The following is a 115,343-nucleotide window of genomic DNA, read 5'->3' as shown; positions in this document are numbered from 1 at the left end:
AAGAATCGGGTGCATATGACAAGAGAATATATTGTGTATTGCCTGTTGAGACTTTTTTGATCACAAAAAAGATATGCTGACCATTCACTTCTTCAGAATAGCGTTTTGTTGCGCTTTTTTGTTTTTTAACAAAGGACTGCACTTTTTCAATAAAGGCATGCGGGAAAAACTGAGCCATTTGATTTAATTCATCTGACGGAATCAGAATGTGCTGAACCGAGCGGTTTTCTGGTGTCGACTTTGGTGAGCCGTCTCGATTCAGAGGGTATTCTGTTAACACTTGCTGCTCGTTTTCGATGTTTTTATAAATTTCATTCGTAAAGAAGCTGCGTAATGTATTTGAAAATAAAATGATCAGGACAATCGAGATGGTGAGTAAAATGCCAGAGATGACAACCCAAATTTGAAAAGCGAGTGGTTTGTTCTTCATCCTTTTAGCATCCTATAGCCAAATCCATAAATGGTCTCGACTTTTAAGTCAGGCATTTTTTTGCGCAGCCGTCTGACAAGATCATCGACCACACGATCTGTCCCGAAGTAATCGTGCCCCCAGATCTTGACGAGGATATCTTCCCGGGAAAAGGCATGTCCTTGATGATGGGTAAATAAGAGCAGCAAATCAAATTCCTTAGACGTTAAATTAATCAGCTGATCTCCTTCATACACCTCTCTTACGTCCTCATGAATGATATAGGAAGAAACGGGTGTGACGCTTTGCTGCGGTGTGTCACTGTTTTTATATACAAGCTCCAGCAGCTTTTGCACACGGATGATCAGCTCGCGCGGAAGAAAGGGTTTCGCAATATAATCACTGCTCCCGAGTTCTAAGCCAAGCACACGATCAATATCTGCATCACGTGCCGAAATAAAAATGACCGGTACGTCAGGCGAGGCTGCTTTGATTTCTTTAATGAGTGTGTAGCCGTCTGTATCAGGCAGCATAATATCTAAAATCCATAGATGCGGGGGCTTGTTCATTGCTTCGCGTGCCGCTTCTCCGGTTAAAAAAGAGGACACATTCCAATTTTCACTCTCTAAATATTTGGTTAACAGTTCATTTAAATTCTGCTCATCTTCAACTAAATAAATGGTGTACGACAAAGTCTTCCACATCCTCTCAACGTCATTATAACGGGATACAAAGGCGGCATGTCAACAATCACACGCTTTTTTCACAATTTCACATATTCTTCTCATTATTATCCCATAATGTTTGTTTATGATAAGCTCAAGGGAAAAAAGGGCATAGACAAAAGGCTAATGAATAGGTGCTTTTCACCAATGTGCACACCTTGCTTTTTTTCTATGAATAAGTATTATATAATTTGACATATTGTCATAAAGAATTTTTCAATGATATTGCCATTAAGAGGACATGAGTCCTGTCTAGACATATGAATGAAGCATTTCATGAAAATGATGCAAAGGAGTGCAAGCGATGGATTTCCGAAGAGAAGATGAAGAGAAAAAAATGAATGATCAAGAACTCACACATCAAGAGAATGAGAAACAAATAGAAGAACCAGAAAAAGAGAAAGAACTCGTTTTTCACCACCATGAAAACGAAGCATCTGCCTCTCAGGAGAGGGTGACAAATGGGTCTCCTCAAGTGATTGATGACCGTTCGTCTAAAAAGGAGAAAAAACGAAAGGCTGCATGGCTAAGTCCGATTCTTGGAGGGATTATTGGCGGCGGTCTTGTGCTTGGCATTACACCGCTTTTACCGCAGTCACAAGATACAGCGGCAAACACTCAAACCCAAACAGCATCAAGCGAACCGGCTTCATCTGAAAATTTCTCAACAAAACAAATCACCAATGCGACGAATGTTGCTGATATGGTAGAAGATTTAGAGCCGACGATTGTAGGGGTATCAAACTATCAATCTACACAAAACTCGTTCGGTCTTAGCGGTGATTCAACTGAAGCAGAAGCTGGAACTGGTTCTGGTGTCATCTTCAAAAAAGATGGCAAAAAAGCATACATTATCACAAATAACCATGTAGTCGAGGGTGCCAATAAATTAAAGGTCACACTATACGATGGAAAAACAAAAGATGCGAAGCTTGTCGGCAGTGACGTAATGACAGATTTAGCTGTCGTGGAAATAAATGCTGACGGCATTGATAAAGTTGCAAGTTTTGGAGATTCTTCTAAGCTTCGTGCTGGAGACAAAGTCATTGCAATCGGGAACCCGCTCGGTGCGCAGTTCTCTGGTACAGTAACAGAAGGGATTATTAGTGGTCTCGATCGTACCGTTGAAGCCAATACATCATCTGGAACCGTTGAGATGAATGTGCTTCAAACAGATGCTGCCATTAACCCTGGAAACAGTGGCGGTCCACTGATCAATACAGACGGTCAAGTCATCGGCATCAACAGCTTGAAAATTAGCGAAAGCGGAGTAGAATCACTCGGATTTGCGATCCCAAGTAACGATGTCAAACCGATCGTAGATCAGCTGTTGAAAAATGGAAAAGTCGAACGTCCTTACCTTGGCGTACAAATGATTGATCTTGAGCAAGTGCCTGAAACGTATCAGGAAAATACACTTGGCCTATTTGATAAACAAATCGGTAAAGGCATCTATGTAAAAGATGTTTCAAAAGGATCTCCTGCACAAAAAGCAGGCTTGAAGTCTGGAGATGTCATCATCAAGTTCAAAGGAAAAGATGTAGCGAACAGCTCACAACTGAAAGAAATCCTTTATAAAGAAACAAAAATTGGCGATAAAACGACAATGACTGTCATCCGTGATGGAAAGAACAAAAATCTTGATATTACCCTTGGGCAGTCTGATAACGAATAAAAGAAAACAGGTGGATAAGCGATTCACCTGTTTTTTTGTGCCTATTTTTTTGAAGATAGTGTCCGTAAAATAATGTTTTCCCATACATTCCAAGGCAGGAGCTGCTTTGCTATGAATGAAAGCCGAACACCTTTCCCGACAAGATACCTTAGCTTTTTTAGCCGCTTCTTCTCTGCAAGCGAAACCACAAGCTCTGCAACTTCGCCGGGATCTCCATAGTTGTTTTTTTGCGCCTCTATATAGGACATCATCTTTTGATAAATAGCTGTGTATTTAGAACCTTCTGCAGGCGGCGTCATTTGCTCATTCATGGAGGTGTTCCAAATGTTCGTTTGGAAAGAACCCGGCTCAATCAAAGCGGCCTGAATGCCAAACGCAGCCAGCTCAATTCGCAAACTCTCTGTATAGCCCTCTAGCGCAAACTTTGACGATACATATGGAGAGAGTGCGGGCATTCCCATGAGTCCGCTGATACTGCTCATATTCAATATTTTTGCACCGCTCGTCATCAACGGAAGGACTGCTTGTGTCATTTCCATCACACCAAAGACATTCACTTCGAATTGCTCTCGGTACTGATCAACAGGCACTTCTTCAGCAAAACCAGCATAGGCCGTTCCCGCATTGTTCACAAGCAGGTGAATCGGAGCATAGGCATTAAGCCTTTTCTGAAATGCTTGAATGGACTGTGTATCTGTCACATCTAATGCTTCAATATGTATCGATTCGAATAAAGCGGCGTTCTTTACTTCTTCGGCAAGCTTTTTCGCATTGGTTTCCTGTCTTACGCCAGCAATCACAGTGTACCCTTGCTTAGCAAGACGCAGTGTGATGAGCTTTCCGAAACCGCTGTTGGCACCAGTCACAATGGCTGTTTTATTCATCATCCGGTTCTCCTTTTTGTTTTAATCTACCATAGTCTGCTGTTTTATTGAATAACGAAAAGGGGCTTGGAGAAGAATAAAAAACGATGCTATAAAATAGGAGGAAATACATGATGTGCTGGAAGAAGGCGGGACTGCTAGGAGTGCTGTTCTTTATGCTGTCTGGCTGTCGTTCAATCGAACCAATACAACATCCGCATGAAGCAGAAGCTGAAAGTCTGTCCGCTGTTCAAATGAAGGAACTGCCATTTCAGCATTTGCAATTGCATGTACAATATGGACAAAAAAGCGAATTATATGAAGCTTCCTATCGTCAAGCTGGTGGAAGAGAAGAAGCACTCATTCGAGATCATATGAATGGTGTCCGCTATGAAGGAGAAGAAGCTTTACGTGAAATGAAGATGAAGCTCAATGATATGTCGATTCCTAGTGCAAAACTGAATGAAACATATGTCAATGAATTATTATCTGCTTTTAATTTAGATGATGATTATCAGCGGATACGAGTCGATATCAAGCTCGAAGATGGGACAAAACGTGCATTCGAAAAGAAAAAGTAAACGAGACTTTCTCATTTTTTAATTGAAAATGATTTTCAAGATCACTTAAATCTGATACACTAAATTGAGATAAGTGATCTTTTACGTCTACATAGACGATATTCAATATAAAAAATTTGGATGAGAAAAGGAGCGTTTGAGCGGAATGAGTGCCATTTCTACTGAAGGTTTAAGCTTAGGCTACGGAGAAACAATGATCATAGACGAACTAAATGTATCGATCCCTAAGGGTGAAATCACAGTATTTATTGGCAGCAATGGATGCGGTAAATCCACGCTACTTCGCTCTTTGGCCCGTCTCATGAAGCCAATGGGTGGTTCTGTCCTGCTTGAAGGTCATTCCATTGCCAAATTACCAACAAAGGAAGTGGCGAAACAACTCGCCATTCTTCCGCAAGGACCGGAAGCGCCAGAAGGATTAACGGTACATCAACTCGTCAAGCAAGGGCGATATCCTTATCAAAATTGGCTGAAGCAATGGTCAAAGCAAGATGAAGAAGCGGTAAATCGTGCCCTGAAATCAACGAAGATGGAAGACCTTGCTGATCGAACGGTTGATTCATTATCAGGTGGACAAAGGCAGCGTGCATGGATTGCGATGACATTGGCACAGGAGACGGATATTATTCTATTAGATGAGCCAACAACGTATTTAGACATGACGCACCAAATTGAAATCCTGGATCTTCTTTTTGATTTAAATGAAAAAGAGCAGCGCACGATTGTCATGGTTCTGCATGACCTCAATCTCGCTTGCAGATATGCGCATCACCTTGTGGCCATTAAAGACAAGTCGATTTATGCAGAAGGAAGACCGGAAACTGTCATTAACTGTGATCTTGTGAAAAATGTCTTTGATATGAACTGCCAAGTTACAACAGATCCTTTATTCGGAACACCGTTATGTATTCCGCACGGCAGAGGACGCTGTATTGTCCAACAGGCACAAGCTGAGACATTTCTTGCTGCAAGATAATCGTATGTGAAAAGCCTGACATCTGTTACACGCAGAGTCAGGCTTTTTTCTGAAAAAAGGAGCGGAATACCAATGGGAAATGAATTAGATGAAAAGCTCGAAGGCCTGCTTGATAAATATACAGAGCTGCTGCTTGGTGAAACGAATGAGGAACTGAAAAGAGATGTCTCGCAGTGGATCATCTATTCTCATATTGCCAAAAGCATGCCGCCTTTAGCCAAGCATTTTAATGACACGTATCCAGAGGCAAAAGAAGACATCAAAGAAACGATTCAGCGGATCAAGCAATTAAATGAAGCTCATCGTGCCAATAAAGACCGTTAAAAAACTGCCAGTACGAGCTGGCAGTTTTTCTTTATGACATGGGTGATGATCCGTACGGTGATTGATCAGTCAGTGTTTGCTGGAATTTCTGGTGTGCCTGCTGGAGCTTTTGCTGTTCAGCAGCTTCGACAGAGTACCAGCCATATTTGAACATGACATCATATAAATGTCTTTGCGTTTTTTGTGTTTCTAGCGCAATTCGCTGAATATCTTGGTAAAGAGATTCATGGCTGAATTCATTGAGCGCTGTGTTATATCCGTTTGTCATATATTTTTCAGTCGACAACAGGTCTGTGACAAAGTCGCGATCGTTCATGTTCGTAGTGGTTGGAACCGGCGTTTGTGGATTCCCGATTTTTTGTTGGTTTTGCTGTTCCATGTCTGGTTACCTCCTATTGCATAAAGCCAGAAGACTGGCCTTGCTCTGAGCTGCCTAAATGCTGAAGAATTTGTGTGTAATGCTGATGATGCATTTGGCCAACTTGATTGAGTTCTTGTTTCAATGTTTGATCCTGACAATGCTCGGCCATAAAATGAGCCTTTTTCATGGCGATCAAATTCCAGTTCAGCATATCCTCTAGGTACAAGGAATCTTTTACTGAAATCACCTGTGGGGGCATATTCATTTGCTGGTTGTTCAAGATGTGTTCCTCCTTACGATTTCTTTTTATATTGCTGATTTTGACTGGTCTTTTTACCACCTAGGTCTGCTTCTTGTGATGGACCTGCGTTTCCTTTCACACTTGCAGCACTTACGCCTGCTTTTGATGGGTTTTTTTGCAAACGAGACATATGGACATCACCTCCATTCTTACAATTCCCCCTCGTCTTTAATTCATACGCTGTAAAGAAAGACGTATGAGAATGTGTAAATTTTTGAAATCTGCTATTGAACTGTTTCGGAAAATCTTTTAAGATAAAGAAAGAGGCATTGCTTTTTTTTGGACAAAAAATGAATGACTGTTCATTCAAAATGTTTAGGGGGATATTTATGGGCAAACATATTCGCAAGGCGGCTGTCATTGGTTCAGGTGTCATGGGCTCAGGCATTGCTGCACATCTAGCCAATATCGGGATACCAGTAACATTGCTAGATATTGTGCCAAATGAACTGACAAAGGAAGAAACGGCAAAAAAGCTAACGCTTGATCACCCTAGTGTTCGGAATAGATTAAGCCAAGACGCAATGAAAAAATTGTTAAAGCAAAAGCCAGCACCTCTTACTTCAGCCAAAAACCTATCATACATCACACCCGGAAATCTCACAGATCACCTTTCCTTATTACACGATGCTGACTGGATCATTGAAGTCGTCACTGAAAAGCTCAGCATTAAACAACACGTATTCTCTCTCATCGACGAACACCGCAAAGAAGGCAGCATCGTATCCAGCAATACATCCGGTATTTCTGTTGAAAAAATGGCAGAAGGCCGATCAGCTGATTTTAAACGCCACTTTTTAGGCACTCACTTTTTTAACCCAGCTCGTTATTTAAAGCTGTTAGAAGTAATTCCTATTCAAGAAACAGATCCAGAAGTACTCTCATATATGAAAACATTTGGTGAAGATGTACTTGGCAAGGGTGTGGTCGAAGCAAAAGATACACCGAACTTTATTGCCAACCGAATTGGCACTTATGGGCTTCTTGTCACAGTGCGTGAAATGCTTGAGAACAAATACACGATCGGAGAGGTCGATTCTGTTACAGGTCCACTCATTGGCAGACCGAAAAGTGCGACCTTCCGCACACTTGATGTGGTGGGACTCGACACATTTTCTCATGTAGCCCGCAATGTGTATGAACAGGTAGAAGGAAAGGAAAAAGATATTTTTCAGCTGCCTGAGTTTATGGAAAGAATGCTCGAAAAAGGGTGGATCGGCAGCAAAGCAGGGCAAGGATTTTATCAAAAAAACGGAAAGAGCATTTTAGAGCTTGATCCTGTCACACTCACATACGGAGAACGGACAAAGCTGAAGGATCCGGGCATTGACATTGCCAAGCAGCAAAAGGGGACAAAAGCGAAATTGAAAGCGCTTATTTATCAAGACGGCCGTGCTGGGCAATTGCTTTGGAATATGACCGCACCTGTTCTTCTTTATTCAGCTCAACTAAAAGGCGACATTGCGGATGATATTCAGTCCATCGATAACGCCATGAAATGGGGATTTGGCTGGCAGCATGGCCCGTTCGAGCTGTGGGATGCGATTGGCGTGAAAAAAGCCGTCAGTCGAATGGAAGCGGAAGGGCACAGCATCCCGACCTGGGTGCGAGATATGCTTTCACAAGGACATGACACATTCTATCAAGAAAATGCCGAAGGAGACCGTGCATTTTATCAGAATGGTGCTTATGAACAGGAAAAGGGAAACGACAAGAATATTTCGTTAGCTAGATTGAAAAAGAAACACGATGTCATTTTTAAAAATACAGGTGCAAGCTTGATCGATATCGGGGATGATGTTGCCTTGCTTGAATTTCATTCGAAAAGTAATGCCATTGGGCTTGATGTCATTGATATGATCAATCGTGCTGTAGATGAAACGGAAAAGAATTATAAAGGGCTGGTCATCGGTAACCAAGGAAAGAACTTCTGTGTTGGTGCGAATCTCGCCTTAATTTTAATGGAAGCACAGGACGACAACTTCTTTGAAATTGATTTTGTCATTCGCAGGTTCCAGCAGGCGATGATGAAGGTGAAGTATAGTGACCGTCCAGTTGTGGCTGCACCATTTGGTATGACACTTGGCGGAGGGACGGAGCTTTGTCTACCAGCAGCCGCTATCCAAGCGTCCAGTGAAACGTATATGGGGCTTGTCGAAGCGGGGGTCGGACTCATACCGGGCGGAGGCGGAAACAAAGAACTCTATATTCGCCATCTGCAAGGAGCGGAAAAGCCATCAGCAACTGCGATCCAAGATGCTACGCTACAAACCTTTGAAGCCATTGCGATGGCAAAGGTATCTACATCAGCAGAGGAAGCGCGTGATATGAAGATGCTCCGAGTGAATGACCGGATCAGCATGAATGGTGATCATTTAATCCATGATGCGAAACAACTCGTTCTTTCTCTTGATGAAGCGGGTTATCGTGCACCTCTGAAGCGAAAGGTGCCCGTGATGGGGGAAACAGGCTACGCAGCAATGGTGCTGGCTGCTGAAAACATGAGATTGTCTGGATACATTTCAGACCATGACATGACCATTGCGAAAAAACTAGCACATGTCATTTCTGGCGGCAAATTGCCATTTGGTACAGAGGTGGATGAACAATACTTATTAGAGCTTGAAAGAGAAGCCTTTTTAAGTCTTGTAGGGGAAGTCAAATCTCAGGCACGCATGCAGCACATGCTCGTTAAAGGAAAACCTTTACGTAACTAGGGGGGAGTCAAAATGAGAGAAGCAGTGATTGTAGCTGGCGCAAGAACACCAGTAGGGAAAGCCAAAAAGGGATCATTAAAACATGTCAGACCTGATGATATGGGCGCATTGTGTGTAAAAGAAACGCTAAAGCGTGCCGGTGATTATGATGGAACAATCGATGATTTAATCATCGGATGTGCGACACCAGAAGCAGAGCAAGGGCTGAATGTGGCCCGGAATATTGGGGCATTAGCAGGTTTGCCATATACAGTACCTGCTATTACCATTAACCGCTATTGCTCTTCTGGTCTGCAGTCAATTGCTTATGCGGGTGAACGAATTATGCTTGGGCAGGCAGAAACCATTTTGGCCGGAGGCGTCGAATCGATGTCGCAAGTCCCAATGATGGGTCACTCCATTCGTCCAAACGCTCTTTTGACAGAGCAAGCGCCTGAATACTATATGAGCATGGGCCACACAGCGGAGCAAGTGGCGCAAAAGTATCAGGTCACAAGGCAAGATCAAGATGCTTTTGCGGTGAGGAGCCATCAAAAGGCAGCAAAGGCACTTCAAGAAGGGAAATTTTCAGATGAAATTGTTCCCGTTGATGTGACAGAAAGACGGGTAGGAGAGCAGAATCAACTAGAAGAACGCCAATTTACGTTCTCACAAGATGAAGGTGTCAGAGCGGGCACAACAGAGGAGGTTCTCTCAACGTTACGACCTGCCTTCTCAACAAAAGGCACAGTGACTGCAGGAAACTCTTCGCAGACGAGTGATGGAGCGGCATGTGTCATGATGATGGATCGCGAAAAAGCATCTTCTCTTTCTCTTCAGCCGCTCGCCAAGTTCAGAGCGTTTGCTGTTGGTGGTGTACCACCTGAAGTCATGGGAATTGGGCCGGTTGAAGCCATTCCGCGTGCGCTGAAAATCGCTGGTCTAGAGCTGAAGGACATCGGGCTGTTTGAATTAAATGAAGCATTTGCTTCTCAGGCGATTCAAGTCATTCGTCATTTAGGGATCGATGAAGAGAAGGTAAATGTCAACGGCGGCGCCATTGCATTAGGACATCCGCTAGGCTGTACAGGAACGAAACTCACGCTGTCCCTCATTCATGAAATGAAACGGCGAAATGAACAATTTGGTATTGTGACGATGTGTATCGGCGGGGGCATGGGAGCAGCAGGCATTTTTGAATTGATCTAAAGGGGGAAAACAGGATGAAAGCAATGGAAGAAGTAAAAAAGGGTGGCAGTTTCTTAATTGATGAGACGAATTATGAGCATATCTTTACACCAGAGGATTTCTCTGATGAACATCAAATGATCGGGAAAACAACAGAAGATTACATTTTACAAGATGTCGTTCCGCACATCGATCAAATTGAAAATCATGAATTCGAGCATTCTGTTCGTCTCTTGAAAAAGGCTGGAGAGCTTGGCCTGCTTGGTGCTGATGTTCCTGAGGAATTTGGCGGGCTTGGGCTAGATAAAATCAGCTCAGCCATCATTACTGAAAAATTTGCAAGAGCAGGCAGCTTCTCTCTTTCTTACGGCGCCCATGTTGGGATCGGTTCTTTGCCGATCGTGCTGTTCGGCAATCAAGCGCAAAAGGAAAAGTACCTGCCAGGACTCGCCTCTGGAGAAACAATTGCGGCCTATGCCCTAACAGAGCCAGGGTCAGGTTCTGATGCGCTAGGTGCGAAAACAACGGCAGTCCTGAATGAAGCTGGAACACATTATGTCCTCAATGGGGAAAAACAATGGATCACAAACTCCGCATTTGCCGATGTGTTTGTCGTGTATGCGAAGATTGATGGTGAACACTTCTCTGCTTTCATCGTAGAAAAGGATTTTCCTGGAGTCAAAACAGGACCTGAAGAGAAAAAGATGGGCATTAAAGGGTCATCGACGAGAACGTTAATCCTTGAAGATGCCGAAGTGCCAAAGGAGAATTTGCTTGGTGAAGCAGGCAGAGGTCATGTCATTGCCTTTAACATTTTGAACATTGGACGCTATAAGCTGGCTGTAGGGACAATCGGAGCATCAAAACGAGTCATTCAATTATCGGCAGAGTATGCCAATCAGCGCAAGCAGTTTAAAACACCAATTTCTCAATTTAGCTTAATTGGCGAAAAAGCAGCCAACATGTCGGCAAAGCTTTATGCCATGGAAAGTGCTGTATACCGCACAGTCGGGTTATTTGAACAAAGAATGGGTCTGTTAAGTGACGAGGAGCAAAAGGATGGGAAACAAATTGCGCAATCCATTGCAGAATATGCGATTGAATGCTCTCTTTGTAAAGTGCTTGGCTCTGAAACGCTCGATTATATTGTGGATGAAGGTGTGCAGATTCACGGCGGATATGGTTTCATGCAAGAATACGAAGTCGAAAGAGCCTATCGCGACTCACGAATTAACCGTATTTTTGAAGGAACGAACGAAATTAACCGATTGCTTGTGCCAGGCACCTTCTTGAAGAAAGCGATGAAAGGAGAGCTTCCGCTTCTTCAAAAAGCGCAAACCCTACAGGAAGAGCTAATGATGATGATGCCGGAAGAGCCGGGTGATCAGCCGCTTGATCAAGAGAAATACTTACTTGCCCATGCGAAAAAGATCGCCTTGATGGTGGCAGGTATGGCCGCCATGAAATATGGGAAAGCATTAGACAAAGAGCAAGAAATCCTTGTGAATATAGCAGATATCGTCAATGAACTCTTTGCTGCTGAGTCGGCGGTCTTGCGTACGGAAAAAGCAATCGCAGCATCAGGCACAGAAAAAAATGCACAAAAGCTTGCGTATACACAAATTTTCACGCAGGAAGCCTTTTTAAAAATTGAAGCTCATGCGAAAGAATCATTGATTGCCATGGAAGAAGGAGATTCACTCCGTATGAGTCTGTCAGCCCTTCGCAAGCTGACAAGATTCACGCCAATGAATGTCATTGCGAAAAAGCGTGAGGTGGCGAAACGAATCTTTGAAGCAGAGAAATATATCGTATAAGACGGCTGAAAAGGTGCGGATATCATGCCGCACCTTTTTGTAAGCATACATTTAGGTTTTTCATATGTTTTGTGATAAAATGTTGTCACTATTTGCAGGAGGTGAAAATGGTGGCTTTAGATTTTTACGAATACCCATCTTGCGGTACATGCCGAAAAGCAAAGAAATGGCTGGAAGAACACAATAAAGACATCAACAGCATACATATCGTCGAAGAGACGCCTGATAAAGAAACATTAAAAGCCCTTTACGAAAAAAGCGGTTTAGAGCTGAAGAAATTCTTTAATACGAGCGGTCAGAAATACAGAGAGCTGCAGCTGAAAGATAAACTTCCTGCAATGTCAGAGGACGAGCAGCTTGAATTACTTGCGTCTAACGGAATGCTAATCAAGCGTCCAATTACAACAGACGGCAAACGAGTGACAGTTGGATTTAATGAAGATACATTTAAAAGCGTCTGGAAATGATGTAACTTTCATTCAGATTGTGGTATCTTCAATATAGATTGTAAGAAAAGACTGGAGGGGTATGAAATGAGCACACCAAAAGATTTACGTTATTCAGAAGAACATGAATGGGTCAAAGTAGAAGGAGATAAGGTGCGTATCGGTATTACGCATTTTGCTCAATCTGAGCTAGGGGATATCGTGTTCGTTGAGCTTCCTGAAGTAGGAGACAAAATCACAGCGGACGAGCCTTTCGGAAGTGTAGAATCAGTCAAAACAGTTTCTGAACTATACGCACCGATTAACGGCACAATCGTTGAAGTGAACGATGAGCTTGATGACAGTCCAGAGTTCGTCAACGACTCTCCATACGAAAAAGCTTGGATGATCGTAGTAGAGCCAGCGGATGCGTCTGAAATCGAGAACTTAATGACAGCTGAGCAATATGAAGAAATGACAAAAGAAGACTAATTCATGTGAAATTGGACACTCTACCTTTATGGGGGGTGTCCAATTTGTCTTTTCAAAAAGAACAGGTGGATATAACAGAGCATGTCACTGGACGATTCAAAGAGAGCGGCATGGTGCTTTACCATCAAAACGAAGAGATTGGCACGATGATTAGTGAAAATCAATATGAATTAAAATCAGGTTATTCCTATGATCAAAACCGTTTTTATCGTCTGTCAGATACGTTGACCCATGGGACTGAAAAATATGTAGACTGTGACGATGAAAATGGCTGGTGCTAATCACAGATAAGGCTGTAGTGAGTGAATGCTACAGCCTTTTTGTTGATCAAGTGCCCAATCTTTACAACCCGAATGAAAGATTGTAATCTAAGGAAGAAGTGAATCAACGTCAAAAGGGCCAGGTGATCGTGATGAATGTCGAGATAGAAAAGGTCATCATTGTAGAAGGTAAATCAGATAAACAGAAGCTAAAAGAAGTCATAAGTGAACCTGTTACCATCATTTGCACCAATGGCACGATCAGTACATCGAAGCTGGATCAGCTTGTGGACGATTTATTCGGGAAAGACGTTTACATATTAGCAGACAGTGACGATGCTGGCGACAAACTGCGGAAGCAATTCCGAAAAGAATTCCCTGAAGCACTGCATCTTTTTGTCGACAGAACGTACCGCGAAGTGGCCGCTTCACCGTCAGCCCACATTGCATCTATTCTATTAGCTGCAAACATTGATGTTCATTCGAAATATTTATAAGGGTGACGTATATGAAAGAGATTGAAGAGCATGAATTCAAGGAGATAGAGGACGATTTATTTCTTTTGTACTTATATACACCATTTTGCGGAACATGCCAGCTGGCAAAGAAGATGCTGGCAGTGGTTGATGCCATGCAGCCGGAAGTTCCTTTTTATGAAAATAACTTAAATTACTCGCCAAGTTTTGCAAAAGCATTTGAGATCGAAAGTGTACCTTGCTTTCTCCTGTTTAAAAAGGGTGAAATCGTGCAAAAAGGCTATGCCTTTCACTCCGTTCCATATCTTCACGAAATGATTGAAACCGCTAAATAAAGCGGTTTTTTGTCATATTTCAAGCAATTCATTTGAAAATTTGTCGAGCTATTTATAAAGGACAAGCCGATGTTTGTAGAGAAATGTTATGTATAACCAAATGACAGGGAGGTTATACATGTGGAAAATGTGAAAGCCCATGGAAGTGCAGGGCAGCGATTATTGTTAAAGCCGTTGCTCTCATCATCATCCTTGAAGATTACATTTGAGGCGGAAACGGACTCTTGTACATTGATTGTGGATGAACGTGGTGAAGTGAAGAAACTACCTGCAATTGAGTTATCGGATCTCATCTTTTATGGTGAGCGAAAAGAGATTTTGCAATTATTAGATGGAGACATGTCCTTACAGCAGCTGATCAGCAGAGGACAAGTGAAAGTGAAAGGCTCATTTCGAGCTCTTCTAAGACTAGAAGCGGTACTTTGGCTGACGAACGGTTTTTTTCGAAAAATGATAACGTAGTCGTTTACTTGGAAATTAGCGATTTACAGCGTTGACATATCTCAGATAGCATGATATTCTACGTTAGTAAAAACATGAACATCACATAAAACAACATATTTTCTCTTATTAAGAGAGGTGGAGGGACGTGCCCTATGAAACCCGGCAACCGTCAGCATAGCTGAAATTGGTGCCAATTCACTCAAAGCCGCAACGCTTTGAAAGATGAGAGAAAGGCGTATTTGATATAAAAGGCCTTTCTGCTTGCGTTGCAGTTAGGTCTTTTTTACTGACCTTGCGTCAGGCTAGAGTCATAACAGTCGGAAGAATAATTGAACGTATGTGATGGCAACCTATAGATTCAGCAAGAAAGCAGGTGAACAGACTGTGATCCATTTACAGAATGTATCAAAAACGTATCTTTCAAAAAGCGGAAATGTTGATGCCGTGAAAGACGTCAACTTGGATATCGATAAAGGTGAAATATTCGGAATTATCGGGTATAGCGGCGCTGGGAAAAGCTCCTTGATTCGCCTATTAAACGGTCTGGAGTTGCCAACAGAAGGAATCGTTGAAGTGGCAGGCAACCGGATCAATGAAGTATCGAATGCGAAACTTCGGAAAGCAAGACAAGAAATCAGCATGATTTTCCAACACTTTAACTTGCTCTGGTCAAGAACAGTGAGACAAAATATTATGTTCCCGCTCGAGATCGCAGGTGTACCAACGTCAAAACGGAGAGCTCGTGCAAACGAACTGATTAAATTGGTCGGTTTAGAAGGAAAAGAAAATGCATATCCTTCTCAGCTCAGCGGCGGGCAAAAGCAGCGTGTAGGGATTGCGAGAGCATTAGCGAATGACCCAAAAGTTCTGCTATGTGACGAAGCCACTTCTGCGCTTGATCCACAAACAACGGATTCCATCCTTGAGCTTTTAGCAGATATTAATAAACGACTAGGACTCACCATTGTATTGATCACACATGAAATGCACGTCATTCGCAAAATTTGTCACCGTGTGGCAGTGATGGAGAATGGCCGTATTGTCGAAGAAGGCGAAGTATTACGTGTCTTCAGACAGCCGAAAGAAGAAATGACGAAGCGATTCGTGAAACAGCTTGCTGAACCAGAAGAAGCAAAAGAAACGATCGAGCACGTCCTAGAGAGAGTAAAAGAAGGTCAGGTCGTCAGGTTGTCCTTTATTGGAGATTCTGCCGAACAGCCGCTGATCACGGAAATTATTCGATCCTTCAAGGTCGATGTGAACATCCTGCAAGGAAAGATTTCTCAAACGCAGGAAGGCGCGTTTGGAACACTCTTTATCCATATTAATGGAGACGAGAACGAAGTTGAAAAAGCCATCGCCTATATCCAAAGCAAACAGGTTGAAATCGAGGTGATGACACATGTTTGAGAAATGGTTTCCGAACGTTGATCTAGAGGTTATTTGGAACGCGACGGGTGAAACGGTCTATATGACACTCATTGCATTAGCGTTTGCTTTTGCTATCGGCATCATCCTTGGGCTGTTGCTCTTTTTGACAAGTAAAGGCGGTTTATGGGAAAACAAACCAATTAATGCTGTCATCGGCGCAGTCGTCAACATTTTCAGATCGATTCCCTTTATCATATTAATCATTCTATTATTAGGATTTACTAAACTAATTATGGGCACGATATTAGGCCCAAATGCAGCATTACCAGCCCTTGTCATTGGCTCAGCCCCTTTCTACGCACGTCTTGTTGAAATTGCACTGCGTGAAGTAGACAAAGGAGTCATTGAAGCAGCACGATCTATGGGAGCAAAAACGTCGACCATTATTTTCAAAGTATTGCTGCCAGAATCACTGCCAGCCCTTATTTCAGGAATTACTGTAACAGCGATTGCTCTGATTGGCTCTACTGCGATTGCAGGTGCAATTGGAGCAGGCGGACTAGGTGACCTTGCTTATGTAGAAGGATACCAATCTGGTAATACAGATGTCACACTTGTAGCCACTGTGTTTATTCTGATCATCGTCTTTATCATTCAAATAATCGGTGATTTGATTACAAATAAAATTGATAAACGTTAAGGGAGGAATTATTCATGAAGAAATTGATTTTAAGTGCACTATTTCTAGCATTTGCAGGCATTTTAGCTGCTTGCGGTTCATCAAATAACGCAAGCGATAACAAAACCATCACGGTTGCCGCTTCAAAAACACCACATGCCGAGATTCTTGAAGAAGCAAAACCACTTCTAAAAGAAAAAGGCTACGATCTAAAAGTGAAAGTACTGAGCGATTATAAAATGTACAACAAAGCATTAGCTGAAAAAGAAGTGGATGCGAACTTTTTCCAACATATCCCTTACTTAAACGAAGAAAATAAATCAAACAAAGATTACAACCTAGTAAGTGCTGGTGCCGTTCACCTTGAGCCTTTCGGTATCTACTCTAAGAAATACAAATCAGTAAAAGATATTCCAAACGGCGGCACGATCATCATGACAAACAACGTAGCTGAGCAAGGACGTATGCTTGCCCTATTACAAAATGCTGGTGTGATCAAGCTTGATCCAAAAGTAGATACAATCAACGCAACAGTCAAAAACATCAAAGAAAACCCGAAGAACCTAAAATTCAAAAAAATCGCTCCTGAACTAACAGCGAAAGCTTATGAAAACAGTGAAGGCGACGCTGTATTTATTAACGTTAACTATGCGATCCAAAATAAATTGAATCCGAAAAAAGATTCAATCGAACTTGAGCAAACGAAAAACAACCCGTATGCAAACATCGTCGCTGTTCGCAAAGGTGACGAAAAATCAGAGAAGATCAAGGTATTAATGGAAGTTCTTCACTCTGATAAAATCAAAGAATTCATCGACAAAAAGTATGATGGTGCAGTATTGCCTGTATCTGAATAACAACTTGTAAACCTCGCTTCATGAAAGCGAGGTTTTTTTGTGTATTTTTTCAAATCTCGCTCATAATAAAAACGAACAAATGACTTGAAGGGATGGAATGAAGATGAATGAACAACATATGAGCGGATCGATGCAACAATCACTGACGGATTATAAAACGGCAATGGGTGAATTTCAGAAGAAAATGCCGGTGTTTGGCAAGAAATTTAATGAATTTACGGAGCAGTGCTTTCAGAGCGATTCCTTAACACAAAAAGAAAAACAAATGATTGCCCTTGGCATCAGCATTCATGCACAAGATGAATATTGCATGATCTATCATACAAAGGGAGCGCTCGACCAAGGCGCAACAGAAGAGAATTTGCTGGAGGTCGTCAGTGTGGCGGCAGCGTTTGGCGGCGGTGCTGCGCTAAGTCAAGGCATCACAGTTGTTCAGCAATGTATTGATGAATTTGGAGGACAGACGCATTAAGGGAAGGATAAGATGGTATTTTTCCAAATCAGGGAGTTGAGTCGTTCTCAGCCGGTTGTGTGAGAAAATATGCCAGCATAGCGTGTTATATCCCTTTTGAGTGAAGCAGCATGCCTTTGATACAATGAAGCTACACTCAAAGAAGGGAATGGTTTATTATTTGTTCGGACCAGAGTACACTGGGATTGGATTATACCGCCGAGATGGAAAAGGCCATGCATCAATCTCATGGCATGAGTTATGCAGAGTACGAAAGAGACCATGACTTACGAATGAAAGTAGAACTTAAACGAGAGCAGTCCTATCGAGATGAGAAAAGACAGCTCGCAAAAATGAATATACGAGGCTATTGATAGCTAAGGGGCGGGGAGAATAGTTTCCCGTCCTTTCTTTATGAAAACAGTCTTTTCGACATAAATCCTTTTATCTACCTGTATTTTTTGTTAGAATTTTGAGAGCATCCTCTCACGCTTGTCGTGAATGTGTTGTATTCACTTTTAATTTGTTATAAAATTAGAATGAGAATAAATTGAGAATAATGATTATTTTGGAGGTATCGATATATGACTGCTTCGACATTAACAATTAAGGACTTGCACGTTGAGATTGAAGGGAAAGAAATCTTAAAAGGTGTAAACCTAGAAATAAAAGGTGGAGAATTCCACGCAGTAATGGGACCAAACGGTACAGGTAAATCTACTTTATCTGCTGCAATCATGGGCCACCCTAAGTATGAAGTGACAAAAGGCAGCATTTTGCTTGATGGCGAAGATGTTCTTGAAATGGAAGTAGATGAGCGCGCTCAAGCGGGTCTTTTCCTTGCAATGCAATATCCATCTGAAATTAGTGGTGTAACAAATGCAGACTTCCTTCGTTCGGCTATTAACGCACGCAGAGAAGAAGGCGATGAAATCTCTCTCATGAAATTCATCCGCAAAATGGACGAAAACATGGAATTCCTTGAAATGGACCCAGATATGGCACAGCGCTACCTAAACGAAGGTTTCTCAGGCGGGGAGAAAAAACGTAACGAAATTCTTCAATTAATGATGATTGAACCAAAAATCGCCATCCTTGACGAAATCGACTCTGGTCTTGATATCGATGCACTGAAAGTTGTTTCTAAAGGGATTAATAAAATGCGAGGCGAAAGCTTCGGCTGCTTAATGATCACTCACTATCAGCGCCTATTGAACTACATCACACCAGATCACGTTCATGTTATGATGCAAGGACGTATTGTGAAATCTGGCGGACCAGAACTCGCGCAGCGTCTAGAAGCAGAAGGTTATGACTGGATTAAAAAAGAGTTAGGAATTGAAGACGAAACTGTTGGTCAAGAAGCGTAAGCGTTAGGAGGATTATTGATGACATTAGAAACGAAATTATCAGTAGATCAAGATTATGTCAAAAGCTTCTCCGAGAAGCATCAGGAACCGGCATGGATGAGTTCCCTTCGCTTACAGGCTCTTGAAAAAGCAGAAGACCTTCCAATGCCAAAGCCTGACAAAACGAATATTTCAAAATGGAATTTAACCAATTTCAAACAGCATACAGTTGAAAGTGCGCCATTTGGATCTTTAGAAGAGCTTCCTGAAGAAGTGAAATCTCTTATTGATTTAGAGGACACAGATAAGACAGTCTATATTCAGCGTGATCAAACGCCAGCATACTTGTCTCTTTCTAATGAAGCAAAAGACAAAGGCGTGATCTTCACTGATATCCATACTGCGATTCGCGAACATGGAGACCTAGTGAAGAAATATTTCATGACTGATGCAGTGAAAGTGGATGAGCACAAACTAACAGCTCTACATGCTGCTTTAGTGAATGGCGGAGCTTTCCTCTATGTACCGAAAAACGTAGAGCTTGAAGCACCAATTCAAGCCGTTTATCTTCATGAAAATGACGAAACAACGTTGTTCAACCATGTCATCGTTGTAGCAGACGATCATAGTGCTGTGACATATGTCGAAAACTACATCAGTACGGCAACACCAGAAGAAGCGATCTTCAATATCGTGTCTGAAGTCTTCACAGGTGCAAATGCCCGCGTCACTTACGGTGCAGTGGATAACCTTGCAGAAGGTGTGACAGTCTATGTGAATAGACGTGGTATGGCAAATGGTCGTGACAGTAAAATCGAATGGGCGCTTGGTCTGATGAATGATGGAGACGTTGTGTCTGAAAACATCACAAAGCTTATGGGCGACGGTACATTCGGAGATACGAAATCAGTTGTTGTTGGCCGCGGGAATCAAACGGAAAACTTCACAACAAGCATCATCCACTTCGGTAAAAACTCTGAAGGGTATATCTTGAAGCATGGTGTCATGAAGGATCAAGCATCCTCTATCTTTAACGGAATTGGTAAAATCGAGCATGGCGCAACGAAGTCAAATGCAGAGCAAGAATCTCGTGTTCTCATGCTGAGTGAGAAAGCACGCGGTGACGCTAACCCAATTCTTTTAATCGATGAAGATGATGTAACAGCAGGACACGCTGCGTCTGTTGGGCGTGTTGATCCAATTCAACTCTATTACCTCATGAGCCGTGGGATTTCCAAAGAAGATGCAGAAAGACTTGTCATTTATGGCTTCTTAAATCCAGTCGTCAAAGAACTGCCGATTGAAGGAGTTAAAAAGCAGCTCGTTTCTGTGATTGAAAGGAAAGTAAAATAATGAATATCAAAGACGTTCGTGAGCAGTTTCCAATCCTTCATCAGCAAGTGAACGGACATGATTTGGTGTATTTGGACAGTGCAGCGACATCTCAAAAACCACGAGTTGTCATTGATGCAATGAATGAGTATTACCGGTCTTACAACTCGAACGTCCACCGGGGTGTTCATACCCTTGGCACAAAAGCAACGGACGCATACGAGGGTGCAAGAGAAAAAGTTCGAGCATTCATTGGCGCTTCTTCTGTCCAGGAGATTATTTTTACTAGAGGTACAACAACAGCACTAAACACAGTGGCAATCAGCTATGCTAGAGCAAACCTTAAAGAAGGCGATGAGATCGTCATTACGCATATGGAACATCATGCGAATATCATCCCTTGGCAGCAGGCAGCAAAAGCAACTGGCGCCACATTGAAATATATTCCGTTACAGGAAGACGGCACGCTGTCGCTTGAAGATGTGAAGCAAACCATCACACATCAAACGAAAATCGTTGCTGTCACACATGTCTCAAACGTATTAGGAACCATCAACCCAATTAAAGACATCGCAAAGATTGCTCACGATCACGGTGCAATTATCGTCGTCGATGGTGCCCAGAGCACCCCGCACATGCAAATTGATGTTCAGGACTTGGATTGCGACTTTTTCGCCTTCTCTGGGCATAAAATGTGTGGACCGACTGGCATTGGTGTTCTTTACGGGAAGAAGGACCTTTTGAATAATATGGAGCCTGCTGAGTTTGGCGGTGAAATGATCGACTTTGTGGATCTATATGATTCTACATGGAAAGAGCTGCCGTGGAAATTTGAAGCGGGAACACCGATTATTGCAGGAGCAGTTGGACTCGGAAAAGCGATTGATTTCTTAAATGACATCGGTATGGAGGAAGTCAGCCGTTACGAGCATCAGCTTGCGACTTACGCACTTGAGCGCTTTAAGGAGCTTGAAGGTGCCACGGTTTACGGACCGCAGCACCGAGCTGGACTTGTGACGTTTAACTTAGACGACGTCCATCCTCATGATGCCTCAACTGTTCTAGATACGGAAGGTGTCGCCATTCGTGCTGGACATCACTGTGCACAGCCGCTCATGAAATGGCTTGGTGTATCAGCGACTGCAAGAGCAAGCTTCTATCTGTACAACACAGAAGAGGAGATTGACGAGCTCATGGCAGCGCTCCGTAAGACAAAGGAGTATTTTACGAATGTCTTTTAATGTAAACTTAGACACACTGTACAGACAAGTGATTATGGATCATTATAAAAATCCGAGGAACAAAGGTGTGTTAAACGACAGCATTGTCGTCGATATGAACAACCCAACGTGTGGTGACCGCATTCGTCTCACGATGAAAATCGAAGACGAAAAAGTCATCGATGCGAAATTTGAAGGAGAAGGATGCTCGATTTCGATGGCATCTGCCTCTATGATGACGCAGGCGATTAAAGGGAAAGATATTGAAACAGCTTTGAAAATGTCTCAGATTTTCTCCGATATGATGCTAGGAAAAGAATACGACGATTCCATTGATCTTGGTGACATTGAGGCGCTGCAGGGAGTCGCAAAATTCCCGGCGCGCATCAAATGTGCAACATTATCCTGGAAGGCGCTTGAAAAAGGCGCATCTGCCGAAGATAACGGCAAATCATAAGATTGGAGTGAAAATGGATGGCTAAAAAAATGCCAGATGTTGGTGAATATAAATACGGCTTTTCTGATAAAGACGTTTCCATTTTCCGTTCAGAGCGCGGACTGACAAAAGAGATCGTTGAAGAAATTTCTCGTATGAAAGAAGAGCCTCAGTGGATGCTCGACTTCCGTTTGAAATCTCTTGAGCACTTTTACAACATGCCGATGCCACAATGGGGCGGAGATTTAAATGCATTAAACTTTGATGAAATTACGTACTACGTAAAACCATCAGAACGCTCTGAGCGTTCTTGGGATGAAGTACCAGAAGAAATCAAACAAACCTTTGATAAGCTTGGAATCCCTGAAGCAGAGCAAAAGTACTTAGCAGGTGTATCTGCTCAGTATGAATCTGAAGTTGTGTATCACAACATGAAGCAAGATCTTGAAGATCTAGGCATTGTGTTTAAAGATACAGACAGTGCATTAAAAGAGAACGAAGACATCTTCCGTGAGCACTGGGCAAAAGTCATTCCTCCGACTGACAACAAATTTGCTGCGCTTAACTCGGCTGTATGGTCTGGTGGTTCATTCATCTACGTACCAAAAGGCGTAAAAGTAGATACACCACTTCAAGCATACTTCCGAATCAACTCTGAGAACATGGGTCAGTTCGAACGTACACTGATCATCGTTGATGAAGGCGCACATGTGCATTACGTAGAAGGTTGTACAGCTCCAGTTTACACAACAAACTCACTTCATAGTGCGGTTGTTGAAATTATCGTGAAAAAAGGCGGCTACTGCCGTTATACAACGATTCAAAACTGGGCAAACAACGTTTTCAACCTTGTGACGAAACGTACAGTATGTGAAGAAAATGCAACAATGGAATGGATTGATGGAAACATCGGTTCTAAGCTGACAATGAAATACCCAGCTGTCATCTTAAAAGGTGAAGGCGCTCGTGGTATGACATTAAGTATTGCCCTAGCAGGTAAAGGTCAGCACCAAGATGCAGGTGCAAAAATGATTCACCTTGCACCAAACACATCTTCAACGATCGTATCGAAATCGATTTCCAAACAAGGCGGTAAAGTCACATACCGCGGAATCGTTCACTTCGGACGCAAAGCAGAGGGTGCACGCTCAAACATCGAGTGTGATACACTCATCATGGATAACAAATCAACATCTGATACGATTCCTTACAATGAAATCTTAAACGACAACATTTCATTAGAGCACGAAGCCAAGGTATCGAAAGTATCAGAAGAGCAGCTATTCTACTTGATGAGCCGCGGAATTTCTGAAGAAGAAGCAACAGAAATGATCGTCATGGGCTTCATCGAACCATTCACAAAAGAACTACCAATGGAATACGCCGTTGAAATGAACCGTTTGATTAAGTTTGAGATGGAAGGTTCGATCGGTTAACCGTTGATATAGAGGGGATTAAAGGTGTTTAGACGTTATATTTATATTAAGCACCCACAAAGCGCCCACAAAATTTAATTATTGAACATACCGCAGATACAATTCCTTTGGTCCTCAATTTTTGGGTGACATGGAGATACGTGTCTGCGGTTGTTTTTTATACTAGAATGTCTTAACCTTTCCCATACATAGTTCTTATTCAAAACGTTTACAGCATGGCTATGCTCAATGCATGTCTTTTATAAACTTCTCTGAAATACTTTCTCACAACATTTGTTTTGAACCTTTTAAAGGAGAAATGATTTTACCTTTAAGGCCGCTAACAACTTCGAGGTTCAGATCAACTTTATTCAAAATAAATACTTGCCACATTCAAATTAGTACTGTATAGTTCTAATTATGACAAAGGCAAAATTAATGAATCAAAAACGTGTACTTGAAGTAGCTGCAACTTTATTTTTAGAAAAAGGGTTTGCTTATACGAGTATGGACGAATTAGTTCGTGTTAGCAAAGTATCAAAGTCTAATGTGTATTATCACTTTTCTAATAAGGAGGAATTATTAGAAGGGGTCGTTGATTATTGGATTGACATGTATCAATCTGCAATGGATGACGTACTGTCTCAGACCCAATTTTCAGTTGAAGATCGTATTCAACTGTTTTTAAAGCAATTATCACAAGGCGTTCAGTCGAGAGAGTATAAGGGCGGCTGTCCATTTATTACTCTTTATATTCAAAGTCCTGCAAAGGCCACACAAATAAAAGAAAAAATAGGACTTTTTTTCACAGGATTACAAGAGAAAGTTTCTCTATTACTGAAACAAGGGGTAGAGAACGGGGAATTCAGACATACGATTCAGATTGATGAGGTGGCATCACTTTTTATGACAAATCTTGAAGGAGCGTTATTTATTTCAGAAACATTGAAGGATGCCACTGTCATCACAAAAACAGCAGATCATTTATTTAACTTGCTTCGATAAAGAAGCATTTTTTTTACATCAAATTAGTACTGAATAGTACTAAAAAGGAGATTTCACATGAAAACAGTATTTTTAACGGGTGGAACAGGGTTTATCGGAAAGCAATTAGTCGAAGAATTAGCGAAAGAGGATGTGAACATTCTTCTTTTAGTAAGGTCAAAAAGTAAAGCAACACGCATTTTTCAAGAAAGAGGTATTTTAAAAGAGTCAGTGATGCACTTTGTTGAAGGTGATTTGACGAGAGTCGATTTGGGTCTAAGTCCTGAAGATCAGGAGAGGGTATTGAAAACGGATGTGATCATTCACGCAGGAGGCCCGATGGATATTCAAGCGACAAGTAAAGAGGCAGCTTCCGTCTTTTTAAATGGCGCCAAATATATTGGTGAATTAGCTAAAAGTATTCATCAATTGAAGGGCTTGCAGCAATTTATTCATGTTGTCGGTTATATGAGCCCCTTTGATGATCAAAATAGCAAGATTGCCATCGACGTGTTTGAAGAAGGAAACGATTACTTGAAAATAAAAAATCCTTATGAGAGAACAAAGTTTTTAGCAGATCTTTATATTCGTCAACAGGCATCAGCAGTAGGTTATCCGCTTTCTATCATTAATCCGCCAACTGTCGTTGGTAGTAGTCAAACAGGGAGTACAGAGCAAATTGCAGGATTGGGTTTGCTTGTAAAGAGTATGCGAAGAGGGCTCATGCCGGTGATTCCTGGAGGTAAGGGCTATCGGTTACCACTTATTTCAAACGATGAGTTTGCGAAGTTTATTGTACTGGTTTTCAAGTTGGAGCAGCCGGCTATTCAAACATATACACTTGTTGAAGACAAAGAGCACGATCAGAACGTTGCTGGACTATTAAGTATGATGTCAGAAAGTATGAATATGAGGGCACCTAGCATCTCTGTTCCTATGCCACTGATGAAAGCTATCATGAATAGTGGCGTAAGTAAACTCACAAACATTCCTTCTGACGGACTGAATTTTATGACAAAACGAACGTTTTCAAATGTTTCAGCGAAAAAAATAATGGGAGAAGATTGGTTTAAGAAGACGAGTGTCATGACATTTTTTCCTGCTGTAGTAGCCGATCTAGATTATCGAATGATGGATCAACATGGTGAGCAGCATCATTTATTTAAACGAACATTATGCGATAATAACACCCTTTACCAATTACAAGGAGAGGGGAAGCCGTTTATTTTATTACATGGTTTATTGAGTGATGGAGAAGATTTATTTCCTTTAGCACAAGAGCTTCATGAGAAAACAGGTCAACCTGTATGGATCTTGGATCTTCCTGGTTTGGGGCGTTCTCCTTTTAAACGAGAGAAACATCTTCTAGATATCTATTTAAATGTAGTGAAAAAAGTAATAGAGAAAGCGACGAATGGTGCACATCTGATCGGCCATTCATTCGGTGCGTATATTCTTTTGGAAGCATTGGGACAAGAATACATCGATAAGAAGTATTCAATCACTTTACTGCAGCCGCCTGTTGCTAAACAAAAGGCAAAATCACTATATGTTCCTCAATTTCTGAACAAATGGACATTAAGATTGGCAACGACTCATTTGATAGAGCGTTATGTATTAAGAAATGGTTTGTTTGAAAGCACGGAGAGCATCCCTGAACATTATATTGAAAAAATCAAAAACAGCTTTACTTCTCCTAGAATTTTAAATACGACGGTTCAGCTTAACCATTTATTACTGGAAACCGATCAAGGTGACTTTAAAGAAGTTACAAAGGATCATCTTCACATGATTTGGGGGGAGTATGACAGAGGCTATTCTGCGCCATCGCATCTTGGGAAGGTTGATTTTGTTCCGTATGGCCATCATTTCCCTCTTAGCCATCCGAGTGAAACGGCAGCATTAGTCATCAATAATATTTGTACTAGCAGATAGGAGTCACCCCAAAACGAAAAAATAAGATTGATGACAAGTGAGCAAAATTTTTCGTTCTGGGTCTTGAAAAAATAGAGGTTAACGAGGTGCATAAAACGCATCTAAGGTTTTCGTCATATCATCAGATGCAGATTGTAAGATCACATCTTGCTCTAAAATCGCTGTCCCTTGTGCCCGGACAATATGAAATTGTTGAAAGCCCATCAAGTTTTGGAAAATTTCCTTTAGATAATAATATGAAAATTCCAGTGGTGTGTACCGATCATTATTTGTGAAAATTGAGCCACTTGCTTGAAGCAAAAGTACACGATAATCGTCAGTCATCAGACCAACTGAACCATTTTCTGTATATTTAAACGTTTCTCTAGCAATTAAGATATTATCTATATAATCTTTCATACGTGACGTCACATTGAAATTATGAACAGGTGATACAATCACGATTCGATGATGTGCTTTGAATTGAGCCAATAGAGCAGATGAAGCAGCGGCGATTTTTTCTTCGGCAGCTGTTAATGATTGTTCAGATGCTTGCTTATCCCAAATTCCTAGCAGCTGGTCTTTTTCGATACGAGGAATTTCAGTTCCATATAAATGTAAAATGGTAGGCTCCTCATAAGGAAATCTTTCTTTAAACTGCTTTAAAAATAGTGCTTGCAGTTTGTTTGAATAACTTTCTTGATGAGTGAAATCAGGGTGCGCGTTAATGATTAGTGTTTGCATATACATGCTCCTTTTCTTTTGATAAACTGAGTATAAAATATAAAGGTGACAAAACATGTCACCTTTTTCAAAAGGAAAATCAAATGAAAAAATCAGAACGATTAAACCAAGAGCTTATTTTTTTAAGTGATAAATATTCATTTCAATTAAAAGATTTAGAAACTGAATTTGGCATTTCTAAACGTACGGCTTTAAGAGATATGGAAGAGCTAGAGTCCATGGGCTTAGCGTTTTATGTTGAAAATGGCAGACATGGAGGATATCGGCTCATGAATCAATCTCCATTGGTTCCGATCTATTTTCAAATAGATGAAGTTCAAGCCATTTTTTTCGCTCTTAAAGCCTTAGATCTGTTGTCAGCAACACCATTTAAAAAGTCTTACTCACAGATTCGCCAAAAACTGTTTGCTACAATGTCTGATGAGAGAAAACATCGGATCACGGAGATTTTGGATGTGATTCATTACTATCATGTCGCACCAGTGAGTGAACAACATCATTTGGATTTGATATTGCAGGCAATGATGGAAGATCAAATCGTGAAGATGACATACACTCAATATGAACATAAAAGGATCAGGCTACAATTTCTTGAGTTGTTTTATCGAAATGGGATTTGGTTCACCGAAGCATATGATGTTCAGAATAAAAAGTGGGGTATCTACAGATGTGATTGTATGACGGACATGATGATCGAAGAAGAAACGAAAGACACTTTTACGAAGGAAGAATTAAAAGCACTGCAGCTCGAGTACGAAAAAACCTATCATGATATCTCTTTTAAATGTCGATTAACGGAACAAGGGAAAGAGAAGTTTTTGAAGAATCATTATCCGAATATGAGATTGGAGACCATTGATGATACGCCTTATATAGTGGGTAGGTACAACCAAGAAGAATTATCGTATATGACTCACTATTTGATCTCATTTGGGAAACATGTGAAAATTGAATACCCCGATGAATTAAAAGAGAGTTATTTGACTCAATTGCAAGAAATGATGGATCAATATTAAAAATGAACGGATTGTATCTCAATCACAAAAAACTTAACACATTAAAAAAAGGCGAACTGTCGTAATTCGCCTTTTTCTATTACTTCTACTTCGCCGCCTGAAATGTATTTGTTTTCGATTTGTCATTGATCTTTCCATACGTCAGCTGACGCCAGATAAATTCCATCGGTCCAGACTTAAATCGCTTTAACCATAACGTACTGAAAAGGACAAGGAAGGCATACACGCCAATGCCAATGAAGAACGTACCAGCGGGTTGAAGATGATCTGCAAGTCCGGCTCCATATTTCAGAAACAGCACTGTTCCAATGATCGAGTGAAGCAAATAGCAGGTCAGGGACATCCGTCCGACCTTGGTAAAAACCATCAAAGCACCTCGCAGCTGAGGAACGTGCAAAAACAGTATCGCAAGTGAACTCATATAGAACATACTGCCAGTTAATCCTCCGTTTTGCTCAAGTGCAGAGACAATGTTCATCCATGGCGTATGTTCAAAAGGGGTGACCGCTGTCATAATCGTACTGCCTTGTGTGATAAGAAAAGCGATTGTACAAATCATCCAAATACGATTCCAAATCGCTTTTTTCGTCTCCATGTTTTTGAAAAACGACATTTTCACAAAATACACACCAAGTAAAAACATGAAGAACATCGAATAGACAGTGGAAAATGAGCTGGAAGCCATCGTGACCATATCGGCCCACCGGTCACCTATCGATGCTAAATAAGTCAGACTGTTGTGACTGTTCAATTCAAAATCGGCAAAATCCGGCTTGCCTGATGATCCTGTACTGATGGTATTGAGTAGCATTGTGAAAAGAGGCGTGAGCAATTGAATCACAAAGAGTGTGATCAGCCAGTACAGGATGGTTCTGGCTGTGCGTTTGTAAAAGAAAAGCAATAAAAAGCCCGCGACAGCATAATAGGTCAAAATATCACCAATCCATACAAACGTGACATGCAGAAGACCAATCCCTAAGAGAATCGTTAATCTGCGAGCAAACAGCTTGTTCGGGCTGTCCACCTTTTGAGCGGCTCGATCCATAAATATCATAAAACCAACCCCGAATAGAAAAGAAAATAACGTAATGAATTTCCCTGAGGCGAACCAATTCACCAAGTTGTGAAATACATCATTAGACTCCATCTCAAATCCCTTGACCGAATCCACAATCAAAAAATAGTTGACCAAAATAATTCCCATTAAGGCGAATCCTCGTACGATGTCCAAGAAATGCACCCGTTCTTTAAGACTCATTGGTTGTCCGTGTTCTACTTTGCTTACATTCATATTAATGCTCCTTTTCGTGTATTGGATCTAAAGATAGATCCTTCAATGAATCAATATACAGGCCAATTCTTAATCATTTATGAAGATCCAATTTTTTGAAAATAAATGTGACAACTTGATGGCAATTGATCATATTCATAAACACTTAAGATTTATGGTGTATCTTTTCACATAGCTAGATGATATATAGTAATAATATATAAGAATGAAGTCATGGAGGATGAGGTGAGAGAGATATGACCCATCGAATATTAGTTGTAGAGGATGATCAGGATATTGGTGACCTGTTGCAGGAATCTCTGACACGTACAGGGTATGAGGTGTTGAGAGCCATGAATGGCAAGCAGGCATTGCATGTTATAGATGATTCGCTGGATTTGGTGATTTTGGATGTCATGATGCCAGGTATCTCCGGTATAGAAACGTGCCAGCAAATAAGAGCCTCCTCAAACGTTCCCATTTTATTTCTGACAGCCAGATCAAGTACATTGGATAAAACAGAAGGATTACTCGCTGGCGGAGATGATTATATGACAAAACCTTTTTCAGAAGAGGAGCTTCACGCTAGGGTCATGGCGCAATTGCGCAGATATACCATCTATCAGGAAAAAAAGGAACAGGAAGAAACCTATTTAGTTGGTGGTAGCCTGAGGGTGAGTGAGGAATTTAATGAAGTGTGGAAAAGTGGGCAGGAAATCAAGTTATCTGATTTAGAATATCGGATATTAAAACTGCTCATGAACAAACGAAACAAAATATTTTCTGCTCAAAATATTTATGAAAGCGTGTGGGGCCAGCCTTATTTTTATTGTTCAAACAATACGGTCATGGTGCATATCCGAAAGCTGCGTGCCAAAATTGAAGATGACCCGGCTCGTCCCGTGTATATCAAAACAGAATGGGGGAGAGGATACCGGTTTGGCACATCGTAAATATACGCTGACCAAAAAGCTGTCACTGCTCATTTTGGTCGCTGCTATCGTAAGTGGTGTTGTCTTTTTGACACTGCAAAAGATCACTGATCACCTGATTGAAGGATATTTAAGTTCGGATGAGTACTATAAGGAAGAATCTGCTAGATACATTCAAACATTCAGCCGCTACGTTTCAGAACATGAGCTGACTTCAACGGATCGAAAAGCATTCGGTGAGTGGGTGAAAAAAGAAGATTATATTAATCTCACTGTTTACAAGGATGAAGTGCTTCAATATGACTCGATTTACTCTGTCGCTGACGAATCGGCCTATGGGAAAGAAAAGGAGACCGACTACGCAAAGCGTCATTCTTACCCGGTTCAATTTAGCGACGGAGAAGGTAGGGTTATGGTAGACGGGTTTTACTCCTCTCGATATCACGATCTCGCCTTTACACTAGAACTACTTGGTGCAACACTCATTTTTCTCCTGATCGTGCTTGTTGGCATTCGCCGAAGTCTGCGGTACTTGCAAACGATCCGTGAAGAGATTCATATTCTTGAAGGCGGTGATCTCGATTATGAGATGACAGTGAAGGGGCATGATGAATTGGCCATGATTGCAAAGAGTATTGAGGATTTAAGAACAGCCTTTTTGGACAAGCTTCAGGCTATAGATGATCTGCAGGAAGAGAGCCGCAGTTTGGTGACCGAAATGTCGCATGATATGAGGACCCCGCTGACATCACTGATCATGAATCTGGAATTTGCGAAAAAAGAAGAGACTCCGGGTACCCGCCAGGAGCAATATTTAGCGAGTGCGTATGGAAAAGCCCTGCAATTAAAGAATCTGTCTGACAATCTATTTGCCTATTTCCTGCTAGATAAAGAGCACGAGTCAGAGCTTGAAACCGTTGCGGTGAAAGAAGTGATTTATGATCTTCTATCAGATCAGGTCGCCCTGCTACATCAGGAGAATTTCACGGTCCATATTGTAGGCGAAATGCCGGATAGCTATATTAATGTGAATGTCGAGGAGCTTGGCAGAGTATTTGATAATGTGATGTCTAACTTACGTAAATACGCAGATCCTGAAAAGGACATTCAGATCACTTTTTTATCCGACCAAGAAGTCTTTGAAATCCATGTGAGCAATGCGATAAAAAAGACAGACATCATTCCGGAAAGCAATGGACTCGGGGAACGAAGCATCAAGCGGATGATGTCCCGAATGCATGGACAGTTTGAAAGTGTAGAAAAACACGATACCTACTACATCGTGCTGCGATTTTGGAATACCAAAATGTAGAGAGCAAAAACAACATCATGGAATGGGGAAACAATCTGATGAAACGATTCAACAATTTCCAAAAGGTACCTGATCTTCTGCAAGCCCTTCTGAATATCTGCCTGTTCTTTCTAGCGATTGCGCTAAGCGTACTCTTAATTAGTGAAACATGGTACATCGTACAATTCGTCTATAAAACAGTGTTTAACAAAGGAGAAAGCTATTATGGAATGCTTGGCGAGCTGCTGATCTTCTTTATGTATTTTGAATTTATCGCCTTAATTATTAAATACTTTAAATCCAACTTTCATTTTCCGCTGCGTTATTTTATTTATATTGGCATCACAGCTGTCATCCGTTTGATTATCATTGATCATGAACAGGCCGTATCGACATTCTGGTGGGCACTGGCCATTCTTGCGATGACCTGTGCACTCTTTATCGCGAGCAAAAGAGATACTGCTCATGAGCATGAGGAAGTGAAGTGAGGAAGAAGAAGGACGAGTGGTCAACACTCGTCTCAGCGTGTAGACAAACCCCTGCATTCGGTGTCAGTCCTGCGCTTCGGTGCTCACGAATGTCAAATTCGCTCCGCGCCGATGCTCGTCCTTCCTAGGGCTGCAAAGGTTTTCTATCACGCTGAAAAGAAGACAAAGGGCTAAAATCAAGTTCATTTTAGCCCTTTGTCAACAATCTGGGACGAGTGGTCAACACTCGTCTTTTTTGTGTTTAAATGAACAGTTTTTGAATATGTGTTGATTAATGAACAATGATTGAAAGATTGACAATTGATGATGATGTATCTAGAAAATATAATATAAATAGACAGGTGTTCATAAATGAATAGATGTATAGAAAAAGTATTCTGTCCAAAGCAGTTAACGGATTCACAAGTTCTTATGTTATGCTTTAGAAAAAGAGAAACCACTCTTTTCCTAGACATTGATTGTCATCATTCTATCTATAGGGGTCGATCGTATGCGAAGTATTCAAAGTTTGTTTGTTGAATGGTTACTTGTACTTACAAAGAAGAAACTAAATGTTGAGGGGTATTTAGAAGAACGAAGAATGGCGAATCAATTACCTTATGTGCTACCTGAGAAGTTGAAAAAGAAATATCACATCACCAAAAGTAGCACGTTTTCAGTCGATACGTACATGTTGAAATCAGATGTGCAGCCAGATGATCATCAGGTGCTATTTTTACATGGAGGAGGCTATATTGAGCAGCCGCTCGTATGGCATTGGCGTTTCTTGGATCGATTGACGAAGCAATTAAATAGTACGGTGTATGTGCCAGTTTATCCTAAAGCACCGAATCATCAGTATATGGATGCAATCGAGAGTGTTCTCCCAGTTTACCAAGCTCTTTTAGAAAAAGGAACACCAGAAAAAATCGTCATCATGGGTGATTCTGCTGGCGGCGGTTTATCGCTCGCCTTTGCTCAATACTTAGCAAAAAAAGGTCTTCCGCAGCCTGGAAACTTGATTCTATTATCACCATGGCTTGATGTGACATTAAGTCATCCTGATATCGCTAAAATGGTTCCAAAAGAGCCAATGCTCAACCTAGATTTACTAATCGAATCGGGCAAAGCCTATGCAGGTGATACAGATGAAACACATCATTTGATCAGCCCGATCTATGGAGAAATCAAATCGTTAGGACGAATTTCTGTTTTTATTGGCACTCATGAATTCTTTCTCCCAGATGCCCGGAAATTCAAAGAGATGGCAGACAAGCAGGGTGTTCCCATCAACTATATCGAATACCCAAAAATGAATCACGTCTTTCCTGTCTTCCCTATTCCCGAAGCGAACCAAGCGTTAAAACAAATTGTCGCTATTATTGAGAGTAAGACGTTCCCTTTGAGGGATATGACAAAATAGGATGCGAACATGAGGATGGCCAGCAATGCTCTAGCCATTCTCGTGTCTAGTTGGGGGTCAAAAGTTAATTATGAACGAAACAGAACCGTTCTCATTTACAAGTATGCAGGAAGCAGCTCCTGTAGCTATTCCAGAAAGACAGTTCATTCAATCACATGACGGCATACGTCTTGCTTATTATCCGTTTTTATCAGAAACAAACACGCAGACCAATGTGATCATCATTCATGGCGGAGGCGCTCACAGCTTGGCTGGTTATGAGCATATTGCCTATACATTGCAGCATGATTTTCACGTGAATGTGTTTTTGCTGGATTTGAGAGGTCACGGACATTCTGGAGGAAAAAAGGGAGATACACCCAAAGTCACTGACGTATGGCAAGATATTTCGCAAGTTGTGGATGTCATCAAACAGCAGCACGAAGGAGCACTTTATCTTTGTGGTCATTCCTCTGGAGCTGGATTGCTGCTTCAATATCTATCTTGGGATGAAAAAAGAAAAGTAGATGGTTACTTTTTTATTGCTCCTGAATTTGGCTACAAATCTGACACAGCGAAGTCTAATCAAGTCCCTTTTGCCACAGTTCAAGTTTGGAAATTTGTGCTATCTGCGATGACAAAAGGAAGGCTGATGGGGCATTCAGAAGCTGTACGATTTCACTACCCATCATGGGTGATTGCACAAGATCCACTTCTTTTAACAGGCATCACCATCAATATGTCTCTTGCCTTAACACCATCTGCACCTCAAAAACAATTTGCAAGGCTGGACCAGCCTTATGGCATGTTTGTTGGAAGTGAGGATGAGTTATACGACGTAGACAAATTTCATCCGTATCTGACGCTTCCAAATCAGCAGGTGAAAAATCAATCTGTTTACCAAGTGATAGAAAACCATACTCATTTGTCCATTTTACTAGAATCGGGAAAAAAGATTGGGCATACAATCCAAATGTGGAAAAGTTCCAATTAACCTAAACAACTAGTCAACACTCTACCTTTTTCTTAAAAATTTACATTGACACCATCCTTTTCTATGATAAAATCATAGTGTGATAATGAGAATCGTTATCAAACGATATGACTACATATAGAATGGATAGGTGAGGTACATGTTCAAAAAATCTTTTTGGTCGCTATTAGTTGTGCTCTCCATCGTACTACTTGCGGCTTGTGGCAGTAATAGCAGTGAAGGCAAGTCAGATAGTAATGAGAAAACAAGAACCGTTGAAAGCGCTATCGGTTCAACTGAAATTAAAGGATCGCCTAAACGTGTGGTGACGTTGTATCAAGGAGCAACGGATGCAGCCGTCGCTATGGGCATTAAACCAGTGGGTGTTGTAGAATCTTGGCTTGAAGCACCTACGTATAAATATTTAAGAGATGATTTAAAGGGTGTCAAAATTGTTGGGCAGGAAACACAACCAAACTTAGAAGAAATTGAAAAGCTGAAGCCAGATGTCATCTTTGCATCAAAGATTCGCCACGAAGAAATATTTGATCAGCTGAAAGAAATCGCGCCAACTGTTGCAACTGACACAGTGTATACTTTTAAAGATACAGTAAAGTTAATGGGTGAAGCGCTAGATCAGCAAGATAAATCAAAAGAATTGTTGACGAAGTGGGATGACCGTGTCGCTGATTTCAAAGAAAAGGCGAAAAAGGACATTAAAAACTGGCCATTGAATGTCGCAGTTGTTAATTTCCGAGCGGATCATACGCGAATCTACCAAACTGGATTTGCAGGTTCGATTTTGACAGAGTTAGGATTTGAAGGGCCTAAGAATATTAAAGATAAAAAATTAGATGTTGTCCAATTAACAGACAAGGAAAGCATTCCACAAATGAATGCGGATGTGATCTACTATTTCATAGGTGAACAAGACAAGGCTGCTGAAAAAACATATAAAGAGTGGACAAGTCATCCTTTATGGAAACAGCTTGACGCAGTCAAAGCAAAAGAAGTGCATAAAGTGGATGAAATCACTTGGAACATGGCAGGCGGAATCATTGCTGCAAACATGATGCTTGATGATATTTATGATCGTCTAGGAATTGATCAATAAGTAGAACGGAGGAGAAAATGTGAACATGCCATTTTCTCCTTTTTTCCATAACAGATTGAAAGCGGGAATCAGATGAGAAGTTTATTAAAAAAGGATTCGAGCAAGGCACTGCTATTTGCTGGATTCATCGTATTGATGTTGGTCTTTTTTATGCTCAGTATTTCTCTTGGGCAAACCTCAATTTCCCTCAAAGCCACCATCCATGCGTTTCTTCAGTTTGATGAGTCAGATCCAAACAGTGTCATTGTCATGACATCCAGATTATCAAGAGCTTTAATTGCGACGGTTGTTGGATCAAGTCTAGCGATTTCAGGTGCACTCATGCAGGCATTGACGAGGAATCCGCTGGCTGCACCAGATCTTTTAGGTATTAATGCAGGTGGACTCTTTTTTATTGTGATTTCGATTGTTTTCTTTTCTACCGAGTCGTTAACAGGTTATATGTGGACGGCCTTTTTAGGCGCTGCCATTGCAGGTATGCTCGTCTTTCTTCTAGGCTCCATTGGAAGAGACGGACTGACACCGGTCAAAATTGTACTCGCAGGTGCTGCGATATCTGCTCTGTTTGCGTCCTTTACTCAAGGACTTTTAATCGTCAATGAACAGTCCATTCAAAGCATCCTGTTCTGGATGGCTGGTTCAGTGTCAGGAAGAAGTATAGATATGCTGCTGCCTGTGCTGCCTTATATTCTAGGGGCGACTGTGGTGGCGCTGCTTCTTGGCCGCTCGATCAATGTCCTTTTATCGGGTGATGATATTGCGAAAGGGCTTGGCCAGCGTACGCTTCTTTTGAAGATGACGATGGGGGTACTCGTCGTCTTTTTAGCAGGTGGTTCCGTCGCTGTCGCAGGATCCATTGGATTTGTTGGTTTTCTTGTGCCGCATATTGTGAAAAAGCTTGTTGGACCTGACCACCGCTGGGTACTGCCGTATTGTGCCGTTGTAGGGGCGTCGCTTTTACTTGTCGCAGACCTTGCCGCTCGTTTTCTGATCATGCCGCAGGAAGTACCGATTGGTGTCATGACGGCGGTAGCAGGAGCGCCTCTATTTGTTTATCTCGTGCGCAAGGGGTTGAAGACAGGTGGCTAAAACATATACAGTGCGTTCAAAGGGCGGACGCATTTCATTTCAATTTTCAAAGCGGACGTTTTTGATTTTACTATTATTGACAGGCATTGCCTTTGGTTTATTTATTCTGAGCCTTTGTATGGGCAGCCGTTTTATTCCGCCTACGGATGTGCTGCTGCATATCTTCGGACAAGGCGAGGGAAATACGTTTGTATTAAATACGCTGAGGATTCCAAGGACCCTGCTTGCGGTTTTAGTGGGAGCGGCACTTGCGGTATCGGGGCTTATTTTACAAGGTCTTATTCGAAATCCGCTTGCATCGCCTGACATCATAGGAATTACGAGCGGTGCGTCGTTTGGCGCCATTATGTTCATCGTCTTTTGGATGGGCACTGTGCCTATTGCTTATCAGTCGTTGTGGGCCATTGCAGGCGCTTTTACGGTATCATGCCTGATTTATTTGCTTTCATGGAAAAAAGGCGTCAAGCCGATCACGCTCGTCTTGATGGGGATTGGGATTTCCGCCATTATGAAGGCGTGTGTGACGTTTACTCTTGTGCTCAGCGATACGATGACCACGACCAAGTCATACATCTGGCTGACGGGTAGTTTATATGGTTCTACAATGAAGGACGTCACCGCAATGCTTCCTTGGGTATTGATGATTTTACCGATTGTCATGGTGCTGGCAAGAACGATGAATGTGAAGGAGCTTGGAGATGATCTTGCAACAGGTCTCGGAGTCAAGGTTCAGGCGAAGCGGTTATTCTTTCTGCTGATGAGTGTGACATTAGCCGGTATTGCCGTTGCATTCGCAGGTGGTATTGAATTTGTTGGACTGATGGCGCCGCATGTGGCAAGGATGATCATCGGTCGTTCCTTTATTGCGCTTGTTCCAGCATCTGCGCTTGTTGGAAGTATTCTCGTGATGCTGGCAGACTTAGTTGCGAGAACGGCTTTTCTTCCGTTAGATGTTCCGGCAGGCGTTTTTACGGCGGCAATTGGTGCACCGTTCTTTATTTATTTGTTATATCAACAGCGAAATCGCTAAACGAAAGATGGGGGTTTTGATATGAGGCCAGAGTGGGTTGAGAGAGAATTACTTGATTTCGGGGTACACATCACAAATGGACCAATGACATCTGATCGCACACTTGCTGCGCTTGTTTCAGAAGCATCTATCAGACGTTTATTAGAAGCTGAAAAGGAAGCGATGCATGCCCCGAATATAGCAGTGGCGGCATCCATGTTTTCAAAGCGCTATGCCTATTTAGCTGTTAGTTCTACTTTGTACTTGATGACGATGTATGATGCTGTCTATCGGTTTTCACCAGAGGCGTGTGTCTTTAGAGAAGATCGTAAAATTGAGCTAGATGAAACGCTCTGTTCATTTGTTCAGTCAGAAGGAGATCGTCATGAGTGGAGAGAGCAGGTCGTCCGCATGCTATTTACGCAGTGTGTCACACCTCTTTTAGATGTATTGAAACGTACTTCAAGACTTCCGTATTCAATTTTATGGGAAAATGTAGCGGTACGTATCAATTCTCTTTACCGTAGCATGATGCGAGAAACGGAAGAGCCTAAAATGAAAGAGCGCGTACGGGAGGATTATTTGTTTCTGAAGAAGGCATCGGGTGATCTTTTCGGAGCGAAGCAAAATCCTTTTCAGCACAGCTTAAATTTAGATGAAAGTTTGCTAGACACATCAAATCGAAAGACTTGCTGTATGTATTATAAGCTTGAGAAAAAATCAGAGAGCCTTGATTATTGTCTCGTCTGTCCGCTAAAGTAAAAAAACACCTTATGCAAGGTGTTTTTTTATTAGATTAGATTTTTCTTAAATATTTATATGTAAATTTAAATATGATATTTATGTTATATTGTTTCATTATATCATCATTTATGGAAGGAACTGATATGAAAAAAATTATCATATATATCATCTTTATTTTCATCATCATCATTGGCTTGTTCTTCATTCAACCACTTAAAAACCACATCTCTTTTCTTAAAGTAAAAAGTACAAATCTTACTGAATTAAAGGTGGGAGAATTGAAGTTGGGATTAATAAAGAGAAACTATAGTGAAAACGAGTGGATTAAAACTTCAAATTCAAATTATTTCAAAGTGAATAATAGAAAAGAAATAGTGGCAATCTCTTTAGAAAATAATCAAAGTAATATAAACAACACACTAAATATTCATTCAACTAAAAAAGATATCTATGACTATTTAGGTGAAAATTATTATCGTAGAAATGACGATCAGGGATATGAAATTTTAGGCTATAAGGATTCAAAGCATGATATCAAAATAGAATTTTTCTGTTTAGATCGCAATGTAGAAAGAATTATTATTAGTAAATTGGGGGAATAAACATAACATAATGATCAGAATCTTTATAAGATGAGAAGTGTGTTTGATGTTGTATGATCCTCTTTTTTAGAGATATTAATGGAAAGAGGCACTGCTTGCTCATAGCAGTGCCTCTCTTTTTTATTCCCAAATATCGCTTACCCATTCAGGGTGATCAATAAAAGGATTGCGATTGTGCTGGTACGTTTGATAGATGATTTCGTTACGATTCCGTTCGATTTGATCGACTGGATCTTGCTTGTGCCATTTCAATAGGACAGACATTTTGCCGTGAAGAGGGGCGCTTCCATTATTCACTTTGTTGTTCAATTCTAAATCTGGGAAGCGGTCATCGCCTTCATATCGGACGGCCATATAAAAGAGCATTCTTGCTACATCTCCTTTCACCCGGCTATGAGGTTCAAATGAGTCGCTGTCGTAGAAGTTGCCCGGCGCTCCCTTGTATTCATTTCCGCCTATATCAAAATCTAAATTTCCTCGTGTGCTATTCGTTTGTACGTCTGTTGCCCGAAGGTGATGGAGATCTGTACCAGGTCCCTGGCTCGTCCCAAAATTGCCGTGAGATTTAGCCCACACATGCTCCCGGTTCCACTGTCCCACGTTTCCTCCATTTGCTTGCTTTGACCTGGAGATACCGCTATAGAGCAAGAGCACATTGCTTGGATTTTTTGGATCTTCATCCGTTTTCTTTAATGCATCCCAAACCTGGCTGTAGGATAGCTGCGTATGATCATCAATAATATCGTGTAATGCTTTCTTAAGAGCAGGTCCAGATTTGCCAGCAGCAGATTGGTAATAGGAATCAATTTGACTTGAAGCGGTTGTTTTCGCATGTTGAGCAGATGTTTCGGTTTGTAGCTGTAACGGGGAAAAGGTGATGGTTTGACTCGGTTCATTCAGAGTAAAGCCTTGAGCATTTGCAGCGGGAGGCAGCGGAGCGGCAAATGTACCGAAAATCATGATTCCGGCGGCCACAGTTCCAAATAAAGATCTTTTCATTCTATTTCCTCCTTCATAGGGAATGTATACTCTTTAGTTCTATCATATTGCCATAAAGAAATAAATGGATTTATCGTAAATTTTATGTAACCAATTCGTAAGAAAAGAGATTGCTATTTTATCAGCATTGCTGTATAAGTGGGCATATAAGGGATGGACACAGCAAGGGAGAGGATGGATAACGTGAAAGAACTGCATACACCTTCTAGAACCATTATGACACCAGGACCTGTCGAAGTAGATCCGAGAGTCCTTCGGGTGATGAGTACACCAATTCTTGGTCAATTTGATCCTGCATTTACAGAGATCATGAATGAAACGATGACCTTATTACGATCACTTTTTCAAACAGAAAATGAATGGGCTTATCCAATTGATGGGACGTCCCGCTCAGGACTTGAAGCTGTGCTTGCCAGTGTGATCGAGCCCGGAGATGTGATGCTTGTTCCGGTCTTTGGACGCTTCGGTCATTTGCTGATTGAAATTGGACAGCGCTATGGTGCTGAGGTACATACAATGGAATGTGAATGGGGAACGGTTTTTAAGCAAGACGACATCATCGCAGAGATGCATCAAGTCAAGCCGAAAATTGTTGCGATGGTTCATGGTGAAACATCTACCGGAAGAATACAGCCGCTTGAGAAAATTGGTGAAGCATGCCGAGCGCTTGATGCGCTTTTTATTGTAGACGCTGTGGCGACAATTGGTGGTGTCGAGGTCAAGGTAGACGAATGGAAAATCGATGCGGCAATTGGGGGCTCGCAGAAATGCTTGTCTGTTCCATCAGGGATGTCACCGATCACATATAATGAACGAGTGGCAGACGTCGTACAATCGAGAAAGAAAGTAGAAAAAGGGATTGCAACACAGGACGAACTGCAAAAACAAGTAGACATTTCTCCAATCAAAAGCAATTACTTTGATCTAAGCCAGCTGCAAGATTATTGGAGCCCGAGGCGGTTAAATCATCATACAGAAGCGACAACGATGCTTTATGCACTGAGAGAAGGGGTTCGACTTGTGCTAGAGGAAGGTCTGGAGGAACGTTTTCAGCGCCACTTGTTTCATGAAAAGGCTTTAATGGCAGGCCTTGAAGCGATGGGGCTTGAATTATTTGGTGATCCAGACTGCAAAATGCCAGTCGTGACGTGTATCGTCATTCCAAGTGATATCGACGGAGAAGCGGTCCGGGCTGATCTTCTTCATCATTTTGGAATTGAAATTGCGAGTTCATTTGGGCCGCTTGCAGGACGGATATGGAGAATTGGCTCAATGGGCTATAGCTGCCGAAAGGAAAATATTCTATTTGTTTTAGCAGGCCTTGAAGCCATCTTGATGAAATACGGTGCAGCCATCAATTGTGGCGCTGGGTTACAGGCGGCTCTTTCCATCTATGAACAAGCTGAATAAAAAAGGGATTCTCAAAATACTCGCCACCAGCGGGTATTTTTTATTTGGGAAAAAACGCTGTTTTTTGAAAAACTAGACTTATAGAGAGCGATATCGCTATACTGAAGAAGTTCTTATCATTTTTGTCATCATTTTCATTTATTTTGAAGAAAGAGGTTATAATATGAAAAAAATGGGCAGATTGTACATTTTGATGCTCAATATTTTTATTGCCATGCTTGGATTTGGTCTGATCGTTCCTGTCATGCCAAGTTATATTGAAGCTTTTGGCGCAACTGGGAAAACACTTGGTTTCCTCGTTGCTGCAACTGGCCTCACACAATTTGCTTTATCACCCGTCGCTGGAGCGCTGACTGATCGGTTTGGACGCAGAAAATTGATTATTGCCGGGATTGCCGGCTTTACGGTAGCTCAATTTATTTTTGCATTTGCCGATCAGCTTTGGATGCTGTTTGTGTCTCGGTTTTTAGGCGGAGCTGCTGGTGCGCTGCTGATGCCCGCCATGTTTGCCTACATTGCTGATATCACAAGTGAAAAGGATCGAGGGAAAGGAATGGGGCTATTTAGTGCAGCAATGACGTTAGGCTTTGTCATTGGACCGGGTGTTGGGGGTTATTTGGTTGAGTTTGGGATTGCTTTTCCTTTCCTCATCGCTGGTTCCTTTGCAGCCCTGTCGACGCTGTTGTCTTTCTTGTTCTTACCTGAAACTTTAACAAAGGAAAAGCAGGAAGAAGCACGATTGAATAAAGAGCTTCATTTCAATCCTTTTACGCAGATGATTCAGGCTTTAAAAACACCATACGGTTTTTTGTTTATCTTGGCCTTTGTTTTGAATTTCGGAATCATTCATTTTGAATCGATCTTTGGCTTATATGTGGACCAAAAACATGGCTTTACACCGAAGGATATTGCATTTGTCATTACAGTAGCTGGACTTGCGGGTGTCATCGTTCAAGGTGCTTTAGTAAATACCTTTGTGAAACGATTTGGCGAAATGCGTGTCGTCCGTTATGCCCTTTTAGCTGCGGCGTTTATGCTGATCGCCTGCCGCTTTGCTCCTTCCTTTTGGCTCATTTTTACGGGCTCCATTTTATTTTTATCAGCCACCTCGTTTGTTCGTCCAGCTCTTAATACATTACTTTCTAAAATGGCAGGGAATCAGCAGGGGGTAGCAGGCGGCCTCAATACCTCCTTTATGAGCCTTGCGAATATCGTCGGGCCAAGTCTTGCGGGTATTTTATTTGATGTGAATATTGAGCTGCCATTTATGTTTGGAACGCTGGTGCTTTGTATGAGTTTCATTGCTTCTATTTTATGGGCAAAAAAAGCGCAGCAACATTCCCATGCCGTATCGTAATGACAGCATAGAAAAAAACGATCAGCACAAATGGATCGGTTTTTTTCGTCATCGCTCATACTTCACAACTGGTGATTTTTCTTTATGCAACGCATGAATCAATGCATCGTCTACATGCAAATGCTCCTTCACTAATTGAGGAGGGGTTAAGGCCATCCATTGGTTCAATGAAATATCAGCAAATCGATCGCTTTTAAACATTTCTAGAAACCAAAGGCTCGTTTGCCCGATGTTTTGTATGTAATGCCCCATCCCGAAAGGAACATAACCAACATCACCTGCTCTGTAATTAAAGGTGCGAGCTGTCCCGCCTGCTCCAAAAACCGTCATTTTAGCTGTGCCGGTTAAATAGTATTGCCACTCATCATTATTCGGGTGCCAGTGCATTTCTCTCATCCCGCCAGGTTTTACCTCCACAAGTGCAGCAGCAATGGTTTTAGATACTGGAAAATTGCGTGAGTCGACGATTCGTACGGTTCCACCAGAGGTCACGATTGGTTTTTGACGAAGGAGCTGGTGGGTAAATGGCGGTTTGATGCCGCCGTATGGATCAGAGACTGTTTGGCTTTCAATGGATGCCGGTGAAGAGCCTTGAAACATATAGCGTTGTTTATGTGGAATGCGGTCAAACAGCTTGATTGGCACGCCGAAATTAGCAGAAAGAATGTCTTTTGGTGTATGAGCAAACCAGTCTGTAATGGTGAACGTATCAAATTCAGAAAAAGCACCATCATCAAACACAAGGAGAAACTCACAGCCATCCTCAAGACCTTGAATGGAGTGCGGAATACCGGGCGGGAAATACCACAAGTCTCCTTCTTCTACATCAGCGATCATATTCCGTCCTTCTGCATCTACAGATGTGATCCGGGCTTTGCCTAAAATCATATATGCCCATTCCGCCTGCTTATGCCAATGAAGCTCACGAACACCTCCGCGCGTAAGCCGCATGTTCACACCAGCAATCGTTGTTGAAACAGGCAGCTCTCGCTCGGTAATTTCCCTCGACCAGCCGCCATGATTCAAGTGCATATGTGTATCAGAATAGGAAAATTTTAAATTAGGAATCGTCCCCGCATCCGTTTTAGGGGGAACGAACATATCTGGATTCTCCATATCGCGCAGAACGTCTCGCGGGCCTAAATCGGTTGCGCCGGCTCCATCGTCTCGAATCGGTTGCGGGATGTGACGAATCTCCTCATCCATTTGACACCACTCCTTGTCATTCACATTTCTCCTCCAAAATATATGAGACGTAAGAAAAAAAGATTCAATACGAATCGGATGAAAGGTGCTTTTGAATACGCAAAGCTAAGCGCAAGCGCAATGTTGCGTCAGGATCTTTTAGGTTGATCTGAAGCAGTTCTTCACATTTCTCTAGTCGATATATCACGGTGTTGCGATGAACAGATAAACGCTTGGCTGTTTCTGAAATATGGCAATGTGTTTCGACATAAACAGATAAGGTGTGGAGAAGGTTTGGATCGACTTGTGGTTGTTCATATAATGGGTGGAGATATCGCTCATAGAATGTTGTTAAATCTTTTGCTGGGATGAGCTTCAGTAAATCTGACACATCTTTTGCTTGATAGAACTGAATATATTCAGCTCGTAATGAGAGCTGGCCTGATTGCAGAGCATGGACAGCTTCACTGAATCCTTTTGGCAGATCGGTGATGAGATAACCGCTTAAGCTTACACCAAAGGAAATGGTGGCATTCACATGCTGTTTAATAAGGATCTGCATTTGTTTTAAAAAAGAGCAGATCGATTTGTTCATTGCCTGCCAGCCGCCAGTCTCTTCTATAAGGAAGATGCCGATATCTCCTTTGACAAAAAGAAAGGCGGGAAATGGACAGTGCGAAAGGGTGCTTTCAAGTAAAGCAAACACATCATCTACAAGGGTTTGCTGCTTAAGGAAACAAGAGAAATGACTGCTCTGATCAAGTTGACAGACGATACATAGATAGGGAATCGTTGTGTTTAATCCAAACATGCGTGTTAGGCGGGTGACATCTTGCTCTGGGAAAATCGTGCCCTCCATCCATTTGCGAAACCATTCATTTTTGGCTCGCTCTGTCGATTGCTTGATGGCATGTTGTTTGATGCGTGAAATGGACATGGCATTTACAGCTTGTTCAATTATCAAATGCAGCCCCATGTCGTCTTGAGGATGAATGAAGGCGGGAACGACTAAATAATCATAAGCTTGTTCGTTTATATAGATAGGAAAAACAGAAACGCTTTCTTTTGAATGAACCATAGAAAAATAATGCTGCTGCGTACCGTGAAACAAGCGGAGCATTTGCATCCAATCTGGGTTTGTCATACCTTGGGATGAGGTGAAAAGAATACGTCCATACTGATTGATCAAATAGACAGGCTGATGAATTCTAAGGGCCACTTTTTGCAATGCTTCAACATGATGATCGACAATGTTCATATCCACTCATTCTCCTTTTTTTAGAGCTTAAGCCTTTGGTGAAGATGAATAAAAAAATGGACAATCGCTGTCAAAGTCTCTGATATCAATATTATGTTATCAGCTCCATTCAATTTAGATAGAAAGTTGTGATGTAATATCACAAAAAAGATGGCAGGATAAAAACACGTCACATCAGTCATCTTCATTCAGAAAAATGGGTAAATATGATATGTTGTAGACAGAAGAATTTCTTTCAGAAAGATGGGTATCCCAAGAAACAAAGACTTTCAATGGGAAAATCCGTTTAGACAAGCAAGTGGCAAGAGGTGAGATAGATGATTTATATCGGATTAACTGGTTGGGGCGATCATGACAGTCTGTACCCGCCGAGAATCGGCAGCTCTCAAAAGCTGTTTCACTACGCATCAACGTTTCCCATTGTGGAACTGGATGCAAGCTTTTATGCTGTTCAGCCTGAGCGCAACCATGAAAAATGGATAAAAGATACGCCAGACGCCTTTCAATTTGTCGTGAAAGCATATCAAGGAATGACCGGGCATCAAAGAGGCGAGATCCCGTTTGCTTCAAAGGAAGAAATGTTTGATGCCTTTATTCTTTCACTGACTCCTCTCATTCGAGCAGGGAAACTGGCGATGGTTCTGTTTCAATTTCCACCATGGTTTGATTGCAAAAAGGAGCACGTCCACTATTTAAGATGGTGTAAGGAGAAGATGGGGGACATTCCTTGTGCACTTGAATTCCGAAACCGGACTTGGTTTTCAGATGAGTTTTATGAACAAACCTTATCCTTTATGGAGAAAGAAGGGTGGATTCATTCCGTCTGTGATGAACCGCAAGTCGGAGAAGGGTCTATACCGCCAGTCATAAAAGCCACACACCGTGACAAAACATTGGTCCGTTTCCACGGAAGAAATAAACAAGGTTGGCTTCACCCGGCAGATTATGAGAACTGGCGTGAAGTTCGTTACTTATATTTATATAATGAAGCTGAACTAAAGGAATGGAAAAAGAACCTCGACATCCTGCATCAGCAGTCGAAAGATGTATATGTCGTATTTAATAATAACTCAGGCGGAGATGCGGCGACGAATGGCCAGCAAATGATTGATTTGCTGGATTTGACGTATTCAAGCTTATCCCCGAAGCAGTTAGATTTATTTAGTTAAACGAGAGCTGCGGCTTTCAACTTGAACGAGACGGTTCAGTGACAACTTGAGGGAGAGATCAACATGCTGCAGAAGCTATGGTTATATCATACAAACGACTTGCATAGCCACTTTGAAAATTGGCCAAAAATCGCAGCTTATATTGAAGAAAAGCGTCAAGTTCACGATCAGATGCTCTTATTTGATATTGGCGATCATATGGATCGAGTAAACCTTGTATCAGAAGCGGATTATGGAAAAGTGAATGTCAAACTCCTCAATCAGCTTGGCTATGATGGCGTCACAATTGGTAATAATGAAGGCATTACGTTGCCTCATGAGCGGCTCGACCAATTGTACAAAGACGCGCAATTCCCGGTGATTTTATCTAATTTATTTGAAAAAGGCAAAAGACCATCGTGGGCAAAGCCTTATGAAGTGATCACGTTGAACAATGGACTGAAAATCGCCGTCTTAGGGGTGACCATTGCGTATACACCTGTCTATGAAAAGCTGGGCTGGGACATTACAGACCCATTTGAGAGCATACGGGAGATGCTGCAAGAAGTGAAAGGACAAGCCGATGTCATTGTTCTACTTTCTCATCTAGGCATCATCCATGATCGAGAGGTAGCTCATGACTTCCCGGAAATCGACATCATCTTAGGTTCACATACGCATCATCTTTTAGAACAGGGCGAGATGGATAATGGCGTTCTTCTTGCTTGTGCTGAAAAGTATGGGCATTATATTGGCTGTGTCGAGCTGACCATTGACACAGCGAGTTGCGAGCTCATCGAGAAAAAAGCGACGGTGCAATCAGTCGACCAGCTGATCAGTGAATCCGATGAAGCGATCACGACTTTACAGAAAGCAGAAAGACGAGCGAAGTCACTCATGCAGGAAAAAGTGACATCCATTAAATCAAAGCTCGAAACAAAGTGGTTTGATGACTCCCAGCTTCCGCAACTTTTAACAGATGCCATTAAAGAATGGTGCGAGGCAGATATCGGCATGATGAATGCAGGGATGGTGCTTGATTCATTAGAGGCTGGCATCGTCACTAGAGAAGACATTCACCGGATATGCCCGCACCCCATTAATCCAATCCGGGTGACGCTTACTGGGAAGCAATTGATCGAAACAGTTTCTCGTGGCTGTGAAGAAAAAATGGAACAACTGCGCATCAAAGGCTTTGGCTTTAGAGGCGAACTGATGGGGAAAATGCTATACAGCGGTTTGACTTATTCATTAGAAGAGGGCGAAACCAAACGAGTAAAAGAGGTCTATGTAAACGATCAACTCGTCAAAGAAGATGATTCCTATACGGTTGGCACAGTGGATATGTATACACTTGGTTCTCTTTTTCCTCATATACGTGACCATGAACACATCGAATATTTTATGCCGGAATTTTTACGTGATGTCCTGAGCTGGCGATTGAAGGACGCAAAGTGAAATCCGCTCCAGCCTAACAACACTTGCCCTCCCTTCACATAGATTGTGTTGAAGGGAGTGAAGGGATATGGTGAATTTAACACCTATTACAATTGATGGCCATTCCTTTACAGCCGTCACCGTCAAACTGCCAAAGACCAATTTCATGGCAGTGACAAATGAGAATGGTTATATTATGTGCGGTGCACTTGATGTCGGGCTCCTAAATGAAAAGCTTGCAGATAGAGGAATCATCGCAGGAAGAGCAGTCGGTGTAAGAACCATCGAGCAATTGCTGGATGCACCTTTAGAATCTGTGACATATGCCGCTGAGTCACTCGGCATTCATGCTGGCACAATTGGAAGAGATGCATTATTAAAAATGGTGAAATAAAATGTACAGATGATTCCTATCCCCCCGCCTGTCTGCATACACTTGTAATGGAGAAGGGGGGATTTTTTATTGAGATTGAACCGCCGTTATCGCCCCTATAAAAAGGGCCCTCTGCCATTTCGTTATGTCATGCTGCTTGCCGTATTATTTTTTGTGCTCTCAACTGTCATTAGCCTATTCTTCATCAATCGTTCCATTAAACCAACGTTGATTCACATTGCTGAACTAGAAACAGAACGAATCGCCAATCATCTCATCCAATATTCTGTTCAGGATTTTGCAGATGATCAGGAGAATATGAAGGATATGGTTGTGATGAATACAAGTGAGAACGGCAAAGTAACAACCATCGACTTCAATGCGCAAGCAACATCGAAAGCAATGGCTGACCTGTCACGTCACCTTCAAAAAAATCTAGAGGACATTGAAAAGGGGAATTTTCAAAAAGAGGCAAAAGAAGCATTAAAAGATCAAACAGATGGACATGACGGCATTATATATAACATTCCGCTTGGGCAAGCGTCCGGAAATGCACTTATCGCCAACCTAGGACCAAAAGTGCCTGTACGATTCAGTGTCATTGGTGACCCGCATACAGACGTTGAAAAAAACATCAAGCCATATGGCATTAACAATGCCTTGATTGATATTAGTGTGCTCATTGAGGTGAAGGTGAGAGTCATCATCCCATTCGCCTCAGAAACCATCGTCGTCAAAAATTCCGTGCCTGTCTCCATCCAAGCCGTTCAAGGAGACGTCCCAGATTATTATAATGGCAGCGGAACAAATTCAGGCGCTCCATCGATTGTTCTGCCAGAAAAAAAGGAGAAGAAAGAATAACAGCCCAATGGACGAATTGGGCTGTTTTTTTCATACGCTGTGATTGCATATAGTGTTTTTGTGATGAACGTTTTGTTGTTACGAAACAGACAGTCTTGTCCTTGCATCATTTTCATCGGTGATATAGGTCACGTCTTCAAATCCACATTCAACTGCATTCTTGTATAGCCATTCGAGTGTTCCCTTATTTTTGCAATAGATCGTAACATAGGAGCAATCGGCCACTAAAAGAACAAGCTCGCATTGGCTTTCAATAAATTCTTCATAGGTCTTAATATGAGACAATGTCCCTTTTGGATATGCTTGTAAATCGGCGAAAATCATATAATACGTCTTGTTTTCAATGAGGTGTTTGAGTTCTATACCGTCCATTTCTGTTTTACCTTCAGGAAAAAGTTCTTCATCTTTTTCGCCATCAACTAGTATATTCGAGTCTTCGGTATCGATTCGCCAGCTGAATTTGGTGATGTCGATCGGTTTTAGCACTTCTCCAAGGAAGACTCCGTATTCATTTGGAATGGTAAAGGTCATTCCTCTTTTCAAAAAAACAACCCCCTAACTCTCTGTGAAGTAATTATTCATTGGCTGCAATGCTTAAACTTTTTTATGTGATCTGTTCATCTTATCCTAATTAACCACTTGATTCCATACGAATCGCGTGCCATGATAAATGTTCATTGTTTTCCTTTTTGAATAGTGTAGCTATCCTGAAGGCTGATTTTTCACGATCGTCAGTTATGAAAGTGAGAGGAGGATTTGATTGATATGAAGAAAATTCATGTAAGCGGATTTTGTTTTTTAGTATTTGCCATTGTATTTAGTGCTAAATATATGTCAGCATCGATATTATTAGCTGGGAGTGACAGTTTGAGTGTCGACTTATTTAGCGGGATGTTTGACATGATTCCACTTGAAGTAACAGTTGTGTATCTCCTTTTTTTCATCATGGGTATTCTTTTTTTAGTTTTAGGATTGAAAGAGAAGCATAAGCAGTAACAGTAGACAAGGTAATGTTGATACATATCAAAAGGAGAAGCAAGCGGTATCGCTAAACTTCTCCTTTTATTTATCGACGTTTCCGCTCGGCTCTTTCCCATGCCCTTAAATGAGGGTAAGGATCAAACGACCATTCAGTTCGTCCATTGTCTTTATACATGCCGTAATGAAGGTGTGGCGGGAATTTTCCTGCTGTGCCAGGTGGACCGTAACCGGAGCTTCCGACTGATCCGATGACTTGACCAGGTTCTACAATCTGCCCAGCTTTGAGTCCTTTTGCAAAGCCATTTAAGTGGGCAAAATAATGATAATGATTATGAATATCTCGAATGCCGATCCGCCAGCCGCCAAAGCGATTCCAGCCTTTCATTTCAATCACGCCGTACGATGTCGCACGAACAGGAAGACCGTAATGAGCAAAAAGATCAGTGCCCTCATGAATTCTTCTGCCTCCAAAGCCTCTCGCATCACCCCATGTACTCCTGTAGCTGTAGTCAGCGCCAACCGGAAGAGGAAACGCATGCTTTCCAAGGTCAAGATGGCCGTAATGCTGATAGAGCTTCATAAAAGATGAAATAATTCCAACGGTTTGATCACGTCCATAATAATCCCACAGCGCAATTTTTAATTGATCGATGCTGCTGCCGTAATGGAGCAAGTATTGAGCAAACGTGAACAGGACATCTTCATCGTTATCGATTTCTGCTTTTCCATCCCCATTTCCATCAAGCCCAATACCGTCGAACACTTTAATGCTTAATGGAGAGGTATCCTGCTTATTTGGATTTTCTGGTCCTATCCACATTTCCCGGGGAATGTAGATGCCAATCACACCTGTTTGTTTGGGTAAATCTCTTCTGCTTTTGCGTATATTGTGTTCATACTGATCAACCGCAGCAAGTACATACCACGGGACCTGTGTGGTGATGGCGATCTTTTCATACAGTGCCATTCGCTGTTTTAATTCATCGGGCTGTTTGTTTGTCCCTTGTGCATGGACTGATGCGGGAATCATTGAAAGAGCGATGATGATCGCTAAAACCACTTTCACAAACGTCCATCTCCTTTCTTCGAACATCTCTTCTACCGTTTAGTGTGGTTTGATCACGTTATTTCATAAGAAGAAAATGTTAGTAATTTTCTTCTGTTATTTTAGGAGTCTTTTGGGTATTTTTGCAGCTCATTCCCTTGTTGTTCAATCTGTACTATGTTAAAGTGTCTAAAGAAAAGGCCTTAGGCCGAAGATTCAATTTTTTGCGGCAACAGCTGCATCCATCGTATATAGCAGGAAGATGATTGTATATGCACCTTTAACGAATTCATATGGAGATGATGGAATTGGCAAAGAAGGAAGAGCACGTAAGAAAACCGGACTGGCTTAAAATTAAGCTGAATACGAATGAAAACTATACCGGTTTGAAAAAAATGATGCGGGAAAACAACCTGCATACCGTTTGTGAGGAAGCGAAATGTCCGAATATTCACGAATGCTGGGCAGTGAGAAGAACTGCTACATTTATGATCCTCGGATCTGTTTGTACGCGCGCATGCCGTTTCTGTGCGGTGAAAACCGGACTTCCTACTGAATTAGACTTGCAAGAGCCAGAACGCGTGGCAGATTCAGTGGCTTTAATGAATTTAAAGCACGCTGTTATAACAGCGGTTGCAAGGGATGACCAAAAAGATGGCGGAGCAGGCGTATTTGCTGAAACTGTTCGTGCCATTAGAAGAAAAAGTCCATTCACAACAATTGAAGTTCTCCCTTCAGACATGGGTGGCAATTATGATAATTTGAAAACGTTAATGGATACACGCCCTGATATTTTAAATCACAATATTGAAACAGTACGCAGGTTAACACCAAGAGTTCGTGCACGGGCTACATACGATCGTTCATTGGAATTCTTGCGTCGTGCAAAAGAAATGCAGCCTGACATTCCAACGAAATCAAGCATTATGATTGGACTTGGTGAAACGAAGGAAGAAATCATTGAAGTTATGGATGATCTTCTTGCTAATAACGTCGACATCATGGCAATTGGTCAGTATTTACAACCGTCGAAAAAGCATTTGAAAGTGCAAAAATACTACCATCCAGATGAGTTTGCAGAGCTGAAGGAAATTGCCATGTCAAAAGGCTTTAGCCACTGTGAAGCTGGACCGCTTGTCCGTTCTTCTTACCATGCAGACGAACAAGTAAACGAAGCGTCTAAGAAGCGTCAGGCGCAAGCATAACAAAGAAAACGCCAGAGCTCTCTGGCGTTTTTTCTCGTGTTAATTTTGGCCGTAAGGTGTGTTTCGTCTCATGGTACGATCGGAATTTGTCATGCCATTGGCATCTTCTTTCGTTGAAATATCTCCGCCTTGAGGAGAGTATTTCATTTGTTGAATCGTTTTCGTTAAAATTTGATCAAAATCACGTGAATTGGTTTGAAGACGTGAAAAATTGGCAATGGATTGAAAGTGCTCTGGGTTATCAGAGACGTACACATGATAATAACGAGGGAGAACAGAAACCGCTGTTTTTTTCACTTGATCGGCTGATTCATCTCGGTTTTTGTTGCCTGTTCGATACACAATGAGGGCATCCTCGTCTGTGACAAGTGTTGCTGCATCCTTTATATTTGGCAGCTGGATGGCTAAACTTGTAATCACGTGGGCAAGGTGCTCACGATTTAAAGCAGGGGTTCTTTCCTTTTGATCGGTTACTTGCTGGCGCTGATAACGAACATAGCCTGCTCGATTCGTATCTGCTTCTGGCATGTTGGAATTATTTCCTTCATGACGATCAGACAGGCGGATTGTCTTGCTGGAAGAATCTTCATCCACTTGCCGGTTCATGCCTGATTGAAAGCCGCACCCGCCTAAAAGCATGCATAGGAGAATAGTGGCTGTCAGTTGTTTCATCATAAATGTGACCTCCTTTTTTCTTTAGCTTCGGCTAAATCGGAAAAAACATGCTTTAGCAATTGATGGAGTTGTTGCAATGAATTATCATTAAAGGTGGATCGTTTAAAAAGAGGTGAGAAGATGATCGTCATTCAGAATGCTACCTTTGATCTTGTCAGAGATATCAAAGACGGCTTTGATGAGGAAGCGTTTAAAGCAAGGTACTCAGATATTTTAAATAAGTATGATTATATTGTGGGGGATTGGGGCTACAACCAGCTTAGGCTGAAGGGGTTCTTTGATGACCAAAACCAAAAGGCCACATTCGATACAAAAATCAGTACACTCGATGAATACATTTATGAATACTGTAATTTTGGCTGTGCCTATTTTGTCTTAAAGCGGATTAGAAAATAACGCAAAGGGGAGCGTCATGATGTATTTCGTAGATAGAAAGAAGATTGAAGAGACATTACGTTTTTTTGAGGAGCAATATAATTTGATGCGCAGTCATCAAACATGGTCAAGCCCTTTAGAAAAAAAAGCGCTAGAACGAATTGTTCATTTGCTCGTCGAATGTATTCTTGATACAGGAAATGATATGATTGACGGCTTTATCATGCGGGACCCAGGAAGCTATAACGACATCATGGATATTCTTGTGGACGAAAAAGTTGTACCAACAGAAGAAGGCACTCACCTGAAAAAACTGGTCTCGTGCCGTAAAACACTTGTTCAGCAATACCAAGAAGTGGTTCATCAAGATTTGTTGCAGGTCATCAGTGAGGTAGAACAGGCGCTGCAAGTCTTCCCGAATCGAATTCGCACTTACTTGGAGCAGGAGCTTGGACCAGTATCAGCGTTTAAATAAACCATTGGAGTTGTAAGCAGCATGAAATACAAAGGCTATTTAATTGATTTAGACGGGACGATGTATAAAGGAACAGAAAAGATTGAAGAGGCGGGGCAATTTGTTCACAAGTTAAATGAGTTGAACATCCCTTATTTGTTTGTCACGAATAACTCTTCACGCACACCGAAGCAAGTAGCAGAGAAACTCGTTTCATTCGATATTCCAGCAACGGAAGAGCAAGTCTTTACAACAAGTATGGCGACGGCAAACTATATCGCAGAACAAAAGAAAGATGCCTCGGTGTATGTGATCGGAGAAGAAGGCATTCAGCAGGCCATCGAAGAAAAAGGCTTGTCGTTTGGTCAAGAAGACGCTGATTTCGTTGTCGTTGGAATAGACCGCGGTATTACTTATGAAAAACTAGCGGTAGGAGCCATTGCAATCCGTCAAGGTGCACAATTCGTTTCAACAAATGGGGATATTGCCATTCCGACAGAAAGAGGGCTGTTACCTGGAAATGGATCGTTAACATCTGTGCTGACGGTTACGACAACAGTGCAGCCAACATTTATTGGAAAGCCAGAGTCTATCATTATGGAACAGGCCATGCGGGTGCTCGGGACAGATGTGTCAGAGACGCTCATGGTGGGCGATAACTATGATACCGATATTATGGCAGGGATGAACGCAGGGATGGATACACTGCTTGTCCATACAGGCGTCACGACAAAAGAGCTGCTTCAGAAATATGACAAACAGCCAACCTATGTCATTGATTCATTATCTGAGTGGATTGAACGATTATCTTAATCAAAAGAGGACAAGCGTCAGACGCACGTCCTCTTTTGTGTTTTATTCTGCATTTCTCGCACTATGTGCCAGTCTGCTTGATGCCGCCGCAGCAATAGCACCGACAATGTCATCTAAAAAGGTGTGGCATTCGCCTGTGGATTTATCGTTGAGTTTCCCAAGAATCCCTGGTTTTTCTTTATCGATATATCCGTAATTCGTAAAGCCGATGGAGCCATAAATATTAACGATGGCAAAGGATAAAATTTCATCCACACCATATAGACTTTCATCTGTTTCAAGAATGGATTGCAGCGGTTCTGTCAGCTTTTTTTGCTCAGCGAGAACGTCTAGTTCAACGCCTGTTAAGATGGCATTTTGGACTTCACGTTTTGCGATGACACGTTCCACATTGTGGATGCACTCTGTCATGTCTAAGCCAGGATGATATTTTTCCTGTAAAAAGAAGACAAGGTCTGCTATATCTTGAATGGTTACGCCTCGTTCTTGTAAACGGCGTCTTGCTGTTTTTTCTACTTCGTTCATCTCATGATGATGCGGCATGTTCCTCACCCAATCCTCGTAATTTGTCCACAACGTGTGAAAAAGCTTCGGATAGTAAATAGTATTCATAAATCCCTCAACCTGCGACTACGATATGATAAGAGACTGATTTTATGAACGCAGGTGAAATCATGAAAGAAACCATTTATCACACATTTGGTATTGATGTGCGTCAATTTATGCCATATGGCAGTTATCAGAGCTTTCAAACGGCGAAAGCTCTCTTCATCATTGTTCCCGTGTCTCATTTGCGAGAAGAAGAACTCACAGAGCTTTATCATATCAGTCAGTATTTACTGAATGACGGTGACCCATACGTTGCCGTGTTTGAATTAACAAATGAAGAGAAACCGACTTTTACCCATGGAAAAGAACTGTACGCTCTATTAAAGGCAGCACCGCGGGTCACAAGCCGCTCATTTCAGCACGCACCAGAGCTGGCGGCCTTTCATGTCAGGGGGAGAGGGTTTCCTTATGAGGTGTCTGAAACAAAACGTGTCGGAGCTTGGAAGGAATTATGGGCAAAACGGTTAGACCAGCTGGAAGGCTTTTGGATGCAGCAAATGCATCAAAAACCACTTGAACGATTTGAAAAGAAATTCATTGAATCCTTTCCGTATTATCTTGGATTAACGGAAAATGCCATTCAATATTTAGTGGATACAGAGCTTGATGATGAACCAAAAGAATGTGATTCAGGTACTGTTTGTCATCAGCGCTTTTCACGTATGACCTGGCCACATGAGCAGCCGCTTCGTTTACCTGTTGACTGGGTATTTGACCATCCAACAAGAGACATCGCAGAATATTTAAGAGAAACCTTTGTCCAGCATAAGGAGGATTTAATTGAAGAGGGCTTCTCCTTTTTGCAGCAATATGAGCAGGTTACGCCTCTTTCATCATTTTCAAAGCGACTGTTATACAGCCGTCTTCTGTTTCCGCTTCATTATTTTGAAATTGTCGAAGGTTATTATATGTCAGGAGAAAATGAAAAATCTTATTATGAAGAACGATTAGATTATGTTTTAAATGATGCGAACCGCTACGAATATTTTCTCAAGGTGTTTCAAGAATTGAGTGCCATGCGCAGCGGTGGGCATCTCATTCCTCCTGTTGGATGGATTCATCAATCCGCTGATTTGAAGTTTCAGTGAACAGATGAAACGTCTCTTTTCTCTTGAGGCGTTTTTCGTTATGCTTAAAGAAATCAACCAAAGGAGTGTTCTTCTTGACGAAACCTTATGTCTATATCACAAGAAAGCTTGATGAAACAACACTTACACCATTAAAAGAAGTCGCTCATATTGACATGTGGACGAGCGAGGATGAGCCGTGTCCAAGAGAAGAGTTAGAAAAACAAGCTGCTCAAGCAGATGGGCTGCTCACGATGCTGTCAGATCAAGTAGATGAGACACTTTTATCAAATGCTCCAAATCTAAAAGTGGTCGCGAATCTCGCGGTCGGCTATGACAATATTGATCTAAAGGCAGCTAAAAAGCACGGGATCACGGTATGTCATACACCGGACGTCTTAACAGAATCGACAGCTGATTTAGCCTTTGCGCTTTTGATGGCGTCAGCAAGACGAATTGTCGAAGCGAGTGATTGGATTAAGGATGGGAACTGGACAGGCTGGGGGCCGCTTCTTCTAGCCGGTGCTGATGTTCATCATAAAACGTTAGGGATTGTCGGAATGGGCAGTATTGGAACTGCACTGGCCAAGCGGGCAAAAGGTTTTGATATGAATGTGCTTTATCATAATCGTTCAAGAAAGCCAGAAGCAGAAGCACAGCTAGGTGTGACCTATGCCGCATTTGATGAGCTGCTTACGCAGTCTGATTTCATCGTTTGTTTGACGCCTTTAACGCCTGAAACGAAAGAAATGTTTAATAAGAAAGCATTTGAGCAGATGAAGAACACGGCTTACTTCATCAACGTTTCCAGAGGGCAGACGGTAGACGAAGAGGCTTTATATGATGCTGTCACGACAGGAAAAATTGCAGGAGCAGGTCTGGATGTATTTAGCAAGGAACCAGTCAGCCCAGATCACCCGTTAACGACATTACCAAATGTAACAGTGCTTCCTCATATCGGAAGTGCAAGTGTTGAAACGAGAAAAAACATGATGCATTTATGTGCTGAAAATATTGCGCTTGTCCTGCAAGATCAGCAAGCCAAAACGCCAGTTCAGGCGTAATCTCAAGCTTCCCGGCTTCGGGAGCTTTTCTTACAAAAATATTTTGAAAATATAGAATCTTGATATAAATAGCTGTTAAGCGGTTTCATTCTCATATTCTCTTATTTTATTACCTTGTCAAAATGAGGATACCCCTTTATAATGTGTGTACATTAAATGTCTGTGTTAGGTTAACAAATGTCTTTTTAGAGAGGACATTTACGGAGAAAGGTGGAATTTCAGGTGAAGGCAATTCGAGTTGGACTACTAGGATTAGGAACAGTGGGGAGCGGTGTCGTTAAGATTATTCAAGATCATCAGGATAAATTAATGCACCAGATCGGCTGTCCGGTATTAATACAAAAAGTGCTTGTGAGCAATCCCGATAAAAAAAGAGATGTGGATGTGGCAAGAGAGGTCTTCACAACTGAAGTATACGATGTGATTCGAGATCCAGAGGTCGACGTCATAATTGAAGTAATGGGCGGCATTGAAGAGACAAAACAATATTTAATAGATGCATTAAATGAGAAGAAGCATGTCATTACAGCTAATAAGGATTTAATGGCGCTATATGGCACAGAGCTTTTGCATGTAGCAAAAGAAAACGGCTGTGACCTTTACTATGAAGCGAGTGTCGCAGGTGGGATTCCGATTTTGCGTACACTAGAGGAAGGTTTAGCCTCTGACCGCATCACAAAAATGATGGGAATCGTGAACGGGACAACGAACTTTATTTTAACAAAAATGAATGTCGATAAAAGTGCGTATGAAGATGTATTAAAAGAAGCGCAGGATCTTGGCTTTGCAGAAGCAGATCCGACGGCGGATGTAGAAGGACTAGATGCGGCAAGAAAGATGGCCATCCTGGCAAGACTCGGCTTTTCCATGAATGTAGACTTAGAGGATGTGAAAGTGAAAGGCATCTCTGACATCTCGGATGAGGACATTAATTTCAGTAAACGTTTTGGCTATACAATGAAGCTGATTGGAATTGCCCAAAGGGACGGAGAGAAAGTGGAGGTCAGCGTACAGCCAACTTTACTTCCTGATCATCACCCGTTATCTTCCGTCAACAATGAATTTAATGCTGTCTATGTTTACGGAAGTGCTGTCGGAGAAACGATGTTTTACGGACCTGGAGCAGGCAGCCTGCCAACGGCAACTGCTGTTGTCTCTGATTTAGTCGCTGTTATGAAAAACATGCGTCTTGGTGTGAATGGCAGTGGATTTATTGCACCGCAATTTGAGAAGAAAATCAAATCATCATCCGAAGTATTTGCTCAGCAATTTTTAAGAATACATGTGAGAGATCAAGTCGGAGCTTTCTCCCGCATTACATCGATTTTTTCTGAAAGAGGCATCAGCTTTGAAAAGATCCTGCAGCTTCCTGTCAAAGGGCATGATGAGCTTGCTGAAATTGTGATTATTACACATCAAACATCAGAAGAAGATTTCTCAAATATCCTGCAAACATTAAACGATCTCGACGTGGTGGTTCAAGTGAAGAGCACGTACCGAGTAGAAGGGAACGGTTTAAGCTGATGAAGTGGAATGGACTCATTGAAGAATTTCAAGAATTCTTACCAGTAAACGAACAAACACCTAAACTAACATTAAATGAAGGAAACACACCGCTGATTCATCTCGCAAAGCTTTCCGAAAAACTGGGGATTGAACTTCATGTGAAAACAGAAGGCGTCAACCCTACAGGTTCTTTTAAGGATCGCGGGATGGTCATGGCCGTCGCAAAGGCAAAAGAAGAAGGCAATGATACGATCATGTGTGCATCGACAGGGAATACATCTGCAGCAGCGGCAGCTTATGCGGCGCGCGCTGATATGAAATGTATTGTCATCATTCCAGATGGAAAAATTGCCTTCGGTAAGCTGGCGCAGGCTGTCATGTACGGAGCAGAGATCATTGCCATTGACGGCAACTTTGATGATGCGCTGAAAATTGTCCGTAGCATCTGTGAAAAAGCACCGATCGCACTTGTTAACTCCGTCAATCCATACCGAATTGAAGGACAAAAAACAGCGGCATTTGAAATCTGTGAGCAGCTAGGCGGCGCTGCGCCGGACGTACTGGCGATTCCTGTTGGAAATGCGGGGAATATTACAGCGTACTGGAAAGGTTTCAAAGAATATCATGAGAAAAAAGGCACTGGACTGCCAGTCATGCGTGGTTTTGAAGCAGAAGGAGCTGCAGCCATCGTTCGAAATGAAGTCATTGAGCAGCCAGAAACAGTCGCAACAGCCATTCGCATCGGAAACCCTGCAAGCTGGAAACAAGCTGTAGCAGCGGCAGATGAATCGAACGGGAAAATTGATGAAGTGACAGATGAAGAAATTCTTCATGCCTATCAATTGATCGCACGTGAAGAAGGTGTGTTTGCAGAACCAGGCTCTTGTGCATCAATTGCAGGTGTACTCAAACAAGTGAAATCTGGAGAAATTAAGTCAGGCAGTAAAGTCGTCGCTGTACTGACAGGAAACGGATTAAAAGATCCGAATACGGCGATTGATATTTCACACATCAAACCGGTCACACTAGATGCAGATGAAGATCAAATTCTTGAACATTTAGAAAAGGCCGCACGCGTATGAGTAACGCCTCCATGCTTTTTTCAATCACAGTACCGGGAAGCACTGCCAACTTAGGACCAGGCTTTGACTCAGTCGGAATGGCGCTCAGCCGCTATTTAAAGCTATCGGTCTATGACCATGATAGCTGGCTGTTTGAAGCAGAAACAGATGTCGTGTCTGGTATTCCATCAGGCACTGATAATCTGATCTACCAAACAGCTAAAAAGGTCGCAGATGACTTTGGAAAAACACTCCCGCCTGTTCATGTCAAAGTGTGGAGTGATATTCCATTAGCGAGGGGGCTGGGCAGCAGCGCTGCTGCCATTGTCGCCGCTATTGAGCTCGCCAATCAGTTGCTTGAATTAAAGATGACCGATGATCAGAAGCTCTTTTTTGCAAGTGAGGTAGAAGGTCATCCAGATAATGCGGGTGCCTCTTTATTCGGTGGTTTACTCATCGGTCTTCATGAAGAAGACAAGACACATGCCGTTAAAGTGCAGCATGTGGATGTAGATGTCGTCGTCGTGATTCCTTTTTATGAAGTGCTCACAAAGGATGCCCGTGATGTCCTGCCAGAGGATTTTTCCTATAAACAGGCCGTGAGTGCGAGTGCAGTGAGTAACGTCCTTGTCGCCGCCTTAATGACACAGAACTGGCCGCTTGTAGGGGAAATGATGAATAAAGATTTATTTCATCAGCCATACCGCACGATGCTTGTCCCAGAGCTATCAAAGGTGGAGCACGTTGCTTCATTAAAAGGCGCGTATGGAACGGCATTAAGCGGTGCTGGGCCGACTATTTTGACCTTAGTGGAAAAAGGGAAGGGAGAAGCGCTGAAAAAGCAGCTTGCCCAAAATTTCCCGCATTGTGAAGTGGATGTACTGACGGTGCCGGTAGAAGGTGTCGTCGTCGAGCATCATTCTGTGAATCAAATGAAGAACGTGCTGTGAAGACGCACGTTCTTTTTTTATCCTTGTTTTTCATAACAAAAGCAGGGATTATTATTTAGAGAAGCGAACTATTTTTGATACATAAAAGGGGGAGATCTATTGATGAAGAAATTGATAACAGCAGAGGATTTAACACAAATTGTGTCTGTTTCTCATCCAGTTTATTCACCAGATGGAAAAAAGGCTGTTTTTACAAAAGTATCGGTGAATGAAAAAAAGGATGATTACAATATTCATTTATGGGTTCGAGATGAAGAGACAGGGGAGTTGTCTCAATGGACATTTGATGATGGAAAGCATCATCAACCAGCATGGTCAAAAGACGGAAAGCAGCTTGCGTTTATTTTGCAGAAGCCAAAGGAAGTCCCTCAGCTCGCACTCATTCAGAGCGATGGCGGCGGCATTCGTACCTTAACGAATATTCCTTACGGCGTCTCTCAACCTGTATTTTCACCGGATGGAGCGTTCATTTATGCAGCGGTCTCATTAAAACAAGAAGAATCTGTTCATGATGAAAAAAAAGAAGAGCGTGATGACTTTGCTCCGGCCGTATATGATGATTTGACTTATAAAGCAGATGGCAGAGGCTTTTTAGATGGGCGTCTGACGCAAATTGTAAAAATCGATGTCCGTTCCGGCGAGGTAGAGATGCTTACGAGTGAGCCGCATCATCATGTGAATCATGTCATCTCTCCTTGTGGGAAGTGGCTTGCGTATATTCAATCAAATCCTCAGACGTTTTACATAAGTGATATCTGTCTCCTTTCCTTAGAGGACGGTACATCCAAGAAAATTACCCAATCAACAGGCGCTTACACGACTGTATCATTTTCTCCAAATGGAGAAAGCCTTTTGTACATTGGACACGAACGTGAATTTCAGAATGCAACCTTCCCATCATTGTGGCTGCATGACCTGAAGGAGAAAAAGACCGTTCAATTATCAGAAATGCTCGATATGTATGTAGGAAACTGTATGGCAGGGGATAGTGTTATGGGTGAGGCCAATCAGTTTCCACAATGGACAAAGGATAGTCAGGGGTTTTATGCGCTTGTTTCTGATCAAGGGAGTACCGGAATTTATTATTTCTCTATTGAGGGCTTAGCCTATCCCGTTCGTTTAGAGGCAGAACATGTGACGAATTTCAGTCTTCATCCAGACGAATCAAAAATGCTGATCAGCCGTCTTTCGCCTGTCTCGCCTAGTGAGCTGTATGAGCTGACTTTAGGGGAATCCTCACTCAAGCAAATCACGTTTGAGCATGATGACTTTCTAAAGGAACATGTCATATCCGAACCTGAACCAATTTCTTTCCAGTCAAAAGATGGAGACATTGTACGTGGCTGGTTTATGAAGCCTGCTCAGATGGAAGAGGGGAAGACATATCCACTAATCTTAGAAATTCATGGCGGACCGCATGCGATGTACGGTCATACGTATTTTCATGAATTTCAAATGCTCGCCGCTGAAGGGTATGCGATTGTGTACATCAATCCTCATGGCAGTCATGGGTACGGACAGATGTTTACGGATCGGGTAAGAGGCAGCTATGGTGACGTTGATTATGAGGATGTCATGCTGGCTGTTGATCATGTGCTCGAAGCCTATGACTTTATTGATGAAACAAGGCTTGGCGTAACGGGCGGCAGCTATGGCGGTTTTATGACCAATTGGATTGTCGGACAGACCGACCGTTTCCGTGCAGCTGTTACACAGCGTTCCATCTCAAATTGGATTAGCTTTTATGGCATCAGTGATATCGGCTATTTCTTTACAAAATGGCAGATTGATGGGGATATTTATGACTCTGTTGATAAGCTATGGGATCGTTCGCCGCTAAAGTATGTAAAACAGGTGAACACACCGCTTCTCATCCTGCACAGTGATGAAGACTACCGCTGTCCAGTCGATCAAGGAGAACAGCTTTTTGTGGCATTGAAGGAACTTGGAAAAGACACGAGATTAGTCAAGTTTCCTAAGGCCTCTCATGATTTATCGAGAAGTGGCCACCCTGGGCAGCGTATTCAAAGACTGACCTTTATTCAAGAATGGTTTAGAGAGAAGTTATCCTAATTAAAAAACGGCCCAGTAAGGGCCGTTTTCATGTCATATATGAATTAGAAAACCTGTTCAACTTCTACAACGCCAGGTACTTCTTCTAATAATGCGCGCTCAATACCGGCTTTCAATGTAATGGTTGAACTTGGGCAGCTGCCGCATGCACCAAGAAGGCGTAATTTCACAATGCCATCTTCAATGTCTACAAGCTCACAGTCTCCACCATCACGTAATAGAAATGGACGAAGTTTGTCCAGTACTTCCTGTACTTGGTCTTTCATTTCGACTTCAGTCATTAGATATAATCGCTCCTTTCACAACATATCACCATTATATTCATCTGGACGATAAAAATCTATTGATTGGTTTCAAAGTTTCCTTCTCATTATAGCACAATCTCATCTTGAAACAAAAAGTGATTTTGACTTTTTTCATACAGAAAATTCAGCTAAAATAAAGAAAGAATAGGGGGCTTGTCAAATGAACAAAACCGTTGATCTTTATGTATATGGAAGAGATGTCCTGTGCGCTAGTTGCGTGAATCTGCCTTCTTCAAAAGATACATTTGAGTGGCTAGATGCAGCATTAAAACGAAAATATCCAAATCAGCCGTTTCGCATCACATATATCGATATTGAGCACCCGCCTGAAAACGAACGCCAAAAAGAATTGTCTGAACGAATTCTTGATGATGAATTCTTTTATCCGCTTGTCCTTGTTGAGGATCAAATTGTTGGAGAGGGCAATCCGAAATTAAAAGATATTTATCAAGAAATGGAGAAATACGGGTACCGAGAGAGCAGTGAATGAGCTGTTCTTTTTTCAGGAAAATAAACAGAACAAACGTTCCTTTTTAGGTTGATTTAGAACGTTTGTTCGGTTATAATGAGATGAAAGGAGCGTGAGCATCATGAATTATTTACTAAAACAATCTCTTCATCAACAAATACCGATTGATATGATTTATATGAAGAAAAATGGAGAGTGTTCGAAACGAAAAATCATTGTACATCGTCAAACTGAACAGTTCATACAAGCGTATTGTTTATCGAAGAAGACGATCAGAACGTTTCGTAAAGACTGCATCCTTGCGCTTGCTCCTATCAAAGTGAACCATCCATCGGTACATGCCGTTTCATAATAAAAGCTCCTTCATTAGAAGGAGCTTTGAGAAAAAATTCATATCATTTTATCCATTGTGATGCTTGTACATCCAAAGAAGTCCAGATTTTAAGAGTCTTGGAACACGACCAACAAGTGGACGATCCGCCACTAAACCAAAGCCGGCTTTTTTCCCTAAAGAGCCGAGTACGCCTTTTAACTTAAACTGCGGGTAAGCCTCAGGAAGCGGCTCGTTCTTCCAGCGTTTCTGTAGAGATTGCACAATTTGCTCTGCCTGTGCCTCGGCAAGCTGTGCACTTGGTGCGTGCGGCAAGCTTGCGCAGTCACCTACGACATAGACATGCTCATCTCCAGGGAGATTGTGATGAGGAGTTAAGACGACACGGCCTTGTGCATCTTTTTCAACATCCATATCTCGCACGACTTTACTTGGCTGAATTCCTGCTGTCCACACGATGACATCTGCTTCAATGGCATCGTCATGGTTGTACACAACTCCTTCTTCAACCTTTGTAATATTGGCGCAGTTAATGATCTTTACATCATTTTCTTCAAACCATTTTTGTACATATAAACTTAATCTTTTTGGGAAACTGGAAAGAATCAGTTCTCCGCGGTCAAAAAGAATGATGTTTAAATCAGAACGGCTTTCACGTAGTTCACTGGCTAGCTCTACCCCGCTAAGTCCAGCACCGACGATACCAACCGTTGCACCTGCACTCAAATTGTTTAATTTGTTATACGCAAGCCTTGACTGATCAATGGTTTGAATGCTGTATGTATGTTCTTTCGCCCCAGGGACATTGTGATACTTGTCCTCACAGCCGAGTCCGATTACCGTATCATCATATGGAATCGGTTCACGGTCGCTAAATAAGATCTGTTTGTTTTCAATATCAATTTTTTCTACTTCCCCGTATTGAATATCCAGCTTCGGATGCTCTGGAAAAGATACTCGAATGTGATGATCAGAGATCGTTCCAGCAGCAAGTGCATAATATTCTGTTTTTAAACAGTGGTAAGGATTTCGATCAATTAATGTGATAGTAACATCATCAGGTAATTGATTTGGCAATAAGCGGTGGAGAACCCGCATATTCCCGTAACCTCCGCCGATCAAGACTAAATTTTTCATGACGATTCTCCTTTTCCCCCTAGACATTGAAAAACACTTATACTAAAAAACTTTAAGTTAAAATACCAAATAAAATTATATCGAATTTACTGTGAAACCACAATAATTGTTTCAAAATAACCTACATATTCATTACTTAGTCCTAAATAGTAAAACATTTTACGGGGAATAGGCGTAACGATTTATTGAAGCTCATGTTTTGACTAATAGAAGGAATTTCGGTAGGATAGTAAGGCAAATGTGAGGTGAAGCACAGTGTTTCCACTGATCGAATTTTGTGTAAGTAATCTTGCACAAGGGTCTCAAGAAGCAAAAGAGAAGCTAGAAAAAGACCCAAACTTAGATGTAATGGAATACGGCTGTTTAAGCTACTGCGGCAAATGTATGGACTCCCCATTTGCGCTTGTGAATGGAGAATTTGTTTCAGGAGAAAATGCAGAGCAGCTAGTCGAGCGTATTTATGCTTTTATAGAGGAAAACGACATGTTTTAAATGCACCACATGGGTCATGAGGTGCATTTTTTTCATATATTCAGTTTCCGTTTTTTAGGAAAAAGTGTAGAAAGCGCATCCAATATGTTATGCTAATAAAATATCATCAAAATGAAGCATCACACGAGAGAAAAAGGGGCATATGCATAATAAAAGCCCTTTGCCATGGCAGCAAAGAGCTTCTATGTATGAAAAACGGGGGATGATAAGATTGTCTCCTGAATCGACTCCTTTTATACTATAAAGAAACAACATTTTTGGAGGACGCTCATGACATCATTTCAATTCACGAAAATGCACGGACTAGGAAACAATTATATATACGTCAATCAGATGAAGGAACAGCTTCCAGAAGAGCAGCTGTCAGAGATAGCGATCCGCGTTTCTTCTGTTTATACAGGTATCGGTTCAGACGGAATGATCCTCATTTGCCCATCAGATGTTGCGCCTGTGAAGATGCGCATTTTCAACAATGATGGATCTGAGGGGAAAAACTGCGGTAACGGTCTGCGTTGCGTGGCAAAATATGTGTATGAGCATCAAATCGTAACAGACACAACGTTCCAGATTGAGACATTGTCAGGACTCGTTGAGGCGACCGTTCATGTGCAGGATGGTCATGTTCAGTTAGTGACAGTAGATATGGGTAAACCTCGTTTTGAAAAAGAAGCGATACCAATGCTTGGTGAACCGGCCAGTACAACGATTAATGAACCGCTTGATTTTGGCACGACGACCTTAAATGGAACAGCTGTTTCAATGGGGAATCCCCATATCGTTTTCTATTTAGAAGACATTGAACAGGCGCCGCTTGATTCACTTGGGCCAATCATTGAAAAGCATGACATGTTTCCAGAAGGCGTCAATGTAGAATTTGTGGAACGTGTCAGTGAAACAGAACTGCATTTTCGCGTGTGGGAAAGAGGATCAGGGATTACGCAAGCGTGCGGAACAGGAGCATGTGCTGCGGCTGTATCAACGATTGTGAATGGACATGCGAAAAAAGAAACGGATATGACCGTTCATCTAGCTGGCGGAGACCTCATCATTCGCTGGAAAGACAATGACCATGTGCTGATGACAGGACCTGCTGAAACAATTTGTGACGGCACATTCTATCTCTAAACCATTTATTTGAGAAAAGGCAACATCACGTTTATAATTGAAAAGAAACATCCAGTCAAAAGGAGGGATGATCGTGAGTACACCAGTAACGATTACAGAAGCTGCTGCATTGCAGATTAAAGATATGATGAAAGAACATGAAGAAGAAAATGCGTTCCTGCGAGTGGGCGTAAAAGGCGGCGGCTGTAGCGGTCTTTCATACGGGATGGGCTTTGACCATGAAGTCTCAGAGAAAGACACGCAGTTCGAACAGCAGGGCATCAAGGTCCTTGTCGACTCCGAAAGCCTTGACATCATGAACGGCACCATCATTGATTTCAAACAATCACTAATGGGTGGCGGTTTCACGATTGACAATCCGAACGCGATTGCGTCATGCGGATGCGGTTCTTCGTTCAGAACAGCCACGAATACCGGTACGCCGGAAGAGTGTTAATATCTGACCATGGATAAAGATGAGTCTTCTTGTTTGTTTGCTTTATGAACAAGAAGGCTTTTTTTGTTTTATTAAGAAAGACAAATATAAAAGAGACACTCATTCAGCGTCTCTTTCTCAAATGGCTTCTTCTATTTTCATTAGTTCTTTATCCAAGACATCCACCAAATCTTGGGTGCTAAACATATAGATCACCACTTCTTTATTGCCATCTTCCACATGAACTTCAACCTCAATTTTCATCTTGGCTCGTTCTCCAAGATAAACCACTTCAAAGATGCCCATTCTTTTTGTTTCATTGTTTTTATTCATTTTTCGAACGTTGGTGAGTATCTGTTTGATTTCTTGATCACTCAAACCAGCATCTAAAATCGAAGTAGACACATGTGTTAAAAAAGGTTCTAGCTGATCAACATCCATATTCAATCCGGCAGCGAATTGAGCATAATGTTTGTTATAGTCTTTTGCAAACACTTCAACTGAACCGCCAATCATCAGTAACAAGCTTAAACTAATCATGAAACGCTTTATCATCTTTCCACCTATCCTTCATGACAATCTTCTCCTTCTTATATCGGTTGAACCAATCAAACCTTCATTCATTCCATTCCTTCTTAAACAATTTGTAAATCGCTCAATTTTGTTACAGCTTGTCCTCACAACTGGCTATTTCCACTCGAAAAGAGTATCATGAGAACCAAACATAAACTGTCATCAGAAAAGAGGTTGCTAAGGTTTGAGTGAACAAATCAATTGCAGGAACTGTCATGAACTGATTCCGTATCGGTCAAAAACATGTCCATCTTGCGGGATAGACAAGCCGCTTCCGAAAAAGGAACGTGTGAAGGATCGGGTGATTTTGGTTGTGGCAGGAATTGTTGTGGTGTTACTTGCTGCAATGGTACTTGGAATGGCGAATGCCTATATTGGGATTTTTAAATAAACAAAAAAGGAGTTCCGCAGATGGAACTCCTTTTTTTGATCCGTTCTTATTTATTTTCAAATAAGCTTGTGGAATGAAGCGGCTGTACACGGGCTTTCGGGTCCATGTAAGCTTTGGCATTGTTCACAGCAGTTGGTGCTTCACCAAATCCGCTTGCGATTAATTTTACTTTTCCTTCATACGTACAGATGTCTCCTGCCGCATAGAAGCCTTCGATATTGGTTTCCATTGTGGATTTGACCACGATAGAGTTCTTTTCGATTTCAAGGCCCCATTGTTTGATTGGTCCAAGGGAGGAAACAAAACCGAAGTTGACGATCACGTCGTCCACATCTAGTACTTGCTTTTTATCGCCTTTGACTTCTTCAAGCACAATTTGTTCAATGCGGTCTTCCCCAATGAGCTCCGTTGGGACAAATGGTGTCAGCACATTGACTTTCGAGTTGTGCAAGTTTTCTACACTGTGCTCATGTGCACGGAATTTATCACGACGGTGAATAATCGACACTTCTTTTGCGATTGGCTCAAGCATCAGTGCCCAGTCGACCGCAGAGTCTCCGCCGCCAAGAACAGCAACACGTCTCCCGGCGAATTGGTTCAGATCATTGATGAAGTAATGCAGGTTGCTTCCTTCAAATGATTCTGCTGCACTTAGCTCAAGCTTTCTCGGTTGGAATGCACCGTTACCAGCTGTAATGATGATCGTTTTTGAATAATGAACCTCTTGATTCGTAACGAGTTTGAAGATACCGTCTGCTTGTTTTTCAACCGTTTCCACAGCTTGCTCTAAGCAAATGGTTTGATCAAATTTATCCATTTGTTCCTTTAAATTATCAATTAATTCTTGTGCGCGGATTTTTGGGAAACCAGCCACATCATAAATGTATTTTTCAGGGTAAAGAGCGGATAGTTGACCGCCGAGCTGAGGAAGGCTTTCAATGATTTTCACACTTGCCTGTCTCATGCCTCCGTAAAACGCAGTAAACAATCCGACTGGGCCGCCCCCGATAACGGTAATGTCATATACCTTAGAATCTTCTTGCATTCCTTAATCCTCCCAAATGAAAATTGTTATCACTATATCATATCATACCACATATCGTCGTTTGACTTGTTTTGAAAAACTTGTCGTTTTTTGATGCCGATGCTGTGAAAAGGGGAAAAAAGAGAGAAAGACCGTTTATCCTAAGGATTTTCAGTTTAAAGCCTTGAAAAAAGGAGCAGAACTCGCTATTATTGTTAAGGGAACTAAATATTAATTTTTTATGAATTTTTGTCGGATACGGTCAAATGCTTTCGTTTTTTGTAGGTGAAAGTTCAGATTTTCACATACTTATTTTTTTGTTTAAATTTCATAAAATGCCGCAAAGCGGTTGAGAATAACGATATGTAATTCTTTATCCGTTTTACAGCAAATTTAAAAAAGGTGGATGTGATTCCAGTGAATAAACCGAAAATCGTTGTATTAGGTGCAGGTTATGGCGGATTAATGACTGTAACAAGATTAACAAAACAGCTTGGCACAAATGATGCGGACATTACTCTTGTGAACAAGCATAATTATCATTACGAAACAACATGGTTACATGAAGCAAGTGCAGGTACTCTTCATCATGACCGTTGTCGTTATCAAATCAAAGATGTGATTAACAGTTCCCGTGTCAACTTTGTACAAGCAACAGTTGAAAGCATTAATAAGGAAGAGAAGAAAGTTGTGACATCAGATGGCGAACTTTCTTATGACTACCTTGTTGTTGCGCTTGGTGCTGTTCCTGAAACATTTGGTATTGCAGGACTGAAAGAATATGCATTCTCAATCTCTAACATCAACTCTGCTCGTCAGCTTCGTGAGCATATTGAGCTTCAATTTGCGACTTATAATACAGATGCTGAAAAGCGTCCAGAGCGTCTGACAATCGTTGTCGGCGGTGCAGGCTTCACAGGTATTGAGTTCCTTGGTGAGCTTGGAAACCGTGTACCTGAGCTTTGCAAAGAGTATGATATTGATCAAAAAGACGTGCGTATTATCTGTGTAGAAGCTGCACCAACAGCTCTTCCAGGATTTGATCCTGAATTGATCGACTATGCGATGAACTACCTTCAAGGTAAAGGTGTTGAGTTCAAAATCGGTACAGCGATCAAAGAATGTACGCCTGAGGGCATCATTGTTGGAAAAGACGATGATACAGAAGAAATCAAAGCTGAAACTGTTGTATGGGCTGCTGGTGTACGTGGTAACCCAATCGTTGAAGAAGCTGGATTTGAAAACATGCGCGGCCGCGTAAAAGTGTCTCCAGATCTTCGTGTACCAGAAAATGAAGATGTATTCATCATCGGTGACTGCTCATTAATCATCAATGAAGAAATTAATCGTCCATACCCACCTACTGCACAAATTGCGATGCAGCAAGGTGAAACAGTAGCGAAAAACCTTGCAGCACTAGTAAAAGGTGGCACGCTTGAAAGCTTTAAGCCAGACATCAAAGGAACAGTTGCTTCTCTTGGTGAACACGACGCTGTAGGTGTTGCGTTTGGTAAAAAACTTCAAGGAACAAAAGCTTCTGCAATGAAAAAAATCATCGACAACCGTTCATTATTCATGGTTGGCGGACCAGGACTTGTTCTGAAAAAAGGAAAATTCAAGTTCTTCTAAACCGATATAGACAAAAACGTGTATCCCTGTGGTACACGTTTTTTCATGTTTGACGGAATATTTTCTCACTTGGTACTGGACAGAAAAATATGTTATGATGAATTATCAGAAAATTTAGATTAAGGAGTGAGCAATATGAATGCACAAACGAAAGAAAAAAAGTCAACTTGTCAGTATTGTTCAGGAAAAGGATATTTTCAGTTATTGCTCGGCGGATCAGAAACATGTGAGGAATGTAAAGGGACAGGAAAGAAGCATTAATCTTACGGCTTTTTCCATTGATTGACTTCATCTCTATTTCCAAGTTAAACTAATGATGGGATATTTGGGGGTGGAGATGAAGTGATCAGTTTACCAGTCGTTATCATTTCAGTTATTTTATTTTTCGTGTTATTCTTCGGCATTGGCTTTTTGCTGAATATGCTGCTGAGAATGTCATGGATTATGGCAATTTTATATCCAATTGTATGCCTTTTCATTATCAATAATCAAAAGATGATCGCTTATGTAAGAGAACCAGGCATTGCTTTTTCCGGGATAGGAGACCGCATCGTTTCTCTTGCTGCGGCAGATATCATCATTTTATTAAGTGGTCTAATTGGTGCCATTGCCTCAGGTTTTGTCATCAATGCCCTTCGTAAAAGAGGCTATCAAATGTTTTAACTCACTTGTCTACACGCAAGTGGGTTTTTTTGTTTCTCCTTTGCATAGTTTCCATTTTGTTTGGAAACAAATAGATGGGTAGAGGAGTGACAAATAGAAATGAAAACATGGATGAAACGATTGTTCATGACAGGTCTGTTTATGCTTGCCTTGATGACAAGCTTTACGGGCATATCTGGCGTAGAACCAAGTGATCTCGCTGCATGGGTGAAAGAGACCGATGCCGGTAAGCACGTATCTTCTTTTTTAAAGCATCCAAAAAGGCAGACGATGGCGGTGAAAAGTGATGATTTGCGTGCTGTTTCTCTCGAAGAAGCATTTAATTGGAACGATTATCCGAAGCAAAAGGTTGTCGCCACAGGTTATACAGCAGGAGTAGAATCAACAGGTAAGACGAAAGAACATCATGCATATGGCATTACATATTCAGGCGTCAAAGTAAAACGTGATTTATATTCAACCGTGGCAGCGGACCCATCTGTCTTTCCGATAGGAACTGTCCTGTTTATCCCCAATTATGGCTATGGTGTAGTCGCAGATACTGGGAAAGCGATTAAAGGTCATCAGCTTGATTTATATTATGAAACGGTTGATGATGTGTATAGAGAATGGGGTAAAAAGGTGCTGGACGTTTATGTGATTAAAAAGGGTGAAGGGACGCTGACAGAAAAAGACTTAAATCAGTTGAATGAAGCAGAATCGATGCAAGTGTTCCGGCAGCAGTTTCAAGCCAATAAAGAATAAAAAAGCTTTGGATCTCAAAAGGTCCAAAGCTTTTTCGTTTCTACATGAAGTAATAATCTAAGATGAGTGTGAGCAAGATTCCTGTTAAGCCGCCGAAGAAGACTTCAATCGGCTTATGCCCAAGAAGCTCTTTCAATTTCTTTTGCTTCTCTTTTTCTTCCGCATTTGGGAAGTTCTTTGCCTCGGCAACAAACCGGTTAAAATCTGTGACCAGTTTGTTCAGGACAGTTGCCTGTTCTCCTGCCTGTCTGCGAACACCTGTCGCATCAAACATTGTAATAATGGCAAAGATGGCGGAAATGGCAAAAATAGATGTTCCTAGCCCGTGCTCTAAAGCAACTGCTGTTGAGAGTGCTGTTACTGCTGCGGAGTGTGAACTTGGCATTCCGCCTGTGCTTGTAATGAGCGACCAATCTAGTCGTCTAGAAATGATAAATTGAATCGGTACTTTTACAAATTGTGCAAAAAAGATGGCTGCAAGGCTGGCAAGCAGCGGAAAATTCGTCAGTACGCTCATGAACAAGAAACATCCTCTCTTTAAGAAAAAATAACGTGCGAAATGATAAAGTATTTACCCTAGTAAGATAAAAAAATGATGGCAGTAAGAACTGTTGCCAAGTCCATGTTCATTATAACATTAAAGAAAGTAGATGTGGAACGAGGAGACCATGGACAGGCTGCTATGGATCGCTGCCGCTTTTTCATGATGCCCTTCCGCGTGCCAAAATATAAATGTTCTTCAAGGGAAGACAGGCTGGCAATGATCGTATCAGCACATAAATTTTGATATAATAGAAGTTCCAATGTGAAATATGGAGTTCATTGAAGGAGCGTGTGATAAATATGTTTTTCTCGACAAATGAGTTGCAACATAAAGATACACTGGCCATCGGACTTTTTCAAAAGAGCCAATTATCAGGAAAAGCAAAAGAAATGGATGAATTACATGGAGGAAGAATCACTGAATTACTAAAAGAAGGCGATATTTCGTCTAAGCGAAATCAGCTTTCGAAATTTTTCCCATCCCCTGAAACCGGCATTAAACGCATTTATTTTGTCGGGCTTGGGAAGGAGTCAGATTACACGTTTGAAGAGGCAAAGGAAGTGTTTGCGCATTTATTTAAAAAGCTTCATCAAGATAAAAAGCAAGCAGTTTCGGTTTTGCTTGATACATTTACAGGAAAGGATCTGCCTGTTCAAGATGCAGCCCATGCCCTTTCTGAAAGCTGCCTTTTAGCTACATATGAATTACAAGATTTTAAACATAAAACGAATGAACCGGATCGCTTTATCGAATTTGTTTATGCAACAACGGATCATGATGCTGCCGAAATTCAGGCAAGTCTGAAAGTGGGCGAAGTCTACGGACAATCGGTCAATTCGGCTCGTACACTTGTGAATATGCCGCCGAACATGCTCACGTCCTCTGATCTTGCATCCTATGCGGCAGAGCTTGCTTATAAATATGAATTCGAGATTGAAATTTTAGATAAAGAACAAATGGAAGAGCTCGGAATGGGCGGTATTCTAGCCGTTAATAGAGGCTCAACAGAACCACCGAAGCTGATTGTATTGAAATATCAAGGCAAGGAAGAATGGACAGACGTCATCGGCCTTGTCGGTAAAGGCATTACGTATGATACAGGTGGGTATTCCTTAAAGCCAAGAGCAAGTATGGTGGGGATGAAAACAGATATGGGCGGTTCAGCCTCTGTTTTAGGCGCAATGGAAATCATCGGTGAACTTCGTCCAGAGCAGAATGTCATTGCGGTCATCGCCTCAACAGATAATATGGTCTCAGCAGATGCGATGAAGCCAGATGACGTCATTGTCTCACTAAGCGGCAAAACAATCGAAGTGCTTAACACGGATGCAGAAGGTCGTCTTGTTTTAGCAGATGGTGTGACCTATGCGAAGCAGCATGGCGCCTCTGTGCTTGTGGATGTTGCGACATTAACAGGCGGTGTCATTGTGGCACTTGGGAATGAAACAACAGGCGTGATGACCAATAACGATGAACTGTATGCCCAGTTTAAAGAGGCATCAGAAGAATGCGGGGAAATGATTTGGCAGCTGCCAATCACCGAAAAAGATAAAAAACGAGTAAGAAACAGTAAAATGGCTGATCTGAATAACTCACCAGGTCGTGATGGTCATGCGATCATGGCAGGTGCATTCATTGGGGAATTCGCTGAAGACACCCCTTGGGTTCACTTAGATATTGCAGGAACAGCCACGACAGAAAAGCCTTCATGCTTTGGTCCAACAGGAGCAACAGGTGTGATGGTCAGATCATTAGCGACATTTGTGGAACGATTTGAACCGAAGAAATAACAACGGAAGCTCTGCCAACTGGCAGAGCTTTTTATGTAGGACATACGCCATTTGACGAAGTAAATTTTCTATGGTAACATACGTTGGTACTTTAATTATCTACTACATTAGTAAACTAAAGGATTTCGGAGGTTTCACCATGAATGCAGTTGTTTTAGCGGTTGTTTTAATGTTGATATTAAGCTTGCTGCGGGTCAATGTCGTGATTGCGCTGGCACTTGGCGCTTTAGCGGGCGGACTTGCAGGTGGATTAGGTCTAGGGGGAACAGTTCAAGCGTTCACTGACGGTCTTGGCGGAAATGCGACAGTGGCGATTAGTTACGCACTATTAGGTGCATTTGCAGCCGCACTGACGAAAACGGGTCTTCCTGATGCTATGGTCGAAGGAGCAGTAAAGCTTCTTGGAAAAGAAGGCGATTCAAGAAGAAAAACATTATCAAAAGTGCTCATTATTCTGGTCATTTTGATCGTATCTTGTTTTTCTCAAAACGTTGTTCCTGTTCATATTGCCTTTATTCCGGTCTTAATCCCGCCATTATTAAAGGTGTTTAACGAGCTTCAAATTGACCGCAGACTGCTAGCATGTGTGATGACTTTCGGACTTACTGCACCATATATTTTACTTCCGGTCGGTTTTGGACAGATTTTTCATGGAATGCTTCGTGACAACATGAAAGATGCAGGTTTAACAGTGAATTTAGCAGACATTCCGTATGCGATGCTGATTCCTGTAGGCGGCATGGTTCTTGGCTTGATCGTTTCACTCTTTGTCTATCGTAAGCCAAAAACATATGAAAATCGTGACATTACGGATGTAGAAAAATCAGCATATACAAAAAAGAGCTTATTCTTTGCTGGACTTGCGATCCTTGTATCACTTATTGTTCAGTTATATCTCTCTCAAAGCCTTGGAGTCGAAGGGATGATCTTCGGTGCGCTTGCAGGCTTGCTTGTCTTGTTTGTAACGGGAATGATGAAACGCGATGAAGCAGATGCGCTGATTACATCTGGCATGAACATGATGGCATTTATCGGATTTGTCATGCTTGTTGCAGCTGGATTTGCCAATGTTTTAACGAAAACAGGAGATATTGAATCTCTCGTCAAGGCATCTTCTCAATTTATCGGAAACAGCCAAAGCTTAGCGGCCATTTTAATGCTACTGGTGGGTCTGCTAGTGACAATGGGCATTGGCTCATCATTTGCAACGATTCCGATTATTACGACGATCTTTGTACCGCTTTGTTTACACTTAGGGTTCAGCCCAATGGCGACTATTGCGATTATTGGTTCAGCTGCGGCTGTAGGAGATGCAGGTTCACCTGCAAGCGACAGTACACTCGGACCAACATCTGGACTGAATATGGATGGACAGCATCACCACATTTGGGGTACATGTGTCCCAACATTCGCCTTTTATAATATCCCGCTCGTCTTGTTCGGCTGGCTTGCGGCAATTATGCTATAAATGAAAAAAGGTTCCTTACTCATAGAGTAAAGGAACCTTTTCTGATGTTAGGAAGCTGTTTGTTCTTTTCGAAAGGATGTGGCTTTTGAAACCGATCGATAAATTTTAGGTGCCAGCATCGCAAGGAGGATGGTCAGTGCATAGTCTTTTACCATAAACCACATCATGAAGAACCATGTGGTTTGATAAGAGATTGGTGCGTTCAGCCATACATTTAATGCGATGTATGTATAAGTTGTCCCGATCACATACATCACGGTCGTTCCTGCAATGGCTGCAAATAAAAAGCGGCCAAAACCAGGGTTTTGTCTTTTTTCAAGAATGAATCCGGCAAGCCAAGCAGCAGGAATGTATGATAACACAAAGCCACCGCTTTTTCCTAAAATAACGCCGAGACCCGCCGAGAACTGTGCGAATACAGGTGCACCAGCGATCCCAACAAGAGCATAGACAATCATGGCCAATGCGCCAAGTCGTCTGCCCAACAAAAGACCAGCAAGCACACAAAAAAACGGCTGCATCGTAAGTGGGATTCCGCCGACCTGTAAAAATGGCACAATGGATGTGATATTGGCTCCGATAGCCATGAGCGCAGCAAACATCCCGACGAGCACAAAGTCAGCTGTTCTTGTCTTCTTTTGCATGATATTTCCCCCTGTCTTATCTGTACAAATAGATTAAGGGGAAGAGGTTCTTTTGTCAACTCATTTTTATTTTAGGTTAACAATAAAACCCGCCCCTGAAAAGGGCGGGCTAGATATTAAGCTTCGGTCATGGAAGAGGTTTCAAGGGCTTTACTAACAGGCACATAATCATAGCCGAGATCACGAGCGACAGCTTCATAGGTGATATGTCCGTTCATCACATTGACGCCTTCAGCAATCGCCTTGTTTTCTTTGATCGCTTTTGCAGCGCCTTTATTTGCAATCTGCAGTGCGTATGGGACCGTGACGTTTGTTAAAGCAACTGTCGATGTTCTCGGAACCGCTCCTGGCATATTGGCAACAGCATAATGTAAAATGCCGTGCTTTTCATAAGTAGGCTGATCATGTGTTGTGATATGATCGATTGTTTCCACAATCCCGCCTTGGTCAATGGCTACATCGACAATGACAGAACCAGGCTTCATTTGTTTCACCATTTCTTCTGTGACAAGGGTTGGTGCTTTAGCACCTGGGATGAGAACCGCACAAATGAGCAGGTCTGCCTCGCTCACTGAATCTGCAATGTTAACAGGATTAGACATTAACGTTTTCATTTGATGACCAAACTGATCGTCCAGCTGACGTAATCGTTCCGCATTTACATCAATAAGGGTGACATCTGCGCCAAGTCCTATCGCCATTTTCGCTGCATTTGTTCCAACGACACCGCCGCCAATAATGGTGACTTTCCCTCTCGATACTCCTGGCACGCCGGCGAGCAAAATGCCTTTTCCGCCTTTTGGCTTTTCTAAAAATTGAGCACCAATTTGAGCAGCCATTCTACCTGCTACTTCAGACATTGGCGTTAATAGAGGGAGTGATTTTCCGTCCGTTACCGTTTCATAAGCAATGGCTGTCACACCTTTTTGTTTTAATGCTTCAGCCAAGGAGGGCTCTGCTGCAAGATGCAGGTACGTAAATAAGATCAGACCTTCTCTGAAATATGAATATTCTTCTGGTAATGGTTCTTTTACTTTCATAATCATATCAGAAGATGCCCACACATCTTTCGCTTGATCAAGAATCTCTGCACCAACAGATACATAATCGTCATCAGTGAATCCGCTTCCAAAACCAGCGTTCGTTTCAATTAAAATCTGGTGTCCAGCTGAAAGCAATTGAGATGCTGCTCCTGGTGTTAATGCGACCCGGTTTTCATTGTTCTTAATCTCTTTCGGAATGCCGATGATCATATCAATTCCTCCTATGCTTATCTATTGATATTGTATGTCTAGTGTATCCTGAAAGTTTAGAAAATTCTTCGGTTGAATGAAAAAATTAAAAAACGCCTCTTTGTGAAATTTCACAAAGGGACGTTTTTTAGCTTCATATCAAGATAAATAGTCATTTTCTCATTCATGTTTTTTAAATCAATTTCTGCAATGTCCGTAATCCGCTTCAGTCTGTAATTCAGTGTGTTGATATGAATATTTAACTGCTTTGCGGCGATATTGGCGTTGCTGTCACAATCAATAAACCGTTCAAGGGTCTCGACGAGGTTGGAATGATGCCTGAGATCGTAATCCTCAAGCTTTGATAAAGAGTAACTGGAATAAGACGATCCCTTTCGTTTTTCTGCAAGCACATCTAAATATTGATAAATACCCAGTTCAGAAAAGCTGTTTAATCGTTCTGTTTCCACAGGAAAGCGTTCTTTTGTTTTTAAGACGGCCAGTGCTTCTTTATAGGATGGCTGAATATGAGTAATGTGATCGTAAATTCCACCAATGGCCGCCTGAACGTGATGGATCTGATACCGATCAGACAACTGCTTTAGCATGCCGCTTGTGAATTGTTTAATATCTTGAAGCGGATGTTCTGTTTTTGGCGAGACAAGAATAATGAATTCGTTAAAATCAACAGTCGTTAACAGCACCTGCACTTGCTGCGTTGTTTCAAGTAGATAGGAGAGCTTCTTTTCCGTATCTTCTGTGAGTTCATCACGAAGGCGAAAGATAATAATGGCATACGTGTCTGGACATCTCATCCCAAGCCTCAAGAAGAGATCAAGCATCTCATCCTTTTCATGAATATGTCCTGTGAGCATCTTCCAAAATAGCTCCTGATTGCGTTCTTCTGTTTTCGTTTTTCGAATTTGTAAATTGAGTAATTTGTTTTTCACGGCATGTGCTGCCATCTTGAGAAGGTCCATTTCTTCATCTGAAAAAGGCTGCGTGGATTCAATTGCCCAGATAAAGCCGAGCACCTCTTTGTCTTTCCATATGGAAATGGCAACCCTGCTGGATAGACCGACTTCTGCAATTTGAGGTACGCGAAGCGGTTCATCTGTTTTAAGGAGTGTAGGAATGATACCGTCTTTCCAAAGCCGATTAATGACTTTTTCCGGTACACGGCGGGAGATAATGGTTGAAGTTCTGGCGGGATCAGTGAAATCATTATGTGTGCTATAGGCTAATAATCGATGATGAGTATCTTCTATAGTAATAGGGCAATTGAGCACATCACTAATTTGGTCTGCCACATCCTCTAAACGATCAAGGCTATACTTAAATGGATCTGTCTTTTTTGTCATAAAAAACCCCTGCTTTTTCGAATATTTCACGTACTTACATTATGAAGAGAATCAGGTACGTAAATCAACAAGAAAATGCCATAATCATTAAAAAAACAAAAAGCTTGAGAAATGAGCACATTGGTCATGCGTTGATCACAAAAAGAAATAGTACAATAATAATGTAGTAAAAAATCAATAGGCGGAAAGATTCATCGAAGTGCACGCCCTTTTATTAAGAATATATGACCAAAAAATTGTTAAATACTAGATAAAGAGCGAAAAAACAGTAATTCTATAGACTCATTTTGTAAAATAAAAACAGATTTGTTTGACTGTGTATCATTTCTGTTTTTATAATAATAACGTCAAAAAATAAGTGGATTAGCCCATTATATGGCGGCTATGCACGGGAGGTAATGAGGAATATGTCAGGAATTATTCGCGTAACCCCAGAAGAACTAAGAGCGACCGCTAAGCAATATGGTGTTGAAAGTCAAGAAGTGTTAAACCAAGTTGATCGTCTAAATAGAATGATCTCTGACCTAAAAGGAATGTGGGAAGGTGCTTCTAGTGAAGCATTCGCTGATCAATACGAACAGCTTAAACCTTCATTCATCAAAATGTCTGATCTATTAACAGATGTCAGCAATCAGCTTGATCAAACTGCAAATACACTTGAAAGCACTGACCAAGACATCGCTAGCCAAATCCGCGGCTAATCAAGGGGATTTCCTTTCTAAGTGTGAAAAGCAGAAAAAGCGCCGAGTCTGTCAGTTGATGCCGGCGCTCTTTCTATTTTGTGAGGTGGAAATTTGTGTATATCGATATTACCATCGACTTAAAAAACTATGATGGCAGTGTGTTTGATTTGAGACTATCAAATTATTTACATATTAAACAAGTCATCCATATCGCCTGGCAGGCAAAACAAATCTCATTACCTAAACGAGATGGCGGATGGGTGCGTGTAGTCAATAAGAAAGCTGTGTTTTCAGGCGAATATAAGCTGTCAGACTGTGGAATCACCACAGGAGACAGGCTGGAAATACTATGAAAGGACTTTTGTAAATGGCAGATAAAAAGAGTTCCTATTTAGAAGAACAATTAGAAGCAGTCATGAAAAAAGAGGAAGGCACTTACACCTTCATTTTTCAAAGAGAGACAATTAAACTCTTAGACGGTTTAGAAGCGGCACCGATTAAAGACATCAATCCTTCATTTAAAAAAGAGATCCAATTAACCGAAGGTGAGGTCATCATTTCGATTCAACCGCCTCCTGCCTATCAGGAATTTCGTTTCATCCATGCAAAGGATGAAAAAAGCAAATGGATTTTTTCATACCAGCTTGTCGATGCAGTGTGCAAACACGACGTGAAGCGGCTGCATCCTATTGTTTCTCCTGAAAACATTGTTTTTCATCAAGGCTTAGCGCCTGCATTTTTGCATTACGGGGTCAAAGAAAGCATCCCGCCATATGAAACCGACCAACATCGTCTGTTAAAAGAGGTCAAAGCCGTCATTCTTCGAGTGGTGGACCATGAATATCAGTTTCAAGAATATTTGGCTTATCATGATACGTTGAAATTATCTGAGCAGGCAAAGGAAATAAGTGATACACAGTCACTGGAAGAATTGTCTGCTTTGATTCAACAAAAAATAGAAGCCATCGAAGCAAAAGAAAAGACGCTCTTAACTATTCCAAAAAAGAAATGGAAGATTGAACGATACATTGGACTTGGTCTCCTTGTTCTTTTGATTCCTGCATTGGTGTATACCATTTACACGTTCTTTTTCGCCATGCCGAAACAAGAAGCGTATGTGGAAGCGAACAAATATTATCTCAACAAACAGTACAGCCAAGTGGTGGATACGCTCGAAAAATACAAAGCCGATCAAATGCCAGTCTCTCTTCAATATGAACTGGCCATTTCGTATGTGCAAACGAATCAAGGGAATCTATTGCTTGACCAGCACAAAAAAGAAATCACGGATACGTACACATTGCAGACAGACCCGCAATACTTCCTGTTCTGGATTCATATTGGACAAGGCAATAGCAAGGAAGCTCTGGATATTGCAAGGGTGCTCGGGGACGACCGATACATATTCACAGCACTCGTCGCCTACCGCAATGAAATTCAAAATGACGACAGCCTATCTGCTGAAGAAAAACAAAAACAGCTAGATCCAATCATTAAGGAAATGGCGAAGTATGAAGAAAAAGAAACAACGGAGACGAGCACCAATGACTCCTCAGATGCAAGCCAAACAGATGAAACAGCTGAACAAAAAGAGCAGTCAAAAGCCGATCAGGAGAAAAAAGAGAAAGAATCTGATGCAAAAAAGAAAACCTCTCAGACGAAAAAAGATGAGAAAAAATAATTCTTTCGATACAACTGACAGTTGGTGCTGTCCGATGAGGAGGTGGAGCGTTTGAGTCTTCTATGGGTTTTTTATGAAGAAGATTATCAAACCGTCCGTTTAGATGAGCAGTTCAACCGGGAAGCTGTGATTGGACCTGAAATAGAGCATACAGTAACGATTCCTTCCCTTTCGTTTGATGAAGGATTGATTCGTTTATCTCCAGATGAAACGAATGATGGCTTTTCTCTTTATCAGGGCGAAAAAAAGAAAGGTCACTTACTTCCACATGAACCATATCAGGTTGGTTCACTCACACTCATGTTGATGGATTCACATCATGATCAAATCATTTATTACCTAGGAAATAGAGTCGAAGTGACTATTTCAAGTGAAGAAATAGATGAAGCGGATGTGTGGAAGGAACAAGCCCATTCAATGTTTCAAGATGCCAAATCCTTCACGTTGGAAAAAATAGAAGGCACTTGGTATGTCATTCCCCAAGATGAAACGATCTATGTGAACGGGAAACAGCTGCACGGTCCACAGCAACTTCTTGCTGGAGATGAGCTGTTTTGGAACTTTTTGACGCTGTCATTGAAAGATGATGATTTATTGCAAGTAACAGCATTTGAACCATTTCAAACACGTTTAGAAAAAACAAGGCCGCCGAGTACCGAAACGAAACAAAAATATCCTTTATATAGACGAACACCACGTTTGATTTACGATCTGCCAGATGACCGGGTGTCTTTCAGCTTTCCTTCACAGGAGAGTGAAAATAACGGCAGAGGACTTTGGCTCGTGGTTCTTCCGCCGCTTGTCATGCTGATTGTCATGGGGATCGTAGCCCTTGTACAGCCGCGAGGTATCTTTATTGTCGTGTCGATGGCGATGTTTATTATGACGTTAATTACTTCGTCTGTTCAATATTTTAAAGAGAAATCACAGCGCAAAAGAAGAGAAGAGAAGCGGCAACGCGTTTACTCTCTTTACTTAGAAAATAAGCGGAAAGAGCTGCAAGAGCTGTATGACCGTCAACAATTTATTTTAACGTATCATTATCCGTCTTTTGAACAAATGAAATATTTAACGTCAGAAATCAGCGGGCGTATTTGGGAAAAGACGCTTGTCAGTGATGATTTTTTACAGCTGCGTCTAGGGACAGGTGCAGTTCCTTCAAGTTATGAATTATCGACGAGCGGCGGCGATATGGCCAATCGTGACATCGATGACTTAATGGAACAAACCCAGCATATGCAAAACGTCTATCGCGAGGTAAAAGATGTACCGATTACGTTCGGTCTTGCGGACGGTCCAACCGGATTAATAGGAAAACCGGCAATTGTCAAAAATGAACTTCACCAGCTTGTCGGTCAGCTTGCTTTCTCGCACAGCTATCATGATTTGAGATTTGTTTTTATCTTTAATGAACAGGAGTATGAGAACTGGGAATGGATGAAATGGCTGCCGCACTTCCAACTTCCTCATACATACGGGAAAGGGTTTATATATAACGAACAAACACGTGATCAGCTCTTGTCTTCTATTTATGAAATTTTGCGAGAGCGTGATCTGGAAGAGGAAAAAGAGAAAAAAATATTTACGCCTCACTTTGTGTTTATCGTGACAAACCATGAACTCATTGCGGAACACGTGATTTTAGAATACCTAGAAGGCAGCCGGACGGATTTAGGCATCTCAATTATCTTTGCGGCAGAAACAAAGGAAAGCTTGGCAGAAAATATTTCAACGCTTGTTCGTTACATTAACGAAGAAGAAGGAGATATTCTCATTCAGCATAAGAAGGCTGTACGAATTCCATTTCAGCTGGATGCACATGAGCGAGCGGACAATGAGCTGTTTGCCAGAACCTTAAGAACATTAGATCATCAAGTCGGGATGACCAACTCAATTCCAGAAACGGTCTCCTTCCTTGACCTGTTTCATGCCAAACAGGTAGATGACATTGGCATTCGTGAAAAATGGCTGACATCTGAAACAGCAAAGTCATTATCTGTGCCTATCGGTTATAAAGGAAAAAACGATATTGTCGATCTGAATCTGCATGAAAAAGCACATGGCCCACATGGTCTATTAGCAGGAACAACGGGATCAGGAAAAAGTGAGTTTTTACAGACGTATATTTTATCCTTGGCTGTACACTTTCACCCGCATGAAGTGGCGTTCCTGCTCATTGATTACAAAGGGGGCGGAATGGCGCAGCCGTTCCGAAATATTCCGCACTTACTTGGTACGATCACAAACATTGAAGGCAGCAAAAACTTTAGTGAAAGAGCGCTTGCCTCTATTAAAAGTGAACTGAAGAAAAGACAGCGCTTGTTTGATCAGTATCATGTGAATCATATCAATGACTATACGAAACTCTATAAAGAGAAAAAGGCGGAACAGGCGATGCCTCATTTGTTCTTAATCTCTGATGAGTTTGCTGAATTAAAAAGTGAAGAGCCAGATTTTATTAGAGAGCTTGTCAGTGCCGCGCGGATTGGACGAAGTCTAGGTGTCCATCTCATTTTGGCGACACAAAAGCCCGGCGGGGTCATTGATGATCAAATTTGGAGTAACTCCCGCTTTAAAGTCGCATTAAAGGTACAAGATGCATCAGACAGTAAGGAAATTTTGAAAAATAGTGATGCAGCGTCGATTACCGTGACAGGTCGTGGATATTTACAAGTGGGGAACAATGAAATCTATGAATTATTCCAATCGGCGTGGAGCGGTGCACCGTATATGGAAGATGGCTACGGATCAGAAGATGACATCGCCATTGTAACGGACACAGGACTGATCCCATTATCAGGGGTAAGTACAGAGCCAGCAGTGAAAAAAGAGACAGTGACGGAAATTTCCGCTGTTGTGGATGAAATTGAACGTATGCAGCAAGAGCTTGGAATTGAAAAGCTTCCGAGTCCATGGCTTCCACCGCTTGAAGAACGGATTCCAAAAACACGTTATGCATCAAGTGAAGAGCACGTCTTCCATTTCGCTCTTGTCGATGAGCCAGATCAGCAAAGCCAGCATCCACTTTCTTATCAAATGATGGAGGATGGAAATATTGGCATCTTCGGTTCATCCGGCTACGGCAAATCACTTGCTGCGACAACACTGCTCATGAGCTTTGCAGAAAGATATTCACCTGAAGAATGGCATGCATATATTTATGACTTCGGTAACGGCACCTTGCTACCGCTTGCCAAACTTCCGCATACGGCTGATTATTTCTTAATGGATCAAATGAGAAAGATTCAAAAGTCGATGAAGCGTCTTCGTGAAGAGGTTGAATATCGCAAGCGTTTATTTAGACAGCAGGAAATGAGTCATATCAAAATGTACAATGCGCTGAATGAGAAAAAGCTTCCATTCATATTTATCGTGATTGACAACTTTGACATTGTGAAAGACGAAATGCATGAACTCGAATCTGAATTTATTCAGTTAAGCCGTGATGGACAATCGTTAGGCATTTATTTCTTAATCACAGCGACTCGTGTCAACGCAGTCCGTCAATCTCTTATGAACAACTTGAAAACAAAGATTGTCCATTACTTAATGGATCAAGGAGAGGCATACTCCATTATTGGCAGACCGAAATTCAGCTTAGAGCCGATTCCAGGACGAGTCATTATCAACAAAGAAGAGCTTTACTTTGCACAAATGTTCCTGCCGGTTGAAGGAGAGAACGATCTCGAATTGTTTGAGCATTTAAAACAAGAGATCCAGCTTCTAGATGCTCGCTTTGAATCAGCTGAAAAACCAAAACCTGTACCAATGCTTCCTGATAAGCTGACCATTTGGGAGCTAGAGAGTCGCTTAGAAGAACAAAAACAGCCGTATGACATTCCAGTAGGACTAGATGAGGAATCTGTTGCACCTGTTTACTTTGACTTGAAGAAGAATAAACACTGCCTCATCATCGGTCAAACGCAGCGAGGGAAAACAAATGTGACCAAACTGATGCTTGATCAGCTATTAGTAGCAAAACCTGAGAAGCTGGCCGTCTTTGATTCGATTGATCGGGGGCTCTCTCATTATGCAAAAGAAGAGAACATTGATTACCTTGAAACAAAGGATGATATCACAGAATGGGCAGAGGAAATAGATCGTTTATTCAAGGTGCGTGAAGAGATGTACGTCGAAGCTGTGCGCCGAGGAGAGACTGATCAGTTGTCGTTCTCTCAAATTGTGCTTGTGATTGATGGCATTACGCGTTTTCAGCAGACAATCGACCCGCGTCTTCAAGATCAACTGGCTGATTTCATGAAGTCATATGCACACTTAGGCTTTAGCTTGATCGCGTCAGGAAATCATACCGAATTCAGTAAAGGCTATGATGCACTCACAAACGAAATCAAACAGGTTCGTCATGCCATGTTACTGATGAAAAAATCAGAGCAAAACATCATACCGCTTCCGTATGCAAGACAAGAACCAGAGATTCAGCCAGGATTCGGATATTTGGTTGAAAACGGGAAAGAGAAGAAAATCCAGGTTCCTTTATGTGCGGTAGAAAGGAAGAGTGTTCAATGACAGAGCAGCAAAAAAGCTCCATCAAAATCGTGTCGACCATGATACTGATTCTCGTCTTGCCGGTTCTATTTTTCCATCTCATTGGGGATGATCCGGCAAAACAGAAAAAGAATGCCACACGTAACATTGCCGTAGTCAATGAGGATATGGGGGCGAGCGAAAGTGAAAATACCGCTCGTTTCGGACAGGATGTGGTGGCGGCATTATCAGAGCGTCCAGATTACACATGGACAGTCGTCAATCGAAGTGCGGCAGAAAATGGCCTGAAAAATAGAAAGTACGATGCAGTTCTTTATATTCCATCTGACTTCTCTAAAAATGTGCTGAGCTATGATAAGGATCATCCTGAGAAGGCATCTATCCAATTCTCAATCCAAGATCAGCTCAATGCAGTGAATAAAGAAAAAGTACAAAGAGAGCTAGAAAATGCTCAAAAGAAAATGAATGAACAAATGTCGACTTTATATTGGAGTTTTGTATCACAGGAAATCGGCAATGTCAGAGAAGAGTTTGAGCATATTGTTGGCAAAGAGGTCGAATTCCAAAACACGATGTACAACTTCTATAAGCCAAATTCAAACAAACTATCTGATGCCGTCCAGCAGCAGAAGAAACAAATAGAAGAACTAAAAAATGCGATGGCCGATTCACAAAAACAGTATAAAGACGGTTTAAGTACAACAGAAGAAGCGAAAAGCCAGCTGAAGGATTTCGTAAAAGTAGTCGATCAATATCAGCAGTATCAAGACAAACAAAAGGATCTCTTGATCAAAGCGCAATCGACAAGCAAAAAACAAATCCAGCAAGGACTCAAACAGCTTGCGGAGATTCAAAACCAAAACGCCCGCAGCTTTAGCGATCAAATGGGCGGACTCAAAACCGATATCAATGGGGTCCAAAGTCAGCTTAAAACAACGGACAGCGCAATTCAATCTGTTCAAAGGGCAAGAGAAGACGTAATTCCTAAGCAATCGTCGGGATTAACGGACCTTGTGAAGGCGTCTCAAGAAGAACTATTGAAGAATTATGAAGGTCAATACTTAGAGGCCTATAAAAGTAAGATCATCGCCTTGCAGAATAAGCTAGAGACAAAAAGGCAAGAGTTAATGAACGCGCCCGAGCAGCCAGCTGATCCTGATGATGACGGGCAATCAGATCAAGATAACGAGAACCCAGAAGAGATTGGCATTAACTTAGATGATGAAACAAATGAACTCTCGCAAATTTCATCGGAAATGAACGATCTAGCTGATCAATTAGAAGATCAGACTGCACCTCCTACTAATGAAGATGAGAAAGAGAGTGAAAATGGCCAGGATGCTGTTCAGCCAGATAACAGCGGCACGAATCAATCAAAAGACGACCTGAAAGCACTGTCTAATCGTTTAGAAGAAGTGAAAAAGAAGATTCAAGAAAAAGCGGCCGCTCATAACGACCAATTGAAAGACAAAGTAAGTCAAATGAGTAAGGAGCTTGAAAGCCTCACGAAAAAAGTAGAGAAGCTTGAAAAGATGATTCTAAGGTTACAAGATCGATATAACGTCATTCCGAATGAAATCAAAAATCAGGAATCCTCTATTTTAAACAAAGTGCAAGAGCTGAAACGAGTAAACTCGCCGATTGGCAACACTGTGAATACGAAAATATTTGATCAAGAGTTTAAAACAAATTCAACAAGCACCAAAAAGTTAATGGAATACTCCAATCAACTGTCTCAGCTAGAGATGATGCTTGGGAATCTATATCAACCAACAAACAACTCATCTCTACTAGACACAAAAGGAGATGAAATCCAGTCCATCCTTGCCATCAAAAAAGAAGAAACGGAAAACTGGGATACACTCAAAAATCAAATGCTGACGTCAAATGATGATGTGTCTACCTTTATTGATGAGATGCAAAAATTCTCAGATGGCTACGCAGAATACATTTCGACTCAGCAGGCAAGCATGGAACAGGAGTTAAATGCCATTTCTGAAAGTGCGGACACAGTAGCTGAACAAATGGCTGATCAAGGAGATGCGGTGTATACGGCAGACCTTGCGGGCAGTTCGATTGTTGTGAGTGCACAGGATTCAATTGGTCAGGAAGTGCTTCGTCTTTCTGAAAATATGAGTTCGTTAACGGACCGCCAAAAAGGGGTGGCGGATTATACGAATAACATTGAAGAAAGTGTCACAACCGTTCAAGAAAAAGCAGATACCCTGAACGAAAACTGGAGTAAGAATGTCAATTCTACAAAGCTTGTTCAACAAGATTTAAAGGGTATTTTAGGCAACACTTTAGACGATCAAGGCAACAGCAACTATGTGTATAACCATTTAGCCAATCCGTTGAAAATTAGCGGCGATGTGCCAGAAGAAAAAACGCAGACTGTACCGCCAGTAGTCATTTTGGTTATTGTCATGATCAGCAGTTTGTTGATTGGCTTTTTTAGCTCGTATTATGCGTCAGCGCCAATGCTGGTCAAAGGTGCACTCTTTGGTATTTTAAATCTGCTAGTCGGGCTCATGATCAGCCTGTTTGGACTCAACATTTACAAACTAGCTGATGACCAAGCCATTCAATGGTCCATCTTTACGATTTTGCTGCTAGTGGCATGCTCTGCCTTTATTCGCACAGCTTTCCTTTTCGGTTCAATTGCCGGATGGATGGCAGCAACGGCGCTTATATTCTTCTTTGTTGCACCGTTAATTGATTTGGTCATGCCAAACTTCCATTTTACAAATCCAGTGACAGACGTGTATCTGTCTATCCAATATGGAAATGGAGACAACTTCGGTATGGGCATCACAGGGCTACTGATTTTAACGATATTGTTCATGGTCATTCCACTAGTGAAGAAGCTATGGAAAGACAAAACAGAGGAACGTGATGTCACTCATGAGGCTTAATCTATTCGTCAAAGGGATGGCACTTGGTGTCATATCCCTTTTTCTCCTCAGTCCTGCTGCTTTTGCTGCTACAGGTGAAGATACGGATACGAATGTCAAGCCGAATGAATATCAAGAAAAGAACCTCAATATTAATTCGAGTATATTGAGGGATCAAACGAAATACGAACAAAGCAAAACAACATCTAAAGTCAAAACGGACATTCACTTTGCTGACCCGCCTAAGACCTCTGGTGGTCAACTTTCGCCACAAATTTTTAGTGATCTGAAAGAAAATCCGCCTAAAACGCCAGCTCGTATGATGAAAGAGATGAATATCTCTTTCAGCGATTCGGCTGTATCAACGCCTTCTGGCGATGATCATGAAAAGCAGAGATCGGCGCTTCTGCCAATCATTTTTGGCATCTTGATCGCCTTTGGCATCATTGTCATGATCATTCTGATTCCAAAAGTGAATGTGAAGACGGAAAAGAAATAGCCTGCCTTTTGAAAAGGGCAGGCTTTTCTTTATGCAGATTGCTTGATGTGATACCGATTCACTATTTAAAATAGTGTTATCAAGGGAGGAGATTGTCATTCGAATTTCAATCGTCACAGGCGGATCAAAAGGATTTGGTTTAGCACTTGTCAAACAGCTACTTTCACGTGGGGATAACGTGTATACCGCTGCAAGAAGTGAGTCGCCACTATCCCACCCACACCTCACGCATTCACAGGTTGATCTCACTGATGAGGAATCGGCTGCAAAGTGGCTTCAGGGCATCTTGTCCTCGCAAACTCTCGCAGACGCTGATGACATCTTGCTTGTCAATAATGCAGGAATGGTGACTCCTATCAAACGTGCAGGGCAAGGCGGAGAGGATACGCTTCATCAGCATTATACGCTGAACCTTGTCATCCCTGTTTTGCTCAGCCATGTGTTTGTGAGGGAGACACAATCTCTTGAAGGGAAGAAAACCATCGTGCATCTTTCTTCTGGGGCAGCTAAAAACCCGTACAAAGGATGGAGTGCCTATTGCAGTTCAAAAGCAGGGCTTGATATGTTTATGAGGACTTTACATGAGGAACAGCAGGACGAAGCATATCCTGTCACCACGTTTTCCTTTTCACCCGGTACGATTGATACGGATATGCAGGGAGAGATTCGGAAATCTTCCAAACAGGACTTTGAACAAATTGAGCGGTTTCAGCAATTACATGAAACAGGTACGCTAAAGAGCCCAGATGAAGTGGCCGGTATTTTACTAGACCTACTAGCAGATGACCCAGCTAGCGGTTGTGTATACGATGCCCGTGAGTATGAAAAAAAGCAGTCATAACGGCTGCTTTTTTCGTATTGTACAAGCAAAGACAGCTTATCGAGCATAAGCTAATTTTGAGACTCATCGGAAATATGACAGAACATTTGAGTTTCTTTTCAGAATATGTTAGGATGCTAAAAATATAGATAAGGAGGGGTTTCCATGAGAAAGGTTACATTAATGGATGTTTACACCCATCCAGTCGCTCAAAAATATTTAAATCGTTCAGGAAAAGCCCACGCCATTGCTTGTGCTTATCACGCATTCAAACTGGCGATGCAGGCGGGGATTAACCCGGATCTTGCTGTGAAAGCAGCACTCTTGCATGACATCGGCCACTATGAATGGTATACAGCAGGCGGAGAATGGGATTACGAGACATATAGACGAAATGATATTCATGCCATTAAAGGGGCAGAGCGGGCACATAAACTGCTCATACGGCTCGGCGAGGAACCAAAAGCAGCCAAAGAGATTGCCCTTGCGATTTTGCTTCACACAGATTCATATTTGCCAGAGGGCGACCTGCATAAGGACACACTCCAGCAAATTGTGAAGAAAGCAGATGAAATGGACGAAGAGCCTGGTGGACACCATCATTACAGACAAATAGATGAATCACTTGCGCTCCAAAAAATTGCTGATTTGGATGAGAAGGTGCAGCAGGCGCTTCAGCCCATGAAACGCTCTGTTTAATATGGAATATCTCCATGAATCGTTCCGTGCTGATCCACATACAATGTGCGAATCACAGTACGGTTAAATGCCGATGTCCCTGACGCAGTGAGACCTGTGTAATGAACCGTGACGGAATAAGCACCTTCTTTTTTCAATTGAACGGCTGATGAAGAGCTCGTTTTCAGTGGATGATCCTTCTCGGCATCTTTAAAATAAGTGGTCTCTACAGTTTTGCTTAATCGTTTAATCAGCTTGCTCGAATGTGTCGATGCATCTCCTGATTTCGCTGCAGCGATTTTGATTTCTTCATTCAATGGTGAATCAAAGGATACAAGTAGCAAATAAGGATCCTTTTTTCCTGAATTTGATCGAATCGTCCATTTTCCTGGAACGGGTTTATTGATTTGCACATGGTGTGAATAGGCGCCTTCATATGGGAATGATGATTCGGATGTCGTCAAATTGGTTAAGACATCTCCATTTGGCGCAACGATTTCCGGATTGGCTTCCTGTCTTTCATTTAACCACTGAATCGATAGGCCATTCGTTCCTTCCTCTACATAGAACGCTTCTGTTTTATCCTTTTCACTTTCTCCACCTTTAACATAAACGTTTGTATTTAGCTCTGAAGAGACTGGTTCTTGCTCTTGTTCGTCTTCGCTTTCAGCGCTTGCGGTACTTGCACGCAGCTGTGCCTGAAATACGGGGAACATGCTTGTGCCGTTTTTGATCGAAAAGTGATCCCATTTTCCTGTTAAAATATTGTTTGCATATGCTAGCTTTGTGCTGCTGACCGTCACAGCGCCATCGTTTGCACCAAAGCTTTTTAAATACATGCCGCCTAAATAAAGCACTCCGCCAAAGGTTCCCCAATCTGAACCAGAATAGGTTACATACTTATGAGGGAACGTCTCCAGCTGGTCGGTTTCACTTCGAAAAGCTGCCATCATCCCGGTTTGCAGAGAATAGAGCGCGTCGCTCTTTTGTCCAAGGATTTGCGCAAGCCAGCTTCCGCCTTTGCTATAGGCTAAATCCGCAAGCGGCGTCCCATAGTGTGGAGAGCCAAGTGTGATGACTTTCTCTACATATGGATGAGCGTTGTAATACACGAGTGCAGCCTGCGTATCCACTCCGCCTTTACTATGACCGATTATGATCAGTTTTCTGCCGAAAAATTCATAGATTTCTTTTAACTTTTCTGCTAATAGTTTCCCATTCTTTTTCATGTCCTGATCTGGATACAAATCTATGAACGCGCTTTCGTATCCGTTCAGAACAGCTTGTTTTGCCATATCGTTTCGATCAGACCATGTGGAGGAAGAACTGTTTATGCCATGAACAAAAACAAGTGGGGGTTTTGACAGGTCTTTTTGTACCGGTTCTTCTCCTTTAAACCACTTCCCTGGTGTACCAGGTGCATCTCCAATTGTGCCTGCGTGCGCATAACTTGCAGAGGATAGTAAGAGCATGACAGCAACGATACAGATTAATTTTTTCAAGATCATTCACCTCTTCAAATAATTTAAGATGTTGGCAGCACCAATCTATTATACTTCTAAAAATTGTAAAAAAATACAAAATGTAAAAATACGGTAATAATGTTGTAGGTTTGCTGAGTGACACTCACATGGGTCATTGCATACGCTGTGGGTAAATACACAAGTAAAGGGGCAGGTAGCATGGCACAACAAGGAAGTCCACAGCTTGTTTCATTAGTTGATCCATATGTTTATCAAACATTGCAGAAAGTAGTCGGTATGAGATTGATTGTTCAAACAGTGAAAGATACAGTACGTGGAAAGTTGAAGGAAGTGATGCCGGATCATATTGTGATTGAGGCGGGGGCAAAATCAGTGTTTTATGTGCGGATCCAGCAAATCGTGTCGGTGATGCCTGATCACAGTGAAAGAGTGTAACAAGCAGACGCACAGGTGTCTGCTTTTTTCAATGCTTACAGAATGTATATCTGGAAAAAGTGCATGATATACCAATTGTTCTTTTTTTTTCAAAAAATATGGTTCTAAAACAAGAAGCAGTTGACAGAAGGTGGGTTGAATAGTAGTTTTTTAATAAGGTCAATACGTAACAGGAGGAGCATCTTTGTTAAAATCTAAAGTTCATTTTTGGACATTCCAAATATTACTGGTTTTACTAATTGTGTACGTATCAACAAAAGTTTCGTTTTTATTTCAGCCGATCATTTTATTTGCTTCAACGTTGTTTGTTCCTATTTTACTGGCAGGTATTCTCTTTTTCATCTTTAATCCGATTGTTCGATTTTTGTCGAAGAAGATACCTAGGACGCTCGCCATTCTGATTATTTATCTTCTATTCATCGGGCTTATCACGTTTATTGTCAATGCTGCTGGACCTGTCATTGTCACGCAGGTGGGTGGACTTGTCAAAAGCTTCCCGGGGTATGTCACGGACATGCAGAAATTTATCAACGACTTCTCGCATTCTAAAACATTTACGTGGATGATGAACCAAGATTATGTGTCTGTTTCAAAGTTTGAACAGTCGATCGTTTCGACATTAAAAGATTTACCGGAAAATATTGCTTCAAGTATGTCGGCGGTGTTTGGCGTGATTGCGAATATTGCCCTCGCTGTCATTACCGTTCCATTCATTTTATTTTACATGCTAAAAGACGGGCATAAGTTTCCGGACAAGCTCGTTCAATTTTTGCCAATGCCTTACCGTAAGGAAGGATTGAAGATTTTTAAAGAATTAAACGATACGCTTGCTGCTTACATACAAGGGCAAATCGTTGTTTGTTTATTTGTCGGAGTTGCTTGTTTTATCGGATACTTATTAATTGGTGTGAAATATGCGCTCATTCTCGGCATCATTATTGCGGTGACAAACGTCATTCCATATCTTGGGCCATATCTTGGTGCGGCACCAGCTGTGCTCATTGCTTTTCTTGATTCGCCTGGAAAAGCGGTTGTGACTGTTATTGTCATTCTTGTTGTTCAGCAGGTCGATGGAAACGTCATTTCTCCATTGATCATTGGAAAACGTCTCAACACACATCCGTTAACAATTATCTTGCTATTAATTGGGGCAGGAAGTTTTGGCGGAATCCTTGGCATGATTTTTGCCGTCCCTGTCTATGCGCTGCTGAAAGCCATCACACTCAATATTGTCAGATTGGTTCAGCTGCGTCAGCGCTCTCGAAAAGAACAGCATTTAAACGTTTAGGGCAGATGCACAACTTTTCCCTTTTTGCATAACATAACTCACATAAGCGAATAGGGAGGAGAAGGAAGATGCCTGCGATTGTTGGACCCATCCATATTGAGTCTTTAGGCGGAAACGGCTCGGCTACTTTTGGTGACGTTCTCGCCATTGCCCCTTTGGCTGTAGATCACTCGACCGGTGGAGCGGGAGCTTTTAATTCAGGTGATTATATGTCCCTGACAAGCGATCCGAATGCCACCATGCTTTGGGACTTTACACTGTTTGGCCAGCCTCAATCATTTAATGCATAAAAGACAGCTGATCATATGACATATCAGCTGTCTTTTTTATGTTGGATAGACACGTATTGTTCCGCTGGGCATATGATGAGGGTAGTAAAGGTGGTGGAAAGATGCCAGCAATTGTTGGACCCATTCATATTGACCGTGTGATAGGAAACGGTTCTGCACATTTCGGCGATGTGTTTGCCATTTCGCCAAAAAGTGTGGATCATTCCGCTGGTGGTTCAGGTACCTATAATGCAGGAGACTTTGTTCAATTTTTCAACAATCCGAACGTCACATTTGTTTGGGATTCAAACCTGATCAGCCAGCAAAAGAGCTTTAACGCATAGCCAGCTTTGAAAGGGTCTCCTTTTCAGAAGCTGTCTTTTTTTATGGTACAATGGATAGAAGAAGGAAGAAGAAAAAGGGGGGTAAAACACATCAAATGAAAATAAGAAAAGCGCATCTGACAAGCGGGCAACCAACAACCTACAATGTATATTTACATGAAAATAAAAAAGAATATAAAACGCTTGTCGCTGTACCTGACATAGAATGGAGTATTTCTATTGCGTATGAAGACGAAAAAACGCAGCTTGAGCAAGCACTAGAACAATCTTTAAACAAAAGAGTAGAAATAGACGAAGCCCGTGAACTTGCACAAAAAATTGTGCACTGGGTCACAGAAATGTAAATTCAGAAACCAGGAGTGAACACAGCAATGAAAGAAGAATCCGTAGACTTTTATTTGCAGCAAGGGATATTTGGACATGCTGAAACAAAACCAGATGAACGAAGAATGTTTCTCGGCTCATTAAGAGAACGTGCTCTTCTCGCTCTGACAAAAGGGCAAGTATCGAGACATAAATCGTATCAAGAGGTAGAGCAAGTATTGAAGGCAAACCGAGAGGCCACTGTTCTTTTAAATGGTGAATTGTCATATGCTTCTTATTCTCCATATGTGAAAATGGCAAATGCCGCTGGTTGTTCTTTTAAAGTGGTCAACCATCACGAGTCACATTCACCTTTTGGGCTTGTGATAGAGGTGCCGCATGCGATCAATCAAGAGCACATCTATATAGAAGATGAGCTTTTTCAAAAAGCTTTTTCTCGTGAATCTGTTGAATAGGTTTCCCTAGTGAAATGAATAAGCTATAATGATTCAAAAGAGCATATGGGAGAGATGCGGATGGGCAAAGCATTGATTTGTATTGATTATACAGTTGATTTTGTTGCAGACGATGGAAAACTGACGTGCGGAAAGCCTGGACAGGCGATTGAGTCGAAGATCACAGAGATCACTTCTTCATTTATTGATGAAGGACACTTTGTTGTTTTTGCCGTCGATCATCATGAAGAGCAAGATCCATATCATCCAGAGACAAAGTTATTTCCGCCCCATAATATTCGCGGGACAGAAGGAATTGAACTTTACGGAAAACTAAGTTCACTATTTCACACGTCAACACATTTAAATCATGTCTATTATATGGAAAAAACAAGATACTCTGCTTTTGCAGGCACTCAATTAGAAATGAAACTGCGCGAGCGTGGCATCACTGAACTTCACCTAGCCGGAGTGTGTACCGATATTTGTGTACTTCATACAGCTGTTGATGCGTACAATAAAGGCTTTGAACTTGTGATTCATGAGAATGCCGTAGCGAGTTTTAATGAAGCGGGGCACGAGTGGGCACTTTCTCACTTTGAGCATACGCTTGGTGCGAAAGTGGTTAAGTAAGGGAAGGAGAATGGAAGTTGGAGCATCGGTTTATTGACGACAGTTTATCACTACATACAGATCTTTATCAAATTAACATGGCAGAAACGTATTGGAGAGACGGCATTCATGAGAAGAAGGCAGTCTTCGAACTCTTCTTTAGAAAGCTTCCATTTGACAACGGCTTCGCTGTATTTGCTGGTTTAGAGAAAGCGATTGAATATTTATCGGACTTCTCCTTCACCGAGAGCGACCTTGCATATTTAAAAGATGAACTCGGTTATAAAAGCGATTTCATTGAATACTTAAGCGGATTGTCTTTTACAGGGACACTTCATTCAATGCGAGAAGGAGAAATTGTCTTTGCGAATGAACCTATTATGCGCATCGAGGCAACACTTGTTGAAGCGCAGCTAATTGAAACGGCACTGCTCAACATCGTGAACTTCCAGACGCTAATTGCAACAAAGGCGGCTCGTATTAAAGGAATCATTGAAGATGAGACAGCATTAGAATTCGGAACAAGACGTGCGCATGAAATGGATGCAGCCATGTGGGGAGCAAGAGCAGCACTGATCGGCGGATTTCAGGCAACAAGTAATGTCCGTGCAGGGAAACGCTTCAATATTCCCGTATCAGGCACACATGCCCATGCCCTTGTACAAGCATATCGTGACGAATATACTGCATTTAGAAAATATGCCGAAACACATACAGACTGTGTCTTTTTAGTGGATACATATGATACGGTCAGATCAGGCATTCCAAATGCGATTAAGGTAGCGAAAGAATTCGGTGATAAAATCAACTTTATTGGGGTCAGACTTGATAGCGGAGACCTTGCCTACTTGTCTAAAAAGGCGAGAACGATGCTGGATGAAGCTGGATTCCATGACGCCAAAGTCATTGCATCAAGCGATCTTGATGAACACACCATTATGAACTTAAAAGCACAAGGTGCAAAAATTGATGTATGGGGTGTTGGAACGAAACTGATTACCGCGTTCGATCAGCCAGCTCTTGGTGCTGTATATAAGCTTGTATCGATTGAAGAAAACGGTCAGATGAATGACACGATCAAAATTTCTTCTAATCCAGAGAAAGTGACAACACCAGGCCGTAAACGAGTGTATCGCATTATCAATCAATTGAATCATCACTCTGAGGGAGACTACATTGCCCTTGAAGAAGAAGATGTTCAAAGTGAAGATAAGCTGAAAATGTTCCATCCAGTTCATACATTTATCAGCAAATTTGTGACAAATTTTGTGGCAAAGGACCTTCATGTCCCAATTTTTGAACAAGGGAAGCTGGTGTATGATAATCCAGATATCCAAACGATTCAAGCATATGTGCAGGACAGTCTCGGACTCTTCTGGGAGGAATACAAACGAATCAGCAAACCAGAAGAATACCCAGTCGATTTGAGTCAAAAATGCTGGGATAATAAGATGCAGTTTATCCATGATGTGAAAAATAAAATCAAAAAAGAGCTTTATGAAAGCTGATTACCCCGGGAAAGGAGATCATCAAGCCAGATGGTCTCTTTTTTTTCATGTTGGACGATTCAAAATGAACCTTATGGGCAATCATTTGGTATACTGAAAGCACATCTTGTTTGTCATTGCATAAAGGAGGAATGGAGCAGTTGAGGGTGTTTGTTGCAAGGCAGCCTATTTTTAACAGAAAAGAACAAGTCGTATCATACGAGCTGCTTTATAGAGATAGTGAAACAAATACATATAGCGCTGAAGATGGTGATCAAGCGACAACCGACCTCATTATCAATAGTTTTTTAAACATTGGCATCGAAACACTGACAGAAGGAAAACGATGCTACATCAATTTCACCGAAAGCTTGCTTTCGTCTGATCTGCTCACTTATTTTGATCCACATCAGCTTGTGATCGAAATATTAGAAAATGTACCGATTACTCCGGCACTTATTATGAGATGTAAGCAATTAAAAAAGTGGGGATACACGATTGCGCTCGATGATTTCTTTCTGAGTGGAACACATTTTCATGACAAGTTACTCGATGAACTCCTCTATTGCATTGATATTTTAAAAATTGATTTTCTGAAAACAACATGTGAAGAACGAAGAGACATTTTACATACATATAAAAAGTATCGACTTCGATTCCTTGCTGAAAAGGTAGAAACGCGAAAAGAATATGAAGAAGCGTTAGAAGCTGGCTTCCATTTGTTTCAAGGATATTTCTTTAGTGAGCCGCACGTCATTTCGGGACGAGCCTTATCGACTAGCTTCCACGCATACCATCAGCTATTGAATGAGCTGAGCAAGGAGCAGCCGAATATTCAGACCGTGACGCACTTTATAGAAAGTGATCTTTCCCTTTCATATCAATTATTAAAAATGCTGAATTCTGGCGGCATGAGACGTCTTTATCAAATCAAGAGTATTCGTCAGGCGATTATCCTGCTTGGGTTTAATGAAATACGGCGATGGATCTTTATCCTCTCATTTAAAGAACTGAATGTCCAAGCCAACTCAAGCCAAAAGGAAATCATCAAAATGTCGTTCATTCGTGCCAAAACGTGTGAACTCATTGCTAGTCGGACTGAACGAGAGCATCCCGCTTCTTATATGCTAACAGGTATGTTTTCACTCATTGATACGCTTGTCAGGGCGGACATTACTGAACTTGTGAAAGAACTGCCTCTTTCGGATGAAGTAGGTGAGGCACTGCTTGGCTATGAAAATGACTATTTCCTTGTGTTAGACGTTGCCAAACGTATTGAACGAAATGAATGGTATGATGAGATGTTAGGTGGAAGTCTCCCTAAGCAGGAAGCCTACGGCTGTTATATAGAAGCCATTGAATGGTGTCATAAAATGTTTGAATCTTAAGAAAAGCCGCTCCCACTAGAGCGGCTTCTTTCTTTGTTATCCCCACTGTAAAAGTAGAAAAAGCCTGCTGGAAGAAAGGGATAAGTAGATACGGATGCCTTCTGGACTAAAGCGGATATCGATATTGCTTTTCACCCCAATCTGCTTCAGCATTCGAATCACACTTGCGGTGTCAGCACGTTCAGCAGCTTCCATGATTCGCTGTCCAAACGAAAGCGAACCGGAAATCTGCTGTGTAATGAGGGATGCATCAGCCACGAGACGGGTTGATTCCTTTGCAGCCTTTTGAAACGCATGAGCATCTACTGGAGGAAAAGTCATAGGTGTTCGCGGGTATGCGTTCCCCATTGCGGGAACCTGCAAAGGCGGATAAGGAACATAGTAAAACACATGGTCACCTCTTCTCTCATTGAAGTGAATTTGGACGGATATCTGTTCTAAATGTATGAAGAAAATCCGAATAAAGAATCAAAATGATCTTTCTACCTTTGCATATTCATCATAAAAATAGGTACTTTTGCGGTCAATTTCGGTGAATGTCGCCAAAAAATTGCGGTGTCTACAGTAGAGCCTGTCGTCTGACCTATAACATGAAAAACCGAGGAAACAGAGGGGATCGTATGTTCTTTATCGTGAGAATTGTGACGAATGATGCCTGTTCATGTCGCAAAAATGACGTATTTCCTTTGAAATTGAGATAAAAGTATCATTTGAAAAGACTGAAAATGATGAAAAAAGACCTATTGAATTTTGCGGTATCACGCACACATTTTGTGCATACTTTTCGGTGAAAAAATACTCAATAGCATTTACACTGTTAGTAACAGATCAAATACTTATGACCCAATCAACATACACAAATACATTGATCTTCCAAAAAAGGAGAGTGGAATCGATGGAAAAGTATGAAATCGAAGAACTTAAACAACTATTATGGAAACTTGAAAACGAAATTAGAGAAACAACGGCTTCTCTTCATAACATTAACAAAAGCATTGATCAATACGACAAATATGAATATGTGAAAATTTCTTAAAGACTTGATAACCATCAAGTCTTTTTTTTATCCAAATACATACAAAAAAAGGATATATTATTATATAATTGTTAAATAGTGATGTCAGTGGACATTTGCTTATTTCTTTTTAGTAAAATAAGAGGCGAGAGGGTGAGGATCAAGATCGAGTATGCTAAACTATCTAGAGAATACAAAAATCAAGCAGAAAATGTCTGATTTTATTCAACATGCAGTCAGGCAAAATGATTTACAAAAGCTGCTTCTCGAATTTACAGATATAAAGAATGAATTTCCTTTTGGGCAATTGGCTTACCAACATTATGAGGCATTTGGCGGACAAGACAAGCAAGCGATTACAAAACTGGCAGCAGGGATTGAACTTCTCATCTTATCTGCCGATATATTAGATGATATTGAAGATCAGGATAATGATTCGTATCCTTGGATGAAATGTCAGAGCGGAATTGCGATTAATGCGGCGAATGTTCTCTTTGCATTGAGTTTTGATGTGTTTTCAAAGCTTGATCATGGAGCGAAGCTTTTAACCAATGTATATTCTTATTCCATTCAGTCAATGCAAGGGCAGCATATAGATATGACACTGGAGCCAGAGAATGAGCAGGATTGTTTAAATATCATGAAGTTAAAAGCAGGGTCACTGTTTGTGTTACCTTGTGTGTTAGGTGTTGTTTTGGCAACAGGTTCTTTTGAAAAGAAGGTAGAAGAATATGCTTATTACCTAGGAATGGCGGAACAGCTTGAAAATGACTATCTAGGTCTTTTTAATAAAGATAATGTTGACTTTAAAAGAATGCAAACATTACCGCTAGTTTACTTGAAAAATGAGTTTAATCCATCTAGTTCAGACTTGCTCAGTTATTTTCAATCAAAGGATAAGAGTGCCGGCTCTGAAGAATTAAAGGATAAATTAAAAAAATCTGGTGCTCAACAATATGTATTTATTATGAGAAACCTTCTCAGAAATAAGTTTAAAGAAGCATTCAAGAAACTACATTTAGAGGCTTCAAAAAAGAAAAAACTGATACTTTTTTTAAATGGAGATGGAGAAGATGAAAATTCAGGAATTGGTTAGTTATTTAGTGGAGAATCCTTCAACATTAAATCAAATTGCTAATGGGAACGCATCATTGCTTCACGTTGATCAAGAAACTGCAAGTATTATTGTTGACGGATTCCAGAAAGAAGACGTTATTAAAGCAATCATATGGGCAACTGCTTGAGTAGATAAATATTATGAGAAAGTTTTACTCTAAGTTAACAGTTATATTAGTTATCCTTAGCTTCATCTATGTGATTTACATCTCTTATATCAACGTATTTAATATTTTTGTTGGAGCAGCTGTTAAGGAAAATAGTCAAGGTCAACTTGAGGTAGTGGATGTCGATAATTTTACAGATAGCTATCTAGCTGGAGTTAGGAAAGGCGATATCATACTTGAAGTGAATGGGAATAAAAAACCAGTTGAAGAAGTTAAAAGAGGTTTTTTAGCTAATGTTAAAAGTTTAGTCGTTGATAGACATGGTGATAAAATTGATTTAGAGAATGTAAGGTTATTGAGTCAAGCGAATCTGTTTATTTATCTAATACCAGTCATTCTTTATTCCATCTGTCTATTTTGTATATTTATGATTTTAAAAATGAATAAAGCAAACCAAAAAGAGTCAGCTTATATTTTAGCTTTATTTCTTTTGGCGGTGTCTATAGGTTATGTAAGTTCTGGTGGTTCTGGAAAAGGAGAGGCTATCAGTCGTATTCTTGTAATCGTTACAATGAATATTGTACCTCCACTATATATGCACTTTATGTATCAATATTTAAAAGAATTAGGAACAGAAATTATTCGTCGTCGAGTTCTTTTTTATTTGTATCTAGTTCCAGTGACTAACGTTTTATTAGTTTTATTCTATAAAAATAAAGCAGGACCAGTAGATCTATTAGCATATGTCAATTTACTTTCATTTTTTGTTCTGGCTTTCCTTTCGATTATTATCACTATAAGGGCTGCTAAAAAATTGAAAGACAATGAAGTCAGCAATGTACTTCGAGCATTTGCACTCATTTTAATCTCAGCATTCAGTCCATTCATGCTATTTTTTATCATTCCTTATTTTTTTGGTATATATTTTATTTCACCGTATGTTGTTGCATCGTTTGTTCTTTTAATTCCTTTTTTCTTAGTCTATCAATTTATGTCAAATAAGCTATATAATGTTGATTTCTTTATGGGAAGGATTAAATACTACGGTTTTTTAGCAATTACACCAACAATACTTGTGGTTGTTCTTTTTGATTTTATTCAAAAGCCAAATGCAAATTTCTATACAGTGAAATTTACGATTATCACGTACATTCTTATGCTTACCGTCTTCTACTTTAAAGAAATTATCGATTTCCGTTTTCGATTGAAGCGTTTTTCAGAGAAGCATAATTATCAGGATAGTGTATTTAAATTTACACAGCTTATTCGTGAGGCGTCATCACTTCATCAAGTATTGTATCATTTAAAATACACCATCTTAGAAGTACTTGTTGTGAACAAAGCCTTTGTGCTTGAAGTGAAGGCAGATGGACAAATTGTTGAAATTGATGAATCAATAGAAGAAAGCCAGCTATGGAAAGAGTATGTGGATCAATTTCAAGATATTTTAGGTGAAGTTGGTAAAATCATCGGGCTTGATAAAGGGTTTATGATGAAAATTGGTGAGCGGGGCGGTCACTCGTTTGTGATTTGCTGTTTATCTAATTTACGGACACCTAAGCTGACCCGCGATGAAATTTCATGGCTGAAAACATTGGCATTTTACACAAGTGTCAGTTTAGAAAATGTCGTCAAGATTGAAGAATTGATGGAGCATCTTGAGGATTTGAAACAGCGGGAAGCCAATCCCGCCTGGCTGAAGAAAGTCATGTTTGCCATGGAAGAAAAGCAGCGCTCAGATTTAGCGAGGGATCTTCATGATTCTGTGCTGCAGGATTTGATTTCACTGAAGAGACAGTCCGAGATGTTCTTAACCAATTTCCAAAACAACCAATGCCCAACATCTATTGAAAATTCGCTGATCTCTTGGAATGAACAAATGTCTAAGGTGATTCAAACCACGAGAGAAACATGTCATGAACTTCGGCCGCAGCTCCTCTATGACTTGGGGTTAGTGAAGGCAATTTCGAAGCTGACTTCGCAAATTCAAGAGGAAGCGCCATTTCATATTAGGCTGAATACAACCCGCTTTGATAAAGAACTGGACATTGATATTGACTCACAGCTGAATATTTACCGGATTGTGCAGGAGCTGTTATCCAATGCGTTGAAGCATTCTAAGGCCAGCCAAGTCTTAGTGATGCTCATTTGTATTAAAGATCAAGTTGTTCTCCATTATGAGGACGATGGAGTCGGATTTGATGCAAGCCAGCTTGATCAGCACACGATGAGCATGGGTCTTTCTGGCATAAGGGAACGAGTCAAAGCTCTAAATGGAAAGCTTCAAATTCACACAGCACCTGAAAAAGGGCTCAAGGTGAAAATTGAAATGGAATTGTAACGATTTCTTAAGGAATAAGACTTGGCATCTGCCAAGTCTTTTATATAAAATGGAAGTGAGTGATTTAAAGGGAGGAAGACATGAAGAAGATATTGGTCATTGATGATCATCCGGCTGTCATGGAAGGGACAAAAAGCATATTAGAATCAGATCAGCAGCTATCAGTCGATTGTTTAAGTCCTGATGCAGAAGGCGCCTTTTTAAAGACGCATGACTTTTCCATCTATGATGTGATCTTGATGGATTTAAATCTCGGGGATATCAATGGAATGGACATTGCCAAACAAATTCTAGAAACGAATCAACAAGTGAAAATTATCATTTATACAGGATATGAAGTAGATGATTATTTCGAAGAGGCCATTCGAGCTGGATTGCATGGTGCAATAAGTAAAACAGAGACAAAAGACAAAATCATTGAATACATACACCGCACATTGCAAGGAGAAGTTGTCATTCAGCTATCCTATTTAAAGAAATTAATTTCACAGCAGCAAGAAAAGCCAGAACAGGCGCAGCAGACGGATCATGAGCTGTTAACAGAGCGTGAATGCTTAATCTTAAGAGAAGTGGAAAAAGGGTACACAAACCAAGAGATCGCCGATGTGCTTCATTTGAGCAAACGCTCGATTGAATACAGTTTGACCTCCATCTTTAATAAGCTGAATGTTGGATCTCGAACAGAAGCGGTGTTAATTGCAAAATCGGAAAGTGTCCTGTAAACGTGTGAAGGGAGAGGGCCTTGATGGATGTGAGTGGTTCAAATACACTGCTTGAGGCACTGGGGATTGAGATTGTGGAATGCAATACGTCACGATGCGTGGCGACAATGCCAGTCGATCACCGAACAAAACAGCCATTTGGATTACTGCACGGAGGAGCATCAGCTGCTCTAGCAGAAACAGTGGCAAGCATGGGTGCTGCTGCTCATTTGGATTTAACGAAGCAGGTTTGTTCAGGTATTGAAATCAATGCCAATCATTTAAAATCTGTACGTGATGGAGTGGTGACAGCTACAGCTGTTCCTGTACATGTAGGACGGCGTACAATGGTATTCCAAATCGATATAAAAGATGATCGAGACCGTCATATCTGTACGTCAAGATGTACACTCGCTGTCATTGATCGCATATAAAAAAGCTCCCGGTGCAGCGGAAGCTTTTTTTAATACCCTTTTATGAACATGCGGGTAAAGTGAACAAGACCTGAATGTCAGGTTCTTCATTTATAAATAAGAATCTTCTTTTCGTTTAATGACAAAGTTACGGAAACCGCCATAATCATCTTGGACACTTCGTTTGTCCATTTTCACACCAGTGTTGTAAGCGGCTCTTCCGATCAAATGAGCGCCGACTGGTGCGGTCAGAAAGATAAAGACAATCCCAAGCAGGATTTTCGCAGAGATGATCCCTGCAAGAAACCATTCATGAAAGAACACACCAACTAAAATGAGAACAACACCAAGTGTCGATGCTTTTGATGCAGCATGCATACGTGTGTAAACATCCGGCAGGCGAAGGACACCAATGGCTGAAATTAAACAGAGGATAGCGCCAAGCAGAATAAAGAAAATTACGATCGCTTTAGCGATGACGATCATTTTCAATCACTTCCCCTTTCTCAAGGAATTTGGAAAAAGCGACAGTGCCGATAAAGGCAAGAATACCGAGCAGTAAAATAATTTCAAAGAACGTCGTGGTTTTCAGTAAGATAGACACGATGGCTGTCATCCCAATTAAATTGATTCCTATCGCATCAAGCGCACTAACGCGATCAGGAATAGAAGGTCCTTTGATGACCCGTATGACAAAAAGCAAAGTAGACAGCGCAAGAATCCCAAGTGACATTTGCAAGATCAGTTCCATTACTTACCGCTCACCTCCTGAATCGCTTTTTCAAATGATACCCGAATATCGTGGATGGCTTTTTCAGCATCTTCAATATCCATCGCATGAATATATAAAATCGAACGATCATCCGAAATATCGATGACCAGTGTACCAGGTGTTAATGTAATCATATTAGCCAGTATGGTGATTTCCCAATCTGTTTTTAAATCTGTACGAAAGGCGAAAATACCAGGCTTGATGTTAAGCTTTGGAGATAACACCGTCTTGAGTACACTCAAATTAGCAAGAAGTAGCTCTCTGATAAAAATGATGACGAGCTTGAAAATCGCATAAAGGGCATAGCCGTAAAAACGTTGCGGGAAGAATCGCCGCAGCATAAAAATGGCGATCATCCCTAGTGCAAAGCCTGATACAAAGTCTGCAGCTCTGTATGTATCATTCATAAACATCCATGTAAAGGCGAGGAGAGCGTTTAATAATATTTGAAAGGCCATGTTCATCTACTCCTTCAGCACAGCTTGAATATATTTTTCTGGTGTTGAAAGCATTTCCGCAGCTTGATTGATATAAGGTGCAATGAATTCTGTGCCTAATCCAATCGCAAGCGATAAGACAACAAGCAGTACCCCAGGATACACCATTCCTCTAATGGATGGCTTTCTTCTTCGCATATCCTGTTCCTCTCCCCAAAACGCGAGAATGAAAATCCTCATAACAGAATAAAGGACAAGAAGACTGGACAGCAAAACAAGGATAGAGAACGTCATGTACCCAGCAGAAAACCCACCTTCAACAATTTTCAGCTTGCCAACAAATCCACTTAGCGGAGGAATACCCGCAAGTGATAAAGCCGATATGAAGAACATCCAGCCGAGTAGAGGCTGGGATTGAATCAGTCCACCCATTTTTTTTAGATGATTGGTTCCAGCATACACAAACAGTGCCCCTGCGAGCATAAATAGAGCTCCTTTGATCACCATATCGTGAATGAGGTAATAAATGGCGCCTTGAAGTGATGCCGGTGTATTGGCCGCAATCCCAAACAAGATGACACCAACAGCTGTGACAATGTTATAAATCACAATTTTTTGCACATCAGAATAGGCGATAGAGCCAATGACACCGAATATAACCGTTAGAGCGGCTAGCCAGGCCATAATTGTATGTGTAAAACCTGTATCATGTATAAAGATGAGCGTAAAGACTCTGGCAATCGCATATAGCCCGACCTTTGTCAGCAGTGCACCAAACAAAGCTGAAATCGCTGCCGGCGGTGCATGATAAGACCCTGGCAGCCAGAAATAAAGGGGGAAGACCCCAGCTTTTAAGCCAAATACGATCAGGAACAGAATGGCAATCACGGTGATTAACCCTGTTTGCCCAGATTCAGCTATTTTCACACTTAAATCAGCCATGTTCAGTGTGCCTGTGACTGCATATAAACACGCTACGCCAACAATAAATAATGCCGATGAGATAATATTAAACACAATGTATTTCAGTGATTCACGAAGCTGAGGCTTTGAACCACCCAGAACAATGAGCATATAAGATGCCATCAGCAATAATTCAAAGAAGACAAACAGGTTGAAAATATCTCCCGTTAAAAAGGCACCACTGACGCCAGCTAACAAGAATTGGACACCAGAATAATAGAACAGTCGCTCTCTTTCTTTCCCAATCGTTTGAAAGGAAAAAAGAACTGTGACAAGTCCAACAATGGAAGCGGTCAAAACAAGAAGCGCAGCAAACTGATCGGCCACAAGGGCAATGCCAAACGGTGCTTTCCAGCCGCCCAAATAAAGGGTTTGTATGCCGTTTGTGAAAATCGTTTGGACCAAATAGACATTACAGATAATGGCTAAAAGAGATGCAAACACACTAAAGCCTCTCGACAGCATGGTGTTTTTATTCATAAAAATCAATAATGTAGCAGCTAGTAATGGTATTAATATAGGCAGGATCACGAGATTATTCATGCTGATCATTTCCTCTCATTTGATCCATGTCATCTGTTCTCAGCTCTTGGAAGGCACGGAAGGCCATCACGAGCAAAAAGGATGTTACACCAAAAGCAATGACAATGGCTGTTAAAATTAATGCTTGTGGCAATGGATCTACATAGGATGTGAGCCCCTCTTTCAAAATAGGAGGTGCTCCCTTTTTTAAGCCGCCCATTGTTAATAGAAGCAAATGGACGCCGTGACTTAAAACGGCAGTACCGACGATGACCCGCAGAAGGCTTTTTGAAAGCATTAAATAGGTCGCTGCCATAAAAATGATTCCGACGATAATAGACATTAGAAATTCCATTATTCCTTCTCTCCAATCGTTTGAATAATGGTCATGGTGACACCAACAACAACTAAATACACACCGATATCAAACAGGACCGCTGTCGCCAGTTCTGTTTTCCCTAGAAACGGCAGTTGGAAATAATCAAATGCATGGGACAGGAAAGGTGCTCCGAACAGAAAAGATCCCATACCTGTTAGGATGGCAACGAGCAAACCGACACCAGCCACATAAATAAAGTCAAATGGTAAAATGCGTCTGACTGTTTTAAGGTCGTAGGCTAAAAGCAGAAGGACGACAGCACCAGCACTCATCAAACCGCCAATGAATCCTCCGCCAGGATTGTTATGTCCTGCAAGAAATAGGTGAAGTGAGAAAAGCAAGATGATGAATGCTGTAATTTTAGTTGTGACTTGTAAGAGCATATCATTCGTATCAATCTTTCTCATCGCCGTACGCCTCTCTTCCGTTTTCCTTGTGCTTTTACCTTCAATAATCCATAAATACCGAGTGCCGCAATGGCCAGCACTGTAATCTCAAAGAGTGTATCAAAGCCCCTGAAATCGACAAGAATGACATTGACAATATTGTCTCCGCCAGCCAGTTTGTAGCTGTTTTCAATGAAGTACGTTGAAATCGTGTCAAGAGACTGCTGGCTTGTTGAAGCGAAAGCAAGACAGGTGACAACGACTCCAACACCTAATGAGATGATCAAATTTGTTAATTTAAATCTTCGTGTTTTTTGCTTCAGGCTCAGCTTTGGCAAATGATAGAAGCAAAGTAAAAACAGCGCGACAGAAATGGTTTCAATAATGAGCTGTGTCAGCGCAAGGTCAGGTGCTCTGAAAATCACGAAGAACAATGACAGCGTGTAGCCCATAACACCTAGCGCAATAATAGCTGTTAAGCGTGAACGAGCAAATACAGTCGTGACTGTCGCTGCGACCATCACAAGTGAAAGGATGGCTTCGTACGTGCCGATTGATGCAGCGTGCTCAGTTTGAAATGAGAAGGCTTGCTTGTAGAACATCACGCTGCCAAGCACGATAATCATAAACCCAAATACATAGACAAGATAGTCACGAAGGAATCCTGTCATATAGCTGTTTGTTAGGCGGTAAGCCCCTTTTTCTACACCTATAAGCGAACGATCATACAAAGCGTTAAATGACCATTTTTCCTTAAATATGTTGTACATTGGGCGCCATTTTGACAGCGTTAAATAGCCAATGGTACCGAGCGCAACTACACCAATTGTCATGTAAAGCTCTGGCTGGAATCCATGCCACGCTTCAATTTTTACGGCAAAGCGGCTTCCTGTTTGAATGGCTTCTGGAATGATCGCTTGAATGGCAGGTTCAATGATAGAATAGGCAAGAATATTAGGGAAAAAGAAGAACGTGACCACAAGTGCAGCTAAAATAATTGGCGGGATCAGCATACCAATCGGTGCTTCATGCGGTTTTTTCTCTAATTGATCGACATTCAGACGGCCTCTAAATGTTTTGAAGACGATCATCATACTGTAGATGAACGTAAACACACTAGCGAGCCAAGCGATAGCAGGGAAGACAGCCCCCCATGTTGACACATCCGTAAAGCTGATGTCAGAAATCCGGATCATACTTGTGAAAAATAGCTCTTTACTTAAAAATCCATTAAAAGGCGGGAGTCCAGCCATCGAGAATGTACCAATTAACGTAATTGTAAATGTAATTGGCATGATGGTCATTAATCCACCTAATTTGCGAATATCACGTGTACCTGTTTCGTGATCGATAATCCCTGCTGCCATAAAGAGACTACCTTTAAAGGTTGCGTGGTTAATGAGATGAAAAATAGCAGCAAGAACGGCTGCGCCAAAAAAGGCAGGGTTGTTTTCATGAATGGCAGCTGCGCCTACTCCTAGCATGAGCATAATCATCCCGAGTTGACTCACTGTCGAGAAGGCCAGAATGGCTTTCAAATCATTTTGCCGAACGGCGTGGAAAGATCCCCAGAATAGTGTGATAAGTCCGACAATCGAAATGGTCCAAAACCACACCTCTGATATAGCAAAAATCGGACTAAAGCGGGCAACCAGATAAATACCGGCTTTGACCATAGTAGCAGAATGTAGATAACTGCTTACAGGGGTTGGTGCTTCCATAGCATCAGGCAGCCAAATATAAAATGGGAACTGCGCTGATTTCGTGAAGGCCCCTAGTAAAATGAGAACCATCGCAGGGATGAAATAAGGTGATGCCATAATGAGCTGAAGCTGATTGACTGCTTCGCGAATACTGAATGAATCAGTGATCAGGTAAATGAGGATGAAGCCGCCAAGCATAGCTAATCCGCCAAACACAGTAATAAGCAGTGATTTGGTTGCTCCGTAACGAGAACGCTCACGCTTATACCAATACCCAATTAAGAGGAAGGAAGAGATACTCGTTAGCTCCCAGAACAAATAAAGTACGACCATGTTGTCAGAGAGAACAACACCGAGCATAGCGGTCATAAACATTAATAAATACGTATAGAAAGAGCCAAGCTGTTCTTTTTCCTTTGATAAGTAGAAAATACTGTACAGAACCACAAGTGCACCAATACCTGTGATGAGTAAAGCAAATAACAGGCTGAGACCATCTACATACACAGTGAAATTCATCCCTAGAGAGGGAATCCATTCAGCTTGTGAGAACAACGTTCGTCCATTCGAGGTGATCTGGAGCATTTGGATGAAATAGGTAAATAAAAGAATAGGCAAGATGAGAACAAACCATCCTGTATGTATACGCCTTACGTATTTAAAGAGAAAAGGGACGACAAAGGCAAGTAAAAAAGGTGATAGGATGGCGAAGTGAATAAGCTGCAAGAAAATGAACCTCCTTTGATCAATATAAATTCACGTTCTAAAGAACTGGTAACTAAAATTATAGCGTAAATACAGACATAGTGCATTGGTTTGAACTGATTTACGGCAAATCAAAATTGTTTTGAGTTCTTTTGACCACAAAAAATATTTTATCAAAAATGAAACTCGTTGTATATTGTTTTGTATTTCGTACATGCTTTTCTTAAAGGAGCTGATCAAATGAAACGAAAGATCGCCATCAGCTTAAGCATATTCTGCACGATTTTAGGAGGAGCATTCTTGATTGAACGAAATGATCAAAAAAGGTGGCAGGCCGGGAGTGAATGGCCGCTATTTTCTGAACAACTCCTCCATATGACCTATCCGCAGGCGAAACAGTATCCTTTTCAGCCACGGGAGTATATACGAATTGTATTAGCTGATGAATGAGGATGTATGGGAGAAAAGAAATATAAAAAAAGCATGTCCTTTTCGTAAGGGACATGCTTTTTGTTTCTTTTTTTAAGTAAACATTCTAAGTAAGATTGTTGCGCAAATAACGGTTGCTGCTCCGCCAAGACGTGTAGAGACTTGAGCGAAAGGCATAAGGCCCATTCTTCCAGAAGCTGAAAGAATTGCAACGTCACCAGTACCGCCTAATCCACTGTGACAGCCAGTCACAATTGCAGATTCAACTGGATACATGTTCATGAATTTACCAACAAAGTAACCAGAACCAACCATGCCTAGAACAACAGCAATACATACACATACGAAAGGAATCGAAATAACAGTGGCCACATCATCAAGTGGAATGTATAGAATTCCTAAACCAACCATTAGAGGCCATGTAAAGCTTTTCGATACAAACTTGTAGAACTGCTGTGAGCCGTTTTGCAAATGCTGAGGCATCACGTTTAAGTATTTGATTAATGCAGCAAGAACAATCATTAAGATTGGACCTGGAATATGAACAAAACTTTCTAATAAGCCGCCAAAGATAAAAGTTGTACATGCAACAAGCACACCTGCACCCATTAAGCTGAAGTCAACTTTAGTATCCATTTCAGGCTGTTCAAAGATTTCATTTGCTTCTTTTGATTTAACAAGTCGTCCATTCCCGTTTAGTTCAGGACGTTTTTCACCAAGCTTTTTCATTGCGCCAGCACAAATGATGGCAATGACGTTCCCAATAACAGCAGCCGGAATCAATTGAGAAATTAATGACTCTGCTGATACACCAAGAATTTGTGAATAAGCAATTGATAATGGCAATATTCCTTCACCGACACCACCGGCAATAATCGGTACAATGATAAAGAAGAACGAATGATGCGGTGTGTAACCAACTAGAAGACCCACTAGAATTCCAGCAGCTACAGCTGTAATTGTACCTGCAACAAGAGGAACAAACATACGAATAAGGCCTTGTACTAAAACAGTTCGTTGCATCCCAAGAATACTACCTACTACAAGAGCAGATATATAGAAGTATAGGAAGTTTGACGTTTTCATCAGAGACGTAACCGCTTCCAACGAGTTTGGATTCAGAACATGAAAAAAGACCAGGAACGATGGTACGAATAAAGAAAGAATCGCCGGTCCACCAATATCTTTTAAGATTGGAATACGTTGTCCTACATCTCCTAGGAAAATCCCCAAAATCATAATAACAGCGAAACCACCAAGCATATTTGCTGGAATTTTATTAAAATAAGCGGCAGTTAAAATAATCGCTGCAAGTACTATATACACAGGTAGATCAATAACACCAATTTTCCAAGAAAGAATTTTTCGGAAAACGCTTTTATTATTGTCAGAATCGTTTGTAATCGATTTCAATTGTTGTGTATTAGCCACATAAACACCCCCAAATGCTATTTGTCTCAATTGTAGAAGATTCTGTGACACTCATCTATTTATTAAACTAAATTAAGTGTAATAAAAGTAAAATAAACGGGGGTTTTGTCGTTTTTATCATACAAAAATCCCCTGAAGATAGTTTGTCCTTCAGGGGATTGATCATACATGGTATTTATTTATCGTTTTCCTTTTAAATAAGGGGTACCAAGTGCTTTTGGTGCGTCTGCTCGTCCAATGAAGCCAGTAAGAGCTAGGATCGTCAGCACATATGGTGCAATGAGCATGTACACGTTCGGGATATCTTGAAACAGCGGAAGCAGAGAGCCAATGATGCTTAAGCTTTGTGCAAATCCAAAGAATAAAGCAGCGCCCATAGCGCCAAATGGGTGCCATTTCCCGAAAACAAGGGCGGCTAACGCAATGAAGCCTTGTCCTGTAATGGTGGCGTGTGAGAAGTCAAGAGCGATGGTCGATGCATACACAGCTCCGCCAAGACCGCCAAATAGACCACTAATGAAGACGCCAATATAGCGCATCCGGTATACCTTGATTCCCATTGTATCAGCTGCCATTGGATGCTCTCCGACTGCACGAAGTCGTAAGCCAAACGGCATTTTAAATAAAACAAACCAAGCGACAACCGCAAGAACCAATGCGAGAATGGACGTATAATACACATCTTTAAAGAAAATATCACCAATGATCGGAATATCACTTAAAAGGGGAATATCTCCTTTATAGAAAGGTTCTGTAATTTTATCCGTTTGTGCTTTTCCATAAATCAGTTTGACAACAAAAAGCGTAGCACCAAGGGCAAGCATGTTAATCGCAACACCACTGACCGTTTGATCTGCTCTGAACGTAATCGTGGCAACAGCGTGAATGAGTGAGAACACGCCGCCAATGGCCATACCAACAAGTAGACCGAGCCACGGGGTCAAGGCACCAAACGTATCAGCAAACATTAAGTTAAAGATAATACTAGAAAATGCTCCGACGACCATCAAACCTTCAAGACCGATATTGACGACACCTGATCTTTCTGAAAAGACGCCTCCAAGAGCGGTTAAAATAAGTGGTGCAGCATAAACAAGTGTAGCCGGGACGATGATTTCAAGAATTTGCAGAAATCCCACTTATTTTCCCCCCTTTTTCTTCAATTGTTGAATGACAAGACGGATGATATAGCTTGAGGCAACGAAAAGAATAATGATCGCAATCACAATATCAACGACCTCAGTCGGTACGCCAGATTCAAGCGGCATGTTTAAAGCACCGACTTTCAATCCACCAAGCAATAATGCCGCTAAGACGACACCAACAGCTGTATTTCCGCCTAATAAGGCAACAGCGATTCCATCAAAACCAACGCCAGTGAATGATCCTTTAATCGAAGCATATTCAAATGTTCCGAGTCCTTCCATCGCACCTGCAAGACCTGCAAAGGCACCAGAAATGAGCATCGCATAAATGATGTTGCGTCGAACGTTCATCCCAGCATAATGAGAGGCCTGCTGGTTCATCCCAACTGCGCGTAATTCAAACCCTTTAGAGGTTTTCTGGATAATAACCCACATGACAACAGCCGCAATAATGGCAACAAAAATCCCATTATGCATTCTAGAGAAATCAGTGATCTGCTCAAAAAAACCAGATCGAAGGGAAGCTGTTGCATCAATTTTTTCTGTTTTATCTTTATTGTTTGTTAAGACATTTGAGATTAAATAATTTGTGACATGAAGGGCAATGTAGTTCATCATGATGGTGACAATGACTTCATGTACGTAAAAACGAGCTTTTAAAAATCCGGGAATAAAGCCCCATAATGCACCAGCAGCAGCTGCTGTGATCAGTGCAAGAGGCAGATGGATATACATAGGTGCATGGACAGTTGTGCCGATCCATACAGCAGCTACCCAGCCAATCAGCATTTGACCTTCTACCCCGATATTAAATAGGCCTGTCCGAAATGCAAAGGCAACAGCAAGTCCTGATAAAATATAAGGAGTGACTTGTCGGATGGTTTCTCCCATATAATATGTTTCACCGAATACGCCATTCCAAAGGGCGCTATAACCTTCGATGACACTATAACCGCTTGCCAGCATAATGATGGCCCCAACGAAAAGACCAAGTACAATGGCTATAAGCGGAATCAGCAGATTTGTTAAGCGATTAGACATTTGCTTCTTTCCCCACTTCCTGTTGCGTACTTCCAGCCATTAACAGACCAAGTTCTTGCTCTGTTGTTTCTTTTGGATCAACAATGGCAATAATGCTGCCTTCGAAAATAACAGCAATCTTATCACTGACATTGATAATTTCATCAAGCTCAAAGGATATGAGCAGAACAGCTTTGCCTGAATCCCTTTGTTCAATCAGACGTTTATGAACAAACTCAATGGCTCCGACATCAAGTCCACGTGTCGGTTGTGCGGCAATTAATAAATCAGGATTTCGGTCAACTTCACGGCCAATAATGGCTTTTTGCTGGTTACCGCCTGATAGCGCACGTGCTTCTGTATATTCACTAGGTGTCCGTACGTCGTATTCAGCAATGATTCGTTTTGCTTTTTGATAAATATTTTTCATATTCATCAAGCCAAACTTCGAATATGGACGCTGATAATACGTTTGTAAGGAAATATTTTCTCCAATTGAAAAGTCAAGGACAAGTCCGTGCTTATGACGGTCTTGAGGAATATGTCCGATACCAGATTCTGTGACCTTACGAGGCGGGAGATTTTGAATGGCTTTCCCGTTTAGCATGATCGTGCCAGATTCGGATTTTTTCAGACCTGTAATGGCTTCAATTAATTCAGATTGACCATTTCCGTCTACA

Annotated in this window: 124 protein-coding genes, 1 pseudogene and 1 riboswitch (2 of these 126 only partly in view); of the genes and pseudogenes, 89 read left to right on the top strand and 36 right to left on the bottom strand. The window is 41.5% G+C overall.

Going from position 1 to position 115,343, the window contains the following annotated elements; genetic code table 11:
* Positions 1-430: the start of a HAMP domain-containing sensor histidine kinase gene (locus NST01_RS15270; protein ID WP_017359277.1), read on the bottom strand. It extends 902 nt beyond the left edge of the window; only the first 430 of its 1,332 coding nucleotides appear in the window; it begins with the start codon at positions 428-430; its stop codon lies off the left edge, out of view.
* The gene (locus tag NST01_RS15265) at positions 427-1,101 is read right to left on the bottom strand and encodes a response regulator transcription factor (protein WP_017359278.1); all 675 of its coding nucleotides are present in this window, start codon (positions 1,099-1,101) and stop codon (positions 427-429) included. The genes NST01_RS15270 and NST01_RS15265 overlap by 4 nt, the downstream gene beginning before the upstream one ends.
* Before the next feature lie 337 nt (positions 1,102-1,438).
* On the opposite strand from NST01_RS15265, the gene NST01_RS15260 reads away from it, so the two are divergent.
* Positions 1,439-2,809 (top strand): S1C family serine protease, encoded by a 1,371-nt coding sequence (locus tag NST01_RS15260; RefSeq protein ID WP_050826598.1) that lies wholly within the window; start codon positions 1,439-1,441, stop codon positions 2,807-2,809.
* A 41-nt stretch (positions 2,810-2,850) separates the two neighbouring features.
* Here the strand turns inward: NST01_RS15260 and NST01_RS15255 are convergent, their stop codons facing one another.
* A complete protein-coding gene (locus NST01_RS15255) occupies positions 2,851-3,693 on the bottom strand; it encodes an oxidoreductase (protein ID WP_079919096.1) in 843 nt (280 codons plus the stop codon).
* A gap of 113 nt (positions 3,694-3,806) precedes the next feature.
* On the opposite strand from NST01_RS15255, the gene NST01_RS15250 reads away from it, so the two are divergent.
* The 3 genes from NST01_RS15250 (at position 3,807) to NST01_RS15240 (ending at position 5,553) form a co-directional block, all read left to right on the top strand.
* Entirely contained in the window at positions 3,807-4,253 is a 447-nt protein-coding gene (locus NST01_RS15250; protein ID WP_207209288.1) for a YusW family protein, read from the top strand.
* Positions 4,254-4,398: 145 nt separating this feature from the next.
* Positions 4,399-5,229: an ABC transporter ATP-binding protein gene (locus NST01_RS15245; protein WP_008347057.1), complete on the top strand. Its 831-nt coding sequence runs from the start codon at positions 4,399-4,401 to the stop codon at positions 5,227-5,229.
* A 72-nt stretch (positions 5,230-5,301) separates the two neighbouring features.
* Positions 5,302-5,553: a YusU family protein gene (locus tag NST01_RS15240; protein WP_017359282.1), complete on the top strand. Its 252-nt coding sequence runs from the start codon at positions 5,302-5,304 to the stop codon at positions 5,551-5,553.
* Between the two features lie 31 nt (positions 5,554-5,584).
* Here the strand turns inward: NST01_RS15240 and NST01_RS15235 are convergent, their stop codons facing one another.
* The 3 genes from NST01_RS15235 to NST01_RS15225 are packed head-to-tail and all read right to left on the bottom strand — an operon-like array spanning position 5,585 to position 6,345.
* A complete protein-coding gene (locus NST01_RS15235; protein ID WP_008347053.1) occupies positions 5,585-5,932 on the bottom strand; it encodes a spore coat protein in 348 nt (115 codons plus the stop codon).
* A gap of 13 nt (positions 5,933-5,945) precedes the next feature.
* A complete protein-coding gene (locus tag NST01_RS15230; protein WP_235655693.1) occupies positions 5,946-6,197 on the bottom strand; it encodes a hypothetical protein in 252 nt (83 codons plus the stop codon).
* A gap of 10 nt (positions 6,198-6,207) precedes the next feature.
* Positions 6,208-6,345: a YuzL family protein gene (locus NST01_RS15225; protein ID WP_008347049.1), complete on the bottom strand. Its 138-nt coding sequence runs from the start codon at positions 6,343-6,345 to the stop codon at positions 6,208-6,210.
* 199 nt (positions 6,346-6,544) lie between these two features.
* On the opposite strand from NST01_RS15225, the gene NST01_RS15220 reads away from it, so the two are divergent.
* The 21 genes from NST01_RS15220 (at position 6,545) to NST01_RS15120 (ending at position 26,377) form a co-directional block, all read left to right on the top strand.
* Positions 6,545-8,932 (top strand): 3-hydroxyacyl-CoA dehydrogenase/enoyl-CoA hydratase family protein, encoded by a 2,388-nt coding sequence (locus tag NST01_RS15220; protein ID WP_129547809.1) that lies wholly within the window; start codon positions 6,545-6,547, stop codon positions 8,930-8,932.
* A gap of 12 nt (positions 8,933-8,944) precedes the next feature.
* Positions 8,945-10,120, top strand: coding sequence for an acetyl-CoA C-acetyltransferase (locus tag NST01_RS15215; protein ID WP_019743167.1), 1,176 nt, complete (start codon positions 8,945-8,947; stop codon positions 10,118-10,120).
* A gap of 14 nt (positions 10,121-10,134) precedes the next feature.
* Positions 10,135-11,916 (top strand): acyl-CoA dehydrogenase family protein, encoded by a 1,782-nt coding sequence (locus tag NST01_RS15210; RefSeq protein ID WP_017359285.1) that lies wholly within the window; start codon positions 10,135-10,137, stop codon positions 11,914-11,916.
* Positions 11,917-12,026: 110 nt separating this feature from the next.
* Positions 12,027-12,383, top strand: a complete 357-nt coding sequence (locus NST01_RS15205) for an arsenate reductase family protein (protein ID WP_008356673.1) — start codon at positions 12,027-12,029, stop codon at positions 12,381-12,383.
* 66 nt (positions 12,384-12,449) lie between these two features.
* Positions 12,450-12,833 carry a glycine cleavage system protein GcvH gene (gene gcvH / locus NST01_RS15200; protein WP_008347039.1) on the top strand — a complete coding sequence of 128 codons (384 nt, stop codon included), beginning with the start codon at positions 12,450-12,452 and terminating at the stop codon, positions 12,831-12,833.
* Between the two features lie 44 nt (positions 12,834-12,877).
* Complete coding sequence (locus NST01_RS15195) at positions 12,878-13,114, top strand: YusG family protein (protein WP_008347037.1); 237 nt, start codon at positions 12,878-12,880, stop codon at positions 13,112-13,114.
* Positions 13,115-13,245: 131 nt separating this feature from the next.
* Positions 13,246-13,590: a toprim domain-containing protein gene (locus NST01_RS15190; RefSeq protein WP_008347035.1), complete on the top strand. Its 345-nt coding sequence runs from the start codon at positions 13,246-13,248 to the stop codon at positions 13,588-13,590.
* An 11-nt stretch (positions 13,591-13,601) separates the two neighbouring features.
* A complete protein-coding gene (locus tag NST01_RS15185; protein WP_007500346.1) occupies positions 13,602-13,904 on the top strand; it encodes a thioredoxin family protein in 303 nt (100 codons plus the stop codon).
* A gap of 120 nt (positions 13,905-14,024) precedes the next feature.
* A complete protein-coding gene (locus NST01_RS15180) occupies positions 14,025-14,366 on the top strand; it encodes an SCP2 sterol-binding domain-containing protein (RefSeq protein WP_008347033.1) in 342 nt (113 codons plus the stop codon).
* A 102-nt stretch (positions 14,367-14,468) separates the two neighbouring features.
* A riboswitch (SAM riboswitch) is annotated at positions 14,469-14,577 on the top strand.
* A gap of 155 nt (positions 14,578-14,732) precedes the next feature.
* Complete coding sequence (locus tag NST01_RS15175; RefSeq protein ID WP_017359288.1) at positions 14,733-15,758, top strand: methionine ABC transporter ATP-binding protein; 1,026 nt, start codon at positions 14,733-14,735, stop codon at positions 15,756-15,758.
* Positions 15,751-16,419, top strand: a complete 669-nt coding sequence (locus tag NST01_RS15170) for a methionine ABC transporter permease (protein WP_025207943.1) — start codon at positions 15,751-15,753, stop codon at positions 16,417-16,419. The genes NST01_RS15175 and NST01_RS15170 overlap by 8 nt, the downstream gene beginning before the upstream one ends.
* Positions 16,420-16,433: 14 nt before the next feature.
* A complete protein-coding gene (metQ, locus tag NST01_RS15165; protein WP_007500351.1) occupies positions 16,434-17,255 on the top strand; it encodes a methionine ABC transporter substrate-binding lipoprotein MetQ in 822 nt (273 codons plus the stop codon).
* Positions 17,256-17,358: 103 nt separating this feature from the next.
* Positions 17,359-17,727, top strand: coding sequence for a carboxymuconolactone decarboxylase family protein (locus NST01_RS15160; RefSeq protein WP_003212803.1), 369 nt, complete (start codon positions 17,359-17,361; stop codon positions 17,725-17,727).
* 215 nt (positions 17,728-17,942) lie between these two features.
* Positions 17,943-18,080, top strand: coding sequence for a hypothetical protein (locus NST01_RS15155; RefSeq protein WP_008356693.1), 138 nt, complete (start codon positions 17,943-17,945; stop codon positions 18,078-18,080).
* Positions 18,081-18,290: 210 nt separating this feature from the next.
* Complete coding sequence (sufC, locus tag NST01_RS15150) at positions 18,291-19,076, top strand: Fe-S cluster assembly ATPase SufC (protein WP_007500355.1); 786 nt, start codon at positions 18,291-18,293, stop codon at positions 19,074-19,076.
* Positions 19,077-19,094: 18 nt separating this feature from the next.
* Positions 19,095-20,408: a Fe-S cluster assembly protein SufD gene (gene sufD, locus NST01_RS15145; RefSeq protein WP_017359290.1), complete on the top strand. Its 1,314-nt coding sequence runs from the start codon at positions 19,095-19,097 to the stop codon at positions 20,406-20,408.
* Positions 20,408-21,628: a cysteine desulfurase gene (locus tag NST01_RS15140; protein ID WP_007500359.1), complete on the top strand. Its 1,221-nt coding sequence runs from the start codon at positions 20,408-20,410 to the stop codon at positions 21,626-21,628. The genes sufD and NST01_RS15140 overlap by 1 nt, the downstream gene beginning before the upstream one ends.
* Positions 21,618-22,064, top strand: a complete 447-nt coding sequence (sufU, locus tag NST01_RS15135) for a Fe-S cluster assembly sulfur transfer protein SufU (protein WP_008347017.1) — start codon at positions 21,618-21,620, stop codon at positions 22,062-22,064. Before NST01_RS15140 ends, sufU begins: the two co-directional genes overlap by 11 nt.
* 17 nt (positions 22,065-22,081) lie before the next feature.
* Complete coding sequence (gene sufB / locus NST01_RS15130; protein ID WP_007500362.1) at positions 22,082-23,479, top strand: Fe-S cluster assembly protein SufB; 1,398 nt, start codon at positions 22,082-22,084, stop codon at positions 23,477-23,479.
* A 417-nt stretch (positions 23,480-23,896) separates the two neighbouring features.
* Positions 23,897-24,463 (top strand): TetR/AcrR family transcriptional regulator, encoded by a 567-nt coding sequence (locus NST01_RS15125; RefSeq protein ID WP_129547808.1) that lies wholly within the window; start codon positions 23,897-23,899, stop codon positions 24,461-24,463.
* Positions 24,464-24,520: 57 nt separating this feature from the next.
* A complete protein-coding gene (locus tag NST01_RS15120) occupies positions 24,521-26,377 on the top strand; it encodes an alpha/beta fold hydrolase (protein ID WP_341042069.1) in 1,857 nt (618 codons plus the stop codon).
* A gap of 78 nt (positions 26,378-26,455) precedes the next feature.
* On the opposite strand, the gene NST01_RS15115 is transcribed toward NST01_RS15120, so the two are convergent.
* A complete protein-coding gene (locus NST01_RS15115) occupies positions 26,456-27,100 on the bottom strand; it encodes an FMN-dependent NADH-azoreductase (RefSeq protein WP_025207935.1) in 645 nt (214 codons plus the stop codon).
* 83 nt (positions 27,101-27,183) lie between these two features.
* On the opposite strand from NST01_RS15115, the gene NST01_RS15110 reads away from it, so the two are divergent.
* On the top strand, positions 27,184-28,116 hold the full coding sequence (locus NST01_RS15110) for a helix-turn-helix transcriptional regulator (protein WP_341042067.1): 933 nt from the start codon (positions 27,184-27,186) through the stop codon (positions 28,114-28,116).
* An 85-nt stretch (positions 28,117-28,201) separates the two neighbouring features.
* Here the strand turns inward: NST01_RS15110 and NST01_RS15105 are convergent, their stop codons facing one another.
* Positions 28,202-29,407, bottom strand: coding sequence for a DUF418 domain-containing protein (locus tag NST01_RS15105; RefSeq protein WP_341042066.1), 1,206 nt, complete (start codon positions 29,405-29,407; stop codon positions 28,202-28,204).
* Between the two features lie 236 nt (positions 29,408-29,643).
* On the opposite strand from NST01_RS15105, the gene NST01_RS15100 reads away from it, so the two are divergent.
* The 10 genes from NST01_RS15100 to NST01_RS15055 all read left to right on the top strand — a co-directional run bounded on the left by NST01_RS15100 (position 29,644) and on the right by NST01_RS15055 (position 39,009).
* Complete coding sequence (locus NST01_RS15100) at positions 29,644-30,339, top strand: response regulator transcription factor (protein ID WP_341042064.1); 696 nt, start codon at positions 29,644-29,646, stop codon at positions 30,337-30,339.
* Positions 30,326-31,630, top strand: a complete 1,305-nt coding sequence (locus NST01_RS15095) for a HAMP domain-containing sensor histidine kinase (RefSeq protein ID WP_341042062.1) — start codon at positions 30,326-30,328, stop codon at positions 31,628-31,630. The genes NST01_RS15100 and NST01_RS15095 overlap by 14 nt, the downstream gene beginning before the upstream one ends.
* Positions 31,631-31,668: 38 nt before the next feature.
* Positions 31,669-32,097, top strand: coding sequence for a phosphate-starvation-inducible protein PsiE (gene psiE, locus NST01_RS15090; protein ID WP_024719769.1), 429 nt, complete (start codon positions 31,669-31,671; stop codon positions 32,095-32,097).
* A 490-nt stretch (positions 32,098-32,587) separates the two neighbouring features.
* On the top strand, positions 32,588-33,499 hold the full coding sequence (locus NST01_RS15085) for an alpha/beta hydrolase (protein ID WP_249670082.1): 912 nt from the start codon (positions 32,588-32,590) through the stop codon (positions 33,497-33,499).
* A 70-nt stretch (positions 33,500-33,569) separates the two neighbouring features.
* Entirely contained in the window at positions 33,570-34,472 is a 903-nt protein-coding gene (locus NST01_RS15080) for an alpha/beta hydrolase (RefSeq protein WP_025207930.1), read from the top strand.
* 139 nt (positions 34,473-34,611) lie between these two features.
* Complete coding sequence (locus NST01_RS15075) at positions 34,612-35,565, top strand: ABC transporter substrate-binding protein (RefSeq protein ID WP_025207929.1); 954 nt, start codon at positions 34,612-34,614, stop codon at positions 35,563-35,565.
* Between the two features lie 72 nt (positions 35,566-35,637).
* A complete protein-coding gene (locus NST01_RS15070) occupies positions 35,638-36,654 on the top strand; it encodes a FecCD family ABC transporter permease (protein ID WP_007500383.1) in 1,017 nt (338 codons plus the stop codon).
* Positions 36,647-37,684, top strand: a complete 1,038-nt coding sequence (locus NST01_RS15065; protein ID WP_138826387.1) for a FecCD family ABC transporter permease — start codon at positions 36,647-36,649, stop codon at positions 37,682-37,684. Before NST01_RS15070 ends, NST01_RS15065 begins: the two co-directional genes overlap by 8 nt.
* Before the next feature lie 21 nt (positions 37,685-37,705).
* Complete coding sequence (locus NST01_RS15060) at positions 37,706-38,425, top strand: IucA/IucC family C-terminal-domain containing protein (protein WP_341042060.1); 720 nt, start codon at positions 37,706-37,708, stop codon at positions 38,423-38,425.
* Positions 38,426-38,550: 125 nt separating this feature from the next.
* Positions 38,551-39,009, top strand: a complete 459-nt coding sequence (locus NST01_RS15055) for a hypothetical protein (RefSeq protein WP_234932486.1) — start codon at positions 38,551-38,553, stop codon at positions 39,007-39,009.
* Between the two features lie 120 nt (positions 39,010-39,129).
* Here the strand turns inward: NST01_RS15055 and NST01_RS15050 are convergent, their stop codons facing one another.
* Positions 39,130-40,008 carry an endonuclease I family protein gene (locus tag NST01_RS15050; RefSeq protein WP_017367997.1) on the bottom strand — a complete coding sequence of 293 codons (879 nt, stop codon included), beginning with the start codon at positions 40,006-40,008 and terminating at the stop codon, positions 39,130-39,132.
* A gap of 174 nt (positions 40,009-40,182) precedes the next feature.
* Here NST01_RS15050 and NST01_RS15045 point away from each other — a divergent pair, with 174 nt between their 5' ends.
* Positions 40,183-41,418, top strand: coding sequence for a pyridoxal-phosphate-dependent aminotransferase family protein (locus NST01_RS15045; protein WP_060781368.1), 1,236 nt, complete (start codon positions 40,183-40,185; stop codon positions 41,416-41,418).
* Positions 41,419-41,581: 163 nt separating this feature from the next.
* Positions 41,582-42,775, top strand: coding sequence for an MFS transporter (locus NST01_RS15040; RefSeq protein ID WP_019743815.1), 1,194 nt, complete (start codon positions 41,582-41,584; stop codon positions 42,773-42,775).
* Between the two features lie 48 nt (positions 42,776-42,823).
* Here the strand turns inward: NST01_RS15040 and NST01_RS15035 are convergent, their stop codons facing one another.
* Entirely contained in the window at positions 42,824-43,981 is a 1,158-nt protein-coding gene (locus NST01_RS15035; RefSeq protein WP_007500396.1) for an oxalate decarboxylase family bicupin, read from the bottom strand.
* A gap of 64 nt (positions 43,982-44,045) precedes the next feature.
* Positions 44,046-45,218: a PucR family transcriptional regulator gene (locus tag NST01_RS15030; protein WP_144610056.1), complete on the bottom strand. Its 1,173-nt coding sequence runs from the start codon at positions 45,216-45,218 to the stop codon at positions 44,046-44,048.
* A gap of 317 nt (positions 45,219-45,535) precedes the next feature.
* On the opposite strand from NST01_RS15030, the gene NST01_RS15025 reads away from it, so the two are divergent.
* The 4 genes from NST01_RS15025 to yunB all read left to right on the top strand — a co-directional run bounded on the left by NST01_RS15025 (position 45,536) and on the right by yunB (position 49,037).
* Positions 45,536-46,387: a DUF72 domain-containing protein gene (locus tag NST01_RS15025; protein WP_311754298.1), complete on the top strand. Its 852-nt coding sequence runs from the start codon at positions 45,536-45,538 to the stop codon at positions 46,385-46,387.
* 63 nt (positions 46,388-46,450) lie between these two features.
* The gene (locus NST01_RS15020; RefSeq protein ID WP_156060714.1) at positions 46,451-47,824 is read left to right on the top strand and encodes a bifunctional metallophosphatase/5'-nucleotidase; all 1,374 of its coding nucleotides are present in this window, start codon (positions 46,451-46,453) and stop codon (positions 47,822-47,824) included.
* A gap of 67 nt (positions 47,825-47,891) precedes the next feature.
* Complete coding sequence (locus NST01_RS15015; protein WP_156060716.1) at positions 47,892-48,197, top strand: YunC family protein; 306 nt, start codon at positions 47,892-47,894, stop codon at positions 48,195-48,197.
* A gap of 69 nt (positions 48,198-48,266) precedes the next feature.
* Positions 48,267-49,037: a sporulation protein YunB gene (yunB, locus tag NST01_RS15010; protein WP_017367991.1), complete on the top strand. Its 771-nt coding sequence runs from the start codon at positions 48,267-48,269 to the stop codon at positions 49,035-49,037.
* Positions 49,038-49,115: 78 nt separating this feature from the next.
* Here the strand turns inward: yunB and NST01_RS15005 are convergent, their stop codons facing one another.
* The gene (locus NST01_RS15005; protein WP_008346848.1) at positions 49,116-49,580 is read right to left on the bottom strand and encodes a DUF2691 family protein; all 465 of its coding nucleotides are present in this window, start codon (positions 49,578-49,580) and stop codon (positions 49,116-49,118) included.
* A 222-nt stretch (positions 49,581-49,802) separates the two neighbouring features.
* Here NST01_RS15005 and NST01_RS15000 point away from each other — a divergent pair, with 222 nt between their 5' ends.
* The gene (locus NST01_RS15000) at positions 49,803-50,033 is read left to right on the top strand and encodes a hypothetical protein (protein ID WP_048002535.1); all 231 of its coding nucleotides are present in this window, start codon (positions 49,803-49,805) and stop codon (positions 50,031-50,033) included.
* Positions 50,034-50,103: 70 nt separating this feature from the next.
* Here NST01_RS15000 and NST01_RS14995 read toward each other — a convergent pair whose 3' ends face one another.
* Positions 50,104-51,048: a M23 family metallopeptidase gene (locus tag NST01_RS14995; protein WP_223255603.1), complete on the bottom strand. Its 945-nt coding sequence runs from the start codon at positions 51,046-51,048 to the stop codon at positions 50,104-50,106.
* A gap of 323 nt (positions 51,049-51,371) precedes the next feature.
* Between NST01_RS14995 and lipA the strand changes: the two genes are divergently transcribed.
* Positions 51,372-52,268, top strand: a complete 897-nt coding sequence (gene lipA / locus NST01_RS14990) for a lipoyl synthase (RefSeq protein ID WP_008360456.1) — start codon at positions 51,372-51,374, stop codon at positions 52,266-52,268.
* Positions 52,269-52,307: 39 nt separating this feature from the next.
* On the opposite strand, the gene NST01_RS14985 is transcribed toward lipA, so the two are convergent.
* Positions 52,308-52,943, bottom strand: coding sequence for a YhcN/YlaJ family sporulation lipoprotein (locus NST01_RS14985; protein WP_008346841.1), 636 nt, complete (start codon positions 52,941-52,943; stop codon positions 52,308-52,310).
* A 120-nt stretch (positions 52,944-53,063) separates the two neighbouring features.
* Between NST01_RS14985 and NST01_RS14980 the strand changes: the two genes are divergently transcribed.
* Genes NST01_RS14980 through NST01_RS14970 form a run of 3 tightly spaced genes read left to right on the top strand, consistent with a single transcriptional unit; the run spans position 53,064 to position 54,585 of the window.
* Complete coding sequence (locus NST01_RS14980) at positions 53,064-53,339, top strand: YutD family protein (protein ID WP_003213192.1); 276 nt, start codon at positions 53,064-53,066, stop codon at positions 53,337-53,339.
* Between the two features lie 19 nt (positions 53,340-53,358).
* On the top strand, positions 53,359-53,793 hold the full coding sequence (locus tag NST01_RS14975; RefSeq protein WP_017358913.1) for a DUF86 domain-containing protein: 435 nt from the start codon (positions 53,359-53,361) through the stop codon (positions 53,791-53,793).
* Between the two features lie 21 nt (positions 53,794-53,814).
* On the top strand, positions 53,815-54,585 hold the full coding sequence (locus tag NST01_RS14970; protein WP_008346835.1) for a TIGR01457 family HAD-type hydrolase: 771 nt from the start codon (positions 53,815-53,817) through the stop codon (positions 54,583-54,585).
* A gap of 42 nt (positions 54,586-54,627) precedes the next feature.
* Here NST01_RS14970 and NST01_RS14965 read toward each other — a convergent pair whose 3' ends face one another.
* Complete coding sequence (locus NST01_RS14965; protein ID WP_029575457.1) at positions 54,628-55,128, bottom strand: phosphatidylglycerophosphatase A family protein; 501 nt, start codon at positions 55,126-55,128, stop codon at positions 54,628-54,630.
* Positions 55,129-55,241: 113 nt separating this feature from the next.
* Between NST01_RS14965 and yutH the strand changes: the two genes are divergently transcribed.
* The 6 genes from yutH (at position 55,242) to NST01_RS14935 (ending at position 62,915) form a co-directional block, all read left to right on the top strand.
* Positions 55,242-56,282 (top strand): spore coat putative kinase YutH, encoded by a 1,041-nt coding sequence (yutH, locus tag NST01_RS14960; protein WP_007500419.1) that lies wholly within the window; start codon positions 55,242-55,244, stop codon positions 56,280-56,282.
* A 74-nt stretch (positions 56,283-56,356) separates the two neighbouring features.
* Complete coding sequence (locus NST01_RS14955; protein WP_341042058.1) at positions 56,357-57,325, top strand: 2-hydroxyacid dehydrogenase; 969 nt, start codon at positions 56,357-56,359, stop codon at positions 57,323-57,325.
* A gap of 222 nt (positions 57,326-57,547) precedes the next feature.
* Positions 57,548-58,849, top strand: a complete 1,302-nt coding sequence (locus tag NST01_RS14950) for a homoserine dehydrogenase (protein ID WP_017358915.1) — start codon at positions 57,548-57,550, stop codon at positions 58,847-58,849.
* Positions 58,849-59,913, top strand: coding sequence for a threonine synthase (thrC, locus tag NST01_RS14945; RefSeq protein WP_206115705.1), 1,065 nt, complete (start codon positions 58,849-58,851; stop codon positions 59,911-59,913). The genes NST01_RS14950 and thrC overlap by 1 nt, the downstream gene beginning before the upstream one ends.
* Complete coding sequence (thrB, locus tag NST01_RS14940) at positions 59,910-60,842, top strand: homoserine kinase (protein WP_007500423.1); 933 nt, start codon at positions 59,910-59,912, stop codon at positions 60,840-60,842. Before thrC ends, thrB begins: the two co-directional genes overlap by 4 nt.
* Before the next feature lie 102 nt (positions 60,843-60,944).
* Positions 60,945-62,915: a S9 family peptidase gene (locus NST01_RS14935; protein ID WP_326115115.1), complete on the top strand. Its 1,971-nt coding sequence runs from the start codon at positions 60,945-60,947 to the stop codon at positions 62,913-62,915.
* 44 nt (positions 62,916-62,959) lie between these two features.
* Here the strand turns inward: NST01_RS14935 and NST01_RS14930 are convergent.
* Positions 62,960-63,259, bottom strand: a pseudogene (locus NST01_RS14930) (NifU family protein).
* 121 nt (positions 63,260-63,380) lie between these two features.
* On the opposite strand from NST01_RS14930, the gene NST01_RS14925 reads away from it, so the two are divergent.
* Both NST01_RS14925 and NST01_RS14920 read left to right on the top strand, forming a co-directional pair.
* Entirely contained in the window at positions 63,381-63,710 is a 330-nt protein-coding gene (locus tag NST01_RS14925) for a YuzD family protein (protein WP_017367980.1), read from the top strand.
* 100 nt (positions 63,711-63,810) lie between these two features.
* A complete protein-coding gene (locus tag NST01_RS14920) occupies positions 63,811-64,041 on the top strand; it encodes a WYL domain-containing protein (RefSeq protein ID WP_017367979.1) in 231 nt (76 codons plus the stop codon).
* Between the two features lie 48 nt (positions 64,042-64,089).
* On the opposite strand, the gene NST01_RS14915 is transcribed toward NST01_RS14920, so the two are convergent.
* Entirely contained in the window at positions 64,090-65,157 is a 1,068-nt protein-coding gene (locus NST01_RS14915) for an NAD(P)/FAD-dependent oxidoreductase (protein ID WP_017367978.1), read from the bottom strand.
* 255 nt (positions 65,158-65,412) lie between these two features.
* Between NST01_RS14915 and NST01_RS14910 the strand changes: the two genes are divergently transcribed.
* From NST01_RS14910 to erpA, 3 genes are all read left to right on the top strand, one after another.
* Entirely contained in the window at positions 65,413-65,649 is a 237-nt protein-coding gene (locus NST01_RS14910; protein WP_008346813.1) for a YuzB family protein, read from the top strand.
* A gap of 270 nt (positions 65,650-65,919) precedes the next feature.
* A complete protein-coding gene (gene dapF / locus NST01_RS14905; protein ID WP_116306149.1) occupies positions 65,920-66,774 on the top strand; it encodes a diaminopimelate epimerase in 855 nt (284 codons plus the stop codon).
* 73 nt (positions 66,775-66,847) lie between these two features.
* Complete coding sequence (erpA, locus tag NST01_RS14900; RefSeq protein ID WP_017358921.1) at positions 66,848-67,210, top strand: iron-sulfur cluster insertion protein ErpA; 363 nt, start codon at positions 66,848-66,850, stop codon at positions 67,208-67,210.
* A 117-nt stretch (positions 67,211-67,327) separates the two neighbouring features.
* Here erpA and NST01_RS14895 read toward each other — a convergent pair whose 3' ends face one another.
* Positions 67,328-67,744 carry a hypothetical protein gene (locus NST01_RS14895; protein ID WP_217816343.1) on the bottom strand — a complete coding sequence of 139 codons (417 nt, stop codon included), beginning with the start codon at positions 67,742-67,744 and terminating at the stop codon, positions 67,328-67,330.
* 202 nt (positions 67,745-67,946) lie between these two features.
* On the opposite strand from NST01_RS14895, the gene NST01_RS14890 reads away from it, so the two are divergent.
* A complete protein-coding gene (locus tag NST01_RS14890) occupies positions 67,947-68,153 on the top strand; it encodes a hypothetical protein (RefSeq protein ID WP_008346803.1) in 207 nt (68 codons plus the stop codon).
* 46 nt (positions 68,154-68,199) lie between these two features.
* Here the strand turns inward: NST01_RS14890 and yumC are convergent, their stop codons facing one another.
* Positions 68,200-69,198 carry a ferredoxin--NADP reductase 2 gene (gene yumC / locus NST01_RS14885; RefSeq protein WP_039168937.1) on the bottom strand — a complete coding sequence of 333 codons (999 nt, stop codon included), beginning with the start codon at positions 69,196-69,198 and terminating at the stop codon, positions 68,200-68,202.
* A gap of 390 nt (positions 69,199-69,588) precedes the next feature.
* Here yumC and NST01_RS14880 point away from each other — a divergent pair, with 390 nt between their 5' ends.
* The 4 genes from NST01_RS14880 (at position 69,589) to NST01_RS14865 (ending at position 72,213) form a co-directional block, all read left to right on the top strand.
* The gene (locus tag NST01_RS14880) at positions 69,589-70,806 is read left to right on the top strand and encodes an NAD(P)/FAD-dependent oxidoreductase (protein ID WP_162149727.1); all 1,218 of its coding nucleotides are present in this window, start codon (positions 69,589-69,591) and stop codon (positions 70,804-70,806) included.
* Positions 70,807-70,941: 135 nt separating this feature from the next.
* Positions 70,942-71,067, top strand: a complete 126-nt coding sequence (locus NST01_RS14875) for a YuiA family protein (protein WP_008346797.1) — start codon at positions 70,942-70,944, stop codon at positions 71,065-71,067.
* Between the two features lie 81 nt (positions 71,068-71,148).
* Positions 71,149-71,469, top strand: coding sequence for a YuiB family protein (locus NST01_RS14870; RefSeq protein WP_003212933.1), 321 nt, complete (start codon positions 71,149-71,151; stop codon positions 71,467-71,469).
* Between the two features lie 99 nt (positions 71,470-71,568).
* Positions 71,569-72,213 carry a 3D domain-containing protein gene (locus NST01_RS14865; RefSeq protein ID WP_341042053.1) on the top strand — a complete coding sequence of 215 codons (645 nt, stop codon included), beginning with the start codon at positions 71,569-71,571 and terminating at the stop codon, positions 72,211-72,213.
* A 40-nt stretch (positions 72,214-72,253) separates the two neighbouring features.
* On the opposite strand, the gene NST01_RS14860 is transcribed toward NST01_RS14865, so the two are convergent.
* Positions 72,254-72,730: a divergent PAP2 family protein gene (locus NST01_RS14860; protein ID WP_008346791.1), complete on the bottom strand. Its 477-nt coding sequence runs from the start codon at positions 72,728-72,730 to the stop codon at positions 72,254-72,256.
* 326 nt (positions 72,731-73,056) lie between these two features.
* Here NST01_RS14860 and NST01_RS14855 point away from each other — a divergent pair, with 326 nt between their 5' ends.
* Positions 73,057-74,547, top strand: coding sequence for a leucyl aminopeptidase (locus NST01_RS14855; RefSeq protein ID WP_008346787.1), 1,491 nt, complete (start codon positions 73,057-73,059; stop codon positions 74,545-74,547).
* Between the two features lie 139 nt (positions 74,548-74,686).
* Positions 74,687-76,015, top strand: a complete 1,329-nt coding sequence (locus tag NST01_RS14850; protein ID WP_008345907.1) for a Na+/H+ antiporter family protein — start codon at positions 74,687-74,689, stop codon at positions 76,013-76,015.
* A gap of 47 nt (positions 76,016-76,062) precedes the next feature.
* Here NST01_RS14850 and NST01_RS14845 read toward each other — a convergent pair whose 3' ends face one another.
* The 3 genes from NST01_RS14845 to NST01_RS14835 form a co-directional block, all read right to left on the bottom strand.
* Positions 76,063-76,659, bottom strand: a complete 597-nt coding sequence (locus NST01_RS14845) for a biotin transporter BioY (RefSeq protein WP_041091835.1) — start codon at positions 76,657-76,659, stop codon at positions 76,063-76,065.
* Between the two features lie 116 nt (positions 76,660-76,775).
* Positions 76,776-77,912 (bottom strand): alanine dehydrogenase, encoded by a 1,137-nt coding sequence (gene ald, locus NST01_RS14840; RefSeq protein ID WP_008345903.1) that lies wholly within the window; start codon positions 77,910-77,912, stop codon positions 76,776-76,778.
* A 110-nt stretch (positions 77,913-78,022) separates the two neighbouring features.
* On the bottom strand, positions 78,023-79,252 hold the full coding sequence (locus tag NST01_RS14835; RefSeq protein ID WP_025207915.1) for a PucR family transcriptional regulator: 1,230 nt from the start codon (positions 79,250-79,252) through the stop codon (positions 78,023-78,025).
* Positions 79,253-79,659: 407 nt separating this feature from the next.
* Between NST01_RS14835 and NST01_RS14830 the strand changes: the two genes are divergently transcribed.
* From NST01_RS14830 to NST01_RS14795, 8 genes are all read left to right on the top strand, one after another.
* Entirely contained in the window at positions 79,660-79,953 is a 294-nt protein-coding gene (locus NST01_RS14830) for a WXG100 family type VII secretion target (RefSeq protein ID WP_003213769.1), read from the top strand.
* A gap of 95 nt (positions 79,954-80,048) precedes the next feature.
* Positions 80,049-80,288 (top strand): EsaB/YukD family protein, encoded by a 240-nt coding sequence (locus tag NST01_RS14825; RefSeq protein ID WP_008345897.1) that lies wholly within the window; start codon positions 80,049-80,051, stop codon positions 80,286-80,288.
* 14 nt (positions 80,289-80,302) lie between these two features.
* A complete protein-coding gene (gene essB / locus NST01_RS14820) occupies positions 80,303-81,616 on the top strand; it encodes a type VII secretion protein EssB (RefSeq protein ID WP_045034547.1) in 1,314 nt (437 codons plus the stop codon).
* 51 nt (positions 81,617-81,667) lie between these two features.
* Positions 81,668-86,143 (top strand): type VII secretion protein EssC, encoded by a 4,476-nt coding sequence (gene essC / locus NST01_RS14815; protein WP_341042051.1) that lies wholly within the window; start codon positions 81,668-81,670, stop codon positions 86,141-86,143.
* Positions 86,140-89,037 carry a type VII secretion protein EsaA gene (gene esaA, locus NST01_RS14810; RefSeq protein WP_341042050.1) on the top strand — a complete coding sequence of 966 codons (2,898 nt, stop codon included), beginning with the start codon at positions 86,140-86,142 and terminating at the stop codon, positions 89,035-89,037. The genes essC and esaA overlap by 4 nt, the downstream gene beginning before the upstream one ends.
* Complete coding sequence (gene essA / locus NST01_RS14805; protein WP_041091830.1) at positions 89,018-89,515, top strand: type VII secretion protein EssA; 498 nt, start codon at positions 89,018-89,020, stop codon at positions 89,513-89,515. The genes esaA and essA overlap by 20 nt, the downstream gene beginning before the upstream one ends.
* 97 nt (positions 89,516-89,612) lie before the next feature.
* Entirely contained in the window at positions 89,613-90,356 is a 744-nt protein-coding gene (locus tag NST01_RS14800; RefSeq protein WP_050827625.1) for a (S)-benzoin forming benzil reductase, read from the top strand.
* 144 nt (positions 90,357-90,500) lie between these two features.
* Positions 90,501-91,034 carry an HD domain-containing protein gene (locus NST01_RS14795; protein WP_017358935.1) on the top strand — a complete coding sequence of 178 codons (534 nt, stop codon included), beginning with the start codon at positions 90,501-90,503 and terminating at the stop codon, positions 91,032-91,034.
* Here the strand turns inward: NST01_RS14795 and NST01_RS14790 are convergent.
* Entirely contained in the window at positions 91,031-92,515 is a 1,485-nt protein-coding gene (locus NST01_RS14790) for an esterase/lipase family protein (RefSeq protein WP_025207910.1), read from the bottom strand. The two genes, NST01_RS14795 and NST01_RS14790, sit on opposite strands and share 4 nt — an antisense overlap.
* A 180-nt stretch (positions 92,516-92,695) precedes the next feature.
* On the opposite strand from NST01_RS14790, the gene NST01_RS14785 reads away from it, so the two are divergent.
* The 9 genes from NST01_RS14785 to NST01_RS14745 all read left to right on the top strand — a co-directional run bounded on the left by NST01_RS14785 (position 92,696) and on the right by NST01_RS14745 (position 99,078).
* The gene (locus NST01_RS14785; protein WP_003213721.1) at positions 92,696-92,932 is read left to right on the top strand and encodes a YuzF family protein; all 237 of its coding nucleotides are present in this window, start codon (positions 92,696-92,698) and stop codon (positions 92,930-92,932) included.
* Between the two features lie 184 nt (positions 92,933-93,116).
* Positions 93,117-94,220 carry an AI-2E family transporter gene (locus tag NST01_RS14780; protein ID WP_050826566.1) on the top strand — a complete coding sequence of 368 codons (1,104 nt, stop codon included), beginning with the start codon at positions 93,117-93,119 and terminating at the stop codon, positions 94,218-94,220.
* Between the two features lie 68 nt (positions 94,221-94,288).
* Positions 94,289-94,510, top strand: a complete 222-nt coding sequence (locus NST01_RS14775) for a spore germination protein (protein WP_008345880.1) — start codon at positions 94,289-94,291, stop codon at positions 94,508-94,510.
* A 101-nt stretch (positions 94,511-94,611) separates the two neighbouring features.
* Positions 94,612-94,833, top strand: a complete 222-nt coding sequence (locus NST01_RS14770) for a spore germination protein (RefSeq protein WP_008345878.1) — start codon at positions 94,612-94,614, stop codon at positions 94,831-94,833.
* A 95-nt stretch (positions 94,834-94,928) separates the two neighbouring features.
* A complete protein-coding gene (locus NST01_RS14765) occupies positions 94,929-95,177 on the top strand; it encodes a YueH family protein (RefSeq protein ID WP_024719734.1) in 249 nt (82 codons plus the stop codon).
* A 27-nt stretch (positions 95,178-95,204) separates the two neighbouring features.
* On the top strand, positions 95,205-95,612 hold the full coding sequence (locus NST01_RS14760; RefSeq protein WP_007500468.1) for a YueI family protein: 408 nt from the start codon (positions 95,205-95,207) through the stop codon (positions 95,610-95,612).
* Positions 95,613-95,672: 60 nt separating this feature from the next.
* On the top strand, positions 95,673-96,224 hold the full coding sequence (locus NST01_RS14755) for a cysteine hydrolase family protein (protein ID WP_008345872.1): 552 nt from the start codon (positions 95,673-95,675) through the stop codon (positions 96,222-96,224).
* A 17-nt stretch (positions 96,225-96,241) separates the two neighbouring features.
* Positions 96,242-97,711, top strand: a complete 1,470-nt coding sequence (locus tag NST01_RS14750) for a nicotinate phosphoribosyltransferase (protein WP_007500472.1) — start codon at positions 96,242-96,244, stop codon at positions 97,709-97,711.
* Positions 97,712-97,851: 140 nt separating this feature from the next.
* A complete protein-coding gene (locus tag NST01_RS14745) occupies positions 97,852-99,078 on the top strand; it encodes an EAL and HDOD domain-containing protein (RefSeq protein WP_008345870.1) in 1,227 nt (408 codons plus the stop codon).
* Positions 99,079-99,114: 36 nt separating this feature from the next.
* Here the strand turns inward: NST01_RS14745 and NST01_RS14740 are convergent, their stop codons facing one another.
* Positions 99,115-99,468, bottom strand: a complete 354-nt coding sequence (locus tag NST01_RS14740; protein WP_019744042.1) for a hypothetical protein — start codon at positions 99,466-99,468, stop codon at positions 99,115-99,117.
* A gap of 505 nt (positions 99,469-99,973) precedes the next feature.
* Between NST01_RS14740 and degQ the strand changes: the two genes are divergently transcribed.
* The 6 genes from degQ to NST01_RS14710 all read left to right on the top strand — a co-directional run bounded on the left by degQ (position 99,974) and on the right by NST01_RS14710 (position 104,792).
* Complete coding sequence (degQ, locus tag NST01_RS14735) at positions 99,974-100,114, top strand: degradation enzyme regulation protein DegQ (protein ID WP_003213123.1); 141 nt, start codon at positions 99,974-99,976, stop codon at positions 100,112-100,114.
* Positions 100,115-100,265: 151 nt separating this feature from the next.
* Complete coding sequence (locus NST01_RS14730) at positions 100,266-101,189, top strand: polyprenyl synthetase family protein (RefSeq protein WP_341042048.1); 924 nt, start codon at positions 100,266-100,268, stop codon at positions 101,187-101,189.
* Entirely contained in the window at positions 101,167-101,337 is a 171-nt protein-coding gene (gene comX, locus NST01_RS14725; protein ID WP_017358941.1) for a competence pheromone ComX, read from the top strand. Before NST01_RS14730 ends, comX begins: the two co-directional genes overlap by 23 nt.
* Positions 101,338-101,350: 13 nt before the next feature.
* On the top strand, positions 101,351-103,657 hold the full coding sequence (locus NST01_RS14720; RefSeq protein WP_017367961.1) for a sensor histidine kinase: 2,307 nt from the start codon (positions 101,351-101,353) through the stop codon (positions 103,655-103,657).
* Positions 103,658-103,737: 80 nt separating this feature from the next.
* The gene (locus tag NST01_RS14715) at positions 103,738-104,379 is read left to right on the top strand and encodes a response regulator transcription factor (protein WP_007500477.1); all 642 of its coding nucleotides are present in this window, start codon (positions 103,738-103,740) and stop codon (positions 104,377-104,379) included.
* A gap of 23 nt (positions 104,380-104,402) precedes the next feature.
* Positions 104,403-104,792 (top strand): hotdog fold thioesterase, encoded by a 390-nt coding sequence (locus NST01_RS14710; protein ID WP_017358943.1) that lies wholly within the window; start codon positions 104,403-104,405, stop codon positions 104,790-104,792.
* A gap of 90 nt (positions 104,793-104,882) precedes the next feature.
* Here the strand turns inward: NST01_RS14710 and mnhG are convergent, their stop codons facing one another.
* From mnhG to NST01_RS14675, 7 genes are read right to left on the bottom strand one after another with little or no spacing between them, the layout of a single operon-like run.
* Complete coding sequence (gene mnhG / locus NST01_RS14705) at positions 104,883-105,257, bottom strand: monovalent cation/H(+) antiporter subunit G (protein ID WP_003213369.1); 375 nt, start codon at positions 105,255-105,257, stop codon at positions 104,883-104,885.
* Positions 105,241-105,522: a Na(+)/H(+) antiporter subunit F1 gene (locus NST01_RS14700; RefSeq protein WP_008345849.1), complete on the bottom strand. Its 282-nt coding sequence runs from the start codon at positions 105,520-105,522 to the stop codon at positions 105,241-105,243. Before NST01_RS14700 ends, mnhG begins: the two co-directional genes overlap by 17 nt.
* Positions 105,522-106,001: a Na+/H+ antiporter subunit E gene (locus NST01_RS14695; protein ID WP_341042046.1), complete on the bottom strand. Its 480-nt coding sequence runs from the start codon at positions 105,999-106,001 to the stop codon at positions 105,522-105,524. Before NST01_RS14695 ends, NST01_RS14700 begins: the two co-directional genes overlap by 1 nt.
* 6 nt (positions 106,002-106,007) lie before the next feature.
* Positions 106,008-107,486 carry a Na+/H+ antiporter subunit D gene (locus NST01_RS14690; RefSeq protein ID WP_341042044.1) on the bottom strand — a complete coding sequence of 493 codons (1,479 nt, stop codon included), beginning with the start codon at positions 107,484-107,486 and terminating at the stop codon, positions 106,008-106,010.
* Positions 107,479-107,820 (bottom strand): Na(+)/H(+) antiporter subunit C, encoded by a 342-nt coding sequence (locus NST01_RS14685; protein ID WP_003213576.1) that lies wholly within the window; start codon positions 107,818-107,820, stop codon positions 107,479-107,481. Before NST01_RS14685 ends, NST01_RS14690 begins: the two co-directional genes overlap by 8 nt.
* Positions 107,820-108,251, bottom strand: coding sequence for a Na(+)/H(+) antiporter subunit B (locus NST01_RS14680; protein ID WP_008345843.1), 432 nt, complete (start codon positions 108,249-108,251; stop codon positions 107,820-107,822). The genes NST01_RS14685 and NST01_RS14680 overlap by 1 nt, the downstream gene beginning before the upstream one ends.
* Positions 108,248-110,659: a Na+/H+ antiporter subunit A gene (locus tag NST01_RS14675; RefSeq protein ID WP_046344382.1), complete on the bottom strand. Its 2,412-nt coding sequence runs from the start codon at positions 110,657-110,659 to the stop codon at positions 108,248-108,250. Before NST01_RS14675 ends, NST01_RS14680 begins: the two co-directional genes overlap by 4 nt.
* A gap of 219 nt (positions 110,660-110,878) precedes the next feature.
* Between NST01_RS14675 and NST01_RS14670 the strand changes: the two genes are divergently transcribed.
* On the top strand, positions 110,879-111,088 hold the full coding sequence (locus NST01_RS14670; protein WP_019744044.1) for a hypothetical protein: 210 nt from the start codon (positions 110,879-110,881) through the stop codon (positions 111,086-111,088).
* A gap of 72 nt (positions 111,089-111,160) precedes the next feature.
* Here the strand turns inward: NST01_RS14670 and NST01_RS14665 are convergent, their stop codons facing one another.
* The 4 genes from NST01_RS14665 to NST01_RS14650 all read right to left on the bottom strand — a co-directional run.
* Positions 111,161-112,498, bottom strand: coding sequence for a 2-hydroxycarboxylate transporter family protein (locus NST01_RS14665; protein WP_008345838.1), 1,338 nt, complete (start codon positions 112,496-112,498; stop codon positions 111,161-111,163).
* Positions 112,499-112,677: 179 nt separating this feature from the next.
* The gene (locus NST01_RS14660) at positions 112,678-113,637 is read right to left on the bottom strand and encodes an ABC transporter permease (protein WP_008345835.1); all 960 of its coding nucleotides are present in this window, start codon (positions 113,635-113,637) and stop codon (positions 112,678-112,680) included.
* Positions 113,638-114,684: an ABC transporter permease gene (locus tag NST01_RS14655; RefSeq protein WP_048002202.1), complete on the bottom strand. Its 1,047-nt coding sequence runs from the start codon at positions 114,682-114,684 to the stop codon at positions 113,638-113,640.
* On the bottom strand, positions 114,677-115,343 hold the 3' portion of the coding sequence (locus tag NST01_RS14650; RefSeq protein WP_008345830.1) for an ABC transporter ATP-binding protein. Its footprint extends 869 nt past the window's final position; the window shows 667 of its 1,536 coding nt (coding positions 870-1,536); its start codon lies off the right edge, out of view; it ends in the stop codon at positions 114,677-114,679. The genes NST01_RS14655 and NST01_RS14650 overlap by 8 nt, the downstream gene beginning before the upstream one ends.

The sequence above is a fragment of the Bacillus sp. FSL R7-0166 genome (assembly GCF_038008935.1).
Classification (GTDB): Bacteria; Bacillota; Bacilli; order Bacillales; family Bacillaceae; genus Bacillus; species Bacillus altitudinis.
Note: the sequence above shows the minus strand (reverse complement) of the source record. Positions and strands in the feature narration are given on the sequence as shown.

Coding starts and splice junctions, on each gene's coding strand:
- dapF (WP_116306149.1), top strand. CDS start 65,920: ATGACATCATTTCAATTCACGAAAATGCACGGACTAGGAAACAATTAT.
- NST01_RS14720 (WP_017367961.1), top strand. CDS start 101,351: ATGAGAAAGTTTTACTCTAAGTTAACAGTTATATTAGTTATCCTTAGC.
- NST01_RS15035 (WP_007500396.1), bottom strand. CDS start 43,981: ATGGATGAGGAGATTCGTCACATCCCGCAACCGATTCGAGACGATGGA.
- NST01_RS15060 (WP_341042060.1), top strand. CDS start 37,706: ATGAGGCCAGAGTGGGTTGAGAGAGAATTACTTGATTTCGGGGTACAC.
- NST01_RS15235 (WP_008347053.1), bottom strand. CDS start 5,932: ATGGAACAGCAAAACCAACAAAAAATCGGGAATCCACAAACGCCGGTT.
- NST01_RS14760 (WP_007500468.1), top strand. CDS start 95,205: ATGAAAGAAGAATCCGTAGACTTTTATTTGCAGCAAGGGATATTTGGA.
- NST01_RS14965 (WP_029575457.1), bottom strand. CDS start 55,128: ATGCCGCATCATCATGAGATGAACGAAGTAGAAAAAACAGCAAGACGC.
- sufC (WP_007500355.1), top strand. CDS start 18,291: ATGACTGCTTCGACATTAACAATTAAGGACTTGCACGTTGAGATTGAA.
- sufB (WP_007500362.1), top strand. CDS start 22,082: ATGGCTAAAAAAATGCCAGATGTTGGTGAATATAAATACGGCTTTTCT.
- NST01_RS15155 (WP_008356693.1), top strand. CDS start 17,943: ATGCATCAATCTCATGGCATGAGTTATGCAGAGTACGAAAGAGACCAT.
- NST01_RS14775 (WP_008345880.1), top strand. CDS start 94,289: ATGCCTGCGATTGTTGGACCCATCCATATTGAGTCTTTAGGCGGAAAC.
- NST01_RS15190 (WP_008347035.1), top strand. CDS start 13,246: ATGAATGTCGAGATAGAAAAGGTCATCATTGTAGAAGGTAAATCAGAT.
- NST01_RS14855 (WP_008346787.1), top strand. CDS start 73,057: ATGTTTTTCTCGACAAATGAGTTGCAACATAAAGATACACTGGCCATC.
- mnhG (WP_003213369.1), bottom strand. CDS start 105,257: ATGATCGTCATCGCTAAAGCGATCGTAATTTTCTTTATTCTGCTTGGC.
- NST01_RS15030 (WP_144610056.1), bottom strand. CDS start 45,218: ATGAACATTGTCGATCATCATGTTGAAGCATTGCAAAAAGTGGCCCTT.
- NST01_RS15240 (WP_017359282.1), top strand. CDS start 5,302: ATGGGAAATGAATTAGATGAAAAGCTCGAAGGCCTGCTTGATAAATAT.
- NST01_RS14770 (WP_008345878.1), top strand. CDS start 94,612: ATGCCAGCAATTGTTGGACCCATTCATATTGACCGTGTGATAGGAAAC.
- NST01_RS14865 (WP_341042053.1), top strand. CDS start 71,569: ATGAAAACATGGATGAAACGATTGTTCATGACAGGTCTGTTTATGCTT.
- NST01_RS15020 (WP_156060714.1), top strand. CDS start 46,451: ATGCTGCAGAAGCTATGGTTATATCATACAAACGACTTGCATAGCCAC.
- NST01_RS15225 (WP_008347049.1), bottom strand. CDS start 6,345: ATGTCTCGTTTGCAAAAAAACCCATCAAAAGCAGGCGTAAGTGCTGCA.
- NST01_RS14685 (WP_003213576.1), bottom strand. CDS start 107,820: ATGGAATTTCTAATGTCTATTATCGTCGGAATCATTTTTATGGCAGCG.
- NST01_RS15250 (WP_207209288.1), top strand. CDS start 3,807: ATGTGCTGGAAGAAGGCGGGACTGCTAGGAGTGCTGTTCTTTATGCTG.
- NST01_RS14915 (WP_017367978.1), bottom strand. CDS start 65,157: ATGAAAAATTTAGTCTTGATCGGCGGAGGTTACGGGAATATGCGGGTT.
- yutH (WP_007500419.1), top strand. CDS start 55,242: ATGAACGCAGGTGAAATCATGAAAGAAACCATTTATCACACATTTGGT.
- NST01_RS15075 (WP_025207929.1), top strand. CDS start 34,612: ATGTTCAAAAAATCTTTTTGGTCGCTATTAGTTGTGCTCTCCATCGTA.
- thrC (WP_206115705.1), top strand. CDS start 58,849: ATGAAGTGGAATGGACTCATTGAAGAATTTCAAGAATTCTTACCAGTA.
- thrB (WP_007500423.1), top strand. CDS start 59,910: ATGAGTAACGCCTCCATGCTTTTTTCAATCACAGTACCGGGAAGCACT.
- NST01_RS14680 (WP_008345843.1), bottom strand. CDS start 108,251: ATGAGAAAGATTGATACGAATGATATGCTCTTACAAGTCACAACTAAA.
- NST01_RS14710 (WP_017358943.1), top strand. CDS start 104,403: ATGGATGTGAGTGGTTCAAATACACTGCTTGAGGCACTGGGGATTGAG.
- NST01_RS14785 (WP_003213721.1), top strand. CDS start 92,696: ATGGCACAACAAGGAAGTCCACAGCTTGTTTCATTAGTTGATCCATAT.
- NST01_RS14935 (WP_326115115.1), top strand. CDS start 60,945: ATGAAGAAATTGATAACAGCAGAGGATTTAACACAAATTGTGTCTGTT.
- NST01_RS14860 (WP_008346791.1), bottom strand. CDS start 72,730: ATGAGCGTACTGACGAATTTTCCGCTGCTTGCCAGCCTTGCAGCCATC.
- NST01_RS15210 (WP_017359285.1), top strand. CDS start 10,135: ATGAAAGCAATGGAAGAAGTAAAAAAGGGTGGCAGTTTCTTAATTGAT.
- NST01_RS14670 (WP_019744044.1), top strand. CDS start 110,879: ATGAAACGAAAGATCGCCATCAGCTTAAGCATATTCTGCACGATTTTA.
- gcvH (WP_008347039.1), top strand. CDS start 12,450: ATGAGCACACCAAAAGATTTACGTTATTCAGAAGAACATGAATGGGTC.
- NST01_RS14730 (WP_341042048.1), top strand. CDS start 100,266: ATGCTAAACTATCTAGAGAATACAAAAATCAAGCAGAAAATGTCTGAT.
- NST01_RS15000 (WP_048002535.1), top strand. CDS start 49,803: ATGAAGAAAATTCATGTAAGCGGATTTTGTTTTTTAGTATTTGCCATT.
- NST01_RS14925 (WP_017367980.1), top strand. CDS start 63,381: ATGAACAAAACCGTTGATCTTTATGTATATGGAAGAGATGTCCTGTGC.
- comX (WP_017358941.1), top strand. CDS start 101,167: ATGAAAATTCAGGAATTGGTTAGTTATTTAGTGGAGAATCCTTCAACA.
- NST01_RS14995 (WP_223255603.1), bottom strand. CDS start 51,048: ATGATTCCCGCATCAGTCCATGCACAAGGGACAAACAAACAGCCCGAT.
- NST01_RS14975 (WP_017358913.1), top strand. CDS start 53,359: ATGTATTTCGTAGATAGAAAGAAGATTGAAGAGACATTACGTTTTTTT.
- NST01_RS15185 (WP_007500346.1), top strand. CDS start 13,602: ATGAAAGAGATTGAAGAGCATGAATTCAAGGAGATAGAGGACGATTTA.
- NST01_RS15105 (WP_341042066.1), bottom strand. CDS start 29,407: ATGAATGTAAGCAAAGTAGAACACGGACAACCAATGAGTCTTAAAGAA.
- NST01_RS15140 (WP_007500359.1), top strand. CDS start 20,408: ATGAATATCAAAGACGTTCGTGAGCAGTTTCCAATCCTTCATCAGCAA.
- sufD (WP_017359290.1), top strand. CDS start 19,095: ATGACATTAGAAACGAAATTATCAGTAGATCAAGATTATGTCAAAAGC.
- NST01_RS14715 (WP_007500477.1), top strand. CDS start 103,738: ATGAAGAAGATATTGGTCATTGATGATCATCCGGCTGTCATGGAAGGG.
- NST01_RS14850 (WP_008345907.1), top strand. CDS start 74,687: ATGAATGCAGTTGTTTTAGCGGTTGTTTTAATGTTGATATTAAGCTTG.
- NST01_RS15125 (WP_129547808.1), top strand. CDS start 23,897: ATGAATCAAAAACGTGTACTTGAAGTAGCTGCAACTTTATTTTTAGAA.
- NST01_RS14875 (WP_008346797.1), top strand. CDS start 70,942: ATGAATGCACAAACGAAAGAAAAAAAGTCAACTTGTCAGTATTGTTCA.
- NST01_RS15260 (WP_050826598.1), top strand. CDS start 1,439: ATGGATTTCCGAAGAGAAGATGAAGAGAAAAAAATGAATGATCAAGAA.
- degQ (WP_003213123.1), top strand. CDS start 99,974: ATGGAAAAGTATGAAATCGAAGAACTTAAACAACTATTATGGAAACTT.
- NST01_RS14765 (WP_024719734.1), top strand. CDS start 94,929: ATGAAAATAAGAAAAGCGCATCTGACAAGCGGGCAACCAACAACCTAC.
- NST01_RS15025 (WP_311754298.1), top strand. CDS start 45,536: ATGATTTATATCGGATTAACTGGTTGGGGCGATCATGACAGTCTGTAC.
- NST01_RS14830 (WP_003213769.1), top strand. CDS start 79,660: ATGTCAGGAATTATTCGCGTAACCCCAGAAGAACTAAGAGCGACCGCT.
- NST01_RS15245 (WP_008347057.1), top strand. CDS start 4,399: ATGAGTGCCATTTCTACTGAAGGTTTAAGCTTAGGCTACGGAGAAACA.
- NST01_RS14985 (WP_008346841.1), bottom strand. CDS start 52,943: ATGATGAAACAACTGACAGCCACTATTCTCCTATGCATGCTTTTAGGC.
- essA (WP_041091830.1), top strand. CDS start 89,018: ATGTCACTCATGAGGCTTAATCTATTCGTCAAAGGGATGGCACTTGGT.
- NST01_RS14690 (WP_341042044.1), bottom strand. CDS start 107,486: ATGAATAATCTCGTGATCCTGCCTATATTAATACCATTACTAGCTGCT.
- NST01_RS14700 (WP_008345849.1), bottom strand. CDS start 105,522: ATGGAACTGATCTTGCAAATGTCACTTGGGATTCTTGCGCTGTCTACT.
- NST01_RS14655 (WP_048002202.1), bottom strand. CDS start 114,684: ATGTCTAATCGCTTAACAAATCTGCTGATTCCGCTTATAGCCATTGTA.
- NST01_RS14895 (WP_217816343.1), bottom strand. CDS start 67,744: ATGATAAAGCGTTTCATGATTAGTTTAAGCTTGTTACTGATGATTGGC.
- ald (WP_008345903.1), bottom strand. CDS start 77,912: ATGATCATCGGCATTCCGAAAGAGATTAAGAACAATGAAAACCGGGTC.
- NST01_RS15055 (WP_234932486.1), top strand. CDS start 38,551: ATGAAAAAAATTATCATATATATCATCTTTATTTTCATCATCATCATT.
- essB (WP_045034547.1), top strand. CDS start 80,303: ATGGCAGATAAAAAGAGTTCCTATTTAGAAGAACAATTAGAAGCAGTC.
- NST01_RS15170 (WP_025207943.1), top strand. CDS start 15,751: ATGTTTGAGAAATGGTTTCCGAACGTTGATCTAGAGGTTATTTGGAAC.
- yumC (WP_039168937.1), bottom strand. CDS start 69,198: ATGCAAGAAGATTCTAAGGTATATGACATTACCGTTATCGGGGGCGGC.
- NST01_RS14835 (WP_025207915.1), bottom strand. CDS start 79,252: ATGACAAAAAAGACAGATCCATTTAAGTATAGCCTTGATCGTTTAGAG.
- NST01_RS15100 (WP_341042064.1), top strand. CDS start 29,644: ATGACCCATCGAATATTAGTTGTAGAGGATGATCAGGATATTGGTGAC.
- NST01_RS15115 (WP_025207935.1), bottom strand. CDS start 27,100: ATGCAAACACTAATCATTAACGCGCACCCTGATTTCACTCATCAAGAA.
- sufU (WP_008347017.1), top strand. CDS start 21,618: ATGTCTTTTAATGTAAACTTAGACACACTGTACAGACAAGTGATTATG.
- NST01_RS14980 (WP_003213192.1), top strand. CDS start 53,064: ATGATCGTCATTCAGAATGCTACCTTTGATCTTGTCAGAGATATCAAA.
- NST01_RS14755 (WP_008345872.1), top strand. CDS start 95,673: ATGGGCAAAGCATTGATTTGTATTGATTATACAGTTGATTTTGTTGCA.
- psiE (WP_024719769.1), top strand. CDS start 31,669: ATGAAACGATTCAACAATTTCCAAAAGGTACCTGATCTTCTGCAAGCC.
- metQ (WP_007500351.1), top strand. CDS start 16,434: ATGAAGAAATTGATTTTAAGTGCACTATTTCTAGCATTTGCAGGCATT.
- NST01_RS15110 (WP_341042067.1), top strand. CDS start 27,184: ATGAAAAAATCAGAACGATTAAACCAAGAGCTTATTTTTTTAAGTGAT.
- NST01_RS15080 (WP_025207930.1), top strand. CDS start 33,570: ATGAACGAAACAGAACCGTTCTCATTTACAAGTATGCAGGAAGCAGCT.
- esaA (WP_341042050.1), top strand. CDS start 86,140: ATGACAGAGCAGCAAAAAAGCTCCATCAAAATCGTGTCGACCATGATA.
- NST01_RS14845 (WP_041091835.1), bottom strand. CDS start 76,659: ATGCAAAAGAAGACAAGAACAGCTGACTTTGTGCTCGTCGGGATGTTT.
- NST01_RS15220 (WP_129547809.1), top strand. CDS start 6,545: ATGGGCAAACATATTCGCAAGGCGGCTGTCATTGGTTCAGGTGTCATG.
- NST01_RS14695 (WP_341042046.1), bottom strand. CDS start 106,001: ATGGCCTTTCAAATATTATTAAACGCTCTCCTCGCCTTTACATGGATG.
- NST01_RS15015 (WP_156060716.1), top strand. CDS start 47,892: ATGGTGAATTTAACACCTATTACAATTGATGGCCATTCCTTTACAGCC.
- NST01_RS15160 (WP_003212803.1), top strand. CDS start 17,359: ATGAATGAACAACATATGAGCGGATCGATGCAACAATCACTGACGGAT.
- NST01_RS15255 (WP_079919096.1), bottom strand. CDS start 3,693: ATGAATAAAACAGCCATTGTGACTGGTGCCAACAGCGGTTTCGGAAAG.
- NST01_RS14920 (WP_017367979.1), top strand. CDS start 63,811: ATGAATTATTTACTAAAACAATCTCTTCATCAACAAATACCGATTGAT.
- NST01_RS15040 (WP_019743815.1), top strand. CDS start 41,582: ATGAAAAAAATGGGCAGATTGTACATTTTGATGCTCAATATTTTTATT.
- NST01_RS15120 (WP_341042069.1), top strand. CDS start 24,521: ATGAAAACAGTATTTTTAACGGGTGGAACAGGGTTTATCGGAAAGCAA.
- NST01_RS15070 (WP_007500383.1), top strand. CDS start 35,638: ATGAGAAGTTTATTAAAAAAGGATTCGAGCAAGGCACTGCTATTTGCT.
- NST01_RS15215 (WP_019743167.1), top strand. CDS start 8,945: ATGAGAGAAGCAGTGATTGTAGCTGGCGCAAGAACACCAGTAGGGAAA.
- NST01_RS14970 (WP_008346835.1), top strand. CDS start 53,815: ATGAAATACAAAGGCTATTTAATTGATTTAGACGGGACGATGTATAAA.
- NST01_RS14795 (WP_017358935.1), top strand. CDS start 90,501: ATGAGAAAGGTTACATTAATGGATGTTTACACCCATCCAGTCGCTCAA.
- NST01_RS15045 (WP_060781368.1), top strand. CDS start 40,183: ATGGATAACGTGAAAGAACTGCATACACCTTCTAGAACCATTATGACA.
- NST01_RS15085 (WP_249670082.1), top strand. CDS start 32,588: ATGCGAAGTATTCAAAGTTTGTTTGTTGAATGGTTACTTGTACTTACA.
- NST01_RS15050 (WP_017367997.1), bottom strand. CDS start 40,008: ATGAAAAGATCTTTATTTGGAACTGTGGCCGCCGGAATCATGATTTTC.